Source organism: Anaerobiospirillum sp. NML120449 (genome assembly GCF_023051105.1).
Classification (GTDB): Bacteria; Pseudomonadota; Gammaproteobacteria; order Enterobacterales; family Succinivibrionaceae; genus Anaerobiospirillum.
The window spans coordinates 1-115,343 of the sequence record NZ_JALKIL010000009.1 but is presented as its reverse complement, the minus strand read 5'-3'; the positions used below and the strand labels follow the sequence as shown (position 1 = coordinate 115,343).

Sequence of the window (115,343 nt, the reverse complement as noted above, 5' to 3'; positions counted from 1 at the left end):
GCTTCAATATCCTTTTCCCTGAGCTCCTTATTGCCATTGGCATGCTCACTGGTGACATGACGCAGACGACGAGTAAAGGCCATTCGCTGAGAAAAGTTGAGGTGGTGATACATGATGTCATAGCAGAAGACATCAACGCAGATATAAGGTATGTCCTTATGCCTGACCTTGATCATGTTCCAGACGCCATTGTCTGATGAGTACAGGGCTGCGCTGATGCCATCAAGAGCACAGCGCTCATTGAATACAGCAATGAAACGCTCATAATCAGCGCGGGCAAGGAAGATATCTATATCATCATCCCATGGGACAAAAAGGCCATTACGGGCAGCTCCTATGAGAGCTCCGCCACAGAGAAAGTACTCAAGACCGGCAAGAGCACAGACGCGGTCTACCTCCTCCATAATCTTAAGGGAGCCCAGCTGGATATAGCGTAAGTAGCCAGTTGCCTGAACACTGACAGCATCGTGAGATCTCAGGTAGTTGTTAACCGGAGTAATCACATCTCTTACTTTGATAATGTCTTCCATCGCAAACCTGCATCAAAAATCACGTTACAGCGCAAAACACCTGACATCCAGACCCTTGCCATGGTCAGCCCCATTGAAAACCCAATCGCCAGGGTCGATGCCAGCGCCATTGCCAGGGGCATTGCCTGCATCATTGCCAGCACCATTGCAAACAACATTGATAAGGTCGAGGTCAATGGCAGCGCCCGAAGTACAAGGCCCGCCGGGCCTTAAAGCTGACAGCGCAGAACTGCAGTGGTGTTTTACTTTGTCAGTTTACTTTCTAAAACAAATTATGAATCATACAGCAAAAAATCAGCTCTCTCTATCTTTGCCTCGTGCTGCATGACAGGTCAATGGATTATAGATTAATTCGCGCTGCAAGCCAAAAATCAATCGCGCAGAATCAATATTTACGACTGGCATAGCGCAGTTTACATGCTCAAGTGGTGATCCGCTTTACATTTTGAGGACTAAAACAGTGTGCATTTGTGCACTGTATGGCATTCCTGTATCTGCGCGATTTGATTTGTCGTATGCCTTGTCTACAATATATCCATACTCTTATAAACCTCCCGCCAGCACGCACTGATGCGGACTTTTATGTGTCTGTGCCTACAGAAACCAGTTCGGACTTACATCAATGCATCAGCAATCTGATACTGAACATTCAGGTTAGATACAGGACCTGGCCAGGCAGGCCTGCCGTGGAGGCAAGGTAACTGGCAACTGAGGGCTGCCATATGCTGTACCGGGCCTGTGCGGTATGGCAATACTGGTCGAGAGGGAGTAAGGCATCACTGGTCGGCCTGTTTGTGACAGTTACAGCTGCTGCAAAGTGATGTTTTTTAGTTGGCGCTGCGGTGCTTAAGCAAATGATGCTCTGTGCTGTCTGCGGCAATGAACTGTTGGAGATTGAAAAGATGGGAAAAGATTTACCTGATTTATTAAAGCCATTTGAGGGCCGCCTGAATCCGTGCAATGAGCTCACCTTTTCACTGCAGACAGTTAATGCCGAAGCGGTCAAAGGAGCTTTTGCCAGCAAGGGTGAACAGTCTGCATCCGCGTCATCAAACGATTGTGGCGCCGGTTCCGGCTCCAGTGGCAGGCGTTGTCTGCCATCAAAGAACCAGGCTCTGATTATGGGAGGAGCTTTTGTCGATACTACTTTCATCCTTGATGAGATGCCTGTCAGAGGCGGCGATTCTTATGCTCGGGTAGAGAAAATCAGAGTAGGGGGATGTGCCTGGAATGTAGCCCATGTGCTGCGTATACTCGGTCAACGTCCAGGGGTGCTTATACCTGTTGGTGACGGTCCAAACTCGGAACTGGTGTCAGCACGTGTCCGCAAGGACGGCTATGACGAAAGCTCCATGGTAATTGTGCGCGACAGCACCTACGACTGTGCTCAGTGCATGTGCTTTGTAGACAGGGAAGGCGAGCGTACTTTCATTGCCGTACCAGGCATTGAAAATCATATGAAGAGCTCCTGGCTGCAGCGCATCGACTTTACCGGACACAAGGTTATCTACCTGTGCGGTTTTGATCTGTGTGGCGACAATGCCATGGTCTACGCTCAGGAGCTGGCAAATCGCATGGACATGGATGCCCTGCTCTTTATCGATGCCGGAGCCCGCGTCAATCATATAGGCAAAGAAGGCTTTGATCTGCTTATGTCCTTAAAGCCAATGCTGCACCTGAATCTCATGGAACTTGAGATGATGAGCGGAACCAAAGACATAGCCGCCGGCCTTGATTACCTGGAAAGCCTGACCTCGCGCCCTGTAGTTCTGACTCTGGACCGCTATGGCGCCATGGCCTCATGGAAAGGCAAGTTCTACTACTTCCCTGTTACCCCGGCCCCTGTGGTTGATGCAACCGGAGCCGGAGACTGCCACAGTGCCGGCATTATCTCCCGACTCATGCACGGAGAGAATCTGGCCAGCGCCATTGTCTTTGGCAATCAGCTGGGCGGCCTGAGCATAGGTCAGTACGGTGCCCGACTCCACCTGCCAGATCATTTCGGCATGTAAAAGCCGCACCCGGCTGCCCAGGGGATTCAGCCCCAGTCTCCGCTGCGCCAGCGTTCTCAAGCCCATGAGCATGAACAAATACCAGGGCTGCGCAGGACTCAGGTGAGCCAGAGCCAGAATGAAGCATTCAAAACATAACGCATCCCCTGTCACCAGACCCCAAAGGGCCATGCCTTAAAGCATGGCCCTTTGACATTGTCAGGCATACGTATTCAGGCCCGATCAGAGCCCAGCCCCAGCGCATAAACTCCATGCATCCAGCCAGGTATGCACTCACCGGGTGACGGAACCAGCCTTGCTGGCTGCCTGCCGGCGACTGCGTGCCAGATGCGGCCAGCTGCTGCCTGCCAGCGCTGCGTGCCATATGCTGCCTGCAGGACATAGATTGCTCACAGGGTGTGGCTGGCCTCGTGCTCAGATCGTGTACTGAGTATGCACACAATCATGCACATACCGGAAAATCTGGCTGATTAATGCGACTTATTAGCTGTAATTGATACTGCAGAGATGCTCATCTATTGTGATAAGGTCGACAAAACTGAATAATACTGGTGCATAATAGGGCGTTTTCCCCTAAACGCGGTATGCTTTTGGTGCAGATACTGCTATAGGTACCCAATTTGGTTCTATAATGGTGCGTCTATATCTGCGTTTTTGGCCCGGGCTGTTTTTACGGTTTTGAGGCTGTTTAAGCAGATTATCAAAGACACTGTTTACCTGAGACATGTACCTGCGGCCGCCACTGAAAACTTTTGTTTTTCCCCTGTGGAGCAGGCCCGGTCGGGTCGATGGATGCTGATTTACTGGTCGCCAGGCAGACGCCTGACGGCCTGAGCGCAGGCAGGGCTGCCATATTGATGATGCCTGCCTGTCTGTCACTGCGGTCCGCTTCTGACTTCCGGACATAAATTGTCCGTACCTGTCCTGCCGACCTTTATTGCTTTACTGCTGCCTTTGCGTGCCTGTGTTTACTCAGACATGTGCATGAGCACTAAACAGGTCACCTGGCCCGTTTACCAGGTCTCGTGCCTGTAATCCGGCCCATGTCTTTGTGACTGTGGCGCCCCGGGTCTGTGTTTCGGCGGTGAAGTTAACCTTACCTCAAGCTGCTGTCCTGTGCATTGAGCCTGCAGGGTCCTTTGGCCGTGCAGCAATGCTGCAGGCAATATGCAGGTCATACCAAACTAATTAACCAGCCTGTACAGAGCTGTTTCAAAGAAGAGCATGTCTGTCTGTAACGGGCCCATCCTGTCAGCCCTCTGGCGATTTCCGGAGATACAGGGTTGGTCACTTACAGATAAGGGCTCATATCGGCCTTGGCTCAGCCTGTCTGTGGAGATGTAATTCATGAGCACTGTAAATGATCAAAGCAAAAAGCGACTTAGAATCGCCATGCAGAAGTCCGGTCGCCTGACCGATATGACTGAGCGCTTATTCAAAAGCTGCGGTATCAAAATCAACGAGAACCGTGATCATCTCCTCGCTCATGCTGAGAACATGCCGATTGATATCCTGCGTGTCCGCGATGATGATATCCCTGGTCTGGTTATGGATCATGTAGTTGACTGGGGTATTGTCGGTCAGAACGTTCTTGAAGAGACTGCCATGCAGCGCAAGATTGACGGCCTGCCAACAGGCTACAGTGAGGTCTGCAAGCTGCGTTTTGGCGACTGCCGTCTGGCTCTGGCCATACCTGCCGAGCAGGATTGGAACTCTCTTAAGGATCTCGAAGGCAAGAAGATCGCCACCTCCTATCCTCACCTGCTGCGCCGTGCACTGTCCGCCCAGGGCGTTAACTTCAAGAGTGTGCTGCTTACCGGATCTGTTGAGGTTGCTCCACGAGCCGGTCTTGCCGACGCTATCTGCGATCTGGTAGTTACAGGCGCTACTCTTCAGGCCAATGGTCTGCGTGAGGTAGAGACCATTTACGAATCCCAGGCCGTTATCATCGGTCGTGACCAGGAACTCTTCCCTGAAAAGAAGGCCCTGGCTGACAAAATTCTCACCCGTTTAAATGGTGTGCTCACTGCCCGTGACTCCAAGTACATCATGATGAACGCCCCTCGTTCCCGTCTCAAGGAGATTACTGCCCTGCTGCCAGGTGCAGAGAATCCATCCATTATTGAGCTTGAGGGCGATTCTGAGCGCGTAGCCATGCACGTAGTCTCCCGTGAAAAGGTCTTCTGGGAGACCATGGAAAGCCTCAAGGAGCTCGGTGCCACCTCCATTCTGGTAGTACCAATCGAGAAGATGCTCGACTAGCAGACGGCATCCATGGCCAACCGGCCGTAGGCCGCTGTCGGCCATCCATGCACAGGCCCCTTTAAGCCCTGATGGCACGGGACCTGTGCAGCTGCAAAATAAGAATTTTCAGCCGCATGTGTTAAATGCCCTGACCTGAACCAGTGTAACAGTCAGGGGCCATGGCAAGGCCCATGGCAGTGGCTATAGCCACAACCAAGACCGTGGCCGCGCCTGCGTCTTTCGCCGTAGCGTGATTGCAGCCGAGGCCGCGCCTGCGACTTTCGCCGTAGCGTGTCTGTAGCCGTGACCGGGCCTGCGCCTTTAGGCGTAGCGAGATTGCAGCCGAGGCTGCGCCTGTTGCCTTGTCATGGGCTGTGCCCATGGGCACGGTCTGAGGACGCATGTGGTTTATCTTATGGTGAGAATTATGGATATTATTGAGTGGAGCAGCCTTGATGAGGCTGCCCGAAAGGCCTGCCTTAAGCGCCCGGCTCAAGAGAGCGAGGGATCTGTTCACTCCATTGTCAAAGACATTATCAGCAATATCAGAGCCCGTGGTGATGAGGCTCTGCTTGAGTATTCACGCACTCTGGACAAGTGTCCTGATGGACAGCTGCAGCTTACCGAAGAGGAAATTGCCCTGGCCTGCGAGCGCATTGATCCTGAGCTTAAACAGGCCATTGATGATGCCTGGGAAAACATCACTCTTTTCCACAGTGCCCAGAAGCCAAATCATGTTACTGTTGAGACTGTACCTGGTGTAGTGTGCCAGACTGCCACTCACCCTGTTGAAAAGGTCGGTCTGTACGTGCCTGGCGGCTCAGCTCCTCTGGTTTCCACAGCCCTGATGCTGGGCGTACCTGCTCAGATTGCCGGCTGTGAAGAAGTGGTACTGACCTCTCCATATCCGCTGTCTGAGGGCATTATTTACGCTGCTGTCAAATGCGGTATTACCCAAATTTTCAAGATGGGCGGCGCCCATGCTGTTGCTGCTCTTGCCTATGGCACCCAGAGCGTTCCCAAGGTGCACAAGATCTTTGGCCCGGGCAATCAGTTTGTGACCATGGCCAAGCGTCTGGTCAGCGAAGATGCTGAGGGTGCAGCCATTGATATGCCGGCCGGTCCTTCTGAAGTACTGGTAATTGCTGACCAGACAGCCAATGCTGACTTTGTGGCTTCCGATCTGCTCTCTCAGGCTGAGCATGGCCCTGACAGCCAGGTAGTAGTGGTATCAGACAGCCGTGAGCTGCTTGAGCGTACCAGCAAGGCCATTGATGAGCAGCTGGCTGCACTGCCACGCCGCGAAATTACTGCTGTTGCTCTGTCAAAGAGCCGCATGATTCTCACCAGCAGCATCGACGAGTGTATTGCCATTTCCAACACCTACGCCCCTGAGCATCTGATTGTTCAGACCGCTGATCCTCACGCTCTGGTGGGCAGACTGCGCAATGCCGGATCCATCTTCCTTGGTGCATGGACCTGCGAGTCCATGGGTGATTATGCCTCTGGCACCAATCACACCCTTCCTACCTATGGCTACGCCAGAACCGCGTCTGCCCTTGGTACCGATGATTTCCGCCGCCGCTATACCATTTCCTGCGCCACTGAGCAGGGACTGCGCAATATCGGCCGTACTGTAGAGATTCTGGCCAATGCCGAGGGACTTGATGCCCACCGCAATGCCGTGACCCTGCGCCTGAACAGAATTGGCCGTAATGAGGGCGAAGTTGCTCCGGCCTGCTGCAGCGCAGCCTCTTCATCAGAAAAATCAGACAGCAGTGCTTCCGTAAGCTCCAGATGCTGCGGCTGTGCACAATAAACAAGGAGAGCAAATGACTGATTTAAACAAGCTTGCCTGCAAGCATGTCCAGGATCTGGTGCCTTATATGTCAGCCCGCCGTATCGGCGGTCACGGCCACACTTTTCTCAATGCCAATGAGTCACCAAAGTCCGAATTCTACATTTTCAACTCCACCACTTTAAACCGCTATCCTGACTGCCAGCCTTTCGAGGTTACTCAGGGCATGGCCGATTATACTGGCCTGACCCGTGATCAGGTTCTGGTCTCCCGTGGTTCTGATGAAGCTATTGGCCTGTTAATCCGCACCTTCTGCGAGGCAGGCGAGGGCGTTGTAATTGCTCCTCCTACCTATGGCATGTACGAAATTGCAGCTAACACCAACAACGCTCTGGTGCACCGCGCCCGTCGTAATGACGATTTCACTTTAAGCGCCGATGCCATTGCTGCTGCCATCAATGAAGCTCCATTTAAAGTCAAGCTGGTCTTTATCGACAGCCCTGCCAACCCTCTGGGCATTCTCTTTGACCGTGATGAGCTGACAAAGCTTATGGGTCAGTTCCCTGAGGTGCTTTTTGTCATGGATGAGGCCTACATTGAGTACTGCCCGGAAGCTACCTGTGTGCCTCTGCTTGGCCAGTATGACAACCTGGTTATCACCCGCACCCTGTCCAAGGCTTTTGCCCTTGCCGGCATACGCTGCGGCTTTACCCTTGCTCACAAGGACATCATTGCCCTGATGACCAAGGTTATTGATCCATACCCTGTACCTGATCCTGTTGCTCAGATTGCCCGTCAGGCTCTTGCTCATGGCGGCGTAGACCTCATGAAGCAAAGAGTAGTAAAGACTCTGGAGCTGCGCGAAAAGCTGCGTGAGAATCTGCAGGCCCTGCCATCTGTAAAGCGCGTGCATCCAAGTGAGGCCAACTTCCTGCTCGTAGAGTTTGAAAACGGCCCTGCTGTCTTTGAGAGCATGCTCAAGAAAGGCATTATCCTGCGCTCTTTTGAGAGCAAGCCAGGCCTTGAAAATCATATCCGTATTACTGTGGGCACTCCAGAAGAGCTCGATGAGGTCATGCGCGTTCTGACCTCCATGTAAGTCCGGCCCTGACACAGTCCCAATGCCGATCTCCTGGCAGCCGCCTTCACACTATACACAGGCCAGACTGCCAGCAGCAGCGGCTGTGTCAGATGAATACACTATGCTCCGTACAATAGCTGCAGCCCTGGCTGCAGCAGCTGCCCCAGCGCAGCCTGACAGCCCGGCACAACTGCCCGGCCTGAAAACCCGGATGCCAAGCCCGGCTAAGCTGCACGGCCGGCATCCCCGGCTAAACTGTCAGGCCGGCAAGCCCGGCAGTCGGCGGACTGGCCGTCAGAATTGTCCGGAGCCCGGAACACGTTAGAGATTGTCTGTTTTGAAAAAGTATCTGTTTATTGACCGGGATGGCACCATAGTCTGTGAGCCTCATGACTATCAGGTCGATGCTCTTGACAAGGTGGTCTTCTTTCCCCGTGTGATTCCTGCTCTGCTCAAACTTGCTGATATGGGCTATACCATGGTCATGGTTTCCAATCAGAATGGTCTGGGCACTGATGCATTTCCTCTCAATACCTTTACTCCAGCCCACGAGCATATAGTCAATACTCTGGAATCTCAGGGCATTAGCTTTGAGCAGATTCTTATCTGCCCGCACATGCCTGAGGACAACTGCCAGTGCCGTAAACCTGCTCTGGGACTGGTACAGTCATATATGAGCTCAGATGAGTGGGACCGCAATAATTCCTACTTCATTGGCGATCGCGACACTGACCTTGCCATGGCAAAGAACATGGGCATTGTCGGTATTCGTGTGGGCCTTGGCGATGCTGCTCAGGACAGTGAGATTTCTTCAGCCGACAGTCCTTTTGCTCAGGTAAAGGCCATGAGCTGGGACGAAATTGTTGCATTCATCGCTGCCCGCGAGAAAGAGGTTGCTGCACGCGGTGCCACCGCATGCTGTGGCGCTCCGACAGCCTGCTGCGCCTGTGCCTCTGCAGCTGCAGCCCATGCAGCCCAGGAGGCCACTGAAAAGAGCTCACACCACAGCTGTTCTCATGATGACCGTCCGGCCCGTACCGCCCGTATTGAGCGCAATACCCGTGAAACTCAGATCCTCGTTGAGCTTGATCTTGACCACTGCGGTGAGACCTCTATTGATACCGGTATTGGCTTTTTTGACCACATGCTCGATCAGATTGCCACCCATGCAGGTTTCAATCTCAAGCTGACTGCAAAAGGCGATCTGCATATCGACAGCCACCACACCATTGAAGATACAGCCATCACTCTGGGCACAGCCTTAAGACAGGCCCTTGGTGACAAGCGCGGCATTGGCCGTTTTGGCTTTATTGTTCCAATGGATGAGCTTACTGCAACTGTATGCGGTTTTCAGGACTGCGACACCTGCTCATCACAGTGTCCGGCCGCTTCAGGCAACCGTCATCCACGTACCAGTCCAGGCCCTGATGATCGCAGTCTGCGCACTCTGGGCTGCAGCTGCCAGATGGCTGAGGCTGCCGCCGAATGTCAGACTGACCGTGAAGTAAGTGTGGCTCTTGATATCTCAGGCCGTCCTCACATTGAGTTCTCCTGTGATGCCGAATTTACCCGCGAGCAGATCAATGGCTTTGAGACTCAGATGGTCTCCCACTTCTTTGAGTCGCTTGCTGTTGCCATGGGTCTTACCCTGCACATGAAGGTAACTCCGGGCAATGCTCATCACCAGGTAGAGGCCCTGTTCAAAGCCTTTGGCCGCGCTCTGCGTCCGGCCATTCGCGTGGTCTCATCCGAGCTGCCATCCTCAAAAGGCACTCTCTAAAGCACAAAGTAGACCATTACACCCCACAGTCTGCGCCGCAGTTTGCAAAGCATTTTGCGCCGTAGTCTGCTCAGGCAATCTGCGCCGCACTTTGCACAGCAGTCTGCTCAGCAGACTGCGCAGCCTGTCTCTAAATCAGCATGTGGGGCCACAGGCATGGCACAAGTATGAACGCCAGCAGCCGGCATGTATGCATGCCCAATGCGTGTCTGCAGGCGCAGGCATGACCCATGTATGCCTGCAGGCAGCATGCATGCGACAGTCAGGCAGCAGGCAGCGACAGTCATGCAGCTTACTGACATGGTCTTACTGTCATGCTCACTCCGGCCCTGAGGCTGGAGTCCGATTAAAAACAGAAATGGAGGGCGTCTCCAGCCATAAGCTTACATGAGTCAGATGGCATGAGGCGTCAGATTTGTATGAAAGTCTGTATAGTCGATACCAAAGCGGCCAATTTCAACTCCGTGGTTCAGGCCCTCAGACGACTGGGGGTAGATGCCACCATCACCTCTGATGTCAAAGTGCTGCGTGAAGCTGACCGTCTTATCATGCCTGGTGTAGGCACAGCCTCGGCTGTTATGGCCGGCCTGCTGGGCACCACATCCGATCAGATACCGGCACTGTGTGGCGATGATCGTGAAGCACGTTCCGAGCTTACGGACTTTATTGTCCATTATGAGCGCCCTCTGCTGGGCATCTGTCTTGGAATGCAGGTTCAGGCTGCAGCCTCAGCCGAGGTTCCGCTCAATGAACCAGTCAAATGCATTAATACCCTGGGCATAGTACCTGGCGTGGTACGCCTGATTGATGTCAGCGCTGAAAAGCTTCCGCTGCCTCACATGGGATGGAACACTGTCGTGCACAACGATCATCCTCTGTTTAAAGGCATTGAGCAGGAAAGCTCTTTCTATTTTGTGCACTCATTCTGCCTTGGTGTAAGTGACTGCACTATTGCCCGATCCGAGTATGGTCAGGAGTTTTCAGCCGCCATCTGCCGCGACAATTTCATGGGTGTTCAGTTCCACCCTGAAAAGTCCGGCGCCAATGGTGCCCGCCTGCTCCAGAATTTTCTTGAACTCTAATCACGCCTGCAGCCTCTGAGGCATGGTTCACGTCCCTGCAGACAGCCTGCCTGCGGCAGGAAAATCATGGGCAGCCCGGCCGGCCTGTGGCAAGAGTACGCCTGCCCGCAGCATGAGCTGCCCGGCCCGGCTGAGGCAAGAGTACGCCTGCCCGCAGCATGAGCTGCCCGGCCCGCCTGTGGCAAGAGTACGCCTGCCCGCAGCATGAGCGCACCTTGCGCACCTGCTGGAGTGCGACAGCATCGCACGTCGCGTTGTCCGAAAGTCCTGTGAGATGCCATCGTTTGCGCAGCTCTGCCGGACAGTTAAAGCCCCCGTTCGACGCTGACCTGTGGACTGTGACAGCAGCGCAGCTATGATTACCCCTGGAACCAGTTTATGCTTATTCCCGCTTTAGACCTGATTGATGGCCAGATTGTGCGCCTGAAGCAGGGCGACTTTAATGAAAAGACCGTTTTTGATCTTGACCCGGTAGCCCGTGTAACTGAATACGCATCTCAGGGCGCTGCTCTTATCCATATTGTGGATCTGGACGGAGCCAGAGACCCGGCCTGTCGTCAGCTCGAGCTGATAAGTCGCATGGTCAAAGCCACTGAATGCCCTATACAGACAGGCGGTGGCATCCGTACTTATGAGGATGTCAGCAGCCTGCTCAATGCCGGCGTAAAGCGTGTGGTTGTCGGTTCAGCTGCAGTCAAAGACCCTGAGTTTGGTCACAGACTGCTGAGAGACTTTGGTCCTGAGGCTATCTGCCTTGCACTTGATGTGCGCATTATCGACGGCCGACCAGAGGTCGCCATTCACGGCTGGCTTGAGAATTCAGAGCACGGTCTGTACGAGCTGCTTGAAGATTTCTCACGTTCAGGGCTGCGTCATGTTCTGGTCACTGACATTTCCCGCGACGGCATGATGCAGGGAGCCAATAACAGCCTTTATGAACAGCTGGCTGTTCGCTTCCCTGATCTTGATGTAATTGCCTCAGGCGGAATCTCCTCCCTTGATGACATCAAAGCTCTGCGCGCACTGGGTGCCCGCTCAGCCGTTCTGGGCCGCTCCCTGCTTAGCGGCGCCTTTACCCTGCCTGAGGCCCTGGCCCTGTGGCCTGAGGACTGACCTGCAGCCCGGCTGCACAGCTGCTGCCTGCAGCTGCGCTGCCTTGCCCCTGGCCTGCAGCATGGCTGCCGCAGCGCTTTGCCATGCTGAACAGCAGATGCCGGGCATGACGCAGCCGTGCCTGACTGCATCATGCCCTCATGTGGCCAAACAATCATGAGATTTACCAGATGCTGGCTAAAAGAATTATCCCCTGCCTTGACGTGCGCGATGGCGTGGTCGTCAAGGGAGTTCAGTTTAAGAACCATGAAGTGGTAGGATCTATTGTCGATCTGGCCCGACGTTATGCCGAAGAAGGCGCTGATGAGCTGGTCTTTTATGACATCACTGCCTCAGCCCATGGTAATAAAGTAGACAAGTCATGGGTGGCCCGTATTGCTGAGGTCATCAATATTCCTTTTGCAGTAGCCGGCGGCATCAGAACCATTGAAGATGCCCGTACCATTCTTGAGTATGGTGCCGACAAGATTTCCATCAACTCCCCGGCTCTGTCAGACCCTGAACTCATCACTCGTCTTGCTGACCGCTTTGGCGTTCAGTGTGTAGTGGTGGGCATTGACAGCTACTACGATGCCGACAGCGATCAGTATCTGGTCAAGCAGTTTACCGGCGATGAAAAGACCATCACCACTACTGCATGGAAGACCCTTGACTGGGTAGCTGAAGTACAAAAGCGCGGTGCCGGTGAAATCGTGCTCAACATGATGAATCAGGACGGCATGAAAAACGGCTATGACATCAGACAGCTCAAGGCCGTACAGGAAATATGCAATGTGCCTCTGATTGCCTCAGGCGGTGCAGGTGCCATGGAGCACTTCCTTGATGCTTTTGAACAGGCTGATGTTTCAGGCGCACTGGCTGCATCCGTTTTCCACAGGCAGATTATTAACATCGGTGAGCTTAAGGCTTACCTCAAATCCAAAGGAGTAGTAACCCGTGCGTGAGTTTTGCCATGGTTTTGAAAAGCTCGAAGAGCTTGATTTTGCCAAGGGTGATGGCCTCATTCCTGCCATTGTGCAGAATGCCCAGAACGGCCAGGTTTTAATGCTTGGCTACATGAATCAGGAAGCTCTGCAAAAGACTCTGGATACCCGACTTGTTACCTTCTGGTCACGCGATCGCCAGAAGCTGTGGACCAAGGGCGAGGAGAGCAAAAACTATCTGCACCTGCGCTCCATTACCGTTGACTGCGACAAAGACGCCCTGCTCATCATGGCCCGTCCTGAAGGTCCTACCTGCCACAAGGGCACAGTAAGCTGCTTTGATTCCAGCCCTATGGCTGACGCTTCTGTAAAGTATCTTGCTGCCCAGCGCGGCCTGCTCTAAGCAAAGATACTTCCTGCTGTCACCGGGCAGTCACTGATGCCTTTGCCCTGTGAAGCTCATACAGCCCAGCGCCGCTCCTGTTTTCCTCGGGAGCGGCGCTGTCGTATCTGCAGACGGCATTTGAAGCAGTCAGATGAGCGCATATCAGATCCGGTGGCACAGGTCACAGGCGCAAAAAAATCCCGCCATGCAAAGCAGGGCAGGATTTTAGACTAGTGTGAGTTGCCCGGGCCGAAGCCCGTAGCCCTCAAATTGGACGGTCAGAGGGCGGCAACACCTGAAATGGAAATTGTTAGAGGGTGCGCTGATATTCGGTCTCGAATCGGTGAACCATATCATCAAGATTTTGCAGGGTCTTTCTGGCAGCCATCAGGGACTTGTCAGATTCCTGGGCAATAGAACTGCATTCCTGAGCCAGATCGTTGACGTGAGAGGCGTCGCTTTCGATCTGGGAAGCTACCGATGCCTGGGTGGCAATAGTAGTATTCATGGTATGAGTCATCTCGGTAATGCGGCTGATATGGCTCTTGATTTCATCAAACTTGCGTGCTGAGTCAACAATGGCCTCATGACCGGCATCAGAAAGTGACAGAGAGTCCTGTGAGGCTGAAACAGCCTTCTGGCTGTTCTTGATGAGATCGGTAACGCAGATGTTAATCTCAGCTGTGCATGACTTGGACTTGATAGCCAGAGCACGTACTTCATCAGCCACCACAGCAAAGCCTCGGCCCAGCTCACCGGCACGGGCAGCCTCAATGGAGGCGTTAAGGGCAAGCAGATTGGTGTGATCGGAAATGTCAACAATAGTACGTAACAGCTCGGAAATCTTGTCAGCACTGCTTGCCAGCTGCTGAACTACATCCACCAGATTATTGGCACCATCAGAGATATCACTCAGAGCCTGCTTGTTATTCTGGGTAGCCTGGAAAGTATCCTCTACCTGCTCCTGGGTCTCATAGGCAAACTTGTCAGTTGAGTTAACAGAGTTGCTCAGCTCCTCGAGCATGGAGTTCATAGTGGAAATAGCTTCCATGATGCTCTGCACCATGTCGCTCTGACGGGTAATGTCACCGGCACTCTGATGAGAGAGATCGGCACTGGCATTTGCCTTGTCAACAATAATGTCGATGGCGTCTTCAACGCGATTAATCATGGACATCATGTTGGCATTGTTGGTCAGAATGGCAAGACGCAGACCTGACATGACCTCATCTTCGCGGTCATGGGAGTAGCACAGACGACTTACCGGGTGGTCGTACACTGATGGCAGCAGCTTGATCATATTGTGGATCTTGCGCTGCATAATGTAACGCTGATGGGCTACGCTTAAAAATGGCAACAGCAGAGCTGCACCAAAGCCTGCTACAGGATGCAGGAAAAACAGGCCCAGAGCCACGACAGCTCCGCCAAAGGCAAACTGATAGGACTTTGGAGGATAAGGAATTCTTGGGGTAAGACGCTCACCTTTCATCAGCTTCTTGTAGATAATCTCAGAGCGCACTACATCACGCTGATCAGGTGGATAACGGACTGACTCATAACCAATGATTTCTCCGTTTTCAAATACAGGGGAAATAAAGGCATTGACCCAGTAGTAATCACCGGTCTTGGCACGGTTCTTTACAACGGCCATGAAAGGCTTGCCCTGCTTGATGGTTGCCCACATCAGAGCAAAAGCTGCAGGTGGCATATCAGGGTGGCGCACGATATTGTGCGGCTGCCCCATCAGTTCTTCCTCAGAATAACCGGAAATATCAGTAAAGGCCTTATTGACCTTGGTGATAATGCCCTTTAAATCGGTGAAGGAAATAATTTTGACGTCTTTGCCAAAATTAATTCTTTTGTTCGTAACAGGAAGATTTATTTTCATCGCCGTCCTCGACACGAAAAAGAGCCAGTACTAAAAAACAGCCGTCTCCGTCAGACCTCAGAACGCCGCCGCCACCTGTGTGGCTGACCGTCCTGTGCTAAAGGCTGCTCCATTAGAAGCATTTGCCGGCTTAATTCCCCTGTTCTTTCAGAATGTTGCAGAGCCTGCACCGTACTGTCCAAAGTCTTTTGGCACGCGCCTGAGCCCCACTGAGAGCACCCTGCAGTGCCCAGGATCTGGGGCATGCCCGTCAGCACCTTGCATCACAACACGCATGGCCGTGCTCTGCTGCTTCCTGAGGTGCCCGGCAAGTCTCCGGAATCACATTCTGAAACTGTACTATTTACCCAAATCCCGGATCACCTGTTAACTGCCATCCTGCAAGGCAGGAGTCAGTAAGAGCTTCTGCATTGCAAAAGTCAGACGCCCACTGTCGCGCATGGAGACAGTCTGAACACCTGCCCTGGCAGGTAACAGCCTGTGCATCAGCTGCAAGGGGCCAGCTGTGACCACCATGGCCTGACAGGGCCATGGATCTTTCACTGAGGAATTGAGCCTCTGTCCGTACTGATTAGACAGAGCAGTCTGGCAGCATCAGGTTGCTGACAGGCTGTTATCAACTGCCCGGACTCTTTTCACCTTACATGAAGACAGTACTGACAAATACAGTAACTGTTGAACTTCATTGGAGAGCGCGGGCCGGGAAGGACATCTGACTGGGATTCACATTTCAGGATACAGAGCCTTCGGCATCAAAGTGCCTGCTGGCTGCTGTTATAAGGGTTCAGTCAGATGTCGTGACAGGTCTCGCCAAAGAAACTGTCACTGACATCCCTCAATGCCGGTTCCACCCGGCATGCTGCAGGAATCCAGAGACTGGAGCTGTCAGCTGATCGTTGATCTCAGAGGAAATAATAATTAATCAATATGCATTGAGTGTGCACATCTGCCCCGTACCTTGGCCCCAGCCCCATGGACTGAGGTAAAACTCCGGATTCCCGGTGCCATTAAACATGACCTGCCGGTCTGTGCATCACTGTTGCTGTTAATCTGGCTGCGAAATAAGAGAAAAACACAGCATTAAAGCGTGGATAACATTATGTGCTGTACGTAGTGAATGACAGTTACTGTCAATCTTTATCGATGTATCATTGGTTAAGGCACAGATTAATTTGTTCCAAATTACCACTGATACAAACAATTTTCAGTGACGTATGTTGTAACTCTGTAAATTGGTCATACAGCTTACGCGGCCGGTATTTCTGTATGATTCAAACAGCACTGGAGATAAATAACAGCCAGAATACTTGTAAACAAGTATGGCTGTTTTCAGCATAATCAATGATTATTGCGGTCTGTGAACTGCAGATCTTGTGCCCTGACACATGAGTAAATATTCATAAATCTACAAATGCAGATAAAACGAACAGTTATCAGGCGGTCAAAAACAGAGCAATGCTTCTGCAGAGCGCATAACCACGGCCTTACAGGGCAATCATGGATACAGACACATACGCAAACCATTGCGTTCATAATAACCTATATTCGACCGAAATTGACGCACTTTTCTCACTATCATGCTTTATTGATATAATAAATTTGTGACCAACCTCTCACCAATTTTCGCATTTTCAGGATATGCCCTTAGCTCAGCCGCATACACAGGCCAAAGCTCATCAATAAACAGCCTCCCGCTCTCAACAGAATGAGACCATTTCAGCCTTTCCCAACATAAAACTTTTTTTCACTTTCAATCCAGCCGTACGCCATCATCCCCTTGCCTCGCGCAGCCACTCACGGCTTCACATCACCCTCACTTGCCACGCGCAGCCGCTCCCAGACTCACGTCACCCTCCACTTGCTACGTGCAGCCACTTCCGGCTTCACATCACCCTCCACTTGCTGCGTGCAGCAGCTCCCGGCTTAACATCACCCTCAACTTGCTATGTGCAGCCACTCCAGGCTTCACATCACCCTCCACTTGCTGCATGCAGCAGCTCCCGGCTTCACGTCACCCTCAACTTGCTGCGTGCAGCTTCACCCTTGCTGCGATTAGACGCTCTATTGCTGAGCGCCACTTATTACACCGGACTCTTCCCTTGCGCATGCCCATGTCTGCGGTCATGCACATGCTTCACATAACTCATTGCTACCCACCTGCTCCTTAGATAAAAAATCCAGCGCCACTCCTGCACGTCTGATATTTCTCTACAAAAGTTTTGAAAAACTGCCCATGCCAGGTGTAAATGCCACCTTTATCATACTGCCACTGGTAAAAGTGCAGCTAAAAGCACAGCCTCATTGGCTTAGGCAGTTTGAGTATCCAGTACTGCCAGACAGCCTGTACGACCGTGCTGAAAAACATGAGGCAGCCAGAAGGCTGCCTCATTGATTACTAAATTAATATCATAGTTTAATGTGCCAGCGCTACCTGCACGAAAACACCAGGATGCTCTCCATTCTCTTTTAGTTAACCGACTTCAACAGTCAGAACAGCCAGTAGGAGCATTTTTTCCAGTTGTTCTGTCAGATTTAAGGCTGGTCATTTTACTGCTGGAAACACGGCCAGAACTCTTACTAAATATCGTTGACACGCGTAGGTCGACATGCGTCGCCCTGTATCAGGCAAGTCGACCGGGCATTTGTTCAATCAATATTACTGTCCAGTACCGGGATACTGCCAGGTCCAGGCGTTCATAAATCCCCGTACTACTCAACTACCTCAAGACCAGTAACGCCAGACAGCTCATCAATATCATGCAGAGGCGGAAGCTGGGGCTCGTTTTTGATAATACGATCCAGACTGCTTTCCTCATTCTGCTGAGCGATAAGATACTTATCACCAATCAACCTGCACTCCTCCTGCATAACTTCCTCGTTAATACCAAAGCAGGAAAGTATCAACCCCTGTGATTTAGACAGCTTGCGCAGGCATGTATAACGGCCCTTTTGCACAATGCAGTCAACAGTAATCATGTTAAGCAGCGATATGGCTTCAGACACACAAACAGGCATATTTCCGCGTGAGGTGCTGAGCCTTGTTTTGCCAAGCCCACGGTAGACAGCACATGCGATGATAAGTGCTATAAACATGACAAAACCTTTGCCAGTCAGGCTCTTATCGACGTGTGCGCTAACCTGCCTATCCTCAGTCAGGCTGTTACTGGAGTTGAAAACCTGATCATTGCTGTCACAACCCTTGTAGAAGGCATAAGCCTGATCAGCGGTCATTTTTTTGGAGGTTATCAGGCAGAAGCATCCGGCAAGTAAAAAGCTCTCTGCAGTAATATCAGCTTTCTCTTTTGCTCCAAGGAAAACTCCTTTGCTGGAGTAGTCAAGATCAAAATACTCCTGATACTCTTCAGGGAACTCAATGACAGTGTTAAGAGCCTTATCAAATGCCTGTTTCTGGCTCTTAATCAGCTCCTCAACAGCGCAAATCTCACTGTCAGCTCTGACAGGACTTTTGAACACATGAACATACCTTTCCCTGCCAAAAAGCTCGTGCTTGAATGTTGCTCCATATAGCGGAGAGTCAGAACTTTTGACTCTGTAAGCTGGATGATACTTGACCTCAGAGCTGTTAATGACAATGTCCCTGACGAAGCGCTTGCAGCCCTTTGCCATGAGAACAAAATCAAAACCTGCCTCATCAAGCTCAACAATGCTGCTCTCAGAGCATACACCCCTGTCCATAACTACAGTAATCTTACTGTATCCGTAAGAGCGCAGTCTGGTCATGAGGTCCTTGATCTCAATGACATCAGGCATGGAACTCTGATACAGCATAAAGTCGACAGGGACCTTATTCTTGCTGTCCATAGCCAGAGCAATGCCAGCAACGGGTGCCCCCGTGTCATTACTGGCATCTACAGACTCCTGAATATCAAGATCGCCAGGCTGTAAATCCTTATTTGAAAGATAAGATGAAATTACGACCTCACAATCAGCATCAGCAACATGTGTCTCATTCCACAATCTCACAAACTCATCAACCTGACAGCGCTCGATCTCGTCATACATATTGGAAATAAGGTCACTGCGGTATGGCATTTGAGCAGGACCGAAAAGAGGAAACTCTCGTGAGTATTCGTCGAATTGACTGATGGAGCTGTTATCTTTGATGATGCAGAAAGATGCTGCATCAAGTATTCTGCAGGCTTTCTGCTCTCCAAAGATTTTATTAAGAATATTGATGATACCTTCGCGGCCAGCAACATGTTTCATGACCACATGAGCTCCAACTTTTATGCTGGAGGAAAGCCCTGAATCAGAAGCCGCTTCTTCAAGGCCAAAATGCTCTGCATAGTAGTCACTGGGATTCATGCGAGTGCGATCATTGTTATCAACCAGACGTCCGATAGACTTTCTTACAGGCTTAGGGGTTTTCTTATCAGTATTGCAGCGCTCGAGTCCTACCAGAAGAAGGACATAGGTGTTGTCTTTCTCGCGTTTAAATACAAGCTTGCCCGGAATATCAGGTACTGGTACTACCATATTAGGAATAATCATTTTGCCTCCCTGAAAACTCAGTGTAGTAACAAGCGTAAAGCGTCAGAATAGTACATTTCATAATGGCAAATAAAGAGTTTTCGCTTCAGCATCACATTTTTGGTCAAGTGTGATGCTGCGCAATAAATATCTCACTAAGGTAAGCCAGTTATGAGCTTAAGCTCCTGCATGTATGGCCATCATGGCCGACCTGGCTGTTCTTCCTGCAGGGCCATCATGGCCGCCCTGGCTGTTCTTCCTGCAGCGCCATCATGACCGCCGTACCGCCATGGGCATCACTAAGCTGCAGCATGGGCGTAGACCAGCTAACCGCCATAAAGAATCCTTGTCTCGGAACAGGGCTTTGACAGCAGGCGGCTCATGCCTGTGACGGATTTGCTTTGCACAAATAAAAAGGCCCAGTCGCGAGACTGAGCCTTTTGGAATAATTTCTCTCTCTTATTTCAATTCTTTGTCAGCTCTCTTCACCGGGAAGAGCACTGAAGTCAAATCTGAACCTTCAGCCAGACTGCATTGCAGTGAGGTCTGATGCGTGGCTGGAGAGAATCTTAAGCCACTAAAGGAATTCTGTACGGACCAGCAAGCTTGCTGTCCTTGACGCTATATCTAAGAGCAAGCCCTGTGCCAACCTTGCTAACCACCTCGAAAAAGCCTGTTTACATGCTGTTTATATGAGGTCTATTCCTGTTTACATTCAGGTTAACGACAGACTGTCCATTATATTTAACCTCAATATGCCTGTATTTTGGCAGCCACTTGCCGTCTGGCCCTGTACCATGGGCGTTTGCAGCACTCAAAAGGACAAATAACACATCGCCATTTCTGACACCATGATGCTAAATATCAACAGAGATCCCGAATTTACCGCATTTTCTTATCCAATTGCGATAAGAGGCCTAAGTGTCGAACTGATGACAGAAGTTGCCGCTCTTGCCGTTTGTGCAGATTCAGTACGTCAAAAGCCCGTACAAAAGTGTGACAGCACCTCATTGCATAAGGATCACTGCCGTGGCTGACAGTGCCCCTCATTCGTCCCGGCATCTGCACCAGCATATTGAACAGTGCGGCCGTGCTGGCCGTCACGCTGGCCAGCCGTCATACTGACGCATCATCCCTGGACGCAGGTGGACGCGTCTGCTGTGATGCTCCGGCTGACGTACCAGATATGTGGGCTGGTGAACGTACCAGACATGAGGGCTGCTGGACGTACCTGCCCCGGGGCGCTGATGGGCGCATCTGACCCGGGGACGCAGGCTGACGTTCTGTCCTGGTGCTCAAGATGACTTATCTGCCCGAGGACGCAGGTGGACGTAGCTGCCCCGGGGCGGTGGCAGACGTATATGACCAGGGGCTCCGGCTGACTAAACTGGCCGCTGGCCTGTGCTAATCACAGCTTGCAGCTGCAACATGAGCCCAGGTGTGCAAATGAGTATGTCACCTGATCATTGTGGCCAGCATTCCTGTGGCGGAGCACTCATTAAACATATGCACAGAGTGCAGATGACAGATCCGGGCTGAAAATTGTCTTGTGTAATTATGTGGTTGCCTAAAAATCAGGCACAGGGTCTTACGACCATGTGCCTGAATGGAAAGTGTCATTAAAAGACCGAATAAGTCCAGCGGTGCAAAGAGATGCAATCTTAGTTGCTGATCGCAAGCAGCGCGGGCATACAGAGTATTCTAATGAGAATGGTGATACTGAACCTTGAGGGAAAACTGACCTGCTTCAGGATGGTTCTTCATAAAGGTCTTGCGGGCCTTAAGCACCAGAGAGTAGATATCAAAATTGAGCTCAGAAGCGTGAAAGCCCTTAATCTCGAGAGGACGCAGGTCCAGATCAGCCTTTTCTACAGAAACGGTAATGGTGTAGCCGTCAGGGTAACGCAGCCAGGCAAAGGCAGTACCACTGTGCATGCCGCTGCCAAAATCCATTCCCTCGTCATCTGGCAGAGATACCAGAGGAATGCCGGCAACATCCTCGCCGCACCAGCGATGCAGCGCCAGCAGAGTCAGGCCCTCGATAACACGGTCGAAAGGTACGCTCTCATGATTGACCTCGTCGTAATCATGATCACGTACCATTTCATGATCATGAACAGGCATGTGCGGGGTCAGAGTGCGCTGCTTCTCATACTGACTGTGATCCAGTCTGGCATCACTGCCTACCGATGAATACCCCTCAGCCCAGTCCTGATCCTCGCGGTTAATATAGGCATTCTCAAGGCACTGTCGCTCCTGTATGGACAGCTCCTTAATTGTATCCGGCATTACTATTCCCTGTGAGCTCAGTGCTGCATCATAAGCACCTGAAGGAGCTGGTCCGCTGGAACCGTTTCTCTGAGCGCACTCTACGCAATCTTCACTGCCAGTCATGTCAGCGGATGTCTGATTGCCTGTCATGGCTGAAGCTGCACCTGGCGCAGCCGGGGCCTCAGCCTGGTCCGGGGCATCGGCCTGAGCCGGAGCTGGGGTAACGGCCTGAGCCGGAGCCGGAGTAACGGACTGGGCCGGAGCCGGGGCCGGGGCATCAGGTGCTGATTCCGGAATACGGCTTACTGCCTCAGGGTCAAAGGCGCCACGGCGGTGCTGCTCACTGGCAGAATCACGGGCATAGTCAGCCGGACTGTCTTTTGAAGCCTGACTGGATGGAGCCATGGCACGTCCCGGCTGAACAAAGAAGTTGTACTCCTGACCGCTGTGCATATTTTCAATGCTGCGACGGGTTTCACTCATCTGGGCATCGTCCCAGTTGAAACCGTTGCTGCCTACGCGGAAGCGGTAAATGGAGTTAGCAGAGCTGACCTCCTCAAAAGTCAGATTAAAGTCCATGGCAATTGCGCGCTTGATGGTGCACAGCTCCTTGTCGCGTGACTTACGGTAAGAGCGCTTTTCTGAGGCACTGAGCTCTATGCCCTTGTGGCTGAACACCTGCGGCGGAGTACGCCAGCTGCCGTAGTGCATGCTGCCGTTGAGCAGCATGGTACCGTCAGCGTAGAAAGCCTGAAATGGTCCATGAGCCAGACCGTTTTCAAGACTTACCTGGTAGAGCTTGTTGCCATTTGGCCAGTAACGGGTAGAAATACCGGTAGCAACATCCTTGATATAGTTGCTCTCAAGCATTACTCCGCCTTTAGGGTTGTACTCGGTATAGGCACCGTTGAGCAGATCTGAGCTGTAGTTTTCAGTACAGTACAGAGTGCCGTCAGAGCGATAGAAGGTCCACAGTCCCTCACGGGCACCCCAGAGCCAGCGGCCGGTAGTAACCACACGTCCTGTTACCGAGTCATACTTGGTCCACTCGCCATCAAGATGATTGTTACGGTAGCTGCCTGAAACCTCGATATTGCCAAACTTGTCTACTGACTGAAAAGGGCCTTCTAGATTGTCATTGCTGTAATTATAAAAGCCCACCATATTGGCGCCCAGGTAGATGTATTCGGTACCCTCACGAAGGCCATCCTCATAGGTTGAAAGAATAAACAGACCATCCTTGAGAGTACGCAGGCGACCGGTAAATGGCCTGCCATCGCTGACATTAACCATGGCATCGGCATGAACATCATATTTGATGTCAGACGGAGCAGCCGCCGGGCAGAACCAGTAAAGATCCACACCGAAAATGCGGTAGGTACCGGCAGCGCCGACCGCGAGGATCAGGATCATGGAAATGGAGCTGATAAATGCCTGCAGACGGTCATACTCAAGGGCATTACGCATCAGGCGCATGGTAAGCCAGGTGCAGTAGCTCATGCCTGTAAGGCCACCCAGCAGCATGAGCAGGCTCAGCCACATTGGGGTGACATTGTTGGCATGCATTACAACTGAAGGATCATCAGGGGTATAGAGCACATCAATTGTGGTACCTACAGGACGCACATCACTGATGCTGCGGCGCCCGTCAAATAACAGCACCGTACGGAATGGCTTGCCGTCTGGCAGATTGAACTCAATGATTTCCTGGAAGTGATGCTCTACGCGATCAAGATTGCGACTCTCTTTCTGATGTATGTACTGATCTTCGACGCTAACAATGGTTGCCTCGGCAAGCTGACCAATGTCAGTGAGCTTATCGTAACTGATAGCAGACAGTGCGCCCTTGAAAGCCATGATGGCAAAGAGCATGGACAGCACGGTAAAGACGCAGTTAAAGCCCCAGCGCGAAAGAGTGGTTGAGGCATAGCGATAAATAAAGCGGCTTACCGGATCCTTGCGTTTGCCCTTATAAAGTACCGGCTGCACTTCATCATCAGACTCGTCATCATCAAAACCACCGCCAGTAAGGACAGTACCGTCCGATCCCCCACTTCCTCCAGCGCCACCAGCCTCGACATCATCCTCGCCAGCCTGCGCTACTGACAGATCGCTCCTGTATGAAGTAGCAGGAGCATCATAAGACCGCTCATCAGCAGCCCTGTGGGCTGCACGGGATGCCTCCATGGCAGCCTTTTGGGAAACCTCAAGCCCCACAACAGACTGTTCATGCTGACTGATATTGAGCTCTTCGGCGGCATTAATAGCTTCAAAAGACGGGCTTTTGTCATCGCCAGACTGATATCTGCGTGCACTTGAGCGCAGCTGTTGAGCACTTGTGTCAGCACTGACCTCGCATAGTGCAGCATCAGAATCGGCACAGTCAGAACTTACAGCGCACTCATCGGAAGTTGCTGCTGCATGGCCTTGCGAGTGTGCATACGACTGACCTGATACCTGCGCAGCAGATGCCCGTGCAGCATCTGCAGGAGCAGCTGCTGCAGCTGTTGCTGCAGCCGCCGTTGCGGAGCAGTTGTCCTGAATTTCAGGGGCAGGGTGGCCGTCAGCACGACGGGCTGCCGCTTCAGCATCACGCTCTTTGCGCTCAAGGTCCTGACGGGCCTGAAGCTCATCCTGCTCCCTTATTTCGCTGTCAGCAAAGGAGTTTTCATACTCCCGGTAGAAAGATTCATCCTCATCATCAGCACGGCAGTCCCTGAGATAGCGTTCTGCTGTTGAACTGAGGTCATTATCATCATCAGAGGCGACTGGCTTTTCTAACCTGATGTCGCTGTTTTCCGGGGTCGTATTTACAGCCGGGGTGTGGGTGGCCGAACGCAGGTCAGCACCTCCGGCAAAGCTGTCAGGTCCGTAATTGTCTGAAACATCTCCACTGCTGATTTCAGGTGAAGCATAGACATTAATATGAGGGGCGCCGCTGTGGTCTGAGGAATGAGCGTGAAAATAGCGCTCCAGAACAGACTTGTCGATTTCTCCCATCCAGGCGCTGTCGATAAAGCGCACCATGATGTCCACATGCATATAGGCCTGATTGAGAATACCCAGATCGCGCCACTGGCTGCTTAAAAAATGCTTGCGCGGGCCTTCAATGTCACGTCGCAGCAGACGCAGTGACTCAAGAAGGTGCTCGAGACCTTCGCGATCAAGAGCAATATTGCAGGATGCAATATTGTTGATTGACTCAAAGGAGGTATTAAGTCGTGTGCCTGTGAGCTGAGCACCAATCAGCTCAGCCGTACAAAGGGCCACCTCATCGAGCTCACCCAGGGGATCATTGTCCAGCTCAGGCATGGGGATAGCCTTTTGAAGACAGGCCTGACGGGCAGTTTCCAGCAGCTGGGCAGTGCTGACACTCTGCCCCTTTTCAAGGCTGCACAAAAGCCTGTCCCATGCCCTGAGCATGGCTCCGACTTCAACAGACTGACTGTAGATATAGTGCATGAACTGTTTCCCCTCATGACCTGATGAGTACAACTACAACCGGGGACCCGACTGTCATAGCGCTGACGGGTTTTGCCAGGTAAACATGGATAATGACAGGGCGCACAATGTAGCGCAGTGCAGCCTGTCCGGACAGAAATATAGCCAGTATGAAGTGTGAAGATTATCTGAATTTGGGCATGTGATATGTTCCGTACAACTGCTTATAACCAGGGCAAGAACGGTCAAACGCCGTCTGACGCAGCCGCCCCGACCTTGCAGGACTGCTCGACACATGCAAGACGTATCTGACTGCAGGACAGCGGGTGACATGGGCAGGTCAGCGGGCGCCAGGGGAAGAGTAGCGGCGCCAGGGGCAGGCCACATCAGTTTCAGCGACCAGGCGGCTGTCATGACTTTTAATGCCAGATCAGGTCCGGCACGGCCCCGGTCTCAGCCCCTGTCTGAGCTCCAGTCTGGGACAGCTGTCAAAGCGGTTGTTCAGGGGTAAAACAAATGAAATGAGCTCCTGCAACGGCACACCAGGTGTTGACTGTCACTAAAGAAATTACGGGAGCGCCTTAACTGATGAAAGCCACTGGCTCCAGAAAGGTCGGCATCTCGCCAGGCACAGGCGTGCTTTCAGTAAAATTGCGGACTTATGGTGACCGTTTCATTGTGTAATTTGCCATATTTGGCTCAGTCAGCAACACAAAGTGCTGACCGTCAGGCCTGCAGGCTTCAGGAACTGGGTATAACTCATGTATTAAGCATACAGAGCACTGCTGGCATGCCTGCAACCGGTACTTTTACGGCTTTTCAGCCTGCAGTTTTGCAGCTTTACATACAGCATTTGCCCCATTCCTTGCTGACCTGTACAGTGCTCGGCATACAGACACTTTGATGTTCAACAGGGACGCAACCGCGCTTATCAGCACTCTATGGCTTCAGACAGCGCGCCCGGACAGACGCATGGCAGTGTGTTCACGCAGCCTGGCCTTTAACTGCAGCTGCAAATGCGGCCGCAGCTGCGGCTGCGGCTGCGGCTGCTCATGTCTTTGGGTACGGGCAACGTAAGCAAGGGGATGCGGCCGCGTCCGCCACTGCTCAGGGTCATGATGGTGCCACTTTGAAGCACGCTCAGAGCACTGGTCGTGCAGACAGCGGGACCTTGCCAGTTCATGGTGCACAGGTCAAATATAGATATCAGATAATTTTACCCTGTACCTGCCTGTAATTCAGTAACCTGGCTCACAGCTCAGAACAAATTTTCCCTTTTGTATGCGGTAAAGAACCCTTTTACGCCTGAGTTATTTCAGCCTTACCAGTGATCAGAAGTTCTGTCTGGAAAAGCATTGCTCTGATGGAAAAAAATTATGACAAAACTAAGCTGCAGCTAATTATTTTGCCCGTACAATAATAGATTTTCAGGTTAGCCCTGAAAGGTCCCCACCATGACTTTCCCACTCATGGAGGATCCCGGCCTGTCAGGAATTGATATTAAAAACTTAAGCCTTAACCCTGTTACCCTGCGCCGTCAGTGCGGGCGTCCCTGTACTTTCCCTGTTTCTTAAGATAACCGCTCTCTTTCTTTCTGCCTCATGTTACGGGCCGTCAGAACTGAGAGTGCAGGATTTTCAGTACGACCTGCCAAAGTGCATCTGCATACGCTGCTGTCTATGCATACACAGCCGTATCAGCACAGGCTGAAGTACCTGCATACGATGCTTAACCAGTATTTTAGTCAACACTGCACGGGCAAACCTCTGTGAGCTCTGTACCTGCATGGCATGAGCTCTCAGCAGCAATGGACTATCCTGCCATCAGCTGTTTTTCCGGCTGCCGCACTGGCTGCAGAGCTCTGGCTTAACCCCAGTCAAAACATAGGAACTGCATGTCACTTAGTTCTTCCCCTGTCGCCGATCCGATGACAGATACCAACATTGGCCTTGAGCCTCAGACCATGATTATCTTCGGCGTGCTGGCCGTCCTGGCCCTGTGCGTTGATATCTGGGCCCACCGCAAGGATGAGCCTATCGCCTTAAGAGCCGCAGTAGCATGGACCCTGTTCTGGATTTTCGTATCCATGTGCTTTGCCGGCTTCCTCTATTTCCACTTCAACAGTCAGGTAGCATCCCTGTTCCTTGCAGGTTATCTTTTCGAGCAGGCCCTGTCCGTTGACAATCTCTTTGTGATGATGGCTATCTTTGCCTGGTTCAAAGTCCCTGAGCAGTATTGCCACCGCGTTCTGTACTGGGGTGTTCTGGGTGCGATTTTCTTCCGCCTGCTCTTTGTGGTCATTGGCTCGAGCCTCTTTGCCCTGGGACCTGTGGTAGAAGTTGTATTTGCTCTGATGGTAGCCGGTTCCGGTGTCATGATGCTGCGCAAGAAGGATGACGATGCCGCCGAACATACTGACTACTCTGGCAACTTTGCCTTCCGTGCCGTACGTCTGTTCTTCCCTGTCTTCCCGCGTCTGGTAGGTCACAATTTCTTCATCAACCAGGCCCATGTCAACGAAGAGCTCAAGAAGCCTGAAAACAAGGATGTTTCCCTGACCCGCACCGGAGCCATTTACGCCACTCCTCTGTTCTTATGTCTGGCCGTAATTGAAACGACTGACGTCATGTTCGCCTTTGACTCAGTACCGGCCGTTATCGCCGTATCCCGTGAACCTCTCATCGTTTACTCAGCCATGATCTTTGCCGTGATGGGTCTGCGCTCCATGTACTTTGTGCTGGACGCCATGAGAAAGTACCTCATTCACCTTGAAAAGGCCGTAACCGTACTGCTGTTCTTCATTGCTTTCAAGCTCGGCGCCAACGCCAGCCTCCACCTGACCGGCTTTGGTATCGACATTGACGTCTACACCTCCTTAATGGTGATTGCCGTCATTCTGGGCATTGGCATCTTTGCCTCCTTTATCTTCCCTGAAAAGAAGAAAGAGCAGCCAGCCGCAGCTACTGCTCCTGCAGACGCTGCTGCCGCCAATGCAGACGCAGTTGCCGCTGACAGCTCCGCCCAGCCGGCTCCAGCTGCAGCTCCAGCTGCCGCTGATGCCGCTGCCGCCGCTCCTGCAGCTGATGCTGCCGCCGCTTCTCAGCCTCAGTCTGAGCAGGCTGCCGGCAACCAGGCTGACAGGTAATCAGCCAGCTGCTTAAAGGGCTGTAAATAGCCGCCCATTGGCAAGCTGCCCATGCAGCGCCACACCACGACAAAAGGGACCGCATTGCGGTCCCTTTTGTCTTTTTAAACAGCTCTGCGCATGGGAATAGCGCATCTTCAGGCTGCGCCCTGCGCGCGGTGTCTGGGGCAGTGAACCAGAGCACGTGCCCGTACTATGCTGCGCCGCGCTGATCTGTGCCTGACAGGCAACCTTGAGCAGCTTCCTGAAAAAATGAGGCATAGCCTGCTGGCAATGCATGCTCATGGCTTGCATGGACAGGCACAAGACTCTAAAATTAGGCTGACTGATTTTCAGCCTCCTGATTTTTGTCAGGCCGGAGCCCCTTTTTTTCAATGGCGGACTCCAATGTGCCCATATTAATGTCCTTAATGTTACTGACCTGCTCAGGTGCTGTGTACAGATGCATTGCGAGCATTGGCATCCATGGCATCCATGACAGTGCTTTAGACCTCAGTGGTCAGAACATAACTGCATAACAGACCAGTGGTCTTGTGCAGTGCAGGATGGCATAACATGCCCTGTGGTCCTTATCTTTAAGACCGGACAGGACATGCCCGGCTGTAAGCCGGGCGTGCGAGGCTGAACCGGGGCCTGAAGTGACTGAGCCCTTACAAAGTATTGAAAACAGTGGTAGAAACACACTTGGTTTGAACAGAGCAAAGACCTGATCCTCAGGTACAGCACTGTCTGCGCCGCCTGCGGCTGCGTCAGCCCCGCTGCTGGCCAAGTTTTTACTGTGACAAAGCTGTTTTGAAGTTGCCTTGCCCTGCAGCTTTTGTGCAGGGCAGCTGGCAGTGCCTGCATGGCCCTGCGCAGCTGATACATCAGGCATCTGACCATGGGGTCCCCTGGTTTTCAATACGTGCTCAGCAGGACTGGTGGCCCCTGGATACACCTTAAGGTAGACAAAACATGGCTAAAAAATCCCGTGCTCAAAAAGTACAGGAAGAGCAGGAGCAGGCAGCAGCCGGCTCAGCCACACCCCGCATGAGCAAGTACGCTCTCAAAAAGCAGGCTCAGCTCAACGGCACCTATATAGACAGGACCATACCTGACAGCTCTGAAAGCGCCAGTGAGGCCCAGAGTTCAGACACTGACAGCGCTGCAGGCGCCGGTGCCTCAGGTTCAAACAGCTCCGGATCGGCAAAAGCCGCATCTGCAGGTTCAGGTGCCCGAAAAAGCGCCTCAGGCAAGAGCTCATCAAGCTCAGGCCGCAAAGGCAGCACCTCAAAATCATCAGGTTCCCGCACATCATCACGCAGCTCCTCTGCCTCAGGCAGGGCCGGGCGCGCCGCCTCACCTGCTGACGCCAAAGAGCGCGAGATTCTGCGCCTTAACCGTGCACGCAGCCGTGCAGTTCAGGCTGCCATTGAAGGCGCCTCCGGTATTGAGGACAGTCAGGAGCTCGAGCGCACCTATTCGCGCACCATAACCATCAGACGCAAGGGCCGCACTATTCAGGTGGTACGTCATACCCCTGAAAGCCAGATGCCTGTCAAGATTGTTCAGCAGCGCATAAAACGTGAAAAGCATGCCGAGGCCGTGCGAGAGGCCCGTGCTGAGGCTCTGGCACGCCTTGAAGCTGAGGGCAGGTCCTACACTCCTCCTGATCGCAAGAGCAACAAAATCCCTGACAAGATCGAGTTTAATCGCAAGAGCGTCTATACCTGTGGTATAGAAGTCAAGGATCGTGTGCCTGATCTTACCGATTACGATGAGCGTGTAGCTGCAACCATGCCGCACAACCGACGTGATCAGTTTCTTTTTGCTCCTATCAAACGCGTCAACAGCCCTGTCAAAGGTACGGACATTGTGGCCCGCTTCCTCGACAGCTGGCAGCGCCGTATGGATCCTGAGGGTCTGCTCACAGGTTTTTTCGATCGCGTCAAATACATCAGATCGCACGAGAACGGCATCAGCTGTGTGGGTCTGCCGGCCTTCCTCAAGTTCCTTGAGGGCATACCTAAGCGCCATATCGTCAACAGCTACTCTCTTGATTTCAAGCTCTTCATCAAGCGCCGCGAAATCACCGACTTTATCTCCTCGATGAAAGGACCGGCTCTGGAGTGGATGCAAAAGCGCCATCCTCTTGAGTCAAGCTATGCCTTTGTCTACCTGGATACCTTCCCTGCCGGCGTCAAGCTGGGCAAGAAAAAGGTTATTTCCACTCAGACCCTGTATATCCTGGGTGTTACCCTGGATGGCCGCAAGGATCTGCTTGGTGTCGTGCCTGACATGACCTCACGCACAGTATCGCTGGGCTACTGGGAAAGAATTCTCGGTCACTTAAAGGAACTGGGCTGCAATGATATCTGCTATATCGTAGCCTCTTTCAAGTGCCGCTATCTGGAGCGAGCTGCCGCCGCCATTTATCCAGGCGCTACCTTGCACTTCAACCTCATGGAAGTGCTGCAGTTTGACTCCTACTCACTGCCAGAGGACATGCGTGCTGCCTTTATGAGTGAGGCTGCAGACTTATGCGATGCCCCTGATTTCAACACTGCCCGCACCATGCTCGAGCAGATGCGTCAGCGCTGGGAACAGCATATGTCTGACGGTCAGACCGTGCTGCAGGGTAATGTTGAGGCACTGCGTATCCACACTCTGCTGCCGCTTGAAGAGCGCCGCATCTTTACCACCAATAAGATGATAGCTACGGCAGCTGCTCTGATTATGGGCCCTAAGGTCAATGACTTCTTCTCTGACAATGAGGAGATGCTGATCTACATCTTCTACCGCTATCTGCTGATAGCCAAGCGTGAGTGGATTGAGCGTCAGGACCATGCGGTTAACAACCTGTCTTTCTCGCGCATTTTCTCTGCACTGCGCCATGCTCAGGAAAAGGGCTCAAAGCTGCTTGACCGTCTGCTGACCCGTCAGCATCAGGAATTCATGCGCCGCCACTTTGGCGTATTTGGCAGTGGTCCGGTATTCAACCTCAATCCTAACCGCAAGCGTATCTCGCTGGCAGGTCAGATCGAGGCCAATACCAATCTGCTCTCAGACCGCTGGTCAGAGCATGACAATGCCGGCCTGAACACAGCACCGCGAGCCCCTGAGCAGCTGAACCAGTCTGATGACAGCTCAGACAGCGCTGAAAACTCCGAGGCCCTGTCCTCAGCGACACAGGCCCCGGCAGCCGCAGCTGCACCTGCAACCTCCACATCGTCAGCAGCCTCAGCAGACGCCACAGGCCCTGCATCGAATGCAGCTGACCGCAAGGGCGGCAGAAAGGCTGAAAACTCCGGTTCCAGCCGCCGCAAGCACACAGGATCGGCCAGTGTTTCAGGCGGTACTGAGCTCAAGGACAGCAATTCTCCTGAGCTTACTCTCAATGACAGCCTGACTTTAAGCTCAGCCGGACTTATCAATGGTGCTCCAGGTCCTGAGCCGGCTGCAGCACCGGTATGGGCCAATGCCCTGAGCGGCTCCATGGGAGCATCAGCTCAGGCCCTGAGTTCACATGCCGACAGCTTTAACCTTGATGCGATCAGAACCTTTGAAAACAGGGGTTTTGCCACCTTTGGCACATCTGACATGCCATCTGGTTCACCTGTTCTGTCAGGTGATGCTCAGAGCTCGCTTACTCTTGCTGAGGCAGCTGCTGATTCCTTCATCAGTATCAGCGCCTTTAACAGCTACCAGCTGGGCACAGGCTTTTTCCATGACAGCCTGTTCAGCACAGGTGCGCAGTTAAACTACACCGGCACTGAGAGCCTTGCTGGTGCCCAGGGCAGTACTCAAGCCGACCCGGCTGATGCAGGCAGGGCTGATGCCAGCCATGCTGACACCAGTACCGGCAGTGACAGCACCGCAGGCGGTGCTGACGCAGCCGGTGCTGACGCAGCCGACAGCTCAGATAACGGCCATGAGAGCCACAAGGCTGCAGTACCAACGAGACTGGCCCTGGCTCTTGCTCTTGAGTCACCATTCTTCAGACAGAGCCGTATCTTCGTTAACGGTCTTGAGTATGTTCAGACCAGAGCTGCTCTTGGTGATCAGGGCGCCGCCCGTCTGCTGCAGCGTCTTTCAGACGCCCGCAGCGACATCAACGGCATGGACAGTATTGACAGAACCTTTGGCTTCAGAAGCCTGAGCCCTGAAGAGGCCCTGCACGGCATTGCCCCTGAGAGCAAGAACTCTCAGGGCAAGCACAGCCGCCGCCAGCGCCATCATAACCATGGCCACGCCAGTGAAGCATCCAGCGCAACCTCCAGTGCAGCTCCGGCAGCTGCCGGCAATGCAGCTGCCAGCAGCGCTGCCGCCAGCAACGCTGCTGCACCATCAGTTTCAGTGCGCGACGACAGGTCAATGGCTGCAGTGCTGGGCAATGCCCCTTCCATAAGCCTTAACCTGCCAGGCCTGCCAGCATCGCCTCTGGCTGCTGAGTCTGCCCTGTCAGGCACAGCCTCAGCTGTCCTCAGCTCCACTGGAGTTGGGTCACCAGCAGAGCAGGATGCCAGTAAGAAAGCAGACAAGGCAGCCGCACCGTCCGGAGCTCAGGCCGCTGACAGCATTACTGCTCAGACCACTGACGGCAGTGGTGCTCAGGGCGATGCCAGTAAGCAGGCAGACCAGTCAGGCGCACCTTCCATCGCTCAGGCTGCTGACGGCAGCAGTGCTCATGGCAAGGACAAAAAGCACCGACACCATGGTGCAGCCTCTGCAACTGAGGAGAGCATGAGCGATGCCTCATATGGCCGTCGCATCAAGTACGATGACCAGAGCCTGAAAAAGTATGGTCTTGGCTACAGCTCACTGAGTCAACGCCGCTATGCTGTTGACAGCGTGGCCGGTCTTGAGGGCTTTGACCAGATTGACCCTGCAGCCGAACTCAAAGCCATGCCTGCCCAGTCCTTTACTGAGGGATTGAGCTCGAATATTGGACGGGCCAACACTGTTATGGGCATGATTCGTCCGTCCATCACTCAGGCCCTGTTAAAAGACCGCCAGCACATGAAGGAGATGGAGCGCCAGAACATCTTTGACTGCCTTGGTAAGGACTTTGATTTCACCTGCCTCGACAATGTCATTCATCAGGTAACTCCTGTTTTCAAACAGACCCTGCAGAATGCTATCAAGTGGTCTGAAGCGCAGACAGCTGAGAAAAAGCGCACCGAGCGTGAACGCAGGAAAAAGCGTGCTCATGAGCGCTATCTCAAGCGTCAGGCACTCAAGGCCCAGGCCGCAGGCAGTACCGGCACAGCGCCGGCCGCTCAAGGAGAAGCTGGAGTACCGGCAGCTGGAGTACCGGCAGCCGGGGCAATTGCCGGCCTGTCATCCCAAAGGATGACCGGTCCGCTGTCAGGAGGATCGGCTCCGGTACTGAGCGCCGATGGTTCAGCAGGCACCAGTGGCATGGACAACAGCCTGATCGAAGCTGTTGCCCGTGACAATGAGGCCGCACTTGCTGACAGCGCTCAGCTTGGTCAGGGCATTATCAGTGCCTCTGATGATGCTTCCCTTGAACTGACCCGCCCATCTGAGGTCAAGGTGACAGTGGTAGCCCCTGAGTTCCGCAGCGAGATTGCGCAGCGCATGGCCAAGATGCCAGGCGTGCATACTCAGAAGCCTGACACCAATATCACCATCAAGAACAAGGACTGACGCCACCTGCCAGCCATGCAGCCCAGCCCCTTGCCATGCCTCAGGCATGGCAAGGTCCTGGACCATGCCCGGCCGTACTGGCCCAGCACCTGCTCAAAAGATACGGCGCCCTTTAAGGGCCAAAATGCCCGTGAGCCTGACAGGCCCACGGGCATTTTCTTTTTCATTCCAGCGCACTCCAGTGCAGAAAAAAGCTGCACTCAGGCGCGCCCGCCGCTCACTGAGCACCGAGGCAGCTGCAGCGCACCGCATAACAATCCGCGCCATCCTTCTGATACAGCTCCGCATGACAATCCCCGCAATCAGACTGATACAGCGTCGCATGACAATCCCCGCAATAATGCTGGGACAGCGCCCATGATTGGCCCTGCAATGCAGCCCGGTACGGCCTCGCATGGCCACGAATCAGGCTCGCTATAACCGCATTCAAGCACAGTCAATCTCTCTATGCGACCAGGTAACAGACATCTTGCACTCAATACTTCATTTCACTTTGTCATACCAGAATATAGATATATCTAGATTCAACATCACCCCCCTTACCTTTACAGTTACTTTGCCCTTTTACCATATAAAGTTCTGAGACAAAATCATGGGCATAATCCTGTTACTTATCGCTTCCAATGCCAGAATAGTTCTATATGATATATATCTATATGATTAAGTGATTGCATTTAAGCCATAAAATTGGCCGTATTATACGAAATGGCCTTAACTGGCCCCAAATAAGGACATAATTAAAAAAATTTTTATCAATTTTTTCCCTTATTTATCACTGTCACAGGTATATCTCATAAAACTAAGGCAATTGTCGCATGCCATGCGACCAATGGTCGCGCAATTAAATTTAAGATAAATGCATAATTCCAGGTTTTTTCGGAAGCGACAGGTGACCAATGACTATACTTTTTGTTGACAGTGCGTCACCAGGCATCCAGTCTGATGTCATAGCAGTTTTATGTGAACCGTTAGCATCACAGCCTTGCCCTGCCGTGTCTGAGAAAAATGCAGACGGCATTGATCATAGTCCCAATTCATGTCATGTTCAGACTGGAACAGTAAGCTGTCTTACTGACATGCGCAGGATTTCAACGAGTTTCATACTGATGTATGCTAGTCCTGCCATGCAAGAGCCTTTTGCCACCACTGACCAGATGGCCGATATCTATCACTCCATATTCAAAAAGACGTTAGAACTTGGATGTCGATCAGTCACCGTGCCCATTATGGTCAGGGATAATGCATCTGACGAACAGGTCGATTCTGCTCTCACTACTGCAGTAAAATGCGCTGATGCCTTTCTTGAGTCCATCGAGGGAAAGGAGCACGCACTTGATATCATTATCAATCTTGATAACTGGCGACTGTCCCGTCGCCGCTTTGAAACAGCCGTACGTACCTGCAACCGCATCTCATCTTTCAATGAGGTGCACAGTGGCATGAACCTGTCCTTTGAGTCACTGGAAAAGCGCCTTGAAGACCTGTCTCCTACATTCTATGAAACCCTGCTCAATCTTGTTGAAGAAAAGGGCATGACTCAGGTTGAGTGCTATAAGAAAGCCAACCTGGACCGGCGCTTCTTCTCCCGCCTGAAAAACCGTGATTCCTACAATCCGACCCGTAACAAGGTTCTGGAAATTGCCGTAGCCATGAACCTGACCATGACTCAGACCCGCAAGCTCCTGAGATCTGCCGGATATGAGCTCACCAGCAACAGGGTGAGTGATGTCATCATTGCCTGGCACATATCCCATGGCATTTATGACCCTGAGATCATCAACTGTGCCCTGAGCGAATACGGCCAGCCTCTGCTCAACATCTAATCCCTCCTCCGTCCGGCTCACTGCAGCCGGCTGCTCCACGCAGGTGCCTGCGCCCGCTGAAGCTCCCCTCATACGTTGCGATTGACCGCGTCCACTGCAGTTCCCCTCATACGTTGCATTTAACCTCATACCTGCTGTGATTTGCGCCCACTGCAGTTGACTAAACCCTCTGTATTTACCCGCATCAGCAGCAGTCAGCCGTATGCCCTTTGAGCTCATTTCTCCGCCGGGATCAGTCACTTCATGGCCCGATAATCTTCGCGCATCCCCGCCTCTGCGCCTTGCGGCATCCATCAGGTACTATGCAATCTGCTCTGCGCACTGATCTGCCTTTGGTCAGTGCTGTTATCCGTCATATTCCACGTCGTGGCAATCTGCCAGTAAAGAAGAACAGCCAGGGGTTCACAGGCGCGCATTGAATGACCTTGCCCTTCGCCCATGGCAGCGCCCGACCCTTAACGGCTCCTGCTCCATCAAATGACCTGACCCGCAATGTGGGTTATTACTGCCAGTCAGCAGGGTTGCAGATAGCGACCATGCCTGGCACTCATTAGCGTCATGGTGATTAAAATAAAGCAGAGCACCCCATGTTCCTGCTTATCCCCAGGTCATGCTCCTGCGGAAAGACTCAAGTGCCGTCCAGAACTGTCTGTGCTCGTGCCTGGCTGTCGGTGTCATGGTATGGCTGTCCCGTACCAGGTATGGCTGCAGGCAGCATATGTTGTTCTGATCGGTCGCTGACGCTTACCGGCGCGTTTGAGAGGAGATTTGAATGAACTTACAACATCCATCACTGGCACTGAAATCTGACTTCAATGAAGTGAAGGTCAGGTCCGTATGCCCAGCTAATCTCCTGCTTCCATCATGGCCTTATGCCCTGTGCAAGAGCTTTGGACAAGGCCATAATGATATCCCGCCCGGAGCCAATGACAGCAGCACGCCTGCCAATACAGGCTCTGACACCGATGACATGGCCAAAACAGGTACAGCAGCTCAAAGGTCCTCCACAGCCAAAGCGTATGCCATGGCAGGCACAACACACTCGGATAAAGGTGAGAAACATGAAGATTATGGTGAGAGGCAAGCAGGTTCGGACTACAGGAAAACGAGTTCAGGCCATAATCACACCAGTGAGCAGCCCGATCTCATTCCGTACTCCAGTATGAGCAGTGAAATATGGATGGAGCTGATTGAGTGTCTGGAGCATGCCCCACGTACTGTTGGACCTGTGGATTATGGCTGCAGCGGTGTGCCCCGTAAACATAGTAATGACTACTCACCGGCAAGTCAGTATATAAGAGGAAATAGGGACTCAGACTGGTCGCTAAACGAGCTGTCACAGGAAGTCAAATGCGAAGGGCACGCCTTTAGCCGCATGCTTTTTGAGCTGATGCAAAGCCGCAATATCACTCCAAGCAGCTGCTATCGCACTGCCGATGTTGATCGCAGATATTTCTCTCGCCTCAAAAGCGCCACAGCTCATCCCTCACGCACTGTCATTATCCGCTTTGCTCTGGCACTCAGACTCAACCTTGCACAGACCAGACAGCTGCTGGCCACCGAAGGCTATACACTCTCACGCAATATCCCCGAGGACAGAGCACTGTGTTACTTCATAAGGCGCGGTATCTGGTCCCGCTTTATCATCAATGAAGCACTGTTTGCCCTTGGACTTAACACTCTCTAAAACACAAAAGCACTCAAAAGCACACAAAATACCTGCAGACAATATGTGCTCCGGGCAACTGCCTGCAGTCATGCAGGCTCGCTGACAGGCATGCATGCAGGTTGGCAGACATGCATGCAAATGTACTTTTGTACTGACTTACTCAAGTGTGCACCTGCCGGCATGCTGGCATGCTGATTGACCTTTGTACCTGCCTGCTCAATTGTCCCTCTGCTGGCCATCATATCAGAGGATGATTAAAGGCAGAACTCAAAATAAGAAAAGGCCGCTCACTGCACAGGTGAACGGCCTTTTTCTTTATAAAACCTTTTAGTGCACAGCAATCATAACCTGCCGGCACTGCTCTGGCCTGCATGAGAGATGGTTACTTTTTTTCCTTTTTCCTGCTCTCATCTATTATAGCCAGCATCTTATCAAGGCTGATATTGTTTTTCTTCATTGCTTCATAAAGGATACGGCTGTCAATTTCAGCAACCTTCTCCTTCAGGGAGGCTACTTCGGCAGCCAGCTCATCGGCACGCTTACGGAAGCGCTCTTCCTTTTCCCTGAGCACTTGAATCTTATTGACAATAGACTCTCTAGTCAAAACTCGTGGCATGATAAATCCTGGATTTTTCAGCAAACACTTTACAAAATATTTTACAGATAATCTTAAGTGCACTCAACATGACCGGCAAGCAGCTGATGCCTGACAGGTCAGGCCTGACAGCACAAGCCAGCCTGTGCTCCATGGTCATCCCCGGCCACAACATCAGCTCCGGCCACAGCCCCACTAATGGCGCGCCTGCACAATTGTGCAGACTCACCTTTCCACCACGGGCTGTGGTACTGAGCTCATCAAACCTGCGGGACACGGGCCTTGCAAGCAGCTGTCTGCTATACGTACAGTGAACAACCACAGACCATCAGTTCGCAGGAAATTGTGGCTGTAGGCTGGTGCCCTCTTCATGTGCCTGAAGCATACAGCCCGATACACTGACTGGGCAGCGCACCGGACGATACCCTTGCATCAACCATGGCTGCCGCCACAGGTATGGCTCTGTGGGCGGTTTATGGCCTTGAGGTGACGGCCATATGTCCTTAGCTGTATTATTCAGCTTTTTGCTGACTGTACATGAATGCACAGATTAAATACATGTTCAGGGCATGATAACAAAAAGACAATATGCATACAATCAAGCTTATAAGGAAAAAATCACTGCTATCAGCCTTTAAGGTTAAGCCAGTAAAAACATAAAACGTGCAAAACAGCCACAATGACTTGCATTAAAAGCACGTCACCATCGCATCTTGCCCCATATTGAAAGAAAAAATGCTGACTTTTAACACACTTTGATAATAATAAATAGTTTAAAAATAAGCCCCGACATCTTGCCTGTTACCTTAACAGTACTGCATTTTACAGTGCACCTGCAAAACACCTGTGTTACACCAATGGCGCTAATGGCCAATGAAAATTTCTGCAATAGCCTCAAAGTTGCTACTATCTGCCTTAAATCATGGGTCAGCATACGGCTCTTCGTGCCAGGCCTGCTGGAGCTCAATCCGGGCAGCTGGCGCTCCCTGGCCGCTCTCCGGGCAAAAGGAAGATTACTGGCCGGATACGGGCGGGCAAGCTGGCTGCCAGTCCCAAATCCTTAAGGTCAGTAAAGGAGTATGGATATGGCCGGTTCAGGACATGGCCACCATAACCATGGCACAGCGCCCCCGAATCCGTGCAGGCAGCATGCTTCAGATCAGGTCGAAAGCCCACGCAACCACAGGCCTTCAGCCATGGGCATGGCCAACCTCAGATGATATTTCAGAACATGGGCGCATTACAGTCATGAGTGCAGGGCTGTATGCTGCTGAACGGCATGGGGCTCAAAGGCGCAGTGTATTGGAGATGGCCTGACTGACATGGTGTGGTGTGACAGGCAATGGCGTGGAAGTCAGCTCATGGTCCAGGTAGTCCGTACTCCATCACTGCAGATGAATATTTCCCATCGACAATAAAAGTGACAGTCATGAATACACAAACCGCAGTCAAGTGTGCGCAGTTACGCTTAATCTGGTCAGAATGACCGCTTTTTGATCTGAAAGTGCGATGTGTGCACCTTTCCTGAAGATGTTTTATTGAAAGTCCACATGGTCTGAAGTAATATCTAATGGATCGATTTTTACCGATTGCTTTTATGGACCCGTAAGTCTGCCTGTCCGTTAATCACTGCATGTCATCCGAATTTATCCCTATGCCTGCACCCAACACTAATCACTCTCAGGAACGCTCAGCAGCATCGTCTGCGGCCGCAAGCAGATCGGCTGCTGACGGCGCCCGCGCTTATGAATGTATTGTTCTTGATGAGACCATGTGCATGCCTGAGGGCACTGCCTCGACAGTGGAGAGTACTTTAAGCCCGGTCAATGCTTTCAAGGGCTGCCTGAGCTCACGCATGGATGATGGCTCTTTTATCAGAGCAGATAATGCCGAGATGCTCAGCTGCATCATAAATGCAGCCGTGATGCTGCATCTGCCGATACTGCTCATCGGCCCCTGCGCTGGCAAGATCATCTCATCGTATGCCTGCAGCTCCGGTCATAAGAGCTACACAAGCCTGATACTGGGCACTGAGTACCATGCAGGTGAAGTTCACAGGGCACTGAGCGCCGACAACAAAATTATCAGGATTCAGAATCTGTTCTCGCCGGGCTACAGCGACAGCCTGCTTACCGCTGTGCAGGAGACAGACTGCACTGTCTTTATGGACTATCCCCTGATTGAAGACATAGTGACCATGCCGCGCAGCCTGTTCAGCTTTGTCCTGCCGGTAATCACCGATCTCTTTATCAACGACCCGCTGGCCCGTACCAACAGCTACCAGTGTCAGGAAGGTGCCGACATCCGTCGTACCAGCCTGAACGTGGAACGTATTGAAGTAGGAGATGTGCTCAGTGACCTGAGCCTGAGCAACAGCGCTCTGTCTGCTCTTTCCAGTCTGGTAAGCACGGCAGCGGCCCTTTATCTCAGGGAATGCTCCCAGGTAATTGAGCAGAAAACAGCCAGCCTCAATATCTTTCTGGCCGGCGCTCTCATACCTCTGGCCATATGCTGTGAGCGCCGCGACATGCTGGCTCCCTGCCTTGATGACACCCGCGTAGCCGGCAACATCAGAATTATGCTCGAACGACTGTGTTCTTATGGCTCCTGGCCCTTTGCCAATGCCGTTGCCTGCCGTGCCGACGCGGCTGCAGCCGCAGCTGCAGACGCAGCTGCCACACAGCAAGCAGCAGCGTACACGGCAGATCAATACAGTGCCGATACTGATTCACCAGACTCCAGCTGGTACGGAGCCGGCACGCCACCAGAAAGCATTACTTCACCTGAGGCCATGACCACATCTGCTGCCAGTGCCGGGGGTACCGGCTCAGCCCAATCACATACCTCCACAGCAACGCCATCAGGAGCCGGCGATTACACTGCCACCAATTATGACAGTGCCTCCGATAGGGACGATCGGGAGGCCCTGGCAGAAAAGCATGACGGCATCAGCCGGGTGCGCGGCCTTGCGGAGCTGCTTAAAAACCGCAGAAAATAAAGACCCAACAGCAGCCGACAGCGCAACTGACAGCCTGCGGCGCAACTGACATCCAGCAGCTCGACTGACAGCCTGCGGCACAACTGAAAGACGTCAGTTCAGCTTACAGCTGACAGTACATTCCGGGCTGATATCAGGCTTAAGATTCAATACAGCTCAACGGCATACCTGATCTGCCTTAAGGGTGCCGCAGCATTTCAGACAACATCACAGGATTTCACCCATGCTCACCAGGGTACATATCTGGGACAACGAAAATGGCTACGTGCCCATTACGGCTCAGCAGGCCATGGAGCGCTACAACAGCCGCATCAGCAGCTGCAGCGGACTGCTCAGATGCTCAATCTGCGGCGAGGCTGTTACTCTGACCGTTGAGGGCAAGAAAAGAAGTCATTTCCGTCATGCTCCTGTACATGGCATGACCCCGGAGGCCGTGGAGCAGCTCTGTGAAGAGCGCAGCCGCCGTCAGGACTGTGCTGCCTCCACGTCCAATGGCATCCCGCCTCACACCCTGCCTGTGAAAATCAATCTGCGCCGCTTTGGCTTCACCTTCAGTGCCGGTTTCAATACCTTCGGCCTGCTTGAGGATCTCAGATCCCATGGCTGCGACCTCAATGACAGCTCCATAACCATTACGCCATCTGGTAAGGGCATCAACTACAGCGACAGATATGTCTTCAACCTCAGCCGCCTGAGCGACAACTGTCTTACCTGGCTTCCGGTAAGCCCTCTGCCTTTTCAAAGATGCACTCTTACCTACAGAAATGTGCACAGTCAGTTGCGCTCGCTTTGGCCTGACCGTATTGACGGCATAGTTGGCAGCGACGCCGTTTTTGACTATGACAGCGGCCGCCGCATCCCTCAGGGCGCCCGTGTTTCATGGAAAAGGAAATTCATTCTTCTGTCAAACACCAGGTACCCGGAGTACATTGGCAGCCTGACCCTTAAGCCAGTCATCTTTGACCAAAACCATGGCAGCTCTGATCAAATAACAGGCAAGTGGTTTGTCTATGAGATGACTGTCCAGAAGCTGGACAGTCAAGCAGGCAAATTATTCAGAAATCTTGGCCTGTGGCTGGTACAGAGCACCTCCGACGTCGAGCAGGTATGGCCGCCGCACCTGAGCATTGGCGATATCTCGGTCAACCCGTCCCGTGAGCTCTTCTTTTACAATCCTGAAAACGATTCAGTAAAGGTGATCCCTGACGGCAATCACATTGAGCAGACCGTATGCCGCAGCGGCACTCTGGTCCGTGTCAACATGATGCACCGCGCCCAGCTGTACATGGTGGGAACTTCAGGCCTCTATGGCTATCGTTTTATCAGACAGGAAAAGCAGCTGGAGCGCTCGGGCAGCCTGCCGGGACTTACCTTCCTCAACAGGTCAGCCGGACTTGTCACTGAGACCTGTCAGGACCTGCTCGAAGGTACAGTAAATCAGCTGCGCTTTACCGCCCCTGTCAAAGGCCATGTGACCATATCAGAAGGCCGCCGCATCAGGAAAATCATAAAGTTCGACTCCCAAAGCGCGGTCACAGTCCATGAAGACAGCATGCGCCCGGGATGGACCCTGGAGTTTTACCTGGGATGCAACCTGGTCCAGACCATCAACATTCTCCACAAGGAGCTCCAAAAAGACCAGCAGCTCCCACAGGGTCAGCCGCTTCACGCCCAGGACTGCCCTGACACCACAGACGCTGATGCTGCAGCTGCTGCTGACGCAGCTGCAGCCGCATCAAACCATCCAGAGCAGCTGTTATCAGACTGGACTGTCCTTGACAGCAAGCTGCTCTTAGAGCTGCAGGCGGCAGCCTCTTATCCGGCGCCGGTACGACCTGGGCTTTTGTCAAGACGCAGCCATTCACAGCTGCGCAGCAGCCAGGCCAACAAAACCGGCCGCCGTCTGAGCCGCCAGCTGACTTATGCCCCGCAAAGCCGCGCCTGGCTTGAGAAGTTCATGACCTCATCGGAGCTGACCTGGCCCATGATCAGGCTTATCAACAGCACCCTGCTCAGGCATCGCCCGTAACCCCGGCCGGCCATGCCGACCCTGCGGCCCGTCCGGCCATGCCGGCCTGCAGCACAGCACCGCCCCCAGGCCGCACGCCGACATCGCGGCTTGAGCCCTCATCTGCGCTCTGGCCTCATCCCTTACCATCGTCATTACAACCAGGCCGAAACCACCCCGGCCAGTCCCGACATGAGCCTGTCATGACTTATTCCTGACACGCATCGTGGTCAACAAGGAGCAAAACCATGGGATTGATTTCTAGTTTAACTAAAGTAGCCGTCAAGGTTATGAACGACACTGGTAGAGTTGTATGCTCAGCAGCCGATGCTGCTGTCGCAGCAACTTCCGCCATTGGTGCTGCTGCTGATGCCTGCTATCATCTGGCTAAAGCTGCAGAGATTTCTGCCACCAGTTACAGGAAATCCGTAGAGGCATACTATTCCCATGCAGACCCTGAGCTTCTGGCCTGCATAACGCTCAACAAGAGACTCAATACCATTGCACGTGAGTGCTACTCACATCTCTCGTTCCTCAATGAGGATAACGCAGCTACGATACTGAAAAGTACCATATACGCTCTCTCCGTCAACGAGAAGAGTGCTGGTCGTGAGCCAAGGACTATCGATAAGTACATTAAGCACCTCATCGTTAATCACACTAACATAAAGCTCAACATGCTGATTAAGGAAGTGCATGATAAGTATGTCGCTGTCATCGAGGATGAGGATAAGGCTCAGCTATCCGAAACTTATGACATGGGCAACGCTAGTGTCGGTAATGGCTTTGCAACCACCAATGGCCAAGAGGCGGCTGAGACCAGGGCTGCTCCGTCCGACACCTCTACTATCGGTTCCAAGCCTGATTTTTCAGCCATCCTTGGGAACAAGGCATCACCTGCCGGTGCTGAGAAAGCATCAGCTTTTGCAATCACCAATGGCCAAGAACCGGCTGAGACCAGGGCTGCTCCATCCAGCACCTCTACTAAGGAGCTGCCTGATGTCAATTTCGGCAACGATTTTGACATGTCGCCTGCCGATATGCCGCCTGCCGGAGGAGACGATTTTCCTGACGGCACGGTACTGGTGAAGGCTGCAACCCGTACCCGTCGTACTTACAAGGGTATATCCACCAAGGTCTGCGGTACTCCTACTCTATCTGTCGACGATGTATACGGGGTATTCTCAGAGTCTGGTTCGGCAGACCAGACCGAGGAGACTGGCTCCGCTGGTAGCAAGTCTTCCAAGAAGAACCAGCAGTAATTAACCCTGTAGCTTATTGTAAATGAGAACAAGCTATGTATACCAATAACAACACTACTACAGGCGCAGCTGCGCCGCGCCTGCCCGCTGGCGGACTTAGTGACTGCCCACAGAAGGGGTCTTGTCCTTGTACTTTTGAATCTTGACAGGGGTGGCGTTGTCGCCATAGACCTGCAGCTCACCATTGTCAGACCTCAAGATGAGAACAGTTGCAATGACAGTGCAGTCAGGGCCGTGTAAGCGGCTCTGAGAAAGTTTCAGCCTCTCATGAAGACAATGAACCTGATCTCGTTCTTGATGATGAAGCTCTTCAGAGATTTGCCGCCGAGCTCAACTGTGAAAGCAGCAGCGCAAGGGACATCATAAGGTCCATAAGCTCCCTGGCAAGCGATCTGACAAACTTCCATGATTTTGAGCAGGGCTCAGCATCAACTCTGGCTCAGCTGCTCAAGTTCAGTTCTGACCAGGAGCATGTCCATGGCCATGTCCAGAACCATGACCATGGCATTGACCTCCTGGATCCGGTCATTGACAGCCAGGAGCAGGACCAGGGCACCTGTGTAGACAGTGCCGCTGCCCCTGCCGTACCTGCAGCTGGCTGTGATACGGCATACCCAATCTGCCTTAAGGGTGCCGCAGCATTTCAGACAACATAACAGGATTTCACCCATGCTCACCAGGGTACAGATCTGGGACAACGAAAATGGCTATGTGCCAATTACGGCTCAGCAGGCCATGGAGCGCTACAACAGCCGCATCAGCAGCTGCAGCGGACTGCTCAGATGCTCAATCTGCGGCGAGGCTGTTACTCTGACCATTGAGGGCAAGAACAGCACCCTGCTCAGGCATCGCCCGTAACCCCGGCCGGCCATGCCGGCCCTGCGGCCCGTCCGGCCATGCCGGCCTGCAGCACAGCACCGCCCCCAGGCCGCATGCCGGCATCCGGCCTGAGCTCTCAGCTGCGCTCTGGCCTCATCCCTTACCATCGTCATTACAACCAGGCCAAGACCATCCCGTGCCACTCACTGCATAAGCCAGTCATGCCTTATGCCTGACACGCATCGTAGTTATGACCAGCAGCGTGCATCGACATCCAAAGCCTGATGTAAATCGCCCATAGCAACACAACAAGGAGCCCCCAATGGAGCTATTTCTTGCAGTCTGTGATTCTGAACATGTGAACAAGGTTTGCGAAAAGCTTAAATTGTATGGTGCAGAAAATTTCAGGTTTGTTCCATCAGGCGTTGAGTTTATTACAGTAAATACTCATCCTATAACTAGAAATGGAAAAATTGAACTTGGTGATAACTACTGTGCTTATTTATATTTATTTCTTAATGAAATCAGCATCGAATCTTACGAAACAATTGAAGATGCGTTTAAACAAGACACATTTTTTCGTCATTTCTTGGATGATTTAGCTAACACATATAACAATTTGTGTAGATCAACCTGCGTCCGTGTAGTATGTGAAGAACGTTCTCAGTCATGGTGCGATAGCACAGCCAAGACCATAGCCAATGCATTGATCTCCATTTTTGATGAACATGGATTTCGTGGTTATAAGTTCACACAGAATGAAGATACAGCCTCTCTAGTATTCAGGCTCCATATCGAAGATAACAAAGTAAAATTATACGGGCTATTCAATTCCATTACTGAAGATATTATAAAATTTACGCATGTGATAAGAGCAGGGCATTCCAAACTAACAATGTTTGGCTACGATGGAACAGCCAATTTCATTGTTCTTTCTTGCACAAGCTTAATAAACCCAGCCATTTTATGTGCACATAAGCTTGTTTTATTAAAGCACAAAGAAAATGGATTAGATACAAAGCCGACAATAATAGTGGTTAGCGACAATCAACAGAAAGTGCGTAAGCTAAGAAAAGAAGTGCGTGAGCTAAGAAAAATTATCAAGTTTGCTCTTTTAGATGATGATGATGTATCCATTCAGCTTGGACCTGACTCAAAAGCCACAAACCCATCACTTAAAAACGGTCTTAAGACTTTTGTTTATTTCAACTTCTTAGGTCATATTGACGAGCTCAACAGGAAACTACGCCAGTTATCGCAGACATTAATCAAGAATTTCAGCGGCTGCCGTGCAGGCATGACGCTGATGTTGAAAGATAAGTCTGATGAAAGGTTCGAACTGCATGAAGATCTCAAAAGATACCTTGTTCAATCCCATAACTATCATTGGCCGCAAGAGGAAGTCAAGTATCTCTATGTGATGGTCTTTGATATCCCTGAAGGTGCAGCTGCAGAATACGAACGCAAAGCATCGCTGCAGAGCCTGACTCATACAGACGTCGTGCTAACAGCTGCAGGTGATGGCAGGCCATCAGAGTCCTCAAATGCATCCCATAACCATGACGGCCAGACCGGCAGTGATGCTACCCCCTCTGTCAGCCCTGATGAGGTGAAGAACCAGGACCAGGTTCATGCTGATACCAGTGAAGCAGGAGACAGTGCCCATGAGAGCACAGCGGGTGACCAGGCAGCTGCTTACGCTGCTGCTCCGGCTTCAGGCAAGGACGAGTCAGAGGCTGAGTCTGTATCTGCTGATGACTCTAATGAGTCGGAAGATAATGCCCGTGAGAGCACAGCTGATGCCCAGGCAGTTGATAACGCTGCTGCACCGGCTCCTGGCGAGGACGAGTCAGAGGCTGAGTCTGTATCTGCTGATGACTCTAATGAGTCGGAAGACAGTGCTTGTGAGAACATGGCTGATTCCCAGGCAGTTGATAACGCTGCAGCACCGGCTCCTGGCAAGGACGAGTCAGAGGCTGACTCTGTTTCTGCTGAAGCTCCTTATGAGTCGGAAGACAATGCCTGTGAGGGCACAGCTGATGACCAGGCAGTTGATAACGCTGCTGCACCGGCTCCTGGCAAGGACGAGTCAGAGGCTGACTCTGTATCTGCTGACAGCTCTAATAAGTCGGAAGACAGTGCCTGTGAGCTCACATCTGATGCCCCGACTGATACTGCCAACAGCATGGAGCAGTCGGCCGTTGAGGCTGCAGCCGCTTGCGGTGACCAGTCAGCAGAGCATGGCGGTGATACACCTGTCCCGGGCAGTGTCCTTGAAAGTCAAACAGACAGTGATGATGCAGCCATTGTCAGCCCTCAAGATGAGAGCTGCTGCAATGACAGTGCAGTCAAGGTCGATGTAAGCGGCTCTGAGGAGGTTTCAGCCTCTCATGAAGACAATGAACCTGATCTCGTTCTTGATGATGAAGTTCTTCAGAGATTTGCCACTGAGCTCAACTGTGACAGCAGCAATGCAAGGGACATCATCAAGTCCATAAGTGCCCTGGCAAGCGATCTGACAAACTACCATGATTTTGAGCAGGGCTCAGCATCCGCTCTGGCTCAGCTGCTCAAGTCCAGTTCTGACCAGATGCATGGCCAGGGCCAGGGCCCGGGCCAGGACCATGGCACCTGTGTAGACAGTGCCGCTGCCCCTGCCGTACCTGCAGCTGGCTGTGATGCTGACTGCGCTGCCGACGCTTATGCTCAAGGCGAAAGCGCACTGTTGCATGGACATGCGGCCGGCGCTGATGTTAATGCTGATGTTGATGCTGATGGCGTGTCCGCACCTGCAGAGGCTGCAGTTGAAAGCAGACCATTGAGTGCTCTGGAGCTGCTCAACTCGAGCAGACCAGTCAATGACGAGCAGTTCATGGAGTGCTGCCGCACTCTGAACGGCCTTCTGGAAAGACTGCTTGAACGCATGCCTGCACGTTCCCGCAAAAAGATATTAAGGAACATCAGGTCCAGGCTGCATCTTAATGAAGATCGCGCCACTGTTGTTTTCAACATCCTCTCCAGCATCCTGCTGCAGATGACCCTGCCGGACAAGTTCAATCCGGAAATCATTAACAATCTGGTCAGCCTGTGCGTACTCACCGCACAGGACGGCTCTGCTGCGCCTGCTGCTCCTGCAGCCGCTGGTGAAAGAAATAACAGGGCAAGCGGCAGTGGTGCACCTGCAGCAGCTGCAGTCAGCTCTGACGACAGCTCATCAGGTGCAGGCAATGCCGGGGACCAGAGCTCGGATACCCGTCCGGTCGGCTCTGACTCTCAGTCCCAGGGTCATTCTGTCGAAACTGTCCGCTCAATACCTTCAGCCGAAACCCCTTCGGGCCAGAAGATTGTCGAAAAGATCTGCAGTGAGCTTGGCTACTCCCGTGGACTGAGCGTCAGACTGCTTGACCATCTGAACGCCCTGTATCGCGATATGATTCATCCAAACAGATTTGGATGCTCATCGCTTAAAAACCTTATTGACTCCATCATTGTCAATGAGGACAGACTGGACAAATGGCGTGAAACCGCATCCCGTAAGCTTGACCTTGGTAATAAAAAGTCCCAGCGCTTCAGCTCAGCCATGGAAGATCTGTGCAGATCGGCATATGGTCCTAACGGACCTGCCATCGCGCATGTCCTGGCTCTTTTCAAATCCCTGACCAGACTGCCAGAGGACATGATGAAGCAGCTTGCTCAAGGCATGCATGCCGAGCTCATCGAACTTGAAGAAATGAATGAGCAGCAGTCAGCCGTGCTGCGTGAGCAGTGTGATCTTCTATGTGACAGCATGGTAAAAATGGCCTTTGCCATTACCAGACCTGACTCTTTCTCACTCATCGACAGCTTCAGCCGGGTAGCTGAAAACGAAGCCCTGGCTCCGCTGTGGCCTCACCTGAACATTGCCTGCCCTGATCTTAAGGCTGATGGTCAGGCTGCAGCTCCAATGCGCCGTGAAGCTCAGGATGAGCCTGTCAGAGGCTCGGCCGGGCAGGAGGCTGCTCGTGTCTGTGACAGCAATGAACAGCCAGCTCCTGGTGAGCCTGCGTCACCTGCCACTGCAGATGCAGCCAGTGCCCCGGCACCTCATCCGACTGCAGATGCAGCCAGTGCCACTGCACCGCATCCATCTGCACAGGAGCCTGCTGTGTCGTCCACCAGTCCAGAAAACTCTGCAGCTCAGGCAGCAGAGACTGCTATGCCGGATGAGTCTTGCGTGCCTGTGGAGGCTGACATGCCAGAAGAGGCGGCAGCTCCTGAAGACCATTCATCTGCAGAGTTTACCGCAAGGGGCTTTGACAGCACTGTAATGGCTGCGCCATACATGGCTTCATCAGGCTTTGGTGATGCCGGAGCACAGCAGAGCTTTGCTTCTTTGAGCCTTGAGCATGAGCTGTGGGCCGAAGGTGACAACAGTCAGTATCAGGACGGTACTCAGAGCAGTTCAGGCTCACAGAAACTGGCCGAGCCTGTCAGCACAGCCCTTCAGAACTATGGCTTTGTAGAGGAAGCTCAGTCACACATACTCAGCTCTCTGCTCAATGCCGCTGCATTAATGGGCATGCCGGTACTGCTGGCCGGACCGGCAACAGGCCGCATCATCAGCACCTTCGGCGCTGCCAGCGGTTACGGCCGCCTGTCTACCATTACTCTGGGACAGAGCTGGAACGGCACTGAGTTCAAAGCCGCCCTCAGACAGTGCTCTGAGGTGGTAAGAATAGAGAATATCTTCTCTTCGGGCTACAGCAACTCAATGCTGACCTCGGCTGCAGAATCAGGCCGCATCGTGTTCCTTGACCACCCGGTTCGCGATGATATTGCCATGAACTCAAAGGGAATACTCAACTTCGCATTGCCGGTGATGACAGAGATGTATGTCGCAAGGCCTTTTATCCGCGCCGCACAGCTGCCACGTTCACCGCTTTGCCCTCTGAGCACTGCCGACATCAGAGCCCGGGCTGTGAAAATGCCTGACAGCCTTGGTCAGCTGGGTCTTGCAGGCAGCACTGTCAGCAATCTTTCCTACCTTATGGGCATTGCCGCCGAGCTTTATCGTCAGCTGCTGCCTGACAGCATCAGCAGTGATCAGGCCTGCTTTAACCTCATCACAGCCGGTGCCCTGGCCCCTCTGGCTCTGTGCACGGGCAGGTCCGACCTGCTGCAGCCGGCTCTGAACGCCCAGGATCTCTTCCCTGAGGTCAGAGACATGCTCAGCCCGCTGCTTTAGCTCAAATCTCCCAGCTCCTGCCCTGCCGCGCTGTGGCTTTCACTCCGCTGAAAGCCACAGTCGGGCATGCGCTGCGGGATGTCTCCCAAATTGACCTCATACAGCCAATCCCCCATCTGCAGTCAGGCCCCGTCCTGTCCTGCCCGGCAGACTGCGTCCAGGCAGACTGCATTCGGGCAGCCTGCGTCCCGGCGGCCGGTGCTGCCTGGGCCATGGCCTGCCTTTGAGATGGGCTGCAGGTGCTGCTGCGCATTGATGGCAAGGCCGCATTTCCCGATGAGACACCACTGTGCCGAACGCATGGCTGCCAGCCCGTCTGTAAGATGAGGCTGCAGCTGCTGCATGGCCCACATTGGATGTACAGCCATTGCGCTGGACGCGGCAGCTATGTTCATAGCTATGAGCTCAGCATGAGCCGGGCTGATGTCATGCTACGGATGCATAGTGCTGTACATGAAAATCAAAGCTTGCCATAATGATTGATGACAACATATCATCTTATTGATATGTGTAATCAAAACCGATTTATATGCCATTTTCGGCTGGACATACATAAGGACGTACGGCAGTACTGCCGCTGCCGGCCTCAGGCCTGTTGCTCATATAGACCAGATAAACGGCCTGCCGCTGCCATGGGCCCCTCCGATGACGCAGTCTGCGGGCACTATGCAGCGCAGCAGGCCTGAGCTGCTGACGCTGCGGCTTAACATATGGCATGTCCAGTACCTGACACTGTGAAACAGCATAACAATGACCAAAAACCATACTTTCCTTGCAACCTGTAATGCTGCCTTTACCAACCTGCTCTGTAAGGAGCTTGAAAGTTATGTTGGCAAAAAATGCAAAACAGTAACCTCAGGTGTTGAGTTCAGCTGTGACACGACCATGGCCATAAAGCTGTGCATGTTCAGTGTCTATGCCGATGAGATCTACATGTATCTCAAAAGGATCAATCTGGACAATCGCGACTCTCTGGAAACGGCAGTCAAGTCTTTGCGCCTGCGCACCTGCTTTGTCAATACAAAATCCATCAGTGTCGGTGTAGTAAGTGATGACAGCACTGAGAAATGGCGCACCAAAACCGCCTCTGCCTTTGCCAAAGCCATAGTGTCCTATTTTGACGGTCAGGGCATGACTGGCCTGAAAGTCAAACAGAACGATGCAGACCTCCACATCAGAGCCATTTTCCAGGATAACACCCTGAGAGTGGCGATCAGGGTATCAGGCGATCCGGCCTGGACATACAGGGCCCGAAGGGACACGGCCGCCTTTGATATGCGCGAAAGCACGGCAGCTGGCATAGTCACCCTCTCAGGCTGCACTGACAGCACAAATTTCATCGATCCCTCCTGCTCAACCCCGATAATGCTGCTGGCTGCGGCCACTCTGGCTACCAGATTCCCTGTGGGCCTGAGCCGGAAGTCCTTTGGCTTTGAGCACCTTGCGGGCTTCAACATGAATGACTATACCCGCATTCAGACAAGTGCAAAGAAGCTTGCAACTGAAAGGATCAATATTGCCAAAACCAGAAAGCTCGTAATCAGGGGCTACGCAGAAAGCAAATCAACTGTAGCCGAGCTTAACAGCTTCTTTGCCGATCACAGGCTCAAGGACCTCATCTCCATAGAGCAGGCTCCACTGTCACGCCTGAGCTTTCCTTCCCTGGAAAACCAGAACCGGACCATAGTGGTAAGCACTGTCTCCGATAAGACATCCGACGTCAGCTGCCGCGTGCTCAACAACAGATACTCTCTGCTGTCCCAGACATTAACCAGTCAGTTTGGCGGCTGCCGGGTCGGCATGGTACTGCCATCAGAGCGTGCCTTTAACAACAGCGATCTCATGGGCGAGCTCAGCCGCTACATAGCCGTGTCCGTTGATCTGACCACGGAAAGCCGATTCTGCCGCCTGACAGTGCTTGAACTTCCGGCACATGCTGCAGCTGACACCGACAGCACTGCCACCGGCAGCACCGCCACCGGCAGCAAGTCCCTGAAAGCTGACCAGGACAAGACCAATACCACTGCCACTGCGCAGAGCAAGACCAAAGCCGCTGCAGATGTAAAGACGACTGCACAGGCCAGCTCCGCCAAAGGAGCCAAAGCTCAGGAAATGGCAGCATCTTCAGCTGCTGTCGCTGCTGCAGCCGCCGGAAAAACGGCCGCTGCCAGGACCGGTGCCGCTGCTGATTCCAGGCCTGACCTCACAGCGGCCCAGGCTCAGAGCACAGCTCCAACTGGTAAGGGCACTCATGCAAGCAAGACCAATAAGTCGGCAAAGGCACAGGCCGATGCTGGAAGCAGCAAAGCTGCAGCCGCTGCAGCGGCTGCCAATGCCTCGGTAAAGGCCGATAAAGCCGCCTCTGGCAAGGACAAAGCCGCAACATCAAGTGCAACAGCTGCCGCTGCAGCTGCAGCTGCAAGCAAGGCAACATCTGCAGCCACGACTGCATCAGCTGATAAGAAGGCGGACTCAGCTGCAGACAGCCTGAATGACGGCCGCGCTGACAGCAACCTCAGCGCTGACAGCCGCGCGACTGCGACTGCGACTGCGACTTATCTGGAAGCTCATGATCTGGAGCTGGTTCTGGATGATGATGTGCTTGAGGGCATGGCAGGTGAGCTCAACTGTGAGAGTGCCAATGCACGTGACATCATCAGCGCCATTACCACCCTGGTAAACGATCTCAAAAACTTCCAGGACTTTGAGCGCGGCTCCCTGAGCGCTCTGGCTCAGATGCTCAATGCCGGTACACAGCAAGGCAGGGAAGAGCAAAAGCTCGCGGATGACAAAGATGATGAGGCAGAGGATGAAGCTGAAAACGAGCTCCTCACTGCCCTTGAGCTGCTCGACTCCAACACCCCCATCTCAGATGAGCAGTTCATTGCATGCAGCCGCACCCTCAACAGCCTGCTGGGCAGGCTCATGAAGCGCCTGCCGGCCCGCTTCAAACGCAATATCATAAGGAATATCACCTCACGACTGCATATTAATGAAGAGCGCTCATCTGCTGTTTTTGACGTGCTTACCAGCATGCTCCAGCAGCTTACTGTGCCTGACAAGTTCAACCCTGAGATCATCACCAATCTGGTCACCCTGGGCGGTCTTACCGCAGCGGGAAGCACGGCTGCGCCTGCTGCTCAGGCTGCGGCCGGCAATGCAGCCAGGGCTGCATCTGCAGGCGGCAGCGTAGCAACAAGGAGCGCCCAGCCATCAAAACCGCAGACTGCAGCCGAACCGGTCAGCTCCATTCCTGCAGCAGCCAGCACCAATGGCCAGAAAATTATCGAAAAGCTGTGCACCGAGCTTAAGTGCTCCCGCATGTGGAGCATTAATCTGGTGGAGCAGCTGCACTCACTGGGCCGGGAAATGTCCGATGCCCAGAACTTTGACTGCGCCTCACTGCGCAGCTTCATTAAAGCCGTCTGCCTCAATGATGACATGCGCCGCAGATGGAGCTCCACAGCTGTAGAGAAACTTGGTCTTAGCAATGACAGGGCAAAGCAATTCAGCATAGCTGTTGAAGAGCTGTGCGTTTCGGCCATGAGTCCTGACGGTCTGACCATCAATCAGGTACTGGCCCTGTTCAACTCCATGACCAGGCTGCCGCCTGAGATGATGAAACAGCTGGCTGACGGCATGTACGGCGAGCTTGATGACCTTGATGAAAGCCAAGAGCATCAGTCCGGCAGGCTGCGCACCCAGTGCAGTGCGCTCAGCCAGAGTCTGGTAAGAATGGCCTTTGCCATCACCAGACCTGACTCTTTCTCGCTGCTCGACACTTTCAGTGAAGTGGCAGAAAACGAAGCCCTCAGACCGCTGTGGCCGCACCTCAATCTGGCCCTGCCGACACAGTCAGAGCAGCCTGACCAGCAAGATCAGCAACCATCCTCCCTGAAGGAGAGCCCAGGGCCCGACAATGATAAAGCCGCAGATCCGGCCAGCTGGCGTGAACAGCTCCACATTCTCAGGAAAAACCTGCAGAACAGTCAGGACCAGGATACAGACAGACAGGCCCAGTCCGCCGGAGGCGAAAGTGCCGTCCATGACCAGGACCAGTCTGCGACCTCGATTGTTGCCGCCTCTTCAGGCATTTCACCTGACCAGAGCACAGCCCCGTCGGCAGCGGTACCAGCCGCTCCGGAAGCTGCTGTTGCAGCTGAGAGCGTTGCTGCGCCTGCAGCAGTTGCTGCGCCTGTCGTTCCTGCAGTGCCTGTGGCTGGTGCCGCCGTTGCGGCGCCTGCAGCAGTTGCTGCGCCTGTTGCAGCTGGTGACGACAGATCCAGGAAAAAGAGCTTTGATTCGCTGAGCATTTGTCATGAGTCATGGGCCGCCTCTGCGGCCGGTTCAGGCAAGAGCGCATCCAATATCGCCATGCCGGCCAGTGTGGCCTTGCAGAAGCATGGCTTTGTCGACCTTGCCAAATCACGCATACTCAGCTCTGTTCTCAGTGCCGCAGCCATCATGGGCATGCCGGTGATGCTGGCAGGTCCAGGCAGCGGCCGCATCATCAGCGCTTTCTGCTCGGCAAGCGGCTTTGACGGCCTGTCTACCATTACCCTTGGACATCAATGGGACGGAGCGGAGTTCAAGGCAGCTCTCAATGAGTGTTCGCAAGCGGTCCGTGTGGATAATGTCTTTTCACCGGGCTATAACGACTCGATGCTGATCTCCGCAGCTGAATCCGGACGCACCGTGTTCATTGACTATCCTTTCTGGGATGACATTGCCCTGCAGCCAAAGGGGCTGTTCAACTTCGTACTGCCGGTGCTTACCGACATGTATGTGGACCGTGTGTTTATCCGTGACAGTACCATGCTCAGGGCACCATCATGCCCGCTTGGAAATTTCGTGATCCCGGATCAGCCATTCACCCTGCCGGCTGACTTCTCAATGATGGGGCTGTCTTCAAGTACGCTGCGCAATCTTGAGCAGCTTCTTGGCATAGCCACAGTGCTTTACCGCAAACTGCTTCCGGACAATATAAGCAGTGATCAGGCTGGCTTTAACATCATGACCGCCGGAGCTCTGGCCCCTCTGGCCAGGTGCACTGACAATCTTGATCTTCTGGAACAGGCTTACAGCTCGGGCTTTCTGTTTCCTGCAGTAAAGGAGATGATAGAGCCTGTGCTTAAGGCCAGTGGCCTGCTGCCCGATGACTGTGTTCGGGGGATTTACACTGCAGGCACATCGGAAGACACACCGGACCAGGCGTCTGCACCGGCTGCAGCTACATCATCGGTCAAAAGCAATGAACAACAGTCAGCCAGTGAAAGACTGAAAGCTTTCAAACCGGGACAGTCAAAAACGGTAAATGAGCAATCTGGACATGATCATATGAACAGCCCCATGAGCCGCCTGCTCAACCGGGTAAACTCAAGAAGAGGATCCTGATGTAGCAGCTGTGGCTGCGGCCGGGCTGAGCGGCGCGGCCGGACATCCGATGGGACGGCCCCTTGGAAAATCACCTGGCTGCCGGGCTCTGCAGCCTTAAAAGACCAAAGTATGAGTATGAGCACCTGCATTCTCGAGAGCAAACTTAAAAACAGGATACTCAAGGACACGGGCCTTGATGCCTGCATTGACCTGAACAACAACGACGAACAGTGGCTGTGGCGCCTGTGCATGACGGCTGCGGCTTTCCGTGCCCAGTATGCGCTCTTTGATTATGAAGTTCAGGTTGATTCACAGTGCCCTGATGAGTTCAGGTCCGGCCGGGCCGGCGATGGTGACGACCGCGCCGGCGGCCAGGTCGGCGGCAGCGGCTACGCCGGGGACGCAGGCGTGGACGCGGGCGAGGACGACCCGCAGCTGCCGGGCACATCAGCCCGTCACTTCAAGTCTGTCATCAGAGATACTGTCAGCAACATACTGCACTGCTGCAGCATCTCAGGGGAGTCCACTGACGGCCAGGACAGTGATGATGAGCGCCGGGAGTACATGTTCAATCAGGATCTTAAGGATCATATTGCGGACTTTATCGACCGCGTCTATGGAGCCTGCGGCTATCACCTCTCTTCAGGTCACAGGCGCATCAGCCCTCCATTTAGCTCGGCTGCCGTCGCCGGCATCACCATCATCAGAGGTGGCATCAGGCCTTACAAGATGTACTTCAGCGGTCTTGCGCCCCTGACCATGTCCGACGATACCGCAAGAACAGCCGATGATGAACATGTCAGGAAGCTGCTTATCCGTCAGGGCGGCGGTGACGCCGCAGCCGCCGGAGGCGCTGACGCCGGAGGCGGTGGCGGCTGCGCCGCTGCCGCCGCTGCAGGCAGCAGCACGGAAGGCGGGGCGGAGCAGGTGCGGCGCATGTTCTGTCTGGCGCCGCCTCTGCCTGAGGTGGCTGAGCAGCTCCATGAGATCCTGGACAGTGCCGATGCCAGTCCCATTGAAAACCTGGAGAACTTTGTCTTTTTGCATACGGGCAAAAACATGGGCTGGGGCCAGATGCGCTCACTTGATGGCTGTACCCGCAAAGCCCCTGCTGCTGCATATCTCAAAAAGGACAAAGACATAGAAGAGTTCCGTAAGTACTGCCTGTGCTTTGCTGAGAATGGACAGAACTTATTTGTGCCTGTGCCTGAGTTCATGCTGCAGATGCACAATCTGCCCGATTATCAGGACATATTGCTGCCGGTCAATGCTCTGATGAATGAGCAGGGCCTGCGCCCGGCTTTCAAGGTCACCGTTCACGAATCAGGCTGTGAGCTGCACAGCAACATGCCTCTGCCGGCCGGCGATCGCTGTCTGTTCTATTTGCTGGCATGGAGTTACCAGAAATACAGCCTCAGTGACCACTATACCGATGGCAATCTGCGGCCGGTGCGTGGCTTTATGACCCATGCGGCCATGATTTTTTTCTACCATGTGATGACTTATGCCGGCTACCGCTTCGAGCTGACACAAAGCACGGCCTGACAGGCATGCGCCGCAGCGGCGCACGCGTCGCCGTGCGGCGGTCCGGGCCGCCGGACTGGCCGTACAGTCAGGGCCTGAGGCCGTAACGGCCCAGGCGGAAAACTGTTTTTTGATTTTGAAATTAGCGGGATGATATGACTCAAGGCGCCCATGCAACTCACCAGGCTCTGGTCAATGAGCTTTCCAACTACATTCAGTCCCAGTATTTTGGCCGCAATCCGGCCCTCTATGAGGCCGTACGTGAGCTCATGGTCCGCGAGGGCATGATCTACCGTGTGCCTTATATTGAGTCATCCCCGGCCTACTGCACCGCCCCTGGCGGCATTGAGGCATCACAGGTACTCGCCCCATGGCTCAAGGAGTTCTTTGAGCGCATGTGCAAGGCCGGCCTTGGCGTCTTTTCCGAGCCCTATGTCCATCAGGTACAGTCGCTCGAGCACTTCTACCAGGGCCACGATCTCTTTGTTTCCACCGGTACGGGCTCGGGTAAGACCGAGTGCTTTCTGTGGCCGCTGCTGGCCCGCATGGCCATGGAGGCTCACGACAGCCCCGAAAGCTGGCAGCAGCGTGCCGTGCGCTGTATTGTGCTCTACCCAATGAACGCCCTGGTTTCCGATCAGCTCAGCCGTATGCGCAGGCTTATGGGCTGCAAAGGCGATTTCCCGTCCATATTCAAAAGCCTTGGCTCTTATATACGCCGCCCTCAGTTTGGCATGTATACCGGACGTACTCCCTATCCCGGACGCCCCTCAAAAACTGAGGACAAAAGACTTGCCATGACCTATATGGACATCACTGGAAATGATGATATTGAGTGGGTGAAGCGCCTTGAGCAGGAGGGCCGCCTGCCGGCCAGGGTCGATCTCAACCGTTTGATTACCCAGCTGCTCGACGGCATACATGAAGCCGGTATCGATGATGCCGAGCTGGTAACGCGCTTTGAGATGCACAGGACCGCCCCGGACATTCTCATCACCAACTACTCGATGATCGAATACATGATGCTCCGTCCGGCCGAAGCTCCTATCTGGTCGTCCACAGCAAACTGGCTCAGCCTCAACCCGGATCAGAAACTGCTCTTTGTGCTTGACGAAGCCCATATGTACAAGGGCTCTTCAGGCGGTGAGGTGGCCATGCTGCTGCGCCGTGTCATGAACAGCCTCAAGATTGATCGCTCCCGCATTCAGTTCATCCTGACCACGGCCTCCATGCCCGAGGGAGAGGAAGATGACCTCATAGTCCAGAAATTTGCCCGCAATCTCACCGGTGCGCCTGAAGGCCATGATTTTGTGCTGCTGCGTGGTGAGCGTCAGCAGCTCAGTCAGGACAATCTGCTTGATCTTGATGACGACGCTGTAGCCAGTACACATCCGGCTGACTTTGAAGGCAGCCGTCAACAGCAGCTGCAGGCCCTCAATACCTTCTGGGAGGGTCAGCCTGTCATGGGCGACGAACCATGGCCATGGGATAAAATGGAGCAGGCTGAAAACTGGATGTATGAGCATCTGTTTGAGTATGACCAGTTCAATGCCCTGGCCCGCCAGTGCCGTGGCAATGCCACTTCGCTCAAGGAGCTGGCCCAAAGGCTCTATCCTGAACTTTATGAGCACGACCAGGAGGCAGCACTGCACAGAATCAGCGTCCTGCTGGCCATAGCCCCGCTGGCCCGCAGCCGACAGGGCTCAGTGCTGTTGCCTGCGCGCATGCACATGTTCTTCCGTGGCATTCAGGGCGTGTGGTGCTGCACCAACAGCCAGTGCCCGGGCCGCCATGAAACCGCTGCCACATCCAGAGCCGCTGCCGGGGACGGCAGCAGCGCCGGCAGTGGTGCGGCCGGAGGCCCGGGCCGCGCGGCCAGGGGCCTGCGCGGCCTCAGAGGTCTGGCACGCGCGCCTGGCAAGGGCGTGACTGAGCCTGCGCATGCGTCTGCGACTGAGCCTGCAAGTGAGAGACTGCCTTTTGGACGCCTCTTTATCAATGACCGCCAGAGCCACTGCCCTGACTGCGGCTCCTCGGTCCATGAGCTGATGCGTGACCGCCGCTGCGGTGCCCTCTTTTTCCGTGGCTATGTCTACACCAGTGAGCTTGAAAAAGGCATGTGCGGCAGTGGCAGCACCTATCTGTGGAAGCATCCTGGCAATATCAATCCAGACAGGTTATCTGAAATCTGCCTTTATCTGGCTCAGCCTGATGAAGTTCCAGATAACAACCAGCAGGTCTGGCTGGACAGTTCCAGCGGATGGCTGTACTTTGATGACAGCTGCACCGGTGCAGGCATGGTGCGCCTGTTTTTCAACAAAAATGCGGTCAACAGCATCTCACGCACCAGCTCCAAAGTGGTCGCCTGCCAGCCGGTACACTTCTCCACCTGCCCGCACTGTCAGCACCGTATCGGCAATGACGGTCTGATGAGCTTCAGCACCAGAGGTAACAATTCCTTCTTTAATCTCATCAAGGCCCAGTTCCTCTCACAGCCGCCAGTCCCGGGCAAGACTGTAAGTGAGCAGCAGCGCCGTCTGACTCTGGCCCAGGAGCGCGCCTATGGCCAGATCCCAATGCCAAATGAGGGCCGCAAGGTCCTGCTTTTCTCTGACAGCCGCCAGCGCGCAGCCCGTCTGGCCCGTGACATGTCTGTTACCTCGGACGATACCGCCTGCCGCCAGATTATGTGCGTGGCCCTCGACCTCATGGAGCAGATTGAGCGCCGCAAAGTACAGTCCGGCGCCGCCGACGGCACAGGCTCCGGCGCTGATGGTCAGAGCGTACTGTCGCTGTACAACGTTTTTCCTTATTTTGCCGCCATTGCCTGGCTTAACAATGCGGCTATTTTCCATGATGACAGCTCGGAAAATCGCACCATTCTTTTCAATGCAGGCAAGCTGATGATGTCTTCGGCCCTGGCCTATAAGAAAAGCAGCCGCAGCGGCAACAGCGGCCTTGGTTCCCTGCTGCGCCGCAGCCGCCAGGCCGCTGCCGGCGGCAGCGACGGCAGCAGCTGTGCGTCCGGTGCCGGTGATGACAGCGCCAATGATGTGATCGACTACGATCTCATAAGCTCTGTTGATGCCCGCTATGTCAACAATGTGCAGATGCACAATGCTCCGAACAGCTTCAATGAGCAGCTGCTCAAGTTCTTCTGCGCACCATTTAACAATCTCATTGATACTGCCATGTGCTGGCTTGAGCCTGATCCTCAGGCCCTTTACAGGCTTATTGATGACCTTGATGAACAGTCCGTTGAGGAACTTGCCACCCTGATTGAGAAGCAGACAGGCAAAACTGGGGATGACCAACTTACTGAAGAAGACGTGCAGCAGTGGCTCCATGAGTTCTTCAGCGCATGGGCCATTGAAAGCCTTACTGACTATTACGCCCTGAGCGCTGAGATCAGTGATGAAACCAGAGCCAGAGCCTCGCCTGACTATGTAAAATTCGGCATTCCCGAAGAGAAAATCATCTCCGAACGCCTGCTAAGCCGTATTGAAATCGATCCCCTTGGCAATCTGGCCGGTTCCCTGGCTGCCGGTCTTAAAAACTACTTTCTTGAATCAGGCAGTGAGTCTACCGGGCGTCTGTATATCAATCCGCGCATGATCCGCGCCCGCAGCGGCGAGCATCAGTGGTATGTATGCAACAGCTGCTCTGATGTGCTGCCTTTTAAACTCCGTAACTGCTGTCCTAACTGTGGCAGGGACAGAGTGCGTGCCATGACTGATCTGGACCTTGAAAGTCTGAGCTTCTGGCGCCGTCCTTCGCTTGAGGCCATCAGCGGCCGGCGTATTCATGTTATCGACACCCAGGAGCATACCGCACAGCTTTCGCACAAGGATCAGCGCGATGACATGTGGTCCCGTACCGAAATGTATGAAATGCGCTTCCAGGACTTCTTATCCAAAGATGAACTGCCTGTGGACATACTCTCATCCACCACCACCATGGAAGTAGGTATCGATATCGGCTCTCTGGTAGCCGTAGGTCTGCGCAACATGCCGCCGATGCGTGAAAACTACCAGCAGCGCGCCGGTCGTGCCGGCCGTCGCGGCTCCTCACTGTCCACCATTGTGACCTTCTGTGAGGACGGTCCTCATGACTCTCTGTACTTCAATCATCCGGCTGACATGGTACGCGGCATCCCGCGCCGTCCTTTTATCGACATCTCAAGCAGCCGCATTATCGAGCGTCATCTGAGCCTGGTAATCTTCCGCGACTTTCTGGCTCAAATCAGCAGTACCATGAGCAACGCAGACAAAAAGGAGCTGCATGTTCATTACAGCGATCGTGAACGGCTTGATCCGCAAAGGCGCATTGATCTCAGTCTCGACACTGTGATTGCCACGGAGTTTGTTGAGCGCCTGCGCCTTGATTTCATGGCCTTTGCCCGCAGCTGGCAGGCAGATGAGGTGCTGCTCCCTGAGGACAATAAGGGACTGCTGGACTCATGCATAATGCGCATGGAGCAGAAGCTGACTGAACTTGGCAGGAAGATGAAAGCTCATCCGGATCTGTACTACAACCCTGAAGCCGGAGGCCGCAGCTCCTGCCGCTCGCTGCTGGACGTTCTGTACGATGAGAGTCTTATTCCTACCTACTCTTTCCCAAGAGATGTAGTGAGCACATGGATAGGCACCCGATCAGGGCGTGTACTGCATGAGGTCAGCCGTGGTCTTGATGTAGCCATCAGTGAGTATGCTCCGGGCCGATCCATTGTCGTGGACAAGGAGACCTGGCCGCTGGGCGCTATTTACCGCCCGACGCGCAAAAGCAACCTTGCTCCGGCCAGCTCCTACTTTTCAGACGGCTTTTATCTCAAGGAGATTCATACCTGCGGGCAGTGCCGCTGGTTTGGTCTTGCCGATGACAGTCAGGACAGGTGCCCTTTCTGCGGCAGCCTTGAGCTCAAGCGCAGCTCCCGTCCGATGCTGCGTCCATGGGGCTTTGCCCCGCGCACCGGTGGTCCGGTTACCACCATGCGCGATCATGAGCAGTACTCGGCCGCCTCCGAGCCTCAGTACTCAACTCAGCCTGAGGCTGATGACATGAAGAAGCTTGATGAGTGCCGCCATATCAAAATGGCCGTACGTGACAATCAGCGCATCATCATGGTCAACCGTGGTCCTGACGGCCGGGGCTTCAAGGTATGCAGAAACTGCGGTGTAGCCATGCCCGGAGCCGAAAAGACTGAAAAGAAGCGTATCAACAGTCCGGTAACCGGCAGCAACGGCCGTCCGGCCTTCTGCCGCCATGAATTTGCCGATGTGGACCTGGGCTTTGATTTCATCACCGACATGCTGGTGCTGGAGCTGAGCTTTGATCCTGATATTGTGGACACTGAGCACTGGCTCAAAAGGGCAGGTCAGACCATGGCCGAGGCCCTGCGTCTGGCAGCCTGTCATGAGCTTGATATCGAATTTACCGAGCTGGTTACGGGCATCCGCCGCCGCCGCGATCTCAACAGCCGTACCGAGATTCTGGACATATTCCTCTATGACAGCCTGTCATCAGGCGCCGGCTATGCCGTAAGCCTGCAGGACAGGATCATGTCCATGATCTCCTTTGTCCGCGATCTGCTCTCAGGCTGCCAGTGCCAGAGTGCCTGCTATGACTGCATCAAGCACTATTACAACCGCTTTGTGCACTCACTGCTTGACCGCCGTGCCGCACTGGACCTCATTGACTACTGTGTGTACAACAGACTGCCGCAGCCTCTGAGCACTAAGGAGCAAAGCCGTCTGCTAACTCCGCTTACCGGCATAATCAACGATGCCGGAGCCATGCTCATACCTCAAGCCCTGACGGTCACTGGTGTGGACTGCAACAAAAGGTCCATCATGGTCTATCCGGCCATGTACCGCTCTGAATGGGCCATTAATAATCTCGACCAGGCCGACATCATGATCTCAGCTCAGGATCTGCAGTACTCTCTGCCAGACGCTTTCAGAAAGCTTATCCACATCACCGATGCCCGCTGACGCGCACAGCGCGCCGAGCAGTAATGGCGCGCGGTGCAGGCGACCGGCCGGGCCATCTCCGGCCCGGTCATAATGGCGCGCGGTGCCGGCGACCGGCCGGGCCATCTCCGGCCCGGTCATAATGGCGCGCGGTGCCGGCGACCGACCGGGCCATCTCCGGCCCGGTCATGCGGCATAGGCCTTAAAGCACAGAACCCGGCTGCACCCTCTAAAGGGTACAGCCGGGTTCTTTTTCAGGCTGCCTGCAGCTGCAGGCAGATGCAGTGCCCAGGAGCGGGCGGCTGAGCCTGCCAGGCAGACAGCCTGCAGGAGCGGGCTCAGGTGCTGTTAGTGGCCGCCAGCCTTCTTCTCTTCATCCTTTGGAATCTGTACCGGGGTAGCATTGTCGCCAAATACCTGCAGCTCACCAATGCCACGGTCAGCAAAGACGCGCTTGCCACGGACGATGCTGCCTACATAGTTTTCGATAATGGCACGGGCGGCTGAATTGTACTCACCGGTAAGCTCGATGACGTACATGTTGTTGACCTCACCAATTATTATGGTAAAGGTGTTGGTATTGATACAGGAGGTGGTATAGAAGCCTTTGCCCTGCATTTCCTTGTCAGCGCAGGAGTGATTATGGACGTAATAGTCCATATATTTTGCTGCATCCATACTGGCGGTCTTGCGGGTATAGCGCATCTTGATAGCGGTGTTCTTCATCGGACCCTTGCCACTCTGATTGACGTAAGTGACAACATTGTCCTGGATGCCGACAGACCAGCCAAAAGGCACAGCAGGGAAGTATACAGGCACGATATTCATCATGTACTTGTAATGTGCCTCGTCAATGGACTTGCCGATGTTGATATCTGCCATGGCAGGAGCACCTGCACCGAGGGCAGCGGCACTTAACGCCACGACAGAGGCAAATCTGGATAATCTGCGTGAAAGTTTAGCCATTATTAAAGCCATCCTGTAATTCCCTATGAAAAGTTGTATTCCCTGACCTGAGATCGCATGAATGCTGCACGTGCCCTGATCAGGGCATGTACTTGTCTTAGCAGGTACTTGTCTGCAGCTGACTACTCGCAGAGCGTCAGCGTCAGGCAGGGTTGAACCGCAGTGATACAGCTCTGCCACGGTTCCCTGCAGTTAACAGGGCCCTTGCTGGCAGGAAAACTGAAAAGAAGAGTCTGACAATGCTGTCTGATTGTTACTGGCAAAAGGCCGGTGCCTGTCAGCTTCCAAAAACCGAATAACATAAGTGCACTGCTGACCGGGCGGTACCGGTACCGGGGGCGTAGACCTCGGAGTGCAGCAAAATGTGCACTGTATTGTAACGCCCTTTATGCAAGGGCGCTAAGTATTTGTGCCAAATGCGGGGCCGTGATCAGAAAAAGCCTGATATCTGCCCCTGATTCACGCGCCGCCGTGCGCCATGGCGGGGCATAAAGGCACCCGCCGGACCGTTCCCGGGGGCTGCCCCGCGACGAGCCCGCGCCCCGGTTTACGCACTGGCCGGACCTGGCCTGGCAGGCACTGGCCTGACAGGGCCTGGCCTTGCCTTTGGCATAAGGCCTACAGACCGAAAATCAGTGAGCGCTCCAGGCTGGTAACCTTACGGCCGCCGGCGCCAGTGTCTGCTGCAGACGGGGCAGCTGCCGGAGCCTGAGGCTCAGCAGCGGCGGCACGCTGACCGGTGCAGCCCTCAGGGCACAGTTCATTGAGCTCACGGGCGCTGATGTCACCGGCTGCGCCTGCGGTGCCGACGGCGGCGGCAGCTGATGCTGCGGCGGCTGCCGGGGCTGCGGCAGCTACGGCTGCGGCCTGCTGGGCAGGTGAGGCGCCGACGGCGGCTGCCGGAATAATGCGCTCAAGAGCGGCCTGAGCAGCGCTGAGCTCATCGCTTTCTGTCGCCGAAGTGACATCCAGTGAGGCGCTGAACTTTTCAAGCAATTGCTGTGCCTCAAAAATGCTCTGAGAACGGCAGAAGATGCGGAAGAATGAAGTCCAGGCGGCATTGTATTTCTGGGCATAACCAAGGAACTGCTTTAGTCTGTCCATCACTGATTTTTCAGGATAGTTGCGTGACTGCAGCTCCTCACCAAGCTCAGAGGCTACGGTAATTACATGCTGCATGGAGCATGGCTGCTCCTCACCGCGCAGCACCTGAGGGATGTTGGGAATGGCAAAGAGAGCACGGCCTACCATCTGACGGTCAGTGCCGGTAATGCGGGCACATTCCTGAGAGGTCTCATAGGAGAGAATGTCGCCATTGGCCACTACAGGGATGTTGTTGCACAGCTCCAGCACTGATCCAATGGCAGGCCAGTTGAGGGCCTCTTTTTTGTAGAGATCCTTGCGGGTACGGGCATGCATAATGAGCTCATCCACGCCGTCAACAGCAAGGGCCCTGACAATCTCAGGCAGTTCGGCGGCATCGGCAAAGCCAATGCGGAACTTGACTGACAGGTGAATGGAAGGGTCGAGCACCTCACGCACGCGGCTGACAATGCGATGCAGCAGCTCAGGCTCCTTTAAGAGCATGGAGCCGCCGTGATGAACAAAGCGTGACGGACAGCCAAAGTTGAGATCAATGGCCTGAGCGCCCACCTCAACAGCACGCTGGGCAGTCTTGGCAACAGGCTCAGGCTCATCACCAAGAAGCTGCACACGGCATGGGCAGCCCCAGGCAGTACGGGCGTTTTCCTTAACCTCAGGAACATCGCGCAAAATGGTCTTATAAGGCAAAACCTCAGTGGTGACGCGGATAAACTCGGAGGTACACGCATCCCAGGCTCCATAATGGGTAAGAACCTTACGCATAGGGGCGTCTGCCACGCCCTCCATTGGGGCCAGATAGATTCGGTCAAGTTTATAAGCCACTTAATCTTTCCTCATAAAGAAAACACATATGCCTGCAGCTCCCTGCCGCAGCTGTTTACAGTCACTGCCTCAGGGCACTTATGGTACACCGCTGGTGCTGTCCCGTTATGCTCAGGGCAGGCGGTGCAGCGCAGAGTACTGAGCTTTAACTCCGGAATCTGTAAGCCGCCGGGTGCCAGCGCCCGGAGCGGTTCCGGCTGCGCCGCCGGCGCCGACGCTGGTGGGCGCGCAGTACTCAAGCCTTCGCGCTGTCCATGGCAGCCTGGCTGTTAGGGCCGCTGCCCGGCTGCGGGCAAAAAGACCATGCATTGTACTCCAGATCGCCTCTGACAGCCATAAATATGCAGCTTTTAATCAATGCCAAGGCTGGGGCAGGCTGCCAGTCTGGCAGGGGCATGCTGCCAGTCAGGCCCCGGGCAGTCATGGTCCGGCCGTAACATGCCCGGCCGGCGGGTCCGGCCGGCGGGTCCGGCCGGCGGGCATGGCCGGCGGGCATGGCCTGGCTGTGCGGGGGTGGTGCATTTGCCGGACAGAGGTGATAAAAAATCGGCCCCTGCCCCAACAAAGGCTAATGAATGCTAAAATTAGCGAACCTGTATGCCTTAAATCTGTGTAGCATACAGAGCTGACTTTCAGGCCCGTCAGGACCGGTCAGATTGTGACTTTTATTTTGCGCAGTAAACCGGTGGTGGACTGCTAAGGGGAAGACTGTGTTAATTGCAACTCATGACGGTAGCTTTCACGCTGACGAAACACTGGCCTGCGCTGTAATTTCCTATATTCATGAGCGCTCTGAGGTCATTCGTTCCCGTGATCCTCAGCGTCTGGAAACAGCTGATATCATCATTGATGTCTCAGGCATCAATGATGACAGGCATTTTGATCACCATTCCAATGAGTTCAACCTCAGCCGCCCTAATGGCATCAACTACGCCACAGCCGGTCTGATGTGGCTCAAGTTTGGTGATGAGTACATGCGCAAGATTGCTCAGGACTTCATGACCTACGAGCAGCGCCAGCAGCTTACCGACGAGATCTTCCTTGCTGCCCGTGAGCGTATTGACCGTGAAGTGATGTATGCCGTTGATCTCAATGACAATGGTCAGCTCAACACCTGGCTTGCCGATAATGTGGCCGTCAACAATGAAGGCGAGCAGCGCGTCATGGATGAGCTCAACGAGTTCTACCGCTACTCCCCTGACATTGCCTATCTGGTAGCCATGCAGAATCTGCCCAATGTCTCAGGTGCCGAGCAGGACAAAAACTTCATGAACACAGTGAAGATGCTCAAGAACCTGCTCATCAATGCAGCTGTAAACGCCCTGTACACTGAGCTGGGAATTGCACGCGTGATGTCTGTTTACGACGGCGGTGAAATCCTCATCATGCACGAGAAGCTGCCATGGACTCAGGCAGTGCTGGCCAACTTTGATGCCTTCAAAAACTGCATGCTGGCTGTCTATCCAGATCGCAAGCGCGGCTGGCGTGTGCAGTCCCTGCCATTTTCCAAAGCCGAGCGCTTCAAGAACAAGCTCACCGCTCCCAAGTCATGGCGCGGCCTTGATTTTGAGGCTCTGGACGCAGCTACCGGCCTTAGTGGCACTATCTTCGTTCACCGTGCCGGCTTTACCGGAGGTGCCATGGACTTTGATACCAATCTGGAAATGGCCCGCATCTGGCTGCGCGAAGGCGAGCGCTGCAAGTAAGCTGACCTGCTGCGCAGTGCGCAGCCGCGTCGCGCTGGGCCCGGCCGGCCGGGCCGTCCATGGACTTGCCAGTGCCCTTGCCAGGGCCATGCCCCATGGGCCGTATGGAGCTTGCGGCCGGGCCTGCCCTTGCCATAATGAACAAAGCCCTGACGGGAACAGTCCTGTCAGGGCTTTGTTTTTGCAGTCGCTGCCGGCCTTACTGGCTGATAGGACCGAAAGAAATCTGGGCAACGCCATTGGCTGCCACACCACGGACAAAGGATACGGAAGCGTCCGGACGGGCCTGATTCTGGCCATGCACATATTTGAAAGTGCGGTAGTAGACAGGCAGGTCGAGGCTGCCATTGCCGCCTGATACCTCGTGATTGCCCTTGAACTCTCCGTAGATATAGAAAATATCGTTGGAGCTGTCCAGTTCGATATTGGCACGGGCACCGGCATCAAGATTGTACCAGCCCTCTACCATCCAGGTCTTGCCATCGTAGTCAAGGTAGGAAACGGCCACGGAAATAGGGACATCGGCCACATTCTTACACTCAAGAACCAGAGCCTGGGCGCTGGTCATTACGGTCATTGTTCCAGCCAAAGCCGCAGCAGCTGCAATCTTGCGCAACACATTACCTCCAAACAGATAGATTAACTGAGCACCGCCCCGCTGCGCTGACTTATGGCTATCCATACCGGGCGGTACTGCTCCTCAGTTCTGTCAGCAAAGATCCTGCAGCCATGCCTGTACGGCCTCAGGGCATCTGCTGAACCTGGCAGCTCCCGTGAGGGGGACAGCAGGGCCATCATATGGGCAAATATTAACCTATGGCCGCTCAAAGCGCAAAATCTTTCTTGCCTGTCCCTGTCACAAAACCCTGTGCTCAAACCATGGCAGCACACCCGGCCATGCAGCTGCAGTGCAGCCGTCAGCGCTGCTGCAGCAGGGCGCAGCCAGCTGCAGCTGCATGGCGGAGCGCGGGCATGAAAAAGCCCGGCGGGGCCGGGCTTTTTGCAGTGAGCAACTGTAATTGATTAAGGGGTGAAGCTTGAATCCTCACCCTTGGCTCCGGAGCGTACCTGTCCGCGCTCAGGAGCATTTTCCATGTGCTCCTTGAAGACCGGGTCATCAGCGCCGGTCTGATCGTTGAAAATATAAGGATTAGGAGTCTTGCCTTCCTGAGCATTGTGCTCACCCGGGCCGTCACTGTCATTGTCCAAGGAGCGGGAGCGGGAGTCATCATCAGGGCTGATACCTGTCTGATGAGGATGATCGTCATCATCCCTGCGGCCCTGTGGGGCGCCCGACCAGGAGTCCTGAGACTGACCTGACTGCTGCTGACCGCCATGAGCGCCCTGTGACCAGTGACTGCCCATGTCGGAGTGGAAAGCAGAGTTGACTGTATGCTGGGCATTGTTGCGGAAAGAGTTTTGCAGATTGTTGCGGCGGCGTGCCTGATCCTCAGGAGAGAGGCTCCAGTAATCAGGGCTGCGCTCGATATTACCGTTTTCATCAATACGGCTGCGGGCCTCAAACCACATGTAGAAAGGATTGTTCCTGTTAAGAGCGTAATCTACGCTGTTGACTGAATTGTCGAGCACACGGCGTACATTGCCAAGGAAGGACAGGCAGTATACGGCCGGCACGGCGCACAGCAGCAGATAGGACACGGACATGTTCAGGAAGAACTGGGCCAGCATAAAAAAGCCCACCACTGAGCTGGCAAAGGCATTAAGACGCAGTACTACCGTAAAAGGGACACGCACTCTGACCACTACAGGCATGAAGACGCGGGTCAAAATGGCGGCGGCCAGCACCACAAAGGTCATGGAAAAGAGAATTCTGACGCCCACCACCAGCCAGACCAGAATTATGCTGGCATTAAAGGCCTCATCAAGTACCTGAGCGGCAGCCAGAGGCTCAAACTGAGCTCCTGAAGAGCCATAAAGCGAGGTCCATGGGACACTTATGGTGCCATCGGTAGTATCGATAATGGCGGCATGAGAGGCAATGGTGATAGGGACGTGAATCGGTTCACCATCTATCCTTTTGTTTTCCAGATTCCATGCCATTACCACCTCACCGCTGCTGTTTTTGATTAAAAAGGGCTCGGTATTGGCAGGATCGGCAGGGGTCAGTACACCCTCAGGGGAGATATTGCTTGCCGGAATCTGAGCTACTACAGTTGACAGCTCCAGAGTCTTGAAGCGGTTGAGAATTTCCTTGACCTGAAAAGAGGCAGGCAGGGCCAGAGCGAGGCTGAAAAGCAGCAGGTAGCGCAGGCCGGCTCCTCTCATTTTAATCAGGACATCATAATAAAATCGTCGTGAAAACAGGGCCAGAAAGGGCCAGGAGAGATACTCCAGTATTTTTACAGGCTGCATAAGCAAGTTGAGCTCACCATAGTAATTGCTAAAAGTCAGGTCATTATAGCAAGTCTAAATCCCACTGTCTGGACGCCCGACCGCATGCCTGTGCAGTGCACATACCATGGAACACAGGACTGTCAGGGCCGCTCCTGCACGCTGACAGCGCCCTGTTGCCCCATAACACTGTCGCCTGCCGATCAGGCGCCCGCGCCTGCCACAGCCCCTCACCTTCATACGCATAAGCCGCCATATTGCACCACCATAAAAAGCTGTCCGGGCATCCCCGGGTCAGTTACTCATTGCGAAAACTTACCACGTGAATGCCCGGACAGGGCTGAAAATAATCGCGCAGCGTGCTCTGAACCAGCTGTCGGCGCCCGCCACCTACCTCACCGTCGCCCGCGCCCCCTGAGCATGAGACCCACAGTGAGCTCAGGCAGCGGGCCGGCGCCGAAGCATGGCTATACCATGCCAGCCGGCGCGGCCTGGGGCGCTGACCGTACTGAGTTAATTCTGTGGGCGGCGCCTTTGGACTGAGCCTGTGGGCCGTGCGGTGGGCTGCGCGGCGGGCTGAGTCTGTGGGCCGTGCGGTGGGCTGCGCGGCGGGCTTAGTCCGCGCCCGGCCTTTAGCTGTTGCGTACCGGCTCGGCCTTGCTGCTGTTAAGGCCCAGGTACTCAAAGGCACTTCTCAGGCCCTTAAGCACTGTGGCTCCACCAGGCAGCTTCTGGGCAGCTGCAAGAACTGAGGCTCTAAAGCCGCCTGGACGCTCAGTGCCAGTTGCGGCAGCTGCGGTGACCGGCTCAGTGTCTGAAGCGGCAGTGGCTGCGGCCGCAGTGACTGAGGCGGCAGTGGCTGGCTCAGCCATGGCAGCAGTGCCACTGAGGGTGCCACTGCCAGTGCTGGCTGTGGTGGTACCTGAGGCAGAGGCTGTGTTACTGCCCATGCCCTGCCTGTCAGATGGGGCGGCACTGTCAGTGGCAGCCAGCTGGTCGTGGCCGCTGGTCAGAAGCCACTTGCCTGCATTTTCAGGAGCTGCGCCTGAGTTGAGGGCGGCGAAGATACTCAAGGTGTAATCAATACCGCTAAGGTCCAGCACTGTATTGTCAGTAAGCCACAGAGCAGAGCCCAGGTCGGCGCTGCTCAGGGTATGGCAGTTCTGGCAGCGGGTTTCAACGCCGGCGGCATGGTCAATAGCGGCCATGGAGCTGCTGTCATTGTTATCAGGCTGCACAGGCAGTGATGGTACTGCAGGCAATGATGGTACATTGCCGTGGTCCGGCTGTGGCTGTGGTGCCGGTTGAGGCAGCGGCTGTGGCTGAGGCTGAGGTTCAGGCTGTACCGGTTTGGCAATGACACTTAATCTGGCATCGACTATGGTGATGTCGTAATTGCCATTGTTATATGAGGCGGTAATCTTACCGGTCACAGGATCGGCCTTGAGTGTGAGATTGAGATCGGCAAGGCTGTCACCGTCAGCAAGTGAGGCACTGATATCACCAGGGTTTACCAGGGTATTGCCGCCGACAGTGAGATCAGGGAGCTGACCTTCGGTAATGACCTGATCCTTAAGGGCTATGGTCAGAGGCTTTTTGTTGATATTGAGGGTGCCCACACCGCCAATAGAGTCGACACGATCGTTACGTATCTGCAGATCGGCGCTGCCACCTGCTCCCCTGTCCCAGGTATCACCGGCATGAGCATAGGTGAAGAAGTAATCATGGCCACCGGCCTGATTGTCCTTGTGGGTGGTGAACTCAAAGCCCCACTGACCGGCATTTTTCTGATCCCAGGAGGTGCCATTGACCAGGGTCAGCACATTGTTAATGTCAAAGCCCTCGTTATTGACCAGATCGGCATAGTTGTGGTTTTTGCCATCGTACATGAAGTTAAAGTCCTCAATGTAGAAGGCATTCATAAAGCCCTTGTCACGACCGGCCAGAGTACCGTCCTGAGCAGATCCTGAGGTGGCCCATACAGAATGCAGACGGCCCAGGGCCTCGTCATGAGAAAGTCCAGAGGCTGTCATCTGCTCAAGGCTTTTATTCCAGGCCTCGGAAAATGATGAAGCCATACCATCAGCATTGCCCTCACCCACAGCTGCAAGTGCCCTGTTGCCAGTACCTGCGACCATCAGTCCCAGGACCTTGCCGCTGTTTGAACCTGTGACATGACCTGCCTTAAGACCATTGCGTGAGCCCAGCTGATTTGCTGTGTTATCACTCCATGAACTCATGACGGCTGTAAAGCTGTTACTGCCCTCAATGCGGCCGGCCAGAGCGCCCATATAATCTCCGGAACCTGCTGAGGCAGCAGAGATACGAACATCAGCCCTGTCAATCTCAACATTGGCAAGTGTGCTGTCCTTGATGGTTCCTGCCAGCAGACCAAAGTTGAAGTCCTGACCGCGCAGTGAGCTGTCAAGAGCAAGGCCGTCAGTCATGATTTTCAAATTGCTGATCTCGGCGCCATCAAGGCTGGCAAAAAGACCGTGATTACGGTTGCCAGTCACAGTGCTGCCTGAGGAGTCCCTGACCTTTCCGGTCAGAGTAACAGTGTGGAAAGCACCGTCTAAAGTGCCCGAGAAGGATTTGTTAAGCGCGCCCATACTGTCGCGTTCATAATCAAGGGTAATGTCATCGGTCAGCCAGTAATCACCTGAGCTGTTCTTTGAAAAGGCATTGTAAAAACCATCGGCATTGTAGACAGCCTGCTGAGCAGAATGGTCGACGAATTTGCCACTGTCATGAGTGCCATTGAATTTGATATCACCCCTGGCAGCTGCCTTAAGACCATTGACCCTGAGCAGCTCACGGTAGGTTACGGCATTGCGTCCCGGTGCAGTGCTGCCGGCAAGACTGTCCTTATTGTCAGCTGCGCCATTCTGCTGAGGACGGCTGTCAAGGCGCACGCTGTCGATGTCACCGCCAATGTCGATACGGCCCTTGCCGCTGTGCAGCTCGAGCACGTCACCTGCAGTGGTGGACGGCAGCACCTTTTCTATCTCACCAATTACAATCTGATCGCCATTGACCTTGATAGCGGCACTGTGCACGCTGCCGTAGAGTTTGACATCGCCCATGGCCAGGGTTTCAGGCAGGGCATTCATGCCAACAGGAGCGGCATTACCGTCCTTGAACCTGTCCAGGGTCTGCTGACTGAGACGGGAGGTACCAAGATAGGTACTCTTCATTCCCTCAATAGAGCCTGTGGTGCCTACTCTGACACCATTGGGATTAACCAGATAGAAATTGATATTGTCATTCTGACCTACGACATGACCATCGATACTGGTTCGTCCTGGTCCCTTGACCACATTGAGGAAGGATACAGGCTGATCTCTGGCGGCCTTGAAGTAGACGTGACTTCCGGCAGCCACATTAAAGTCATCCCAGATGAGCAGGGCATTGCTCTTGTCTGAGACCACAGTCATGGCGCTCACTGAGGTGTCATTGCGCTGGATAGTGGCATTCCATGCCTTGTTGAGATCAGGCAGATTTACATTGGCGGCATGAGCCTGTCCCATGACCATGGTGCCCATGCCGGCAGCCACTACCGTACCCAGAGCACGGGCCAGAGGAGTGCGCAGCAGCGCCATGGCACGGCCCATCACGCCCTCACAGAGCCCGCCTCTGCCCCTGCGTCCTCCAGCTGCCCCACAGACCGCACGGGCACGGCCAGCGCTGCCTGCCCTGCCTGCGCAGCCGTCCAGGGCAGCGCCCGCACCACGACGCTCATGACCGGTGGCTTGGATCTGGCGGCCCTCATGGCCGGCATGGCTGTCATGGCCGGCATGGCCCTCAGCAGCGGCACCAGGGCCCATAGCAAACTCAGAGTGATGATTGAAAGCAGATGACTTGTCCATTGGATAAACTCCTTGATTTGTTTGTTCGATTTTCAGGCCGTCGCTCAGACCTGCGCAGGAAGATGACTTTGCCGGGAGATGCGAATCTGCACTGTCAGTGCTGCAGGCACTGAGATGAGCAGACAGGTTGATGGCAAAAGCCTGATCAGCGTCGTGACGCTGCTCCTTATGTACTGTTCTCTTACTGGACATAATTCCACCATGGAAATGATCGCTGACCGGCCTTAAGGCCCATCAGCATGCTGTTATCTCACCGACCGGCAGTAAAGCCCGGCCTGTATGCTGTTATCTGACTGACCTGCAGCGTGGCTCGGCCAGGGTGCTGTTATCTCACCGGCCGGCATTAAAGCCCGGCCTGTATGCTGTTATCTGGCCTGCAGTGTGCCACGGCCAGGTTGCTGTTATCTCACCGGCCGGCAGTAAAGCCCGGCCTGTATGCTGTTATCTGACTGGCCTGCAGTGTGCCATGGCCAGGGTCCTGTTATCTCTCTGACCGGCATATGGCCCTGTCAGCCTGGCTGGCATCAGTTACATGCTCTGTGGCAAAGCAGGTAAAGATCAGCTCTGCAGCTTACGCTTTGACTGTAGCGGCAGAGCACTGTGCTCATGCAGGGCCCACCAGAGATTATGGTAAGGCTGGCGGCACAAGGCACAGTTTGCTGGCTGCAGGTTGCAGGTGCAGATTGCAGAAATGGGAAAAGTGGTGGTCAGACTGAATAGAAAGGCTGACTGTTATCTCAAAGCCGCGCATCAGGCGGCAGGTTTTCAGGCGCTGCAGGCGCCCGGCTTTTCATATAGGGTCAAAGGTATAACCGGGAGATCACCTCTCACTGTAAGGTCATGGGCCATCAGGTCTCCTGCTTAACCTAATCTTAGCAGTGGTCCGCGCTGTTATCTTACCGCCAGGGACATTCAGGAGCTCCCGGCTTATGCCTGCACGCTCATGCGGCAAATACGGCTGCGCAGTGCTGAGGTGTTAATACCGGCACAGTCAGCAAGCAGGAGCAGCTTATTGCAGACTTTAAGCACTCCGCCCCACCAGCGTGACCCTTGAATGGAGCTACCACTAAAAGCCGCAGTCTGCTCCTGTTCCGAGCCTGATGCGCTTGAGTTTGAGGTAAATGCCTGGGGAGCAAAAGCAACCTTAAGGTCGCTGGTGCAGGCACGGCCGGCGGCACATCCGCCATGCAGCGCTGCTGAGTGATGGGACTCCTTATTATCAGCTGTGAGATCAGCTGCATTGTCTGACTTTATAAAATACTTTAGAGCGCATGAGCTTTCTGTGTCAAGCACATTTTGTGTCTCTGCACACAATTGTGTCTTCTCCTTATGCTCTGTTGCAGCGGTCCCGGAACAGCTGCCAGTGACAGGCTCAGTGAATCTGCCATGAGCCAGGCTGTTATCACAGCTGTTATCACAGCTGTGCTCCAGCTGGCTGCCATGACTTTGGGCACAACTGGCATCCCCGGCGGCGCTGTTATTGCTCTGTGCGTCGTTGACCAGGGCAGCGGCGCAGCTCTCATCCACACCAGACATTACCGGACAGTGACTTACGCTGCAGGCAGCATGAATCTGACGGCCAGTGCTGTCATTGAGATAGCGCGCACATGAGGCAGTGCTTAAAGCTGAAGGGGAAACACAGCCGGCTGAGCACAGACCTTCAGGCAGCTGCAGCAGGACAGTGCTGTTTTCCCCGCCAGCAGCTGACTGTTCCTCGGACACAGACACGGGCGCAGACACAGGAACTGCAAAAGCTCCTGTCACTGACCCTGCCCCTGTCACAGTCACAGCCTCAGCTCCAGTCACTGACTGTTGGCCCGGCTCACCTGAGAGCAGGGCACAGCCATGGAGCTCATCAACAGCAAAAAGGTCATGATCACTGTATGGATCAGCCGTCTGCAGTCCGTAAAAGAACGCATCGCTGCAGGCGCTGATGAGATAAGACTCATCATCAGCTTCCAGAACACTGTCATGTAAGGCCTGAGAGCACTCTGTTGCGCTCTCCCTTAAGACGGCACTGACCTCACAGTCCAGTGCAGACTCGCAATCAACATAATGCTCCATCAGAGCACTCTGTGAAGCTTTGCCGTCTGCATCAGTAAGTGTACTGAGATCAAATGATGTTGCAGCCTCAGCGCACCGGGCTTTGTCAGCGCTCTCGTCATGCTGTTCCTGATCCGCACAGGCACAGGCACAGTCGCTGTCATCCGTCTGCGCAGCAGCAGACACTAACAGGGACACGGCTGCAGGCAAAGATGCAGACAGGTCAGCAGACGCTGGTGCAGGCGAAGATAACTCTGCAGCTGCGGCAGCTGCCTCAGTGCCTGCGTCAATCAGGCACTCCTGGTTAAGGGTGTTGACCGTATCAGCTGCTGTCAGCTCAGAGCTGCTCCTGTCCTGCTCACCATTACATACAAATGTAAAATCACCATCAGCTGCAGATTTAATTGTAAGTTTGCTCTGGCTGGCCAGCCTCAGCGCAGCCGATAAAAAGCATTCCACAGCACCAACCATACGGCCGCTCTCATCAAGATCAAGGTTCAGTTCACAGCAGTTATCAAGCTGTCCTGATATCAGGCTGTTGCGGCTGATGCTGAGCAAAGCCGATGAACTGTCAGCAGCTCCCACACTGCCGCCTGCTGATACACAGCCCCGCTCATGGCTCCTGCGCTCAGAGGCTGAAGAAACTGACATAAACAGGCTGTCATAGAGATCAGTAAGCCTTGCTATGTCCAGCTCCTGGTCCACGACCCCAGGATTTACGTCCTTGCTTTGTATATGGTCAGCCGCTGCCAGATAAGACAGCTCAACGTCAGCCCCTGGCTCAGACTCAGCTGCAGGACTTTGCCCGGCAACATGGTACTGACTGCCACATAAATCAGAGCGAAAGGCCATACTGCCTGAAGCAGGAACACAACAGGAATGGGAGCGGCAAGATAGCCGTGACTTCAGAGAGCCATCAGCTCTGAGGTCACTGGCAGAGATTTGCGCTTTACTGTTAATTGCTTTCATAACTGTTATCCAAAAAGAGCATGAGCCCGTGCCCATGCATTACTGTTATCCTGAAACATGGGCCATGGCCCATGCATTACTGTTATCCTGAAATATGGGCCATAGCCCATGAACCCCTTATGTATTACCAGACGGACAAGACCCGTTGACTGTCAGGGAGGTCCTGACCATGTGGGCCGGCATCCTGCCTCCTTATGTTTGTGGAGCCTTAAAGACAGGTTATGGCACGAAGCTCTGAGCTGTGGCCTGACCTTACGGTCCGGCTACCAGCCTCCTTATGTTTGCTGCTCAGATAAGGCATCTGACGTCAGGCTGCTCTCTGCTGTGGTCATGGCTATGCAGTCAGGACGGAATCCCATGCTCACGTAGCCTGGGCTTTGGCGCTGACCTGACTGGAGCCGGACGAAGCAGTAAGGCAGCTGCCCCAGAGCCAGAATCAATATAGCAGTGCCAGCTGCCGGGCGTTGCAATCATTATCCAAATTGCAGATCTGCCTCGATTTACGAAACACGTTCTTTTCCGGGCAAAAATTTGAGCCATGTCACACTAAATTCGCACCTGTTTTTCCCTGATGGAAAATTGCGCGTTAAGCACTGATAAACAGGCCCTTTTTCTTCTCCAGGCAAGCTTTTTCCAAAAATTTGATCACGATCACAAACTAATTTTCGAAACGCCAGTTTGTGATGGAGTTCAAATTTTCTTTGAAATGTTACTAACAGATAATCTCACTTGAACTTTTAACCTGCTATGAGCGTTTTATCCTGGATTTAAGCCTGTTTTGGCTGCAACTCTTTACTGCTCCAGTACGGCAGCTCAAGCCCTGCTGGCGCCTGATACAGGCTGCGGCGGTGTATGCGGGCTGCGGCGCTGTACACGAGGCGTTGGCGATGGATGCTGGCTGCTGCTCTTCACTGCCCCGGTACGGCAGCTCAGGCACTGCTGGCGCCTGATACGGGCTGATATGTATGCGCGCTGCTGCTGTATACGCTGGGTGCGGACGATGAATGCTGGCTGCTGCAGCTCTTCACTGCCCCAGTACGGCCGCTCAGGCAGTGCTGGCGCCTGATACAGGCTGCTGCGCTGTACGCTGGGTGCGGGCGATGGATGCTGGCTGCCGAATGCAGACTTGAGGATAAAGTAACAGCGCAGAGGGGAGCGTAATGCAGGATGTGGGGTGACTGGGTACATGTGGACACGGGGACAGACTGTTATCAGGCAGGAGCTCAACCTGGCTTAGCACCTGGGCAGGGCTCGTCTGGTTGATGTGCTTGCGGCAGCTGCTGCGCAGCGTTACTGTGCCTGATTGTATGGAGACATTATCACTGTGCCTGATGTTGTGTGGGCATTGTCACAGCCATACTGTTTTATAAAGCATTTATGATTATGACCCGCCGGTATTGCAGTGTCTGGAGATACGTATTGGACTTAGAGTCTTTGACCATGTAATGTGCAGCTTTTTGCTGTGCCTGAAATGCCGGCTGTCAGATCCTGAGCTCAGGAAAAATTCAGGCAGGCAGCTCAAAGATGCAGTGTAAGAGGTTGCAAGACTATTGAGGCAATGCTGAAGATGCAGGGCAGGCGGCGAGATTAATAAGCATCGCATTGCAATAACTAAAACAGTTTAGATAAAGACAGATCAGTACTGGTGCTCAAGGTACATTGACCCGTAAACAGCCGGTCGACAGGCTGCTGAGCATGACTGTGGTGATTAGCAGGCCAGGCTGCGATTTTGGGTGATGCAGTTTTTCTTTGCAGGCCATCATTTTGCCAATTTGAGTTTATAATCTAAGGTCACTTTCTCTCTTTATTTCTGAGGCTTTATTGAGCAATGCCTTTATTTATCTCTCTTTGTAAGGGTACTCACTCTGCCTGTGAGCCTGCCCCATGCTCTTATTCTTCCTCACAGTCCCGTACATACGGTGACGCTCATCTCAAGGCAGAAAAGTCCAGCTGTTTATCTGCGGGTGCTTTTTCTGCTGTAAGATCCTCAGCTCTTTTAAGACGAGCCGTTGCTGCAGCTGCAAGACTTACAGCTGTGGGAGCCATGGCCCTTATGATCACTGCCTGCTCCTCATCAGCCCAGGATGAGGGCGAGACAGCCAGGGAATATACTCAGAGCATATTGCTCATCAAAAACCCTCCAGCATATAACGACTTTTCATCCCTGAGCCGTGCCCTTGAGCTTGCTACCCTGCAGGGATACAAATACCACGGACCATTTACTCCTTACACAGGATCCTCAACGCGTATTTACGGTACCACCTCAGCAGGCTGTATTGCCGGTGCTGACATGCTTACTGATGAGCATCAGGACTTTCAGCTGCAGCGCTGGGCCAAAGGACGCAACTACGGCCATCCTATGATGATGCAGTACCTTCAGGATCTGCGTGCCCGCACCGCCCAGATGGGACTGCCACCGCTGCTCATTGGCGATATCTCCCGCAGCCTGGGCGGCCCGTATGGCCCACGATCCAACCATGCCTCCCACAATACCGGCATTGATGTGGACCTGCCTTTTGACTTTGCAGCCCCACGCAAAAGTGATGAAGAGCTGCGCAATCCCAGGGATGTCTATATAGTGCGTGGCAGCACTATCAAGCCTGAGTTTACCCGAGACATAGAGCTTTACATCAAGGCAGCTGCCTCTGATCCGCGCGTGGATCGTATCTTTGTGGCCCCTATGATCAAAAAGCGCATGTGCGCTGTCTTCGAGGGCGATAAAGACAACGGCTTCCTGCGCAAGCTGCGCCCATGGTTTGGTCACCAGGCCCACATGCACGTACGCCTGACCTGTCCTTTCGACAGCCCGGAGTGCATAACTCAGGCACCGGTACCAGAAGGTACAGGCTGCGGCTATGAGCTCGAGAGCTGGTTCCTGCCTCCACAGAGCCAGCCTAAGACCACAGCCAGGAAAAAGCAGCGCATCATGCCAGCCAAGTGCGCCAGCCTTCTCAAGGGTTACAGTAACTAAGCCCAGCCCCATCGCCTGCCCCACAGCACTGAAACTGCCCTGACCCGAACCTCAGGGCCGTCAGTCCGCCCCGCCCGCCTGTGCGGGCGCTGCCATATAACCTGTACGGGCGCTGCCAGACCACGCCATTCGGACATCTGGCAGTTACCAGGGCGCGGGCGCTGCCCGCCTCATCCTGCAACACAGGCGCTCCCCACCAGGCCATCCCGCAAAAGCTCACCTCCACTCCCTCACTTGATGCTGATAAAGTGATCTGTATGAGCTGATCGCCAGATTCTTCTTGCTAATCCTGCCTTTGGCCCTCACCCAGGGAAAAGTAACTCACTGCCATCAGAACTAACACTTCATCATGACTCAGACCTCATACAGGAGTATTGCCTGTACCAGTAACGGGTAGCGTTTCTCTCTACTGCGCGCTGTACTGTACGCTGTACTGTGTGCCATGCTATGTGTGCCGTACTGCGTCTGGTTTAATGACTTTGACTGGTATCAGCCGTCCGCGCATGTTTACATGAAACCAAGTTGAGCCGGCCAGCTCTATCCCTGCTGGCGCAACGCCATAAGTAGCAGTTCACATCCAGGGGAATACATTTAAGCCTGAGGCTTCTTAGCATGGCCAGCCCCTGCCTGGCCAGCAGCCCACTCGTTCTAACCATGGTGTACAACGGGCATTAACTGCAGTCAGTTCAGCTTCAGGATAGCAAAGGTGATAAGAGAGGGGATAAGGAGATGCCATGCGTACCGAGCTGTTTCGTTAAAACGGTCAAGACTGGCAGGGTTTGGAGAGGCAGACAGCCCAATGCCTGTTCCAGGAGCTGGACCTGGAGCTGGAGCTGGAGCTGCACAGGGCAGCTGGATTGAGAATACTGATGCGGGCTGCCGGGCAGGTCAGTATGACTATGCTGCTGCCTTGCTGGTCACAGCTGACGAGGCGGGATGTCGCTCACGGGGCCTGCAGGCTGTGATTAGCTTCTGTGTTGATGGTGTGATTGAGCGGGCGGTGAGCACCTGCTGATGCACCATGATGAGGTAGTGGCGCGCACAGCCCGTAGATAATGGCTTTTAAGCCATGACAAAGCAGGCTGCAAGGTCAGTCGCCGGGAACAGCCAGGGCGACCGCTTGCCGGGAGGGACATTTTTTGCCGAAAACGGAAATAACAGAGGCTGGCACCCCGTAAGGGATGTCAGCCTCTGCATATAGAGCACCGGCCCCGTTTTCAGGGCCTTTGTGCTTTAGAAAATTGTTGCGCTCTGGTTATTGGTGTGGGACAGAACCTGCATCAGAGCCATGTCGCTCTGGAAAGTGCTGTTAACCTCACGCTCAATGGAGCGCTCCTGTAAATCTGCGCCATTGGCTACGGCAATGGTGTTGCCGAGGCTGTTGCTCTCATTGCGCAGGACGAAGTTGTAGTCCTGAGCATTAAAATCTGCTGAATTAATCTTGGCAGCATTGAGAAGGCCGTTCATACGCTCGGTTAACTGAGAGCCGGTCAGGCTGGAGGTACCGAAGTAATCAGCAGCGTTCTGGCCGTGAGGACCGTTGTTGGAGCCAAAGATCATCTCATTTACGAAGTTGTTCAGCTCGCCCTTGCCACAGTTGAGGTCACTTAAAAATGATCTCATGCCCTGAGGGAGCATGGTGGAGAAATCAAGGGTCTTATCCTGAAGGTCAACTACGCTGTTAGCCTCCAGAGCTGCAATAGCCATGGCCTTCTGGCCTTCCATGATCTTTACGGAGTCGAGTGCACCGACGATCTGGGCAGCCTGAGCGGCAATGTTATCACCCTGGAAAGCTGCAGGAGCGGCAGCGGAACCAGCACCGGCTTCGGCACGCATCAGGGCATCAGTGGCTCTGACGGCAGAGGTCGAAACAGTCTGACCTGCAGGTGCAGTGGCACCGGCAGCGCTGGAGCTGGTAATAACCTGGCTGCTGGAAACAGTGGTCTCAGCTGCTCTGGCAAGAAGCTGCGCAAAGTGAGCACCGTTGTTGCCAAACAGAGCAGAATTAGCACGATCAACATCTGAAGCAGATGCAGCACTTACACCTCGTGCACCTACAGCCTGTACTGGCTGAGGGTTAACACCCTGAATCTGCTCTACCCCACCAGCATTGCGCAAAATAGCGGCAAAGTCGCCTGGTCGGGAGGCAGGAGTATTCTGAGTACGGCTCAGGATATTGCCAAGACCGATAGGACTTGAGTGGGTAACGTTGCTAATGGACATAAAAAGCTCCTTCTAAGCAAGCCAGGAAAATAGAGCCGGAACCGGAATACTGCAAATTGCAGTCAGCTATTTTCATGCTTAGCACTTAGGACTTTGCAGTTAGTGTGCCAGAAATACATTGATAAATTTTTAGCCATAAAGGCATTGATGTATTGCCAGCTCAAGGCCCGTAGCAACGGGGCCCTCACGTAGCTGCCATGCTCATGATAAATGCGATATGCATGCCATTGCAAGCCTTTTCACAACCGTGGCAAAGCAGGGCAGAAATGTGCACTTTCTGGGCTCAGAACCGGCCCGCAAAACACATGCCCCAAGCCGGTTTGCACTCCCAGGTCCGTTTTTATCTATCAGAGCGCTTCAAGCCTTAAAGAAACAAAGCGGACAAAATTTGCCGATCGATCGTTAAACAAGCTAAAGCACCCAAGCCTCCTTGCCAGGGGCGGCAAAAGATCCCGGTACTGCACTCCCGCCTCAAACTCCCGCAATCCTCATCACAGCGCCACTCTCTTCAATCCCCTGTGCCTCAGCCCCTGTGCAATGCAGCCTGCACAGCCGGCCACTGCCAGCAATTGCCCTGTCCCAGCTGGCATACTTGCCTGAAGCTGCGGCACAAACAAGGCAAGCAATGGGCTGACTCACAAACCGCAACCCTCACACCGGCAAGCATAAGCAAACGCCGGCAGCATCACCTGCCCCATAACCGTCTGGCAGCACCGCTGTTTGCCGAAATCACTGCCCGCCTTAATCCCAGACTGTCCGTCCCTCCTGTCTGCCTCACCAGCCTGCCTCCTCACATGTTTGCATGCTGGTCTCACCTGCCCGCCACACCACCCTGCCTCATTGCACGTTTGCCTGCCGGTCTCACCTGCCAGCCTCACCACCATGCCTCCTCGCATGTTTGCCTGTATGCGTTCATTGCTTTGCTCACAGGATCTGGAGAAAACGAGCAATCAGACAGAGAGCTTGCCCGGCATCAGCGAAAGCGCATGTAACCGGTATCAAATGTGACATTGCTGCAGGATTGTTTGCCGATGGCAGCCACAAGACTCATGTCTTATCCCCAAAGGGACTGCAGTTACGACTTATCCTCGTGGTAGTAAGCATATGAGCTGCCCCTGCCTCTGGCTTTGCGCTGCAGATCAGAGAGGCAAAGCAAAGGACTCCCGGCGGGCACGGGTTCGGATATTAACCAGACCAGGTGCTCACGTGCTTACGAAGAATGCTGTTCACTCTTTGGCTGCAACCAGGGCACAGCCCGAATCTGAGCCGGGAGGAGGACCGTTACTGGGCGTGCAACCTCACATTTGCTGGCGGCCATGGCTGTGGTGCAGTGACAGATTGCTGTTGTCTGTGCATCCCTGAACGGGGCATGCGCCATTGCTCCATGTCTCAAGGCGGCAAATCTCACCATGCAAGATGCTTTTGGGAAAGCCATGGCTCTGCCGAACCTCTGGCCACTGCAGGCAGGTGCTGATCCTTGAAGCTGAGCACATGCTGATGGGTGCAGGGTCTGAGCCCCGAAGCTGAGCGCATGCTGATGGGTGCAGGGTCTGAGCCCCGAAGCTGAGCGCATGATGATGTTCGCCGTGGATGAGTGGCAAAGCAGCAGTGGGAGAAATCTTTGCCGCCATAACATGCCCGGCAATTCCCCGTGTATCCTGGCATGTCCCGGCGTATTGAAGTCAGTGGCTCAGCAGTAAGGTCAACTCATACCAGATGATCATATATATGCAGGAACACATTCAGCGTTGCAGTGTGACCCTGTCAGCGGTGGTACAAGGCAGCGGCTGCGGCTATATGTACCAGTAAGTGATCTATATATAGCAGGGACAGCATGATGAGGCGCTCAAGTCATGCCATGGACACCTGGCAGAATCTGCGGCTGGGAGGAACTGCAATTGGTTTCCCTGACATAAGCGCAAAGATATGAGATGTGAACAGGCCGGCCCTTACAGGGCGGGGATTATAAGGACGCTGTCACGGGCACTTTATGGGACACATAATGGGGTACTTGATGGGGCTTGATGTGGCAATTTTCGGGGCTTCACGTGGCACAGACATGAGAAGTCCACATTATTCATTTCAAATCGTTTTAGGATGCATTTAGCAAACCGGCCACTTATTTCATCTCTTTAACAGGTTAAGGTACTTTGAGTTTAAAACCACATGGAGTGATCTACTGCACCTGGGGGCCAGAAGTGTCAGGCAATAACACTTTATAAAACATTACTGTATGTGTTGCTCTAAAAATTTCAGCGGACAGCTTTGACGAGGTACACGCGGAGAGCAGGTGCCGGTGTATTGCGCCAGCTGCGTGGGCACGGGCGTTTTGCGCCTCATGCAGAACAGATGAGTTTTGCTGGTGTATATATTGAGCGGACATGGTAACTTTATATACTTTCTAAAACATTATGTCATGAGCTTATAAGGCTTCACCAGTCAAAACGATTTATAAAGCATTTACAGGTTAACATGCAGGCGCCATTATGTTTGTGACGTTACTTTCGTACCGTAATGATCCACAGTTACAGGTATTCATCCTGTTATTTTCATATACGTGAAAAGTAAGTGCTGCTGCATGATGTCTGTGATTTATTAGGATGCAAGAAGGGATTTGGTGTGATGCGCCTGCTGTGGGCACAGGGCAAGGCCTGCTGGACCAGGTATGGACGGATAGACTGATATGGCAGGGCTGGGGCTGCCATGGAATTGCAGCGCATGGCCCGGATTGCCAGGGAATGGCAGCGCATGGCCTGGATTGCCCGGGAATGGCAGCGCATGCCCCGGATTGCCTGGGAATGGCTGCGCATGCCCCAGCTTGCCTGGGAATGGCAGCGCATGGTCCGTATTGCCAGGGGAGGAGGGCATGACAGCATGTATGGCTGTGAGGATTAAGCTGGTTGCCGGTTAAGTGATTTCCTGGGAAATAATAAGGCCGGGCAGCTATTGCTGTCCGGCCCTGGGCGCTTTGCCCTGAGACTGCCAGGGACCTGGAGGTACCCGGGCAGCAGTATTATCTGCTCTGGCGGCATATGGCAGCCCTGCTGCCTGCATGGACGGCGGGGCGATTGGCCTTAATGCTCTCAGCAGGAGCGAGGAAGAGTGGCTCGGATGTTGTCGTCGAGGCGGTCGTAGCAGGCCAGAACCTCGGTAGCAATGTCCTTAGGAGCCCAGAGTTTGACCTTGGCCTTGCTCTCTTTTACACGGTCCATGACGCTCTGGTCAAAACCGGACATGGATACCAGCACGGCGTGTCCGGCGCTGTGGAAGGTCATCATGGTGCTCATAAGATCAAGGCACTGCTCCTTGAGAGGGCAGGCGTAATTCTGAATCTGGATGCCAACCTTTACCGCTCTGTTGGTTCTTGAGGAGGCAATTAAAGTGGTATTGCGAACATTGCCCTCGGAGCTGATTGAAGTGCTGAAGCCCTTGGCACGGATGATGTTCTCGATAAGGCTGGTGAGATTTAACTCGTGGCTTCTGACCTTCTGGCAGATAAGAGAGGCAAGACGCTCCTCAAGGCTCTTGCGGCTCTCTTCGGCACGATCAGCGGCCTTGCTTGCCGAAGCTGCTGCAGCCTCTGCAGTGCGTACTGCAGCAGCACGCATCATCATCATTTCGCGTGCTGAAGCAATATCAGGAGCAGCATTGTACAGACGGGCAGCTGCAGCGCTGGTAGCAGTAGCACCACGCTCAACTGGAGCAATACGCTTCTTTGGAGCCTCAACACGTGGAGCAACAATGCGCTGGCTCTCTGGTGAGCCAAACTGACGGACACGCTCAGGTGATGAGCCGTCGGTATCAACAGTCAGGGCAAAAATCTCATCGGCGTTGGTACCGTCAAAGACAAGGCGACGGGTGGCGGCTGCAGGAATTACGTACTTGTAAGCATCGATAATGGTGTCGAGGAAAGCGTAGCCGTCAGCTTCGCTGATCTGCTCCTCAACATCAAAGAGCTCACGGCCCTTTGCAGACAGGGCGGCACGGGAAACCCCACGGGAAAACCATACTACAGAGCGCTCATGGCGGTGGCGGGCTTCCTGCTCTTCATTGAAATTGTACTCGCCGGTAATGCGGCCAAAATGGATATTGTCACAGCCATGGGTGATAAGGGCAACGTAATCGCCCTGGAACATGGAATGGGCAAATGGCCAGCACTGCTCGCTCCAGCTAAGAGCGGTAGCGCTGTCTACACCACACTCATCCTCAATATGCTGGGACAGATCTCTGGCGGCATAGAAATCAAGAATAGAGCACTGAACACTGTCCTCAGTGCAGCAGATGCGGGAGGAATTTATGAAGTACTGCTCTTCCTGAGCATCTTGAGCCTGAACTAACCAGAATGCCATTTGAATATACCTTTAGACTGGGTACTTTAGGACGCTGTGAACTGCAGGTTATGGCTTACTGCCCTGATATGCAGGGGGTGATATAAGCACGCAGCCACCATACACACTTAACATACGTCTGCAGACAAGCTGGATGGTCTGCAGGTCAATTAATGACGTCCTTATTTCTACTTCCAACTTCTTATCTCATTCCAGAATTTCTTAACGGTCCTGCAGGATGTTGTGCACGTAATACCCAGGAATCTTTGCACGCGCATCCGGTAAATACAGAATGATCTGTACTGTGTGTGAGTGAGTGAGTTTTTCGCAAACTTTTACAAGGATAGAGGCCGGTAAAAAAGACAGTGAAAAATGCTCTGAACTGTCACGGGACTTGCGCCTGCTGCAAGGCATATTAAAGCGAAGTCCGGTCTGGAAAATACATATCCTTATAGATATGAATTGCGCTTATGATATAGCTCAATAGTATCTATTGCAACTGGTGTAATGTAACTTTTTCCGTACTTGTGTAAATAAGTCTGTTTACAGCATATTTATGCCTTTTGTTACAGTAACAGCCCCTGGCCCGAATACACGGGCAAGGGGGTGTAAAAAAGCTCGATTCCTTATCAGTGTTTAACAGTCATTTTGCCAACATAAGACTGCTACAAAACTTGAAACAGATCACACATATATTTCTACGATCATAATGGTGCAGCGAGTCTGAAAATTCCGGTAAATATATACCTGTTATCAACAGTAAAATCGCTTTCTCACGCATGAAATAGGCGTTCTGCTCCCTCCCCAACCGGCATTTATTTATCCCCGCCTGTACGACAACACAGCCCCCACTTTCTGATTGAGCAGCTGGCAAATTCACCACTGGCATTACCTGCCACTTATCAGCAACAAAACTTACACGCACACACAGCTGATGGCAGCTAAGCCACATCATCTTCTTTCCTCTGCCAGAACAAATCTCAAAAGCTGCAGCTGATGTCCAGTCTGTGATCTGGACTCAACTGCCCCTGTATGTTCTGGCTCCTGAGCACTGAGGTTCATGTTATGGGGCAGTGGGCACTGCCAAGGTGCAAAACAGGGCGTGTATGCCGCCTCTGCCAGCCCATGGCGGCAGTCAGGACACGGTCTGAAATGGGAGCTATAGCCTGCCCTGTTTGATATATACCCCCTTATGCCTGAAAGTTATAGCTCAGTATGCAAAGATAGAATTAGACTATGTCATGGTGCTCGGATACATTGAGTACACCATCAGTCATGACGATGCGTTTAGATTTTTACCGCAGCTTCAAGCTGCCAGACAGAACAGCCCCCTGGTCCGCAGGAGTACTGATCCGCACAGACCCGGGGAGCGCAACCTTAACAGCCTTGCCAGTCTTTATGCCCGAGGCATTTTAGGTTGTCCCACTTCTGTCTTATCTGTCCCTGACAGGGAAAAGTCCCTTAGGGCGACATGCTGGACAATTATTGAGGAAAATCAAATGCGCAAGTCATCTCTTGTGGTGTGCTGCGTCAGTCTGTGCCTTTTTCTTACCTCATATACAGGTAATGCCCTGACTGTTGCTGTGCCTTTTCTGGTCAAACATTTCAATACCCTGCCGCAGTATGCCTCTCTGGCTCTGACCGGCTACGCTACCGCCCTGGCCTGCTTTTTACTGCCGGCCTCATTACTGGCCCGTCGCTTCTCAAACCGACGCATCTTTTTAACCGGTCTAATTTCCTGCGCCGCTATCACCGCTGCCATTCCTTTCAGCCCAAATCTGTGGGTCATGGTGGCAGCACGTATCGCCCAGGGCGCTGCAGCCTCTTTATGTGTGAGCACTGCCATGGCACTGATTTCATCCCATGTTGAGACCAGCCGCCGCTTTATTGCCATTGGTATTGCCGTCTGCCTTACCTATACCGGTGTATCCTCATCACTGAGCTTCAGCGGTGTCATCATTGACGGTATTGGCTATCAGTACATGTTTTACGGCGCCGCCATCGCCATGGCTGCCCTTATTTTCCTTGCCGTACGTATTCCTCAGGAAAGTGCTGACAGCACTGTAAAGCTCCCTTACAGCCGCATCGTAGTTTTCGCGTTTTCCATTGGCCTGTGCCTGCTCAGCCTGTCATGTCTTGCTTCATGGCATTACGCCCGTTACGGCCTGATCCTGGGTCTTGCTCTGACTGCCGCTCTGGTCATCTACGAATACAGTCTTCTGACCCGCAGCAGTGGCAATAAAGACATCTCCGGCCGTGCTCACAGCATTATCTCCCGTGATCTGTTGCGCCGCGCTCTGCGCCTTGGCCGTCGCCAGCATGCCTTTGAAAGTGAAGCTGTCCGTACCGGACTTAATTCCGGAGCCGCCCTGGCGCCTCTTAATTCAGGCTCTGCCCTGTCAGCTGGCCGTGCCCTTCAGGTCATCCCTGTGCAGCTCTTAATTGGCAACCGTCCTTTCACCTGGTGCTTCCTTGTCAGTATTGCCGCCTACGTCTCTGTTATGGCTGAGCCTGTTCTTTTGGCTCTGTTCTCCCAGTACACCCTTGGTATTTCAGCATCTCAGGCCGGATTTATCATAGTAGTACAGCCAGTTACCATTGCCGTAGTCTCTTTCTTCACCGGCCGTATAGCCCGTATCCTGGGAGGCAATCTTACTGTAACTGTCGGACTAATCATTCAGACCATTGCCCTTGCAACCTTTACCATTATTGATGAGAGCACCACCGTAACCTCACTTATCCTGCGCCAGCTGGCTGTAGGTACCGGTTTTGCCCTGTTCTCCGCCCCTAACACCACTATAATCACCCTTACAGTGTCCAGACAAAACTATGCGCTGGCATCCTCAATGCAGCAGCTGGGCCGCTCAATCGGTCAGGGTACAGCCTATGCCCTGGTTACAGTAATCATCGCAGCGGTCGTCAGCGCCAAGCCAGGATCTGCCTCTTTCCCTGAGCAGTTTGCAGATGCCTCAGTAATCATCCTGTCCATCTCAGCTCTGCTGGGCATCGGCGGCATCTTCTTTGCCGCCCTGGGCACCATCGAAGACCGCCGCCAGGCCCGCACAGCCGCTGCCGACCACAGCACAAGCTCCACCACCAGCGGCGTGGCAGGTGGCACCTCTGCCAACGCAGCTGCCAATGCAGCATCAGCTGCAGCTACCGTCTCAGTTAACAGCACAGCTGCAGAAGCAACCACCGATACAGAGGCAGACGCAGCTAATGCCCACAGTGCATCTTCAAGCTTCAATTTCGAAGCCGGTCGTAATGCAGTTGCAGCGACAGCAGCAGTAGCAGGCAGCTCCACCTGACCATACTTGCAGCGAGAAAGAGCAACAACAGCTGACTGACACAGTCAAACCTTAGTCAGGCAAGAGCACCACGTCAGTCACGCTGCAGTCATGTCGCAGCCCGGAATGAGTGCTGCTTCGGTAACGCCATAATCAGCACTCAGTCCGGCCTGAACACCACGTCAGTCACGCTGCAGTCATGTCGCAGCCCGGAATGAGTTCTGCTTCGGTATCTCCATAATCAGCACTCAGTCCGGCCTGAACACCACGTCAGTCGCGCTGCAGTCATGTCGCAGTAAGGCCTCAGAAACAGCTGGGGCACACTGAAGTAATGTCACTGTAGCCCTGCTGATATCTGAAAAGTTCTACCAGCTGTGACCTTCACTGCTCGAAGACCATGGCTTTGCTGCAACCTTAGAGCGGTGATCTGGCGTGCAGCAAGGGCACAAACAGCATTAATCTACTGTTTCTGGCAGACTGCAGGCACCTTATGATTCCAGCAATGCCTCCCAGGCATGGATGTTGATCCGGGCAGCTGCCATATTTTTCCTGAAGCACATACATATAGAACAGCCCTTAAGTTGTGCGACAAGCTGCTCGATACAATTCTTGATACTGAAAATTTCGGTGTTTCAGCCCTTAACTACTACAAAAATCAGCCTGTTCCCTTGTCTGATAGCGCTGTAACAAAGCGCTTATACAGGCTAAAGCCGGTAGTGTGCTGCCTGCTTTTTGCAGATTTCTTATTCTCAATCCTCAACTGTCCAGAAAAGGCCCTGCTCTGCAGGGCCTTTTTATTTGCTCTTTACTTAAGGACCGAACCTGCATACATCTGCGCTCCTTAATGGTGCTTTTAATTTACGAGCAAAAGTGATCATATCCCGCTGTTTTATTTTGCACTTTGTACAGAAATCAAGCTTTGTTTGTAAAAGTAGTTCCCCAATAAAATGAATATTTACCCATAATTAAAATCGCATGCACAGCCATAAAACACTCTGAGAGTGTGAAAATCATTAATAGCAAGAAACTGCAAATGACGCGTCAGCCTGCACAACAAATCCAGTATTTAAGGGAATTTTAAATTTCATATACACAAACACCAATTTTTTCTAAAATTGCACATAAATTCTGCATTTATGACACAGGGAGCGCCTGCTTCCATATGGGATGATTGTTCAGAATCTGATAAATAAGCGATCAGACTTTAAAAACTGGCACTTTTGGAGCAAAAATACGGATAATTTGACTTAGATACAAGTTTTTTAATTCAAATTGTAAAAGTTCGTACCCATTATTGTGTTTTTTTGATACACTGCATTCAATGGAGACAGAGAGTTGACCAGATTACCTGTAAATCATGGTCATTTCGAAATTACGGGCTCCTTCAATCAGACAGATTCTTACTACAAATATTTATGGCCTGTCTGACACGCCTTACCGGGCTGACAGAACCAGCCAGGGCCAGCAAGTGGAGCTGATTGTTCTATCTGCAATGATTACAGAACGTCTGTATACCCTCCCAGCACCTTACAAGGAAAGAGACAGCAGACAATGTAATCTGACTGTGACCTCAAAAGGCACGCAGTCCCGGTCAATTACAGGCACAGGACTGTCCAGAATGATAAAAACAGGTGAGCACCAGTTATGTCATATACAAATCATCTTAGACCTGTACTCACACTGTAAAACCGCCATAAATTCCTTAACTGACGAGATCAGTCAACACGCTGAATATCAGCACAAGCCGTGAACTATGGATCAGGCCGGAGCGAGACCGGCATGATAAAAGCCCTGACAGGCCACTGCCTGCAGAGCAGGAACAGGCTCGACATGCAAACAGTAAACTGCAAAAGGCAGAAATAAGTGCTAAAGCCTGCAGACAGATAATCAGAACATGCTACCTGCTGCACGTGCAGCCCAGTCCTTGTAGTCTTTTATTTTGCAACCGTCCCCAGACACACACCCGGACAGGCTGACCGCAAACGGCCAGAACTGCATTAACACGTCTGTACAGCCCCGTAAACATGAGGCCGGACATTGCACATCTGAGGATAAGCGGAGTTCAGGCAACAGGCCATGCAGAAGCGGCGTATGACACTGACAAGCTGATTTAACAGTTTTTCCCATGGGCCTGACAGTGATTCTTATGGCAGGAACACCAGCCCAAACTTGGTTGAAATTAAGATGAGCGAGAAGTTTTATAACACCTTTGCCTCTGCCTCTGGAAACAGAGAAAGAGAGGCCAGCAAGACAGTTGTTGAGCTGACACCTGCCGTATGCAGAACTGTAGTTGACAAGTTCATCCCACAGATGAACATCACTGACCTCCGTCAGGGCGGTAAAATCCGCTTCTCCGGTATTTCCCTGATCGTTACCACTGTTCTTGCTTACATGTGCGGCTACCGTTCAGCCTGCGCCATTGGCAAATACTGGTCTGACTTCCATCAGGAGCTCAATCAGATCATTCCTGATTTCCCTGACAAGCCTGTCTCCCACGACACCATCAAGCGCACCATTGAGTACCTGCTCTTCCCTGAGTTCACCGTATTCATTGAACAGTTCTGCCTGAACCTGCTCTTTGAGTCCCTGTCCGAGCAGCACGCCAACAATCAGCTGCCTGACAATATGGTGCCTTTCTTCAAGCGTGTTCTGCTTGAGTACAACCAGGCAAGCCGTGACAACACCCGCAAGATCAGCGGCCGCAACTGGATGGGCTCTCTGGTTCAGGACGATGACTACAAGTTCATCGAAGATCGTGACAGAGCCTCTGGTGCAGCTGATCGCCGCTTCAAGGCAACCATTTACAGCAGCTCCATGAAGCTCAACATCATCAGCAAAGAAGAGCTCGAACAAAGCCGCGCTACCGTCTCTATCCTCAACCAGCTGCGCAGCTTCTCCTTCAAGGGCTGCTGCAACGATGTACGCTTCAAGATTAATCGCGATATCAACAAAGCAGGTATTGAAAACAGATCTGAGAGCATAGTCTCCAGCAACAGACCAGCTGCCAGCGTAAACAGCCGCTCAGCTGCACAGGCCCGTAATCCGGCTCATTCTGTACTGAGTACCAGTCTCAAGTCACAGGACTCTGAAACGGGCAGCCTGCGCTGTCAAACACCATACATCAACGTTAACTCCGGCCGCTTCCCTAACTGACGGCCACGCCAGATTTACTGGCGGCAAAAGCATCACAGTCCCATGCCAATAACAGAGGCAGCGCGCTTTTGCCCTGACAATCCGGTCCCTGCCATAACACGAATCGGCCGGGTTTTCGCCACTTAATTCACCTTACACGCAGGGTCGTATCTGACAGTACGACCCTGCTTTTTTTGCCCTCAAATCCCACCGCGCCATCCACTTTCCCAGCAACGAAAACAGCCTTCCTCCCCTGACACTTCCCAGCCTGGAAATAACACCCGGTACCAGCCGCGCATTCTCACTCCCAGCTCAGGCCACGCCCCATCAGCCGCGCCAGGCAAGGGAAGCCGCGTCACATCCCACATCTTAATTTAAGTAATGTACTTTACCTGCACTGCACTTATTGCAGCCCGGAAATGCTCGTCCCGCATGTGTACAGATCGTCGTCGCACCGGGAGCAGGCCCCACATCACTGGGTCCCAGGCGATGGTCTGCACTTCATTAGCCCTCAGCCGATGGTCCGCACATCATCGTTTATCGGCCAATGCCCCAACATCATTGGATCCCGCAACGTCATTGGATCCCGACCAATGATCTGCACATTAACGTGTCATGGCAAGTGGTGACTGCGGTATTGTGTCCTTGCTTTACTCATCACAGCCCTGATAGTCCAGGCGGTTGCAGCTAAAGCCAGGCAAGGCCCGGCAAGGCCGGGCAGGGCAAGGAGATGTCAAGGCACTGGTCTGGTTTTTCGCTGGCCAGAATTTCAGTCCATTACCAGCCTGTCCTTGAGCTGCTGTGCAAGGTCAGGCCAGGTTATGGCCGCTCCTGTACTCTTGCCTCCCAGCGGTGGATCCGGGCTCTGAATCTGCAAATATGCTGTCCTGACTGCTCATGCCAGGTCAATGGCTGCATTTTTCGAGGGCTGCAGGTCCTGCAGCCATGGTGCAGCGCAGCATTTGTCAGTCCCTGATTTGTACTTTGTTAAGGGCAAATCATCGAGCGTAAATGGGGTGCATGTATGACAGGCTTGAGGTCAGTTACACATTGCTTTTAATTTATGTCCTGACTTCATTTTTTCATGCGGAAGCCCATGGGTGCGTGCACCAGGTCAAAATATAAATAAAATGCCATAACTCTGGCATTTTTCCGCATATTTAACTGTGTCAGCTCCAGGTCAAAAGTAGTAAAATCGTTATATGCCAAAGTGGCACTTCATATACATCGTACCTATGCAGGTACGGTCCAGTTCATGCTGCAGAAACTGACCTTTCGTCAGTGCTGCGCCCTGCGACCCGTACCCGTACTGATCTCAGGTGATGACATGGCTATAAATGTAAATACTAATGTCTCAGCGCTTAATGCGGTCAGACAGCAAGACAAGGTTCAGAACGTTGTTCAGACTTTGCAGCAGCGTCTGGCCTCGGGCAAGCGCATCAATTCTGCCAAGGATGATGCTGCCGGCCTTATTATTTCTGACCGTATGACCGCTCAGATCAATGGTCTCAATCAGGCCTACCGCAATGCCAATGACGGCCTTGCTCTGGCTCAGACCATTGAAGGCGGCATGAGTGAGGTCACCAACATGGTTCAGCGTATCCGTGAACTGTCTGTACAGGCAGCAAACGGCACTCTGGACTCTTCCTCACGCGATGCCTTAAAGCAGGAAGCTGATGCTCTGGCTCAGGAAATCACCCGCATTTCCGAGCAGACCACCTTTGGTGGCAAGACTGTTCTTAACGGCTACGATGCCAAGAACGGTACTTCCATTTACCAGACAGGCTCTGCCGCACCACAGCAGGGTAACCCTGATATCCGCTCTACCGGCCGTCTTGACCTCCAGGTAGGTCCAAACGCCGGCGATCAGGTATCTTTCGAGGTTGACTCCACCAGGTTCAGCGGCATGGTTCCTGATACCATCTACGACGCCAACACCGGTCTGGCCTTTGGCAGTGCTGACGATGCCTCCTCTCTTATCGAGGTTATGGACTCAGTTCAGGCTACCATCGACAGCAACCGTGGTGACCTGGGCAGCGTCCAGAATCGACTTGAAGCCACTCTGCGCTCCAACTCCGTTTCAGCCGTTAACCAGGCCGATGCCCGCAGCCGCATCAGTGACACCGACTACGCTGAGGCCACCTCCGAGTACGCCCAGCAGCGTGTCATTGAGCAGGCCGTAATCGCCATGATGACTCAGGCCAACACCCGTCCTAAGTTTGCAGCTCACCTGCTCAAGTAATACTCAAAAACCCTTTACTGAGCACAGTGCAGCTCACGCGGCCGGGCCGCGCAGCTTCAGGCTGAAGGTCCGGCCACCAGCTGTTTTGCTGACAAAAAGAGCTTATCCCTTTAGTGGGATAAGCTCTTTTTTATTGTTCACTTTCAACCCCTGGCGCCAGCCTGTTACTGCGGATCTGCATGATCGACATGCAAGGTCAGGCCTGTATGGGCCCTGCATACCCCAGCCAGAACTGGCCTGGCATGGCCTGGCCCGGCCATGACTGGAATTGCCCGGACATGACTGTAATTGCCCGACCAGGACTTGCCAGTCCCTGTGCAGCTTCAATGGGCGTCGGCTGCATCAATTAGACAGGGCATTACAGTCGCGGCGTGCATATCCAGGAGGTTTTTGCTGTCCTGCTGGTATCGTGATGCATTTCTGGCTGTGACTGCATGCAGGAGAAAAAGCAGATAAACAGAGCTGCTTTATCTGGTCTGCACCCGACAAACAGCCATTGGACGGCACTTTCCTTAGCATTGCCGCGTCATTTGGGTTATTATGGAGACTCGCTCCGGAGCGTACACCGGCCTGCAGAGCTTGCATACTTTCGGGCATTAAGCATCTGAACTGATATCTTACAGCGACACTTGATTTGTGCCTGACTGGTACCCGCTCTTCAGAAGCAAAGCCATCCACCTCGTCAGCAGCTACCCGTGTCTGTATTCAGTTTGTTTTGGTACCTGTTCATACAGGTTACAGCCAGCTGCAGACCTGATTTACATCTGGAGCAAACCAGGCCATGACATGGATGTAAACAGTATCTGAACCGGCCGGGACAGGGCGCTGACCAGACTGTGAGCCGGCCAGGACAGGGCTCTGACCAGAATGTGAACCGGCCAGTACAAGGCGCTGACCAGACTGTGAGCCGGCCGGGACAGGGCGCTGACCAGACTGTGAGTCGGCCGGGACAGGGCGCTGACCAGAATGTGAACCGGCCAGGACAGGGCTCTGACCAGACTGTGAGACGGCCGGGACAGGGCGCTGACCAGAATGTGAACCGGCCAGGACAGGGCTCTGACCAGACTGTGAGACGGCCGGGACAGGGCGCTGACCAGACTGCGAACAGAAGTGCATCGCAGAGTCTGTACGGTCAGGCTGTGCAGTCAGTACGCATCATTTACCTTCTTTATAAGCCCGCCACCGGGCTCAGCCTGCTTTGAGCATATCAGCTGAGCACGCTGTGCACATAATCAAAGCAGACAGAAATCATTAATGCAGGAACTGCCTCCTGCCCTCTGGAGAATCTGAGCCAAATGGAAGAGCAATCCAAACTCCCAGTCAACAGCAACTTCATCAGCTACATCAGGGCTTTTGGCCCATGGCCGGGATCTAACGGCCTGTACAATGAGTACAGCGAGGATCTGCTGGATAACATCCAGAATCCTGACTTCAACTATTTCTTTTTCGATATTGAAGAGCAGAACCTTTTTGCCCAGGAGATTGCAGACATCATTAACAGCCGGACCAGCAAGGTGATCTTCCTTGCAGGCAAGGCAGGTGACGGCAAAACCCACTTCCTGCGCCGTATCTGTACAGCTGAGCAGCCTGTAGGTATGGGCCGTGTTTTCTGGAAAGAAAACAAATCAAACTCAGTCATCAAGTTCACTGATACTCAGCGCAATATCAAATACACTATTGTAAAAGATTTTACAGAGCTTTCTGTCGGCAGCCCTGAGTACAATGATCTCTTTGAGACTGTCAGCCGTATCATGGACACCGGAAATCAGGACGGGAGCAGCAGTACTGACGACAGCTGTGAGATTGCCATTATTGCCGCCAACAATGGCAAGATTCTCAAGGAATTCCATAACCACTACAGCGGCAGCAGCATTATCTCCAAAGACATACTCAACAGCCTTGAGGACTATCTGCTGCGCGGCAACGAGCTCAAATCAGACAGCATAATCTGCAAGAATATAGGCTCAACTATCGACAGTAATGCTATCGTCAACATGTTCCGTCATGTGCTGGAAAATGCGGCTTGGAGCAAGTGTCAGAAATGTCAGCATCATGAAGTATGCCCTGTATTGAGCAGCCGCAATGAGCTCAATAACGAGATCTTCTATGACCGTATCAGGGAGATCTTTACCATCCTTATTGATGACGGCACCCACTTTACTACCCGTAACATTCTCCAGCTCATCAGCAACACCCTGCTCGGCTGCAAGGCTGAAATACCTGAACAGTCTTTCTGGACCTGTGAGGATGTATTTGCTCAGGTTGAGTCAGGACTCGGTACCGGTTTAGGAAGCGCCTGCAGTGATGCAGCGGCCAGGCAGTATATGAGTCCTTATGACGGCTTCATGGGAGTTAACGTCAGGAACATGCGCTCCCGTGGTGACGGTAATGCAGTTTTCCGCTTCCTTGAAAACATGCAGCCAGGTGAGCACACTACCAGCCTTATTGATCAGTTCCTCATGTTCGGAGACAGCCCTCAGTTCAGCACCCTCAATGAAGCTTTCTCCACCATGTCCAGTATGCCGTCTTTTGGCGACCAGGGCAGAGTCAGGAACATCCTTGAAGATCTGGCTACCCACAGCGATGTCAAGAGCGTACAGGAAGACAGTGACAGCAGCGCAGATGGCACTGATGAAATAACTTTGCTCAGCGAGCTCAGGAATATCCTGACCACACGCCGCCGCAGTCTGTTTTTCAGCATGGACGAGCGCCGTTTTTCCCCAATGCCTTTTGATCCGTACAGCCTTTGCGCTTTCAAGTTTGGCCATAAGTACCTTGAGCTTAAGGAACTGGTTTACAGCGGCAGGCTGAAGAACTCCCCGGCCATTGCCGGCACTATGATCAATGGCCTTAACCGCGCCTTTACCTCGCTGATGACCATAGCCGAGACCAGCAAGGTAACGGTCTCTACCAACAACATCATAAGCCCGGCCGATCTGTGCATGATTTATGACAAGGACTATGAAAAGCCTTGCGACTTTGACCAGAAGATAGTAAATGACTGCATCCGTCTTATCCCGTCAAAAAAAGCCGGCAACTGCTCAGGCCTGATATGCATTGCCTACTACGGCCCTGGTGATGGCACCAGCGATCTGGACGAGGAAATCAGGCGTCTTGACAAAGAGCGTAATGACTGGTTTAAAAAACGCGAATATAACCGTGTCGAAGAGCTTACAGATAAGATCGAGGAGCTCGAGGCCAGGAAAAACAGCAGCAATCAGATTGTTTCCTATCTGAGCATTACTCCCAAGATCTTTGAGTATCTGATGAGTCTGTCACACGGCATGGTTGGAATCTCCTTCTCTCAGGAGTGTGCCTACGAAATCATGACCTTCAAGTCCTCTCTTGAGGCCTTTATTGTCAAGAACAGAAAGGTAGAAAGGGACCATGATGAAGATATTGGCAAACTCATCAACAGACTGCAGTTCTGTATGGTCAATGATGACGGCTGCATAAGAAAATAAACCTGCTGACAGCCAGACTGACGGCCCCCCTGTGGCCTGCACTGCAGGCCCTGGCCGACTGCCCGCTCAAAGTCCGCCATGGCGGCTGCAGGACGGGCAGCACCTGCCCACATTACTATCATGAGCCAGGCATCTGCCCCTGCTCTTTACAGGCTTAAAACTATGAGTACTGATACCAGATTAGTGGAAACTGCTGCTGACAGCGTTGCTTACGGCAGCAGCCAGGAAGACAGCATTGATACTTTCAGGCGCCAGCGGGCAAGCTCAGGTGAGGTCTTCAACTCTATTGAAGAGTTTGTTGACAGTATTGGATCACCTGACTCAGCAAAAGAAATCAGCCAGTGGCTCAAGCCTCATGCAGAGTCTGAGAAAGTTCTCGAGGATCGTATCCTCGGCAAACGCTACAACTCGTCGGAGTATTTCAAAAACCACCGTCAGAACAAGTTCATGGTCGAAGAACTGGTCTTTGGAGACAGACTCCATCAGGCTGAAAGTAAAGACTACGCCATGCTCACTTTGCTCAACGTGCTGCTGTCACAGAACAGTTCCAATCCTTTTGAGCAGAATCTTCAGGGCCGTAAGGACAAGTTCCCGGACAATGTCGATGATTTTGTCTTCATCAAGCCCAAGCGCCTTCTGCTGCGTCATATTCTGTTCAACAGCCCTTTTACTGACGAAATAGCTCTGATGTCGGGCACAGATAACAGCCGTCAGTGGCAGGTATGGCGCCGTCATTTTGAAACCAGCAATCAGTGGGACAGCTCCAAGTCAACTGACCAGCATGTATCAGATGATGACGAAGAGAGTAGGGGAAAAACAGGCAAGTCCTCAAAGAAAAATGTCAGCTCCACTGCCAGAGGCTTTGACAGATCGGTGCTCAAACAGATTGAGACCGTTTTTCAGGACATTACCACTTTTGCCAGTGCAGTACGCATGCTGCGCGCCTGGACTCTGGATAACAGTGCTGAGCGTCAGTGGTGTTACAAATTCACCTTCCCTTACGGTCCTGAGGGCATTTTCTGGGAGATGACCAAGGAGCACTCACTCAAGGCCAACTTCATGCGCGGCAGCGGCCTGGTGGCTTTTAACATGCTGGCCCGCTCCTGGCGTAACGCCATGACTGACGGTGAAACTACTGCCAATCTGGGTGCTGAGTTCTATGATTACTTCTTCACCCGCGCCGACGAGATTAATGAAGTCTCCCGAATTATCTGCAAGATCCACCCTGATGATGTAGCAGAAAGCCAGAACATTGCAGACCTGCAGAACTGCCATCCTGAAGCCATTAAAAATGCCGGTTCGGCTATTACAACTACGGGTTATCTGCCTTACCGTCATCTTGATGTTTATGATCACTTAAGCCGTGCATGCTCCAATATCATGCAGCTTAACCTCAACAAGCAGGAGCGCCTGTCAGCCCTTAATAACATCATCTTCCTGGCTATTATCTGCTATATGCTCGAGCAGCAGCAGAAAATGCTCAGGCTCAACGGCTGCCGCTGCAATATCGACATGATTGTCTGCATGGATAACCTTATCACTCAGGATCTCAAAAACGCCTCACGCAAGTCTTTTAAGGACAACAACGAACTCTTTGATGAGTCTATAAAAGCTTTTATCAGCGCCCGCACCCGCAACATGACTGCCATGGCTGCCCCTTTCCTTCTGGACAGAGAAAACTGGAGGGATAAGGGAGGGGAAAGAGTGCTCAGCGCCCAGGAGCAGCTGTTGCTGGTCTCAATCATGCGTCACGCTTTTTCCATCAAGAGTGATTTCATGCTGGATCTGAGAAAGAACCCTGACGGTGATCATGAGCCGGGTGTCTTTACCGTTGCTGGCAGCGAGGAAGATGAGGTTACCTACAGCGCTGTTGTGGACCACTTTACCTCTCTGGCACTGGCCCGTGACAAACATATGGACCGCCTGCACTACACCTATGCCCGTGAAATAGGTCTGCTCAAACAGAACCCACGCTCAGGTCACCAGTATCAGATCAACGATGATCTGCTGCGCACCCTGATTTTTGCAGTTATGGGCAACCGCTCCAACATGATGCTCGATCATTTCCTTGAGAGAATCTATGAGGACTGGCATCTGATCATTGGACCGGCCGAATACAGCCGCTCTGCTGGAACTGATTGCAGCTCAGGTGAGAGTGGTCCTGCCAGGCTCAAGAGTCAGGTGCTTGAGCTCAATGTAAGAGCCCTCAAGGAAAGACTGAACCGTCTTGACATGATAGTCAGTCTTTCCGACGGCTGCGACTATGTGCGCAATCCATTCTCCAACGATTTACAGCAGCAGTAATGCTCATCAGCCCTTTGATACCGGAGCTACAGGCACCGGTATATGCAAGGACAGGTCACTATGAAAGCAAATTCCTTTGTCAACATGGGCAGCAGATATGAGCTGTTGCCTCATCATGCCCGCAACGCCTTCAGTCTGGATGCTGAGCGTTTTTATACAGCTGCTCAACAGCGTGGTACTGAATGCCACATAAGCTCTGACGATACCTCCGACCTGCACGGAGCAGGCTCTGCTCCTGTGCAGGCTGATACGCCGACACTGGCTGATGCGCTGATGTCTGCTGATGCACCGGTGCTGGCCGATGCGCTGGGACATGCTGATGAGCCGACACAGTCCCGTGCCGCAGCTGGCGGAGTCCCAGCTGACGGCGCCCCAGCTGACGGCGCCGCCGGCAGCGATGCCGGTGGCCAGGCTGTCCAAAAGGCTCTGGATTTGCGTCTTACTCCCAAGGAGGAAGAGGAGCTCAATAAATATTTTGGAGAGTATCTTCCCGTAATCAGGAAAGAGCGTGAGCAGATTGCTCAGCAGCTGCTGGGCTTTTGTGGCATGCAGCTTATTGAGTCCCTGCTTCCGGCCAGCAAGAAAGAATACGACAGTCGCTCCTCCCGAGGAAACACATCCCTGGGCTTTTTCATCGTGGCCGGCCTTGATGCTGCTGACATCGATACCATCATCTGCCAGATAGACGCAGAGCACCAGAATTTCACCCGCTCTTTCAATTACTGGAACTTTCTAAACATCATTGTAGAGCAGTCAGGTTACAGAGAGGATCTTGAGGGCCGTTCAAAAAGCTTTACCAGCCGTGTAGCTCAGAAAAACTCAGCTCACCTGCGCAATCACCAGCAGAGCGGTTACCTTACCGTGCTCTTTACCCGTGAGACTGCCAGTATCGACACCCTGGGTGATGTAACCCAGTTTACTGAGGAGTCAATTGCCGGTCAGTTACATAAGAGCTTCAGAGACTTTACTGAAAGCAGATACCCTGACATCAGTCATTCCATTTTCCCGGACTCGGAAAAGAAGAGTGCCCTGATTTTCTTCCTCAAGGCCCTGTCAGACGGCTACTTCAGTGAGCTTTTCATCGACATGCACCTTCTGCTGTCCTATGCAGCCGAGATAGTCCGGGCCTTTATTGCTCTTGATAAAGCCGGTGGCGAAAAGGACACTATCCATGGCATAGCAGGAAAATCCCTTCCTGTACTGGGAGTGCCGGCTTATGATGGCCTTTTCTATCAGAACAGCGCCAAGAAAAAGGACTCACGTTATAAAAACACCTTTGAGTCCTGGCTTACCCATGTTCAGCCTCTGCAGAACCGCTTCCTGAGCTCAGGCAGTGGCCCTGATGTCAATGAAATTACCGCCTGCTTTGAAGGCTATGTCAAAGACAGCCAGTATAAGAAGATTAAGGACAGCTGGGTCTCAGCTGTGCTTAAGAACTTCGTGCGCACTTCTGCCAGTGACAGCCGCAGCTCAGGCCAGATCTATGACCAGCTGTGTCATGCTGACTGGGAAGTGATACGTGCGGCCCTTTTTACCATGGTTGCCCGCAAGGCTGAAAAGAAATCCCTTTTTGACCGCACCATGGAGCTGTTCAGGCAAACGGTCAGTGACGCTCATGAAAACATGAGTGATGCAGACGAAGCTCTGGCAAGTACTATTCTTAACAAGTCTGCAACCGCCATTACTGAGCAGGAGCGCAATGATCTGTACCGCCTGTACAGTCAATACCGCAACATACTCACCAAGGACAGGTCTATTAATAACAGCTGGGAAAAGCTCATTTACACAGGTGAGCGCATTAACAGCGACAACTTCCTGGTATCTTTGCTGCGCGTTATCTCCCAGCATGCCGACACCCATGATAAGGAAATCACCAGGGTTACGGTCAAACTCAACAAAAACGTCAATGACGCACTCAAACTCAACTATCAGTGCGCCATGCAGTTCAGTATTCTTTACGGACCTTTTCTCAAATCTCTTTCAGAGACTCTGGGCAACCGTATAGCATTCACCTGCAACAGTGCCGATGACAAAGCCGGGTTCCCGCTGTTTAACTTTAACGAGTTTCTGCGATCCCGTCATAACGATTCTTCGGCCAGAGACACCTCGATGCGTTCTACTGTCAAGGGAAGCAGCCGTATCACTCTGGCCTTTACTGTTCTTATCGAAACCAGCGATGACAAGTCGCCTGCACCACGTATTATCGAGTGGACGGGCTTACCAGGCAGCGCAGGACATCTCATGCCTGTGGATCTGGAGCTGCTTGCCTCCAAAAAGGTTAAAGCCCTGCAGCTGGGCACCTATACCAGAAGCAGTGAGCTGCTCAGAGGCAATGCCCAGTCAGTAAAGCTCGAGAGTATCGAAGGCGCAGGTATGAATTCCGGCTTTTTCAGACCTGATTCCAGTACCGAAGCCTGGTGCAATATCCATGGCTGTGTTACCAGTGCTCTTAAGAGTATTGAAGAGCGCATCCCTAAAGACAGTCAGAGCGATGCTGATGAAAAGATGCTCAGGGATGTGCGTGACATCAGACGCACTTTAAAGGATTTTACAAAGCAATGGAACAGCTGTCTTGCCAGCATGTTTGCCTGCACCCTGAACATTACAGAGGTTCGCGCTCTGTCAGTGCTGTACGGCAAACTGCAGTGGCGCATCATGAACTCATCACTGATAAGCTCATCTGATCAGACAGTTTCCCAGCTTGCCCTGAGCATGCTGGAACTTGTCAGCATGACCGGCATGGCTGTACCTGAAAAGGCTGCCCATCTGCCTGCCCGCTATCTGCTTGAGAATGAAATTATTGAAAGTGACAGCAGCTGGGCTGATACCATCTTCCCTGCCGGTATGCGTACTGCCGCCATTGCCACACCTTTCCATCCTGACAGCATGCTCAGCCTGTTTTCACGCAATGAGGGCCTGTGCCGCATGATACGCTCTGTGGTGATGTACAAGTCATCTCTGAGCGATCACAAGCAGTTCAGCAACTTTATCGAAAACAGCGAGGATCGCTGCTGGGGCCCTGAGACCATTGCCATGACACTGGTGCGCAACACCAGACAGAAAGGCAGCACCATGGACAAGTCTGTGGTTACTGCCTGTGCCTGGCAGCGTGGCTATACCCTTTATGATGAAATTGCCGGTCTGCAGATGCAGTATGGTGCCATTCACGGCGTCGACAGCCGCTCAGGCAGTTTTGCCATTACCACCGATGGCAGCTCGGCAAGCCAGTACACCATCAGACTCAAACGCTACCGCGAAGCCTTTATCCGCTATCTGCAGAGGTATATCAGCAGCCGCCCATACTATATGGAAAGCTGCACTGTGATGATTTACTGCTGTGGCATGCTTGATCTGCCTCTTGAGATTTACGAGGCCATTGCAGACAGTGAAGAGCTCAGATCCTGCAGCTTCCGCCTTATTGTCGTCAACAACAGCCTTTATGACGCTCAGGAGATTTACCGCTCCTTTGAGAAGAAACGTGTACAGCTTTCACGCAATGACAATGAAGGTCACTTCAACCGTCAGGTCCAGGTATCAGTGCTGGCCAGTACCGCCCAGTCTGCCCGCAGCAATGACAGCGTATTCAAGATGAATACCTCCAAGTCTACCGGTACCTACGACAAGTGGCTGGATCTTGAGATTCTGCGCACCAGCAATGGCGAACCTGATGAAGAAATGAGACGCATGGTGGATATCTGCCTCATGCCTCATGTATTTGACAGCCGTGCCCAGTACCGCCTGACCTCTGGCAGTGTTGATGTAATTCCGGTCAGTGATGAGTTCAACTACTGTCCGTCGCTGATTTCTCATGTCGACTTTGAGCATAACAGCGGCCTCCAGGCCGCCCGTTTCCTTACCACCCCGGTACTGCCGCTCAATCTCATTATTCAGAATCTCAGCTCGGTATGTATTGTTGAAAACAGCAATGAGCACTTCGCCGTCTCATCAGATACGCTCAAAAAGATGCTCGAACAGTATGATGCTCAAAGCTCTGATGGCGCTGCTGCTTTCCATTATGATGCCCAGTTTGTCAAAACCCCTCTGATGCGTCAGTTCATCAAAGATGCCGTACGCGACTCAGGTGAGGTGGCCAGCCTGCAGAACTATGCCCACAATGTCATCTATATCGATGACCTCATGTGCCGCCAGAGCATAGACAGCAACAGTCATCTTATCTACTTTGACCGCTTCAGAGACTGTCCGGTCAACTTCATGGTTACTACCCGCAAGCTTAATGTCCGTGACATGAAGTTTGCCCATGAGATGCTCAACAAAATTTCCATTACCGATAATGACAATAACCAGTGCTGCAGCCTGATCAGCCGCGATGCCACTGTTGTCTCGGGCAGCATACTCATGCGTGCTCTGCTGCGCCGCAAAAACACCTATGAGATGACAGGTCTCGTACTCAGCCGCTGGCTGATGATTAAGCTGATGAGCAGACTGGCCGCCAGCATCAAAGCCAGCCCTGTACTCAAGACTCCGTCCTTTGTCAGCCTTGACGAGTTCAGTGCCCTGTTCAGCTCCGGCGCTGCCAACAATCAGCTCTCCGATCTGATGGGCATCCAGGTTCTTGAGTACAGGCAGGGCCATGCCGCTACCGCCCCTGACGGCATCACCGCCGCCTCAGCCGGCTCTGCCAGCAGCGGCGCTGCCCGCAGCGGCACCGGCGGCACCGGGGGCAGCACCGGTGGCACCTGCGCCAACAGATATGCGCTCATTTTGTACATTGCTGAATCCAAGTTCCTGGACAAGGCAGATGGCGGACTTGCCAAAAAGTCACGCGATCAGTCTTTCAGCACTGCCCGACTGGTATATCAGTCACTGTCCCAGCAGGAAGATGAGTTCAACCTCTCTCAGCGCCAGTGGCTGTGCCAGCTCATGGACATGGTAAGTAACAGCCAGACTTTCAGTGCTGCCCAGCTCAACCTCAAGTATCCTGAGTTTGCCCGCATTGCTCAGCTGATACGTGAAAATCAGGTTGATATATACCTGCGCAGCCTTTCATGTGTCTTTGCCCTGCATGAGAACTCCTCAGCTCAGAGCAGTGTCATTTTCAATGCTCCTTCGGGCAGTTCAGGCGCGCCGCTGCTGCAGATGCGCATCTCAGGCTACAGCCTCAGAAATCTGTTCATGTCCTATATCTCGGAGCAGTCAGGTTCTGACGAGACCCTGAACAAGCTGCTTGACCATGACACCGAGCGCAATCTCGAGACCTTCATGGAGGATCGCTCCTACATAGCCCTGCATCCGCTGCGTCTGTCCTAGACCGCCCATACCGTACCGCACCGTACCGCACTGGTCCGAGCCCTGACCGCAACGCGCTCAGGGCCGTGACCTGCCCGCTACGGGTACACCAGGTCAGCGCAGCGGCCGCCCGGTCGCTGCGGCCGCGCCGCAGGTCTCATTACCATGAGAAGATATAAGAGCCTTTGCCAGGACCAGCTCCCGGCAAAGGCTCTTTTACTTTTAACAGAACAGGGCAGGCTCAGCGCCCCACCGCCCTGCACCGCGCCCGGCTCCCCACATCTCTTCATGGCCGCCAGACACGATATTTCCGCCTCCTGGCTCAGGCAAGGGGCCCATACAGGGACAGGCAAGAGCGCAGTCAGGGACCAGTCAGGGCTCATACTGGGCGCAGCCATAGCGCAGCCAGAGCGCAGATTAAGGATCGCCTGCATCAGGCAGCCCAATGACCAGCCATGCTCCATGGTATTCAGCGCTCCAGCATGTGCCCTGCATTCCCTTTATATGCATACCAGCACTGGCAACAGCCAGTGCCACAGCCACAGCCATACCGGTACCATAACCGTGCACTCCTGCAACGTTTACGGTGCACGGTAAGACCGCTCTGCTCCCCGGCTGGTGGCCTGAAAATCATTGTGGGCCGCATGAGCTTATGAGCGGTATCAGGGCCGATCTTTGAGATCGGCCCGGCCCACCTGCGTGCCTGCTTCCGAGCGGTAATTACGGGCTTTATCAGGTAAAAAGCCCGCCGTGCCTGGCAAAGTAAGCCCGGTAATCAGGGCATTATTCTGGGGCTTTAAGCCCGGGTAACAGACAGGAAAATCCTGGTGACTGGGCCAGCAGGAGGGACAGAGATTTGCGGGCGCCGGGCTTTTTGGCACACAGTGTGCCGTGCACGTGCATTAGATACAGCGCTGATACTGAAAATTGCGCATTTTTCAAAAGCATGGGGTCATAAGTGGGGCCCGTAACGACGGGCTTTGACTGGGATCCTGCAAATGCTGTAAATATCTGACCACATTGGCAAATATTGCACACATGAGCCCTGCATCCGGTACCATTGGCTGGAGAAAAGTTGTATTATGAATTCAGGCGTAGTCTTAACTGTGTCATCTGCGCCTGCTATATTTTCCGGATACACAGCTTAAAATACCGTCACATTAGAGTATATTGACAGTAACTTTCTGACACCTCCGGAGAGCATTTTCATCACCTGGCGTGTACAAAGCGCTTTTTGATGCTATTTTGAAAACAGGATTATCTGCCTTTTCACTAAACATCCTGATCTTTTTGTCCCGCAAAGCTCAGCAAACAAACCGGGCAGCTACTGCTGCAGGAGAGACATACCTTCCATGATGGAGTCTGTAAGCCCCGCATTCAGACAGGCTTTCTTACCTTTTGTACCATGATGACCTCAGGGGCAGTGCTCCCCTGTGGGCAGCAGCCTGATGAGCAGGAGCTCTTACGAGCATGGCAGATCACGGTGCAGCAAGGATAAACCGCCTCTGTTACAGTGCGTTGTGAACCTGAAGTGGCACGTTAAATGCCTGCAGTATTGCATACCCCTAAAGGGACAGATAAGAGACAGCGATCAGCTCTCAGAGCATATGATCCTGCTGTGCAGGGCACGGCTTATCGGCAGTCTGTTCATCAGGCCTGAGGCCCATGGCAGAGGCTGCTGCAGTCACCCTGTCAAAACTCATGAATCCATTGGCCACACTGATATGTAATAGCCTTATTACAGCATTTAGGGTAACGTGCCAGACGTTGGCAGGAGAGATCATGAGCATCCTTGCGATGGCCATGAATGCCTTTTGCTCACAGCCTATGGACAGTTATAGCGTAATATGTGCACCCTGCAGACGGCACAGACCGCAGCAGACCACTGTTACAAAGACTAAATAAATCAGGCAGCCGTATGGCCTGTACATGGCGGCAGCTCACGATTAAGGTTTGAATTATGGTTAAGCCACCTTCTGACAGCACTATCAGCTGGTTTGTAAGTCAGTGTCATATTCACAAGTACTCACAGAAAAGCACTATTATCCATGCCGGAGAAAAGGCTGAGACCCTGTACTACATCGTCAAGGGCACTGTGGTGGTCCTCATCAAGGATCATGACGGCCATGAGATGATTCTCACCTATCTCAACCAGGGCGACTTTATCGGCGAGCTTGGTCTTTTCAATGAGTCCGAGGAGAATCCGGTACGTACTGCATGGGTTAAGGCCAAGACCAGCTGTGAGATTGCCGAGGTTTCCTATAACAAGTTCAAGCAGCTCGTACAGGTAAACCCTGAGATTCTGATGCGCCTTGCTTCCCAGATGGCCGTCCGCCTTGCTGATACCTCCAAGAAGGTAGGCAACCTTGCATTCCTGGACGTTACCGGCCGCATTGCCAAGACTCTGCTCAACCTGGCTCACCAGCCTGAGGCCATGACCCACCCTGATGGTATGCAGATTAAGATCACCCGTCAGGAAATCGGCCAGATTGTAGGCTGTTCCCGTGAGACCGTAGGCCGTATTCTCAAGATGATGGAGGAAAACCACCTCATCCACGCCCACGGCAAGACCATTGTGGTTTACGGCACCCGCTGATAAACGTCAGCGTCTGCTCGAAAAAAGCCCGGCTCATGTCAGCCGGGCTTTTTTCTGACCAGGCAACCGTCCCGGTTCGCAAGGCCGGGCTGGTCGGCCTGCAGGGCGTGCCCCGCCATGGCACCATAACCCACCTGCCCTGCGATGCCAGGGCCCGAACCACCACGAAACGCTTGAGCCCGACCATGGTCCTGCAACCTGGCCGTACCTGGCTCATCCCGCCCCTGCTTATACTCATGCTCATAACCATGAATGCCCATGAGGGGACAGGCCGGGCATAACAGAGATCCTTTGTGACCGCGCAACACGTAAAAGCGACTGATGACAGTGTCTGCCATACAGTCGTAACTGCTGAAAAATGCCCAAAATGTGCACTGGGGCTTAAAAATCAGGCCTAATTTACAATACTGCAGCTATTTGTGGCGCGCATACTAGCTAATTTCAGGCCAACCAGTTATAATGCCAATTACTATTAAGAACTGAAGAAAAAAACTTCCGTTCGTACTCAAAAATTAAAACCGTAGTGATTGTGTCGAGAGTTACCCACATCTCAGTGCCTCCATGGCGCGCCAGCAGATGAGGCGTGACTCTCGATTTTTTTTGCCCTGACAAAAGTACCACGAAGCTGCAACCTGGAAATTCCCGGCCCCGCCACGCCCATCCCATCCCATCCCATCCCGGCGGCATTGCCACAAGCCCCATCCATGCCCGCTTATGAGCACCCGCCCCATGCTGTGCCGCCAGGACTCTCCTGCACAGTTCTCTTCCCACGCCACAACAGTCCGGGCAGCAAGGGCTTATAGCAAAGCTCCTTTGCAGTACTTTCCAGTGCCAGTCCAGGTACAGCCCCGATCCCAGTGCTATTGAATACCTGCCTGTCCATGAGGCTTCATGGGACCTGTGCTGCCTGCAGGTCAGTAGCGTCCCGGCCCGTCCGGGAAAGTCCCACCAATCCATTTCGTCTTAATAACCAGGCTCACAAATATGGCGCATGATCTAAGAGAACAGAACCCAAACCTGATGTTGTCCCGGAAACCAGCCGAGCACGGCCAGCCGCACACGCATGCCATTTTGACAGCCCGGCAGATACCAGTGCAGTGCCAGGCATCATCCTGCGACGCGGCACAACGCGGCACGGCGTGCTATGCCGTTGCAAGGCGCAGCACGGTGTTGCAGGGAGCAGCACTACGCTGCACGGCGTGCTAATCCGTGGCAGGGCCCGGCTCGACCTTGCTGTGCCAGGCTGGGCGTGGCACGGCTGATAACAGCTGTGTTGTCTTACCTTGCGGTGGTGGTGGTGTCTCCGGGCATTAGGGGCGTTGGGTGCGGTACCTGAAGCTGCTGACAGATAAGGGCGGGGCGTGCAATTTGTTTAAGTGGCGGGCAGGGCTTGTGCTATACTGTTTGAGTTTTTTGCGTGAGCCTGCCCGGGGCTGCTCAGAGCCATAAAAGCCTGATACAGGCGCTTTTAGACGGGCTGACAGACCATGGTACAGGCCGGTCGTGTATGAGGCAGCCTCCTGCCCTGGTCGCTTACTGAATACTGAGCTTGGTGTCAGTAAGGCGGTATTGACGGTGCGGTGCACCGGGTCGGCATCAGCCGGCCGGACCGGGACACGCAATGGTTATATATCCGTCTGCCAGCATGCTCCGCGTCTGTGCTGGAGCTTAAGTAAAGCGGATATGAGTCGTGAGACTAACAGGAGTAACAAATGGCATCACTGCTTGAACGTGGCGTTCATTCCTTTTCCAAAGAAGATCTTTTAGCATGCTCTCGTGGCGAATTATTCGGTAAGGGCAACAGCCAGTTACCAGCTCCAAACATGCTGATGTTTGATCGCATTACCTCTATCCGTGCTGATGATGGCGAACATGGTCTCGGTCAGATCACTGCCGAACTCGACATCACTCCGGAGCTGTGGTTCTTTGAATGCCACTTCCCAGGTGATCCAGTTATGCCTGGCTGTCTGGGCCTTGATGCCATGTGGCAGCTGGTTGGCTTCTTCCTGGGCTGGCGCGGCGGTCCGGGCAAGGGTCGTGCTCTGGGCGTAAAGACCGTAAAGTTCAAGGGTGAGGTTCTGCCTGACTGCAAGAAGGTAACTTACATCATCGATATGAAGCGCATTATCGAGCGCGGCAAGCTCATCATGGGCGTTGCAGACGGCAAGGTTCTGGTTGACGACCAGCTTATCTACACTGCCGAAGATCTCCAGGTAGGTCTGGTTCCTCCACAGAAGGACTAAGCTTTAAGCTCCCGTTTCACGCAGGCCGCTGAGCTCACGCTCAGCCGGCTGCGCCGCACACAGCCCCGTAATGATTCCGTTGCGGGGCTGTGGCATTTATATGCCCGGCAAATCCCCCTGGCCCCGCCCAGGACAGCAAAGGCTGTCCCGGCAAGGCCCGGTACCCGGCACTGCCTGTCTTACGTCCCGGCACTGCATGTCTGTCATCCTGGCACAGCCCCAGCAGATTACCATGCCCCTGTCTGCCTGGCCGGCGCGGTACCGCCAGGCTGACAGCACACTCAGTGACCGCCACGGCCATGCAAGCTGGCTGACAAGGCAGCGGAACACGGCAGCAGCGCCAGCTGTTCCTGCCTGCAGGTCCAGCTTCAGTAAGGGCCTCTGGCATGGCACATTCAGCATACCAGGCCCTTTCAGCCTGCTAATTTATCGCTGTCAGCGCCCGCGCCGGGACATAAACCATACCACCAGTGCCAACACTACCACCAGTACCAGGAAGAACATATGGATAATTCTGAACAGCACAATTGCCCTTGCTCCGCTACAGCCTCCAGCACGAGATCAGCCACGGCAGCGCCCCTGCAGGACAAATCTGAAAGCAGTGCCGGTGAAAACACGCGCCTTACTTTTGACCACAGGCCGGTAGTGGCTTTTGTCTGTGTGCACAATTCCTGTCGTTCCCAGATAGCCGAGGCTCTGGGAAAACTGCTGGCCAGCGCCAGCTTTGAGTCCGTAAGCGCCGGCACTGAGCTCAAGGACAGGATTAACCAGGATGCCGTACGTCTGGTCAAGGCACGCTACGGTATAGACATGGAGGCTAAGGGGCAGCGCAGCAAGCTGGTAGCAGAGCTTCCTGCCATTGATATTGTCATTACCATGGGCTGCAATGTTGCCTGCCCATCAGTGCCGCATAAGTATCTGTTCGACTGGGGTCTTGAGGATCCTTCAGGCCATGATGACGACTTCTTCAACCACACCATTGACAGTATTGAGCACAAAATAAGACAGCTGGCCGCCTCCATTGTCATCACCAGCCCATAGCGTTTACGGCCCCCAGCGCCAGACAAACTCTCATGGGACAAGATAAGAGCAATGGCAATGGCAAGGGCAAGGGCAATGGCAAGGGTGCATGCGATGATCGCGCAGCGGCCAGAAAGCAGTCCTGCCAGGTGGGGATCAGCTGGGAAAAACAGTGTTGTGAAGTGAGTGCGGGGAATTGGCCTTATGGCCTTGAGTGAACTGCAGGAGTGCCGAAAAAATCGCGTAAATATCAGGAACGACGGTCCTGAGGGCGGGAAAAGGGCACAAAAAAAGCACCTTGCGGTGCCCTTAATGCGAAATGGTCGGTGATGTAGGATTCGAACCTACGACCCACTGCTCCCAAAGCAGTTGCGCTACCGGACTGCGCTAATCACCGATCTCATTGTCTGTCCCTCATGAAGAACTGGTCGGTGATGTAGGATTCGAACCTACGACCCACTGCTCCCAAAGCAGTTGCGCTACCGGACTGCGCTAATCACCGATCTTATTGTCTGTTCACTCATGAAGAGCTGGTCGGTGATGTAGGATTCGAACCTACGACCCACTGCTCCCAAAGCAGTTGCGCTACCGGACTGCGCTAATCACCGATGGCGCACATTATAGGTAGGTGATATCAGACTGTCAACAACAAGAGCTTAAAAAATATTTAACCTGGCGTCCGCCGTAACGGCCTGCCTGCGCGCTTTGCGATATTTTTCAGCATCAATATGGCCCGCAACCACATTCCCGGTCCTGCCTGGCCTGTCCCATTACTGACCATGCCACCTGAATACAGTCCACAGAACACCATAGTGGCAGCCATAGAGGCCGCGCACATCACGGCTTCGCTTAATTCCCAGCAGCTCCATCAAACCGCTAAATTCCAAGCAGGCTCCATTAGACCGCTTAACTCCCATCCTGCTCCATCAAACCGCTTAACTCCCAGCCTGCTCCATTAGACAGCTTAATTCCCAGCGGCTCCATTAAACCACTTAACTACCTGCGTCCTCCATTAAGCCGTATGCCCGCTTATGCATGGCATCGCCCCAGCCTTTGGGCTGCCTGACCAAAGGCGATTCGGCCACTGAGGGCTTAAGCCTCCATATATTACAGACAGTCAGATCTACCCTTAATTGCAGCCCTGACGTAATGTGCTTTTCCTTGCTTTACTATTCTTTTCCTGCCGTGTCGTTCCTTCTCTTTACCTGCCGTAGCTTTCCTTTCTTTTCTTTCGTGTCCTTTCACGGTCGTACAGTGCCCTTCTTTTTCCTGCCCTTCCTTTCCCTGACGTACCTTTACTTATCCCTTCCTGACCGGACTTCAGCTCCGCCGCACCAGTCGTCAGCCAGCAAAGGCACGCTCATAGAGGCATGCTCAGCAATGCCATGGCCTGCCTTAACATCCGATCTTAAGACAGATGTTGATCCGCCTCTTGATGGTCTTCAGAGAGCTGCGGTCTGCATATTTCAACTAAGCTCAATTTAGCTATTAAGTAGCTGAAATATTACCTGTGAACAAGTGAAAATCTCCCAGTGTTAGTACTGACTTAATCATATTATTTACTTAAGTCCCAAATTTTTCCTTATGGCTTTAAAACCAGCACCCACACATGTCAACGGGCTGTCACTGGCCTTTCGGCACTGATATAAAGCTGATATTTACGTTATTTATAACTTATATACAGCTGTAGTGACACGCACTTTGTCCTGCTGTTCCAGGTGAATGGCGTTTTTAAGCCTTTATCATTCTGAAATGATAAAGTCACAATTTTTCAGTTGACATAAGCCCGGTAATGTTGGATATTTGTATCACATCATGAGAACTGATCAGCTGCCCTGGCATCTGTCCACGTCAGGATCTGTCAATGGCTGTCAGTTCTTAACTTTCAGGATCTGTAAAGCATATGCTGCCTGAGCCTCCCGGCTGGCCTCTGCCCTGACTGTCCTGTGCAGGGTTATGACAACGTTTGCCGCAATACAGCCAGGGTCAGGATGCATATATGACCGGAATTCATCAGCCGCCTGTAAGCAGTAACCTGAGCAGGTCTGCGGTTCAGCCCTGGCCTCACCTCAGAGGGCAGCTGATATCACGAATGTGCTGAACCTTTATCCGCCCCATGGCGTACTGGCCGCACAGTGACAGAGTCATGCACGCTGGCCATGATATGCCTGCAGCATGCAGGGCACTAAGCTTATATTCCGGAGGTACGGGCTCTGCCTGTACTGATGATTGACAGCCTGAATACGTCGGTCTTTAGTAAGGAGAGTGTTATGCCAAGCTTAAAGGGTACTCAAACTGAAAAGAACATCTTAACCGCCTTTATCGGTGAGTCTCAGGCCCGTAACCGCTACAACTACTATGCCTCCGTAGCCAAGAACGAAGGCTATGTTCTGATTTCTGCCATGTTTGAAGAAACCGCCAATCAGGAAAAGGAGCACGCCAAGCGCCTCTTCAAGTTCCTCGAGGGTGGTCACACTGAAATCACTGCCACTTTCCCTGCCGGCGTAATCGGTGACACTGCAGCCAACCTCAAGGCTGCCGCTGATGGCGAAAACGAGGAATGGACCGACATGTATCCAAAGTATGCCGCCATTGCCCGTGAGGAAGGCTTCCCAATGATTGCTGCCGTAATGGAGAACATTGCCATTGCTGAAAAGCAGCACGAGAAGCAGTACCGTGATCTGCTGGCTCACCTTGAGGCCGGCACCATGTTCCGCCGTGATGACAAGGTTATCTGGCGCTGCCGCAACTGTGGCTTTATCCATGAGAGCACCGATGCTCCTAAGGTATGCCCTGCCTGTAACCACCCACAGGCCCACTTTGAAGTGCTGCGCGCCGACTACTGATTCAGCTCCATGGCCATGAGATAAGGGCTGCGGGACTGACCCGCAACATGCTCAGATTTACAATTCCATGGCCCGCTCATGGCCCTGTGACCTGCTACCATGACTGCCTGACCTTAAGCCATTGAGGAACAGACAGCCATCAGGTCTAACCCTTGCTGAATGATAAAAGGCACAGCTTACTGTTCCCTCAGGACAGCAGGCTGTGCCTTTTGTTTTCCAGTCTCCCAGACATGCCAGGGCACGACTGGGCCAGGCCCGAGCCATGGCCGCATCCCAGGCCGCCGCCCCAGGCGGCCACAGATGTCGTCATCCCAAAGGGTAGCAGGGCAACATCCAAGGGCAGCTACAGATGCCGTGGCCGCATCCCAGTACAGCTACAGATGTACGTACTGTTTAAGTGTGGGGTGTAGATATTTCTACAAAAGCCTATAATTAAGCCATACCTTGCGACAGGGTAAAGTAGCTTTATCAGGCGCTTCTGGTGATCTGAACCGCACAGCGTTCTTCTA

At 53.3% G+C, this 115,343-nt stretch carries 49 protein-coding genes, 3 tRNA genes and 1 pseudogene (1 of these 53 running past the window's edge); 36 read left to right on the top strand and 17 right to left on the bottom strand.

Translation table 11 applies throughout. From position 1 onward, the window contains the following. A protein-coding gene (locus tag MXE41_RS04370) for a LicD family protein (protein WP_246977809.1) crosses the window boundary here: on the bottom strand, positions 1-530 show its 5' portion. Its footprint begins 364 nt before the window's first position; only the first 530 of its 894 coding nucleotides appear in the window; the start codon lies at positions 528-530; its stop codon lies beyond the left edge, outside the window. A gap of 60 nt (positions 531-590) precedes the next feature. Between MXE41_RS04370 and MXE41_RS04365 the strand changes: the two genes are divergently transcribed. From MXE41_RS04365 to hisI, 10 genes and pseudogenes are all read left to right on the top strand, one after another. Beyond that, positions 591-743 (top strand): hypothetical protein, encoded by a 153-nt coding sequence (locus MXE41_RS04365; RefSeq protein ID WP_247099503.1) that lies wholly within the window; start codon positions 591-593, stop codon positions 741-743. 689 nt (positions 744-1,432) lie between these two features. Continuing rightward, entirely contained in the window at positions 1,433-2,542 is a 1,110-nt protein-coding gene (locus MXE41_RS04360; RefSeq protein ID WP_247099502.1) for a PfkB family carbohydrate kinase, read from the top strand. A 1,347-nt stretch (positions 2,543-3,889) separates the two neighbouring features. Further along, positions 3,890-4,804: an ATP phosphoribosyltransferase gene (gene hisG, locus MXE41_RS04355; protein ID WP_246977806.1), complete on the top strand. Its 915-nt coding sequence runs from the start codon at positions 3,890-3,892 to the stop codon at positions 4,802-4,804. A gap of 409 nt (positions 4,805-5,213) precedes the next feature. Then, positions 5,214-6,605: a histidinol dehydrogenase gene (gene hisD / locus MXE41_RS04350; RefSeq protein WP_247099501.1), complete on the top strand. Its 1,392-nt coding sequence runs from the start codon at positions 5,214-5,216 to the stop codon at positions 6,603-6,605. A 13-nt stretch (positions 6,606-6,618) separates the two neighbouring features. Then, on the top strand, positions 6,619-7,683 hold the full coding sequence (gene hisC / locus MXE41_RS04345; protein WP_247099500.1) for a histidinol-phosphate transaminase: 1,065 nt from the start codon (positions 6,619-6,621) through the stop codon (positions 7,681-7,683). 310 nt (positions 7,684-7,993) lie between these two features. Then, positions 7,994-9,445: a histidinol-phosphatase gene (gene hisB / locus MXE41_RS04340; protein ID WP_247099499.1), complete on the top strand. Its 1,452-nt coding sequence runs from the start codon at positions 7,994-7,996 to the stop codon at positions 9,443-9,445. A gap of 419 nt (positions 9,446-9,864) precedes the next feature. Then, positions 9,865-10,527 carry an imidazole glycerol phosphate synthase subunit HisH gene (gene hisH, locus MXE41_RS04335; RefSeq protein WP_247099498.1) on the top strand — a complete coding sequence of 221 codons (663 nt, stop codon included), beginning with the start codon at positions 9,865-9,867 and terminating at the stop codon, positions 10,525-10,527. A gap of 378 nt (positions 10,528-10,905) precedes the next feature. Continuing rightward, entirely contained in the window at positions 10,906-11,640 is a 735-nt protein-coding gene (gene hisA, locus MXE41_RS04330) for a 1-(5-phosphoribosyl)-5-[(5-phosphoribosylamino)methylideneamino]imidazole-4-carboxamide isomerase (protein WP_246977801.1), read from the top strand. 170 nt (positions 11,641-11,810) lie between these two features. Then, positions 11,811-12,584, top strand: coding sequence for an imidazole glycerol phosphate synthase subunit HisF (gene hisF, locus MXE41_RS04325; RefSeq protein ID WP_246977800.1), 774 nt, complete (start codon positions 11,811-11,813; stop codon positions 12,582-12,584). After that, a pseudogene (gene hisI, locus MXE41_RS04320) lies at positions 12,577-12,918 on the top strand (phosphoribosyl-AMP cyclohydrolase); the annotation flags it as partial. The gene hisF and the pseudogene hisI, both read left to right, overlap by 8 nt. A gap of 340 nt (positions 12,919-13,258) precedes the next feature. On the opposite strand, the gene MXE41_RS04315 reads toward hisI, so the two are convergent. The 3 genes from MXE41_RS04315 to MXE41_RS04305 form a co-directional block, all read right to left on the bottom strand. Continuing rightward, entirely contained in the window at positions 13,259-14,836 is a 1,578-nt protein-coding gene (locus MXE41_RS04315; protein ID WP_247099497.1) for a PAS domain-containing methyl-accepting chemotaxis protein, read from the bottom strand. A 2,709-nt stretch (positions 14,837-17,545) separates the two neighbouring features. After that, on the bottom strand, positions 17,546-19,348 hold the full coding sequence (locus MXE41_RS04310; RefSeq protein WP_247099496.1) for a hypothetical protein: 1,803 nt from the start codon (positions 19,346-19,348) through the stop codon (positions 17,546-17,548). A gap of 1,680 nt (positions 19,349-21,028) precedes the next feature. Then, positions 21,029-25,060: a DUF3592 domain-containing protein gene (locus tag MXE41_RS04305; protein ID WP_247099495.1), complete on the bottom strand. Its 4,032-nt coding sequence runs from the start codon at positions 25,058-25,060 to the stop codon at positions 21,029-21,031. 1,873 nt (positions 25,061-26,933) lie between these two features. On the opposite strand from MXE41_RS04305, the gene MXE41_RS04300 reads away from it, so the two are divergent. The 4 genes from MXE41_RS04300 (at position 26,934) to MXE41_RS04285 (ending at position 37,343) form a co-directional block, all read left to right on the top strand. Continuing rightward, positions 26,934-28,184, top strand: coding sequence for a TerC/Alx family metal homeostasis membrane protein (locus MXE41_RS04300; protein ID WP_281503540.1), 1,251 nt, complete (start codon positions 26,934-26,936; stop codon positions 28,182-28,184). Between the two features lie 954 nt (positions 28,185-29,138). Continuing rightward, entirely contained in the window at positions 29,139-33,833 is a 4,695-nt protein-coding gene (locus MXE41_RS04295; RefSeq protein ID WP_247099494.1) for a transposase, read from the top strand. Between the two features lie 1,226 nt (positions 33,834-35,059). Continuing rightward, the gene (locus tag MXE41_RS04290) at positions 35,060-35,656 is read left to right on the top strand and encodes a hypothetical protein (RefSeq protein WP_247099493.1); all 597 of its coding nucleotides are present in this window, start codon (positions 35,060-35,062) and stop codon (positions 35,654-35,656) included. A gap of 1,375 nt (positions 35,657-37,031) precedes the next feature. Then, positions 37,032-37,343, top strand: a complete 312-nt coding sequence (locus MXE41_RS04285; protein WP_247099492.1) for a hypothetical protein — start codon at positions 37,032-37,034, stop codon at positions 37,341-37,343. A 364-nt stretch (positions 37,344-37,707) separates the two neighbouring features. On the opposite strand, the gene MXE41_RS04280 is transcribed toward MXE41_RS04285, so the two are convergent. Beyond that, positions 37,708-37,941 carry a hypothetical protein gene (locus MXE41_RS04280; RefSeq protein WP_246977793.1) on the bottom strand — a complete coding sequence of 78 codons (234 nt, stop codon included), beginning with the start codon at positions 37,939-37,941 and terminating at the stop codon, positions 37,708-37,710. 1,612 nt (positions 37,942-39,553) lie between these two features. Between MXE41_RS04280 and MXE41_RS04275 the strand changes: the two genes are divergently transcribed. The 3 genes from MXE41_RS04275 (at position 39,554) to MXE41_RS04265 (ending at position 44,188) form a co-directional block, all read left to right on the top strand. Continuing rightward, positions 39,554-40,918, top strand: coding sequence for a hypothetical protein (locus MXE41_RS04275; protein ID WP_247099491.1), 1,365 nt, complete (start codon positions 39,554-39,556; stop codon positions 40,916-40,918). 223 nt (positions 40,919-41,141) lie between these two features. Continuing rightward, complete coding sequence (locus MXE41_RS04270; RefSeq protein WP_247099490.1) at positions 41,142-42,947, top strand: hypothetical protein; 1,806 nt, start codon at positions 41,142-41,144, stop codon at positions 42,945-42,947. A 227-nt stretch (positions 42,948-43,174) separates the two neighbouring features. Then, positions 43,175-44,188 carry a hypothetical protein gene (locus tag MXE41_RS04265; protein ID WP_247099489.1) on the top strand — a complete coding sequence of 338 codons (1,014 nt, stop codon included), beginning with the start codon at positions 43,175-43,177 and terminating at the stop codon, positions 44,186-44,188. Between the two features lie 257 nt (positions 44,189-44,445). Here MXE41_RS04265 and MXE41_RS04260 read toward each other — a convergent pair whose 3' ends face one another. Beyond that, the gene (locus MXE41_RS04260) at positions 44,446-44,595 is read right to left on the bottom strand and encodes a hypothetical protein (RefSeq protein ID WP_247099488.1); all 150 of its coding nucleotides are present in this window, start codon (positions 44,593-44,595) and stop codon (positions 44,446-44,448) included. A 262-nt stretch (positions 44,596-44,857) separates the two neighbouring features. On the opposite strand from MXE41_RS04260, the gene MXE41_RS04255 reads away from it, so the two are divergent. The 5 genes from MXE41_RS04255 to MXE41_RS04235 all read left to right on the top strand — a co-directional run bounded on the left by MXE41_RS04255 (position 44,858) and on the right by MXE41_RS04235 (position 63,121). After that, positions 44,858-45,046 carry a hypothetical protein gene (locus tag MXE41_RS04255; RefSeq protein ID WP_247099487.1) on the top strand — a complete coding sequence of 63 codons (189 nt, stop codon included), beginning with the start codon at positions 44,858-44,860 and terminating at the stop codon, positions 45,044-45,046. Positions 45,047-46,064: 1,018 nt separating this feature from the next. Further along, the gene (locus tag MXE41_RS04250; protein WP_247099486.1) at positions 46,065-50,231 is read left to right on the top strand and encodes a hypothetical protein; all 4,167 of its coding nucleotides are present in this window, start codon (positions 46,065-46,067) and stop codon (positions 50,229-50,231) included. Positions 50,232-50,981: 750 nt separating this feature from the next. Further along, positions 50,982-55,625 carry a hypothetical protein gene (locus MXE41_RS04245; RefSeq protein ID WP_247099485.1) on the top strand — a complete coding sequence of 1,548 codons (4,644 nt, stop codon included), beginning with the start codon at positions 50,982-50,984 and terminating at the stop codon, positions 55,623-55,625. 117 nt (positions 55,626-55,742) lie between these two features. Next, positions 55,743-57,152: a hypothetical protein gene (locus tag MXE41_RS04240; RefSeq protein WP_247099484.1), complete on the top strand. Its 1,410-nt coding sequence runs from the start codon at positions 55,743-55,745 to the stop codon at positions 57,150-57,152. Between the two features lie 134 nt (positions 57,153-57,286). Beyond that, entirely contained in the window at positions 57,287-63,121 is a 5,835-nt protein-coding gene (locus MXE41_RS04235; RefSeq protein ID WP_247099483.1) for a DEAD/DEAH box helicase, read from the top strand. Positions 63,122-63,448: 327 nt separating this feature from the next. On the opposite strand, the gene MXE41_RS04230 is transcribed toward MXE41_RS04235, so the two are convergent. Continuing rightward, positions 63,449-64,066 (bottom strand): hypothetical protein, encoded by a 618-nt coding sequence (locus tag MXE41_RS04230; RefSeq protein ID WP_246978765.1) that lies wholly within the window; start codon positions 64,064-64,066, stop codon positions 63,449-63,451. Positions 64,067-64,684: 618 nt separating this feature from the next. Further along, complete coding sequence (locus MXE41_RS04225) at positions 64,685-65,992, bottom strand: tRNA-dihydrouridine synthase family protein (RefSeq protein WP_247099482.1); 1,308 nt, start codon at positions 65,990-65,992, stop codon at positions 64,685-64,687. Positions 65,993-66,702: 710 nt separating this feature from the next. Between MXE41_RS04225 and MXE41_RS04220 the strand changes: the two genes are divergently transcribed. Then, on the top strand, positions 66,703-67,698 hold the full coding sequence (locus tag MXE41_RS04220) for an MYG1 family protein (protein WP_247099481.1): 996 nt from the start codon (positions 66,703-66,705) through the stop codon (positions 67,696-67,698). A 199-nt stretch (positions 67,699-67,897) separates the two neighbouring features. Here MXE41_RS04220 and MXE41_RS04215 read toward each other — a convergent pair whose 3' ends face one another. The 4 genes from MXE41_RS04215 to MXE41_RS04200 all read right to left on the bottom strand — a co-directional run bounded on the left by MXE41_RS04215 (position 67,898) and on the right by MXE41_RS04200 (position 76,814). After that, complete coding sequence (locus MXE41_RS04215) at positions 67,898-68,380, bottom strand: DUF1036 domain-containing protein (protein WP_246978762.1); 483 nt, start codon at positions 68,378-68,380, stop codon at positions 67,898-67,900. 341 nt (positions 68,381-68,721) lie between these two features. Beyond that, positions 68,722-69,984 (bottom strand): hypothetical protein, encoded by a 1,263-nt coding sequence (locus tag MXE41_RS04210; RefSeq protein WP_247099480.1) that lies wholly within the window; start codon positions 69,982-69,984, stop codon positions 68,722-68,724. A 698-nt stretch (positions 69,985-70,682) separates the two neighbouring features. Beyond that, on the bottom strand, positions 70,683-74,111 hold the full coding sequence (locus MXE41_RS04205) for a filamentous hemagglutinin N-terminal domain-containing protein (protein ID WP_247099479.1): 3,429 nt from the start codon (positions 74,109-74,111) through the stop codon (positions 70,683-70,685). A gap of 735 nt (positions 74,112-74,846) precedes the next feature. Continuing rightward, positions 74,847-76,814, bottom strand: coding sequence for a hypothetical protein (locus MXE41_RS04200; RefSeq protein WP_247099478.1), 1,968 nt, complete (start codon positions 76,812-76,814; stop codon positions 74,847-74,849). 2,161 nt (positions 76,815-78,975) lie between these two features. On the opposite strand from MXE41_RS04200, the gene MXE41_RS04195 reads away from it, so the two are divergent. Further along, entirely contained in the window at positions 78,976-79,902 is a 927-nt protein-coding gene (locus tag MXE41_RS04195; RefSeq protein ID WP_247099477.1) for a penicillin-insensitive murein endopeptidase, read from the top strand. A gap of 1,233 nt (positions 79,903-81,135) precedes the next feature. Here MXE41_RS04195 and MXE41_RS04190 read toward each other — a convergent pair. Next, positions 81,136-82,125: a hypothetical protein gene (locus MXE41_RS04190; RefSeq protein WP_246978036.1), complete on the bottom strand. Its 990-nt coding sequence runs from the start codon at positions 82,123-82,125 to the stop codon at positions 81,136-81,138. Between the two features lie 2,703 nt (positions 82,126-84,828). Here MXE41_RS04190 and MXE41_RS04185 point away from each other — a divergent pair. After that, positions 84,829-85,020, top strand: a complete 192-nt coding sequence (locus MXE41_RS04185) for a hypothetical protein (RefSeq protein ID WP_247099476.1) — start codon at positions 84,829-84,831, stop codon at positions 85,018-85,020. 188 nt (positions 85,021-85,208) lie between these two features. On the opposite strand, the gene MXE41_RS04180 is transcribed toward MXE41_RS04185, so the two are convergent. After that, the gene (locus tag MXE41_RS04180) at positions 85,209-86,474 is read right to left on the bottom strand and encodes a restriction endonuclease (protein WP_246978037.1); all 1,266 of its coding nucleotides are present in this window, start codon (positions 86,472-86,474) and stop codon (positions 85,209-85,211) included. A 1,478-nt stretch (positions 86,475-87,952) separates the two neighbouring features. Here MXE41_RS04180 and MXE41_RS04175 point away from each other — a divergent pair. The 10 genes from MXE41_RS04175 to MXE41_RS04130 all read left to right on the top strand — a co-directional run bounded on the left by MXE41_RS04175 (position 87,953) and on the right by MXE41_RS04130 (position 112,009). After that, on the top strand, positions 87,953-89,761 hold the full coding sequence (locus MXE41_RS04175; protein ID WP_247099475.1) for an MFS transporter: 1,809 nt from the start codon (positions 87,953-87,955) through the stop codon (positions 89,759-89,761). Between the two features lie 494 nt (positions 89,762-90,255). Then, on the top strand, positions 90,256-90,585 hold the full coding sequence (locus MXE41_RS04170; RefSeq protein ID WP_247099474.1) for a hypothetical protein: 330 nt from the start codon (positions 90,256-90,258) through the stop codon (positions 90,583-90,585). A gap of 1,339 nt (positions 90,586-91,924) precedes the next feature. Beyond that, complete coding sequence (locus MXE41_RS04165; protein ID WP_247099473.1) at positions 91,925-92,893, top strand: transposase family protein; 969 nt, start codon at positions 91,925-91,927, stop codon at positions 92,891-92,893. Positions 92,894-94,199: 1,306 nt separating this feature from the next. Continuing rightward, positions 94,200-95,114 carry a flagellin gene (locus MXE41_RS04160; protein ID WP_246978040.1) on the top strand — a complete coding sequence of 305 codons (915 nt, stop codon included), beginning with the start codon at positions 94,200-94,202 and terminating at the stop codon, positions 95,112-95,114. A 1,295-nt stretch (positions 95,115-96,409) separates the two neighbouring features. After that, positions 96,410-98,578, top strand: coding sequence for a hypothetical protein (locus MXE41_RS04155; RefSeq protein ID WP_247099472.1), 2,169 nt, complete (start codon positions 96,410-96,412; stop codon positions 98,576-98,578). Between the two features lie 162 nt (positions 98,579-98,740). Beyond that, a complete protein-coding gene (locus MXE41_RS04150) occupies positions 98,741-100,882 on the top strand; it encodes a hypothetical protein (RefSeq protein ID WP_247099471.1) in 2,142 nt (713 codons plus the stop codon). A 60-nt stretch (positions 100,883-100,942) separates the two neighbouring features. Further along, complete coding sequence (locus MXE41_RS04145; protein ID WP_247099470.1) at positions 100,943-106,150, top strand: hypothetical protein; 5,208 nt, start codon at positions 100,943-100,945, stop codon at positions 106,148-106,150. A gap of 1,939 nt (positions 106,151-108,089) precedes the next feature. Further along, positions 108,090-108,725 carry a cAMP-activated global transcriptional regulator CRP gene (crp, locus tag MXE41_RS04140; RefSeq protein WP_246978044.1) on the top strand — a complete coding sequence of 212 codons (636 nt, stop codon included), beginning with the start codon at positions 108,090-108,092 and terminating at the stop codon, positions 108,723-108,725. Positions 108,726-110,437: 1,712 nt separating this feature from the next. Beyond that, positions 110,438-110,968, top strand: a complete 531-nt coding sequence (gene fabA / locus MXE41_RS04135; protein WP_246978045.1) for a bifunctional 3-hydroxydecanoyl-ACP dehydratase/trans-2-decenoyl-ACP isomerase — start codon at positions 110,438-110,440, stop codon at positions 110,966-110,968. Positions 110,969-111,613: 645 nt separating this feature from the next. Continuing rightward, complete coding sequence (locus tag MXE41_RS04130; protein ID WP_348647414.1) at positions 111,614-112,009, top strand: arsenate reductase ArsC; 396 nt, start codon at positions 111,614-111,616, stop codon at positions 112,007-112,009. Positions 112,010-112,308: 299 nt separating this feature from the next. Here the strand turns inward: MXE41_RS04130 and MXE41_RS04125 are convergent. From MXE41_RS04125 to MXE41_RS04115, 3 genes are all read right to left on the bottom strand, one after another. Further along, positions 112,309-112,385, bottom strand: a tRNA-Pro gene (locus MXE41_RS04125). Between the two features lie 28 nt (positions 112,386-112,413). Next, a tRNA-Pro gene (locus tag MXE41_RS04120) sits at positions 112,414-112,490 on the bottom strand. A 29-nt stretch (positions 112,491-112,519) separates the two neighbouring features. Further along, positions 112,520-112,596: transfer RNA gene (locus MXE41_RS04115), tRNA-Pro, on the bottom strand. 1,662 nt (positions 112,597-114,258) lie between these two features. Here MXE41_RS04115 and rbr point away from each other — a divergent pair. Then, entirely contained in the window at positions 114,259-114,834 is a 576-nt protein-coding gene (rbr, locus tag MXE41_RS04110; RefSeq protein ID WP_246978047.1) for a rubrerythrin, read from the top strand. Positions 114,835-115,343 lie beyond the last annotated feature (509 nt).

Bases quoted from the DNA above. Each gene is read 5' to 3' on its own strand.
- MXE41_RS04255 (WP_247099487.1), top strand. From the start codon at position 44,858: ATGCTCACCAGGGTACAGATCTGGGACAACGAAAATGGCTATGTGCCA.
- MXE41_RS04160 (WP_246978040.1), top strand. From the start codon at position 94,200: ATGGCTATAAATGTAAATACTAATGTCTCAGCGCTTAATGCGGTCAGA.
- MXE41_RS04295 (WP_247099494.1), top strand. From the start codon at position 29,139: ATGGCTAAAAAATCCCGTGCTCAAAAAGTACAGGAAGAGCAGGAGCAG.
- MXE41_RS04270 (WP_247099490.1), top strand. From the start codon at position 41,142: ATGCTCACCAGGGTACATATCTGGGACAACGAAAATGGCTACGTGCCC.
- MXE41_RS04205 (WP_247099479.1), bottom strand. From the start codon at position 74,111: ATGTCCAGTAAGAGAACAGTACATAAGGAGCAGCGTCACGACGCTGAT.
- MXE41_RS04190 (WP_246978036.1), bottom strand. From the start codon at position 82,125: ATGTCCATTAGCAACGTTACCCACTCAAGTCCTATCGGTCTTGGCAAT.
- MXE41_RS04280 (WP_246977793.1), bottom strand. From the start codon at position 37,941: ATGCCACGAGTTTTGACTAGAGAGTCTATTGTCAATAAGATTCAAGTG.
- hisA (WP_246977801.1), top strand. From the start codon at position 10,906: ATGCTTATTCCCGCTTTAGACCTGATTGATGGCCAGATTGTGCGCCTG.
- MXE41_RS04175 (WP_247099475.1), top strand. From the start codon at position 87,953: ATGCGCAAGTCATCTCTTGTGGTGTGCTGCGTCAGTCTGTGCCTTTTT.
- MXE41_RS04240 (WP_247099484.1), top strand. From the start codon at position 55,743: ATGAGCACCTGCATTCTCGAGAGCAAACTTAAAAACAGGATACTCAAG.
- MXE41_RS04265 (WP_247099489.1), top strand. From the start codon at position 43,175: ATGGGATTGATTTCTAGTTTAACTAAAGTAGCCGTCAAGGTTATGAAC.
- MXE41_RS04360 (WP_247099502.1), top strand. From the start codon at position 1,433: ATGGGAAAAGATTTACCTGATTTATTAAAGCCATTTGAGGGCCGCCTG.
- MXE41_RS04245 (WP_247099485.1), top strand. From the start codon at position 50,982: ATGACCAAAAACCATACTTTCCTTGCAACCTGTAATGCTGCCTTTACC.
- MXE41_RS04180 (WP_246978037.1), bottom strand. From the start codon at position 86,474: ATGGCATTCTGGTTAGTTCAGGCTCAAGATGCTCAGGAAGAGCAGTAC.
- MXE41_RS04200 (WP_247099478.1), bottom strand. From the start codon at position 76,814: ATGGCCTTTCGCTCTGATTTATGTGGCAGTCAGTACCATGTTGCCGGG.
- hisC (WP_247099500.1), top strand. From the start codon at position 6,619: ATGACTGATTTAAACAAGCTTGCCTGCAAGCATGTCCAGGATCTGGTG.
- MXE41_RS04285 (WP_247099492.1), top strand. From the start codon at position 37,032: ATGCTTTTTGAGCTGATGCAAAGCCGCAATATCACTCCAAGCAGCTGC.
- MXE41_RS04310 (WP_247099496.1), bottom strand. From the start codon at position 19,348: ATGATTATTCCTAATATGGTAGTACCAGTACCTGATATTCCGGGCAAG.
- MXE41_RS04300 (WP_281503540.1), top strand. From the start codon at position 26,934: ATGTCACTTAGTTCTTCCCCTGTCGCCGATCCGATGACAGATACCAAC.
- MXE41_RS04230 (WP_246978765.1), bottom strand. From the start codon at position 64,066: ATGGCTAAACTTTCACGCAGATTATCCAGATTTGCCTCTGTCGTGGCG.
- MXE41_RS04235 (WP_247099483.1), top strand. From the start codon at position 57,287: ATGACTCAAGGCGCCCATGCAACTCACCAGGCTCTGGTCAATGAGCTT.
- MXE41_RS04290 (WP_247099493.1), top strand. From the start codon at position 35,060: ATGGTCAGGGATAATGCATCTGACGAACAGGTCGATTCTGCTCTCACT.
- MXE41_RS04215 (WP_246978762.1), bottom strand. From the start codon at position 68,380: ATGGATAGCCATAAGTCAGCGCAGCGGGGCGGTGCTCAGTTAATCTAT.
- MXE41_RS04185 (WP_247099476.1), top strand. From the start codon at position 84,829: ATGGAATTGCAGCGCATGGCCCGGATTGCCAGGGAATGGCAGCGCATG.
- MXE41_RS04195 (WP_247099477.1), top strand. From the start codon at position 78,976: ATGGCCCTTATGATCACTGCCTGCTCCTCATCAGCCCAGGATGAGGGC.
- hisF (WP_246977800.1), top strand. From the start codon at position 11,811: ATGCTGGCTAAAAGAATTATCCCCTGCCTTGACGTGCGCGATGGCGTG.
- fabA (WP_246978045.1), top strand. From the start codon at position 110,438: ATGGCATCACTGCTTGAACGTGGCGTTCATTCCTTTTCCAAAGAAGAT.
- rbr (WP_246978047.1), top strand. From the start codon at position 114,259: ATGCCAAGCTTAAAGGGTACTCAAACTGAAAAGAACATCTTAACCGCC.
- MXE41_RS04305 (WP_247099495.1), bottom strand. From the start codon at position 25,060: ATGCACTATATCTACAGTCAGTCTGTTGAAGTCGGAGCCATGCTCAGG.
- MXE41_RS04155 (WP_247099472.1), top strand. From the start codon at position 96,410: ATGGAAGAGCAATCCAAACTCCCAGTCAACAGCAACTTCATCAGCTAC.
- MXE41_RS04365 (WP_247099503.1), top strand. From the start codon at position 591: ATGGTCAGCCCCATTGAAAACCCAATCGCCAGGGTCGATGCCAGCGCC.
- crp (WP_246978044.1), top strand. From the start codon at position 108,090: ATGGTTAAGCCACCTTCTGACAGCACTATCAGCTGGTTTGTAAGTCAG.
- MXE41_RS04315 (WP_247099497.1), bottom strand. From the start codon at position 14,836: ATGAAAATAAATCTTCCTGTTACGAACAAAAGAATTAATTTTGGCAAA.
- MXE41_RS04260 (WP_247099488.1), bottom strand. From the start codon at position 44,595: ATGGAAGTTTGTCAGATCGCTTGCCAGGGAGCTTATGGACCTTATGAT.
- MXE41_RS04170 (WP_247099474.1), top strand. From the start codon at position 90,256: ATGGATGTTGATCCGGGCAGCTGCCATATTTTTCCTGAAGCACATACA.
- MXE41_RS04145 (WP_247099470.1), top strand. From the start codon at position 100,943: ATGAAAGCAAATTCCTTTGTCAACATGGGCAGCAGATATGAGCTGTTG.
- hisG (WP_246977806.1), top strand. From the start codon at position 3,890: ATGAGCACTGTAAATGATCAAAGCAAAAAGCGACTTAGAATCGCCATG.
- MXE41_RS04165 (WP_247099473.1), top strand. From the start codon at position 91,925: ATGAGCGAGAAGTTTTATAACACCTTTGCCTCTGCCTCTGGAAACAGA.
- hisH (WP_247099498.1), top strand. From the start codon at position 9,865: ATGAAAGTCTGTATAGTCGATACCAAAGCGGCCAATTTCAACTCCGTG.
- MXE41_RS04275 (WP_247099491.1), top strand. From the start codon at position 39,554: ATGTCATCCGAATTTATCCCTATGCCTGCACCCAACACTAATCACTCT.
- MXE41_RS04150 (WP_247099471.1), top strand. From the start codon at position 98,741: ATGAGTACTGATACCAGATTAGTGGAAACTGCTGCTGACAGCGTTGCT.
- MXE41_RS04210 (WP_247099480.1), bottom strand. From the start codon at position 69,984: ATGAGAGGAGCCGGCCTGCGCTACCTGCTGCTTTTCAGCCTCGCTCTG.
- hisD (WP_247099501.1), top strand. From the start codon at position 5,214: ATGGATATTATTGAGTGGAGCAGCCTTGATGAGGCTGCCCGAAAGGCC.